This window comes from Kluyvera fluvialis, from assembly GCF_059725275.1.
Genome location: NZ_AP046142.1, coordinates 3,612,967 through 3,728,309 on the forward strand (window position 1 = coordinate 3,612,967; position 115,343 = coordinate 3,728,309).

Below are 115,343 nucleotides of genomic sequence, written 5' to 3' on the forward strand. Positions count from 1 at the left end.
GAATCAACGACGCGCGAATACTTTCACGAATCAACCGCGCAGAGGCCATTTTCGGCGTTGCCCCCAGGCTTAATTTCTCCTGAATCTGCTGCTGTTCGGCATTAAAACGCTGCCCAAGATTGTTGTAGCACAGCCCTACCGCCACCATCGCGTTACCGGCAATCATCCCGGAAATAGGGATAACCTGCATCGGCACAAAGGCAATCGTGCCAGAACACACCAGCACCGCCAGCGTTAGTCCCGCGCCGGTCGTGATAGCGATAAACGACGAAATAAACGCTTTATCAATATATTTGCTGCGCTTTTGCGCGTTCCACGCGGCGTTAGAGCAGATAAACAGCACCATCAGTAACGTCAGCACCGCATGGTTTACATTGAAAATATACTTCAGCACGTAGCCGACAATAACCAGCTGCACCACCGCGCGGCAGATACTCCAGATAATATCTTTTTCCAGCGCCAGTTTTTCTCGATAGCTAATGAGCACTGCAATCAGTACCAGCACCATCGACAGCGCCAGCGATTCGTTAGTGATGATATGTTCGTTATTCATGATGCGCCTCCCGCACACTTTCATGATGCGATGGCAGTGTTATCACTTCATCCGCATGGCTAATTTCATCTTTATCATGCGTTACCCACAGCACCGCAACCTGTTTATCCGCCGCATAGTGATGAATAATTTCATTCACGTTTTGTTTATTTTGCTCATCCAGCGCACTGGTTATTTCATCGAGTAATAAAACTTTCGGTAGAAATTGCAGATTACGAATTAACGATACCCGCTGTTTTTCACCGCCTGACAGCGAATTGATCGATTTCGACAAAGTTTCTTCTGGCAAACCAAACTGCGCCAACGCCGCAACAAAACGCTCCGGTTCCGGTTGCTGCTGGCGAATTTGCCAGGGAAAAATAAGATTGTCATACACCGTGTCGCCAAATAATGCCGGCGTTTGCGCGCAGTAAGAAACCTGCTGACGATAAGATTCTGGCGACAACGTATTGATATCATTGTCTTCAAAGAGAATGTTCCCACGACTCGGCGAGAGCAGTGAGGCGATAATTTTTAATAATGTGCTTTTACCGCAGCCAGACGGCCCGGTAATCAGCTTAAACTCGCCTGGAGCGACGCGCAGGTTAATATCGTCAAGAACCGTTTTCCCATCAATATCAAAGCCCACATGCTGAAGCTGTAAAATTGCCCTATTTCCCTTCATAGCCTTTTTTATGTCCTGATTCTAACTTTTGTTCCATTAGTGTAACGCCTATCGGATATACTTTAAAAAATTACGGACGGTTAGACAGGAGGTTTTATGTTGATATTTATCCCTATTCTTATTTTTGTCGCCCTGGTGATTGTTGCTGCGGGCGTCAAAATCGTCCCACAAGGTTATCAGTGGACCGTTGAGCGCTTTGGCCGTTATACCCAAACGCTGCATCCAGGCTTGAGCCTCGTCGTGCCGTTTATGGACAGAATCGGCCGCAAAATCAACATGATGGAACAAGTTCTTGATATTCCATCACAAGAAATCATCTCCAAGGATAACGCCAACGTCTCCATCGATGCCGTATGTTTTATTCAGGTGATCGACGCGACAAAAGCGGCGTATGAGGTCAGCAATCTTGAGCTGGCGATTATCAACCTGACGATGACCAACATTCGTACCGTACTCGGTTCGATGGAACTCGATGAAATGCTTTCTCAGCGCGATAACATCAACACTCGCCTGTTGCATATTGTTGACGAAGCCACCAATCCGTGGGGCATTAAAATCACCCGTATTGAGATTCGCGACGTTCGCCCACCGGCCGAACTTATCGACGCGATGAATGCGCAGATGAAGGCCGAGCGTACCAAGCGTGCTTATATTCTTGAAGCTGAAGGGATTCGCCAGGCGCAGATTGTTAAAGCGGAAGGGGAAAAGCAGTCTAAGATCCTTACCGCAGAAGGCGATCGTCAGTCCACATTCTTGCAAGCGGAAGCGCGCGAACGTTCGGCGGAAGCGGAAGCCCGCGCCACTAAAATGGTTTCGGAAGCGATTGCCGCTGGGGATATTCAGGCGGTGAACTACTTCATTGCCCAAAAATACACTGACGCGCTGCAACAAATCGGTTCTGCCAATAACAGCAAAGTGGTGATGATGCCGCTGGATGCCAGCAGCCTGATGGGTTCTATCGCCGGGATTGCCGAACTGATTAAAGACGGCGCCTCTGAACGGAGAAGATAATGGTTGAGGTTGTCTTCGCACACCCGCACATTTTCTGGCTGAGTCTTGGCGGCATTCTGTTAGCCGCTGAGATCCTCGGCGGCAATGGCTACCTGCTGTGGAGCGGCGTCGCCGGAGTGGTAACGGGCCTGTTCACCTGGCTGATACCTATCAGTTGGGAATGGCAAGGCGCGCTGTTTGCAGCACTCACACTGCTGGCAGCGTGGTTGTGGTGGCGCTGGCTGGCGCATAAAGTTAAAGAACAGCGTCCTGCAGACAGCCACCTGAACCAACGGGGGCAACAGTTGCTGGGGCAACGCTTCATGCTGGATGCAACGCTAGTTAACGGTCGCGGTCATATGCGGGTTGGCGATAGTACATGGCCAGTGCAAGCAGATAATGACCTTCCGGCGGGTAGCCACGTTGAGGTCATTGCGGTAGAAGGGATTGTCTTGCGCATCAAACTTTCCGCTTCGCATTAACCCTTAGTTTTCGGCTTTACGATGGCAGCAGCCGGACAGATTATCAATAATCGGGCAGTCGGCGCTGTCATCTCCAGGGCAAGAAGCCGCCAGTGACAGCAACTGGTCACGCATCGCTTGCAGATCGCTAATGCTACGTTCAATATCCGCAACCTTCTGTAGCGTATAGGCTTTCACATCAGCGCTATGGCGTTTTGGATTGTTAAACAGATTCACCAACTCGCCACACTCCTCCAGATTAAACCCCACCTGGCGCGCCTGGCGTAGCAACGTAAACTCATCAAGGTGCTTTTGCGTATAGCTACGGTAGCCGTTTTCACTGCGTAGCGGCGGCGTCACCAGCCCTTTCTCTTCATAAAAGCGAATGGCTTTACTGGTCAGCCCGGTTTTTTTGGCAACATCACTAATATTCATACATTCCTCCGAAAGCGGGTGATGCAGGACGGTCTATTATAACCTGGATAAATTATCGAATAGACCTTTGACGCAGAAAAACGCGCCAAAGCCAACCTTCATAACCAGAAGAGGCTCGCTGACGGAGTAGCGCTATTTCACTCCGCTCTGACGTGTCGCAAAATCGACAAAACGGAAAGTATCAGCACGTTGATGCGTTTCATGTACCTGAAAAATTTGCGCATCATCAAGGCTAATGGCGCTGCGGATCACCACCAGATGGCTATGCTGATGAAGATCGAGTCGTTTACGATCGCTCTCGCTGGCAAACTCGACGGTTATCTCTTTTGTTGCGTAGGCAATAGGCAGACAAAGATCATATTCCAGCCAGGCATACACCGACCCTTGCGCAACGCTATCAGGAATTGCCGGAACCCATTTTTGGAAGAAATAATCACGATCGTACATAACGGCTTCATTATTAATAAAACGCAGCCGCTCCAGGATAATGACCGGCTCTTTTGGCACTAAACCATAGCGTTCAGCCGCAGCGTCGGGAAGCTCGCCTGGTTGATTACTGAGAACCTGGGTATGTGTTACCAGCGCCTTATCGTGTAATAGCTCTGCAAAACTGTGCAGCCCGGAACCCGATATTTGCAGTTGATCCACGTCTAATACCACCGAACCCCGACGCTGTTTTTTATGAATGAACCCGGCATCCACGAGCATCGACTGAGCCTTCCTCACCGTCTCACGCGAAACCTGATAAGCCTGTGCCAATGCTTCTTCCGTGGGAAGCCTATCACCCGGGCGCAGTGATTTATTTAAAATAGACTGCCGGAGATCCTGATAAATAACATCGTACTTATTCATTTTGTCCCGCCCTGCAATGGTATGCTTCACGCCCTGGATAGGCTCTACCCTCCGCAATTTCTTGCAACCAGCGACTGGATCCTACGCCGGCGATAGGGCCGTCAAGCAGCGGATCATGGCTTTGCACCATCCACTCTTCAACTTTCTGGCGTAAGTCTGCGGCAATTTCGCGGTATTCAACCTCATGGATTAAATTCACGTTTTCGAGCGGATCGCGCGCCAGATCATACAGCTCTTCCGCCTCATTGGGCGTATAGAGCGCGTTCCGTACCGCCTTCCCTGAAGGGCTAAGATGCGCATCCACCGTGATATACACTTTTGGCCCATCGGCGAAATTTCTAACGTAGCTATAGCGCTCGGTACGAATGCCACGCATGGGTTGATATTTATCATGCCAGGTCAGCTCGGTGAAAAAAGAGGTTCTTCCCCCACGCTGTGCGCCGTGGAATAAAGAAGCGAAACTTTTACCATCTAACCCAGCAGGCGTTTCTGCGCCAATCAAATCGAGGATGGTGGGGAAAAGGTCGATATTACACAGCAGCGCTGGCTTGCGCGTTCCCGGAGTGGGGCTACCCGGTAACACCATAATCAGCGCGGTTTCCAGGCCTGCTTTTTTCAACGAGCCTTTAGCAAGAGGGAAAGCGACACCGTGATCGGTAGTGAAAATCACTAACGTATTACGAGAAAGTCCAGTTTCATCAAGCACCTGCATAATCTCGCCGATGGCTTTATCAAGCACTTTGAGAGAACCATTAAACAGGGCTATATCCTCGCGGATTTCGGGTAGATCGGGTAAAAAGTCGAATACCTCAACATCACTGGGATCATCCGCGCATATCTGGTATTCATCAAAATCACGATGAGTTTCGAAAAAACCAACATTGAGATAAAACGGTGTTTTATCAGACTGGTGTTGATGCAAATATTCAACAACTTTTTGCGCAACATTTCCGGCACGCTCGCCCGGCACAGCAATATAGTCGTCATATCCCAGCGCAAGCGTTGAAGAGAAAATGCGGTCTTTTATTGGCGGCGCCTGGTCGATAGTTTCATGACTCAAGCCAATCAGTGACGTAAGATAGCCGCTCTTTTGCAATTCCTTTGGCAGGGTCGTTACGCCTTTAGTGATACAAAACCCTAAATGTGCCAGCCCCATCAAACCATTATTATGCGGATACCGTCCGGTCAATATGCTGCCACGGCTGGGGCTGCACTGGGGAGCTGGGCAGTAATAATTATCAAACTGCACGCCACGCCTGGCCAACGCTGTAATATTCGGGGTAGCGACGGAATAACCATAGCTGGCAAATTTCCGCCCGCTATCATGAGAAATCATAAATAATATATTTGGCTTCATTATATTTACATCCCTGTCATGCCATTTAATTTCACATGCTAGCACTGAACTTTGATTTGTCCATACAAATCAAAAAAAGCATTCACACTAAAAATAAATAAATCATAAACATAAAAACATGATATTTGACCGTTATTAAATTCAGGCGTATCAATTCTTACTGATTTGTCCAGACAATTAAAAGGGCATTAAAATGAAGGATTCATTACACGAAAATGTAACAGACATTATCCATTTAATCGGTGGCAGAGATAACATCATTACGGCAAGCCACTGTTTAACCCGCCTGCGGCTTGGGCTTCACGATGAAAGCAAAGTCAATATTTGCCAACTGGAAAAGAATGATTTAGTGAAAGGCAGTTTTTCCGCTAACGGCCAATTCCAAATCATCATTGGCCCTGGTTTGGTCGATAAAGTTTATCAACAATTTATTCAGCAGACAGGCGGTGGAAATGTTCCGCCCCACACTCCCCCTCCCACTGTTAATAAAAAGACCAATGTTATTCAGCAAATAATAAAGAATCTGGCAGATATTTTTATTCCTGTTCTACCAGCTATTGTCGCGTCTGGTCTTTTGCTGGGGTTTAATAATCTACTAACGAATCCCGGTATTTTCTTTGATGAATCTCTGCTAGTGCATTATCCACAATGGAGCGGCGTATCAGGACTCATCAATATGATAGCCAATACATCCTTCCTGTTTCTTCCGGCGCTTATTGGTTGGTCGGCCACAAAGAAATTTGGCGGCAACCCGCTGCTCGGCATTGTGATTGGCTTAGTGCTGATTCATCCCGAGCTATTAAGCGCACAGCAATTCGCCAAAAACCCTGAGGCAGTGCAGCACTGGTCAATGCTTGGATTACAGTTGAATAAAGTGGGATATCAGGGACAAGTCATCACGGTATTACTCTCCGCCTGGCTGTTGGCGCGAACGGAAAGACTGCTAAACCGCGTGGTTCCCGATATGATTCAGGTTATCGTTGTGGCGCCCGTTACGCTGCTGGTCACCGGTTTTGCGGCATTTTTAATCATCGGCCCGGTGACGATGTGGTTAGGCAATGGCATCACCGACAGCATCCTTAAACTATTTGATATTGCGCCCGTTTTTGCCGGCGGCTTCTTCGCTTTTATCCTTTCTCCTCTGGTCATCACCGGTATGCACCACCTGTTCTTGGGGATCAACCTACAGATGATCGGCACAATGGGCTACACCACTTTATGGCCTATCCAGGTTATGGCTAGCCTCGCACAAGGCATGGGGGCATTAACAATCTTCTTTCTCACCACTGACAAGAAAATGCGCGGCGTCTCGGTGATTGCCGCCGTTTCCGCCTGGCTTGGGGTAACAGAACCGGCAATTTTCGGCGTGAATCTGCGTTATCGCTTTCCTTTTATTGCAGCAATGTTTGGCGCAGGCGTTGCCGGGAGTATTGTCTCCAGCTACCACATTAAAGCAACCTCCATCGGTATCTCCGGTCTTCCGGGTTTCCTGTCAATATTTACCGAATACTGGCAGGTCTATTTTATCGCAATGGGAACGTCCATCGCTCTGACCGCGCTCTTTACCTTTGTACTTTCACGCACAAAGTGGTTTAAGAAACAACTGACAGATAACGAATAATCAGCGTATTCGCCAGCCGTAGCCTTTATCTTTATTTTTGCCTTGACCTTACCCTTGCTGGAAGGTTTAACCTTCATAACACTCAAATGACTATGACGCCGTCCACTTCCGGGCGGCGCATGAAAAAGGAGTGTTATATGTCTCATACAATCAATCTGGCGCTTGACGGCCTGTCCTGTGGACATTGCGTTAAACGCGTTAAAGAGAGCCTGGAGCAGCGCCCTGACGTTGACCATGCAGAAGTGACCATCGAAGCCGCGCAAGTGACCGGTAGCGCCAGCGCCGAGGCGCTTATCGACACCATTAAACAAGCCGGTTACGGTGCGGAGTTAAGCCACCCAAAGGCTAAACCGCTGGCAGAGTCATCACTCCCGTCGGAAGCACTGACAGCGGCCACCCCTGAGCTTCCGGCAGCACAGGATCTGGATGACAGCCAACAACTGCTGATCAACGGTATGAGCTGCGCCAGCTGCGTTTCCCGGGTACAAAATGCGTTGCAGGCCGTACCGGGCGTCGTACAGGCACGGGTAAACCTGGCGGAGCGCACGGCTCTGGTGATGGGCAACGCCTCTGCCAGTGATTTAGTCCACGCGGTAGAGAAAGCCGGTTACGGCGCGGAAGCGATTGAGGACGACCTCAAACGCCGCGAACGCCAGCAAGAAACCGCGCTGGCAACCATGAAACGTTTTCGCTGGCAGGCGATTGTCGCCCTGCTGGTCGGTATTCCGGTGATGGTTTGGGGGATGATCGGCGACAACATGATGGTCTCCGACGATAACCGTTCCCTGTGGCTGGTTATCGGTTTTGCCACCCTCGCGGTCATGGTATTTGCCGGTGGCCACTTTTATAGCAGCGCGTGGAAAAGCCTGAAAAACCGCACCGCGACGATGGACACCCTGGTGGCCCTCGGTACAGGTGTCGCCTGGCTGTATTCGATGAGCGTCAACCTGTGGCCGCAGTGGTTCCCGATGGAAGCCCGCCACCTTTATTACGAAGCCAGCGCCATGATTATCGGCCTGATAAACCTTGGACATATGCTGGAAGCGCGCGCGCGTCAGCGCTCTTCCCGCGCGCTGGAAAAACTACTCGACTTAACGCCACCCACGGCGCGTGTCGTCACCGATGACGGTGAAAAGACCGTGCCGCTGGCGGAAGTGCAGCCCGGCATGACGCTGCGACTGGCAACCGGCGACCGCGTTCCGGTCGATGGCGAAATCACGCAAGGCGAAGCCTGGTTTGACGAAGCGATGCTAACCGGTGAGCCAATCCCGCAACAAAAAGCTGACGGCGATAGCATTCACGCCGGTACGGTTGTGCAGGATGGTTCGGTATTATTCCGCGCCAGTGCGGTCGGCAGCCATACCACGCTGTCACGCATTATTAAAATGGTGCGCCAGGCGCAAAGCAGTAAGCCAGAAATTGGTCAACTGGCAGATAAAATTTCGGCGGTATTTGTCCCCGTAGTCGTCGCTATCGCCATTTTCAGCGCCGCAATTTGGTACTTCTTCGGCCCCGCACCGCAGATTGTCTACACCCTGGTGATTGCCACCACGGTGCTGATTATCGCCTGCCCATGCGCCCTTGGCCTGGCTACACCGATGTCGATTATCTCCGGCGTGGGTCGCGCGGCAGAGTACGGCGTACTGGTGCGTGATGCCGATGCGCTCCAGCGCGCCAGTGAACTGACCACTTTAGTATTTGATAAAACCGGTACGCTGACTGAAGGCAAACCGCAGGTTGTGGCGGTGAAAACCCTGGGGTCGATTAGCGAAGCCACCGCCCTGCGTCTGGCTGCCGCCCTGGAACAAGGCTCAAATCACCCATTGGCGCGCGCTATTATCGAGAAAGCGGCGGATAACGCGCTCCCTCCGGTAACGGCGTTCCGCACCCTGCGTGGGCTGGGCGTTAGCGGGGAATACGACGGATATCGTCTGCTGCTGGGCAACCAGGCATTGCTGCACGAGCAGCAAATTGATACCCGCGCACTGGATGATGAAATGGCGCGACAGGCTGCTCAGGGCGCCACCCCAGTGCTGTTAGCCATCGACGGGCAGGCCGCCGCGTTATTCGCAATTCGTGACCCGCTGCGCAGCGATAGCGTTGCCGCGCTCCAGCGTCTGCATCGCGAAGGCTATCGTCTGGTGATGTTAACCGGCGATAACCCGGTTACCGCCAATGCGATTGCAAAAGAAGCCGGTATCGACGAAGTGATTGCCGGGGTACTGCCGGACGGCAAAGCGCAGGCGATTAAAGATTTGCAGGCACAGGGCCAGAAAGTAGCGATGGTGGGCGACGGTATCAACGATGCCCCGGCACTGGCGCAGGCTGACGTTGGTATCGCGATGGGCGGCGGCAGCGATGTGGCGATTGAAACCGCTGCGATTACGCTGATGCGCCATAGTCTGGTCGGCGTTGCCGATGCGCTGGCTATCTCGCGCGCCACGCTGCGTAATATGAAGCAGAACCTGCTGGGAGCCTTTGTTTACAACTCGTTGGGCATTCCGATTGCTGCCGGGATTCTCTGGCCGCTGACCGGTACTCTGCTGAACCCAGTCGTCGCTGGGGCAGCAATGGCGCTCTCTTCCATTACCGTTGTGAGCAACGCCAACCGGTTGTTGCGCTTTAAACCGAAACAGTAACCCCTCCGCCCCTCCCGCTTTCGGGAGGGGCGTATTTGCACCTTTCCTCCCAGCGCGCTAGCATGGACTTTTCCTTTCAGGGAGCGCGAATGAGTCTGTTAAATCAACTACAACGCCTGTGGCGTCTTCTTCGCGGCTCGCCCTACAACTGGCCAGCGCTGGATGTGTCACTGCCCGGCGGTCGTCATTTACACCTGGTCGGCAGCATTCATATGGGGACGCGCGATATGGCGCCTCTCCCCGCCCGACTGATTAAAAAGCTGCGTCAGGCCGATGCTCTGATTGTCGAAGCGGATATTTCAGGCCATGAAACTCCTTTCAGTAATCTTCCCGTTTACCCACCGTTAGCCGAACGACTCAACGCAGAACAGCTTGAAGCACTGGATAAGCGGGCCACCGAACAGGGGCTGTCACTCGCCCGTTTCGATAGCCAGCCGTTATGGCAAATTGCTATGGTGCTGCAAGCCACGCAGGCGCAAAGGCTGGGTCTGCGCCCTGATTACGGTATCGACTATCAATTATTACAAGCGGCGCACGAAACCGCGCTGCCGGTGCGTGAGCTGGAAGGGGCGGATAACCAAATCTCGCTGTTGCTTCAGTTACCCGATGGCGGCATGGCGTTGCTCGACGATACGCTAACACACTGGCATACCAACGCCCGTCTGCTTCAGGTGATGATCGGCTGGTGGCTCCAGCAGCCGCCGAGCAATGGCGCGACGTCGTTGCCAAATACGTTTAGTCAGTCTTTGTATGATGTGTTGATGGTGCAGCGTAATGAAGCCTGGCGCGATGCGCTGCTGGCGCTGCCGCCGGGGCGTTATGTGGTGGCGGTAGGGGCGCTACATCTGTACGGCGAGGGCAACCTACCGCAGATGTTAAAATAAAAAAATGGCCAATATCTCTATTGGCCCGTCAAAGAGGAATTTCATTGTTATTATTATCCCGAAGTTTTCACTCCGGATCTTCCGATTGTCGCTCAAAGTTGCTACAACTGCCAAGATCTATTGCGCAAGATTGTACTATTTTTTAGTCCGTTCTCGGGCGTATGCTTATGACATATCATGTCTGTAGTGAGAAGAAAGGTTATGACTCCCGCAGTTAAGTTACTCGAAAAGAACAAGATCCCGTTTAGCATCCACACTTACGATCACGATCCCAACGAAACTAACTTTGGTGACGAAGTGGTGCGCAAATTAGGCTTAAATGCCAGCCAGGTTTACAAAACACTGTTAGTCGCGATGAACGGCGATATGAAGCAGTTGGCGGTAGCCGTCACGCCGGTTGCCGGTCAGTTGGATTTGAAAAAAGTCGCGAAGGCATTAGGGGCCAAAAAAGTCGATATGGCCGACCCAATGGTGGCTCAGCGCGTTACCGGTTATCTGGTGGGGGGTATTAGCCCGCTGGGACAGAAGAAACGTCTGCCGACGGTGATTGATGCGCCCTCACAAGAGTTTGCAACAATCTTCGTATCCGGCGGCAAACGTGGTCTGGATATTGAACTGGCAGCGAGCGATTTAGCGAAAATCCTCGGTGCCACCTTTGCGGACATTGCCCGTAAAGAGTAAATCGCGCAGGCCGGATAACGCATTTGCTTATCCGGCCGCGCACCTTACGTTACTGCCAGCTCACTTCCCCTTTCGGTTCATAAGCCTTCACATCCAACGGTGAGTTCTGCTCGATATACTGTTTGAGCACTTCAGCATCGATAAATCCCGTGTTCACATACCCCGGTTTAGTATCAATTTTCGGATAACCATCGCCGCCGGTCGCGTTAAAGCTCAGCGTAGCCAGGCGATACTGCTTCGCCGGATCAACCGGTTGGCCTTTGATTTTCAAATCCGTCAGTTGACCGTTTTTCGCTACAAAGCTGACGTTGGCAAACTGCGGATATGCGCCGGAGTCAGGTTTCATCTGCGCAACCGCCGTCAGATATTCCACCACTTCTTTGCCGCTCATATCGGCATACACCGCCACGTTACCGAACGGCTGCACTTTCAGCACGCTCTTGTAGGTGATATTGCCTTCTTCGATGGAATCACGAATACCGCCGCCGCTCATCACGCCAAAATCCGCGCCCGTGCGTGCCATCTGCGCCGCCAGAATCAAGTGGCCCATATTCGTTTGCACAAAGCGGACTTTGCTGCGGTCGCCTTCCAGAAGACCATTAACGCTCCCCACTTTCACGTCCAACTGCGCTTTGCCTTTGCTCTGGAACGGCGTCAGCAGCGACAGCATCTGCGGGCTTTCCGGGATTTGTGGTGTGTAAAGTACGCGCTCACTTTGCCCGTTGTCGTAGGTCACTTTTTTCTTCAGGTTGACCGGTATAAGCTGATAATGCACCAGCTTCAGCTCGCCGTTGCGAAATTCAAAATCCGCGCGCCCCACGTATTTGCCCCACTCATGGGCCTGAACAATCCAAATACCGTTTTGTTTATCCGGCGCACACGGTGTGCCTGGCACATAATCGACCTGCTTTTTATTCTCAGATGCCATACACACCGGGTCTTGTGAGTGCCCACCCACAATCATCGCCAGCGACCCGGCAGGTAGACTGCGCGCCATTTCCACATCGCCCGGTGCGTTAGATCCGTGCTCGCCGTTATCGTAATGCCCCATATGGGTGGTCGCCAGAATCAAATCTGGCTTCTCTTTTTGCTGTAATTCCTGAATCACCAGCCTGGCTTCATCCGCCGGTTTACGGAATTCGATATCCGTGAAGAATTCTGGGTTACCAATTTTAGCGGTGTCGTCAGTGGTTAAGCCGATAACCGCAATTTTCAAGTCCTGGCGTTTGAAAATGGCCCACGGTTTAAACAGGCGTTCGCCGGTACTTTTTTGGTAAATGTTGGCAGAGAGGAACGGGAATTTGGCCCATTTTTCCTGCTGGCGCAGTACGCTCAGCGGGTTATCAAACTCGTGGTTGCCGACAGCCATCGCATCGTAGCCCACCAGATTCATGCCACGGAAATCTGGTTCTGCATCCTGTAAGTCAGATTCCGGCACGCCGGTATTGATGTCGCCGCCGGACAACAGCAATACACTACCGCCGTCTGCCGCGACCTCTTTGCGAATCCCATCCACCAGCGTTTTTTGCGCTGCCAGCCCGTATTCACCGTATTCGCTGCGCCAGAAGTGCCCATGATGATCGTTAGTGTGCAAGATGGTGATTTTGTAGGTCTTATCTTTCTGGTAAGCCTGTGAAGGCAAACTGACCAAAGACAGTGCAGCCAGCATCGCCAGCGCCACGCCCCGTTTGACGAATTGCATGATCCTCTCCCTGATTGAATAACAATCGCAGAAATTATAACGCTATAAAATATTAGTCTAATTTGGACTAATACTCTCTCAAGCAACTATTTGAATGTAATGATAATAGTTCACAGAATAATCATCCCAGCCCCAAAAGCGCCCCTTCAAAAAGTCCGACGTGCTGATTCTGATTTGTTACAAAGAAAAAATACAGCGTAGTGCTCAAAAACTGGATGTGCGATACATTTTTTCATATTTGAAATTTGTGGATGCTCACAATATCAAGAGAAATTCGCAAGATAGCCGCGCGGGTTAGAAGGGGATGTTAAAGGTGTATGCCCGGATTAGCGGCTGCCTGCTGGAGCGTGATGAACGGGGCATCATTTCCCGACGATGCTATCCATTTCAATTTCATCCTCGGTGGCGCTGCGTAAAAAAGCCGGTCACTTGACCGGCTTACTTTATCAAACCTTATTGTTTACATTTTAAAGGCTTGATAGCCTCAAGCTGCTGGATGCGCGAATCTACTTTCTTATACGCATCACTTTTCGCCATTCCGTTACCGATCCCAAAATCGCCCAGCACGCCAAGTAAGGTGCGGCCATCAAACTCGCCGGTTGAATCAATTTCTTTACGAACGCTCTGAGCCTTCGCCAGTTCAACTTTTACATCCCTGCACTCAAATGAATCCGCCTCAGCCACAGTCATTGCCGGAGCCTGTGGATACTGCTTTGTTGCGCACCCAGCAAGTAATAAAGCGGAAAAAACAAACGTAATTCTTTTCATCATTATAATCCCAAAGCCATAAGAAATTTCTCAACGCCAATATACAGAAGCTAATTCTAACGACACCACAACGGCATTTAATTTATCGGCCATATTTGCCTTTACTATCGTCAGAGATTCAACCGTCTAACGCCCTATTTCCCTGCATTGATTAATGAGACTCGGGATACAACGTGAACATTTCGCAGCGCCCGCCAGCGTATTGAGACTTCCTTCAAACGTCTTAGACAGGTATCTTAGTCTGATAATTATTATTAAAGCGTTTATCCTCAACATCGCTCGACAAAACATAAGTGGAATCTATGGCAATCTCTGAAACCAGCCCTACCCGGCCAGGCCCTTCTGCGTCTTCGCAACCGGGCCGTACCTCATTTGGTATCCTGGGAGCAATCAGCCTCTCCCACCTGCTCAACGACATGATTCAGTCGCTGATTCTGGCAATCTATCCGCTGTTGCAATCGGAGTTCTCACTGAGCTTCGTGCAAATCGGGATGATCACGCTCACCTTCCAGTTGACCTCATCGCTATTCCAGCCGGTAATTGGCTACATCACTGACAAGCGCTCGATGCCGTGGTCGCTGCCGGTTGGGATGTGTTTCACGCTAAGCGGGCTGGTGCTACTGGCGCTGGCAGGCAGTTTTGGCACGGTATTACTCGCCGCCGCACTGGTGGGGACGGGTTCATCGGTATTCCACCCGGAATCTTCACGCGTGGCGAGAATGGCTTCCGGTGGTCGTCACGGCCTGGCGCAGTCTATCTTCCAAGTGGGCGGTAACTTCGGTAGCTCGTTGGGGCCGTTGCTGGCAGCGGTGATTATCGCGCCGTACGGTAAAGGCAACGTCGCATGGTTTGTGCTGGCAGCGCTGCTGGCGATTATCGTACTGGCGCAGGTCAGCCGCTGGTATGCCGCACAGCACCGTTTAAACAAAGGCAAACCCAAAGCGGTAATTGTCAATCCGCTACCCAGAAATAAAGTGATTCTCGCGGTCTGCATCCTGTTAATGCTTATTTTCTCTAAATACTTCTATATGGCGAGCATTAGCAGCTACTACACCTTTTATCTGATGCAAAAATTCGGATTATCGGTACAAAACGCGCAGATTCACTTGTTTGCCTTCCTGTTCGCGGTTGCTGCCGGGACGGTAATTGGCGGGCCTGTGGGGGACAAAATTGGCCGTAAATATGTTATTTGGGGCTCTATCCTCGGTGTTGCGCCGTTTACCCTTCTTTTACCCTATGCCAGCCTGTGGTGGACGGGTATTTTAACGGTGATCATTGGATTTATCCTCGCATCAGCGTTTTCAGCCATTTTGGTGTACGCTCAAGAGCTATTACCAGGCCGTATCGGTATGGTTTCTGGGTTATTCTTCGGTTTCGCCTTCGGCATGGGTGGCCTTGGTGCTGCGGTGTTGGGGCTTGTTGCCGACCACACCAGTATCGAGTTGGTTTATAAAATATGTGCTTTCCTACCACTTATTGGGATGTTGACCATATTCCTACCTGATAACCGCCAAAAACGCTGATTTTCGGGCAGCCAAAGTCTCTTTTTGGCTGCCATCACTTCCCCGCTAGCTCACACTCTCCCTGACATTCACTATCTAATTTTCATTTTTGTGCCATTTATTCTTAAAAAATCAATTTTTCGTCTTAATCCAACAATCATTCACAAACAAAATGCTATAAATTGTCATAAACTATTACTAGGGTTTTTGGCTTACAGGCTGTTCCGGCACTCTGCGCCAAAAATAGGACCACGCATCACGACGAAAGGAGACGGAATGCATCACGCCACACCGCTTATCACCACCATTGTTGGTGGCCTTGTGCTCGCTTTTTTCCTTGGCATGATTGCCAATAAGTTAAGAATTTCTCCGCTGGTAGGTTATTTATTAGCGGGCGTGTTGGCCGGACCGTTTACTCCAGGATTTGTTGCTGATACCAAACTGGCTCCTGAACTCGCCGAACTGGGCGTGATTCTGCTGATGTTTGGCGTCGGTCTCCATTTTTCGCTTAAGGATTTGATGGCGGTAAAGTCGATAGCCATCCCCGGAGCGATTGCGCAGATAGCCGTCGCCACGCTGCTGGGGATGTTGCTCTCCACCTTCTTAGGCTGGTCAATCATGACCGGCATCGTCTTTGGTTTATGCCTTTCTACCGCCAGTACCGTAGTGCTACTGCGGGCGCTGGAAGAACGCCAGCTTATTGATAGCCAGCGCGGGCAAATCGCCATCGGCTGGCTGATAGTCGAAGATCTAGTGATGGTGCTGACGTTGGTTCTGCTGCCAGCGGTGGCGGGCATGATGGAAAAGGACGACATCGGCTTTACCTCGCTTGCCATTGATATGGCGATTACCATCGGTAAAGTGGTGGCGTTTATTGCCATCATGATGCTAGTTGGACGCCGCCTGGTACCGTGGATTCTGTCACGCAGTGCTGCAACCGGCTCACGCGAACTGTTTACGCTCTCGGTGCTGGCGCTGGCGCTGGGCATCGCTTTTGGTGCGGTAGAACTGTTTGATGTCTCGTTTGCTCTGGGAGCGTTCTTCGCAGGGATGGTGTTGAACGAATCAGAACTCAGCCACCGCGCCGCACACGATACGCTGCCGCTCCGCGATGCATTTGCGGTACTGTTCTTTGTCTCCGTCGGTATGCTGTTTGACCCTATGATTTTGATTGAGCAGCCACTGGCGGTAGTCGGTACGCTGGCAATTATTATCTTCGGTAAGTCGTTGGCGGCATTTGGCCTGGTGCGCCTGTTTGGTCACTCGCAGCGCACCGCGCTGACCATCGCTACCAGCCTTGCGCAAATCGGTGAATTTGCCTTTATTCTTGCTGGCCTGGGGATGGCGTTGGATCTGCTGCCGCAGACCGGACAAAACCTGGTGCTGGCAGGCGCGATTCTCTCCATTATGCTGAACCCCGTACTGTTCACACTGCTGGAAAAATACCTCGAGAAAACGGAAACGCTTGAGGAGCAGACGCTGGAAGAGGCTTTGGAAGACGAGAAGCAGATCCCGGTTGATATTTGTAACCATGCACTGCTGGTCGGCTATGGGCGCGTAGGCAGCCTGCTGGGCGAGAAATTAATGGCGCTGGGTATTCCGCTGGTGGTGATTGAAACTTCGCGTACTCGCGTTGATGAGCTACGTGAGCGCGGTATTCGTGCCGTGCTGGGGAACGCCGCCAATGAAGAAATCATGAATCTGGCGCATCTCGACTGCGCGCGTTGGCTGTTGCTGACGATTCCGAACGGCTATGAAGCCGGTGAAATCGTTGCTAGCGCCCGCGAGAAATGCCCACATATTGAGATTATCGCCCGCGCGCATTACGACGATGAGGTCGCTTACATCAGCGAACGTGGCGCGAATGAAGTGGTGATGGGCGAGCGTGAAATTGCCAAAACAATGCTGGGATTATTGAGCGACCCGCCGCTTAAAGAGGCCGTGAGCGTATAATTCCGTAAAGGCAAACCGGATGAGGCAAAGCCGCCATCCGGCAACATAGTGCGAACGTAGTGCGATGGGCCATCCCATGTTGGCCCATCGCGTATTAACGCTCCCAGTACGCCTCTTCGAGGCTGTCCTCTTTCTCCGGCAGACCGCGCGTCAGGCGCGGTGAATGCTGGTTCAGCACCTGATAACTCACCCGATTCGCATATTTACACACCTGCGCCAGCGAGGAGTAAGTCAGCCAATTATGCTGATGCTTGCTGGAGTTCGGCACATTCGAACGGTGGTATGCGTTGGCGGTAATGTCGTGCAGTAGTGCTGCCAGCGCGCCGTCACCTGCGCCGTTGGTGTTCATTATCTTCTCTGGCCCGCCCATAAATGGCGCGATGTGCGAGTAAATTCGCAGCGGATGCTGGCAGTCTTTATAGCGCAGCGCGCGGCTGAACTCGTACTGATTAAACTCGGCAATCGCCCCCGGCAGCAGCGGGTGCTGGGTTTTGCGCTTGGCATCTTCTTCAGTAAAGCCCGCCATATACAGGCCGGTTGGCCCGGCGGTACACAGCACCAGATCAACCCAGTCCAGCGATTTATCTGCCGCCAGCAGCGGGTCGTTGAGGCCGGTTAACGCTTCGGCTTCTTCTTCGTTCATCGCCAGAATCGACACGTGCTCTTTAATAAAGCCCTGCCACCACTGCGGGTTTTCGGCGATAACAAATTTCGTACCCAGCGTCAGTACCACCGGCACATCATACTTTTTGGCGTATTCGATAGCCTGCATGGTGGCGTCCGGCATCGGCTCGCCCGGTTTACAACGCACCAGATACGAGGTCAGCACCAGTGCCGAAGCCCCTGCAATCACCGTCTCTGGGATGCTCTCCGGGCGCAGTTTATTCATATGACCGGGGCTAATCGCAAACGTCCGCTCACCGGCATCGCCAATTAGCGTAAAGCAGCGACCAATCGGCCCATCTACGCCCTGAAGGTAGTTTAAGTCGGTACGGCTGGAGGTATTGCACAAATAGCGGTAGGCATAACCGCCAATTTCGATATTGCCGCACATCACGCCCAGCAGCACCGAGCGGTCATCCGCCAGCACCGAGTAGTTGTGCATGGTGTTGCCGATAGTGCCGCCCGCAAACTGATGAGTGATCAAGTTTTCGCGCAGCAGTTCTTGATACAGCGCCTCAGCAACATCATCTTCAATCACCAGGGAGTGCCCCGCACTCAGGCCATAGCGTTGAATAAACGCGTCATCGACCTTCGCTTCAATATCCACCAGCGTTTGATCGATACCGACCACCCAAGAGGCGCTGGTTTCATTTTCAGGTTGGATCTGTTTCAACAGCGGATCGCGAGCATCCACGGGGAAATAATGTTTAGATTTGCGTTTACCGGGAAATTTCATGGTGATTTTTGTGTGGCAGTTAACAGGCGGGGAATAGTAGCACACTCCCTCGCCTGCGCACGCACGTACAATTAGCGGTATTTTTCGATCAAATTGACCATCATCGTGATATGCGCGTCATCGTCATTCAGCGCAGGAATGTACTCATATTGCTGCCCACCGGCTTCGAGGAACACCTCACGGTTTTGCACCGCAATTTCTTCCAGCGTTTCCAGGCAATCGGCAGAGAAGCCCGGACACATCACCTGGAGATGTTTCGTCCCCTTCTCCGCCAGCATTTTCAGCGTTTCATCAGTATACGGCGTCAGCCACGGCTCGCGGCCAAAGCGTGACTGGAAGGTCATCATCACTTTGTCTGGGTCTATTTCCAGTGCGGAAACCAGCGCGCGAGTGGTATCGCGGCAGCGCTGCGGATAGTCGTCACCTTCGTTAGCATATCGCTGAGGAATACCATGATAGGACAATAGCAGCACATCTGGCTCGCCGTGGCGCTCGAATGACGCTTTGGCGCTAGCGGCAAGCGCCTGAATATAGCCAGGGTCGGTGGCGTAGTCGCGAATAAACGATACGCTCGGGATTGCGCGCTGTTTCGCCAGAATGCGCGCCAGTTCATCCCACACGGCAGCGACGGTCGAACAGGAATATTGAGGGTACAACGGCAGCACGACGATATGGTCAATATCCTGAGCCAAGAGATCATCAACGGCGCTTTGCAGCGACGGCGTGCCGTAGCTCATACCCAGCGCAACCGGGACATCCGGCATTCGAGCCGCTAATGCTCGCTGCTGGCGACGGCTGTAAACCATCAACGGCGAGCCTTCGTCCATCCAGACGGATTGATAGAGTTTGGCAACGCGAGGGGCGCGAATCGGTAAAATGACACCACGAAGCAGCGGCCACCACAGCAGACGAGGGGTATCGACCACACGTTTATCGCTGAGAAACTGGCGCAAATAACGTTTAACCGCGTCGGGCGTCGGCGCGTCGGGTGTGCCGAGATTGGCAAGAAGAATACCGGTTTTTTTAGCGTGCATTACCGCCTCTTATTTATTCAAATTATTGATAATTGTAGCGGAAAAGCGAGGAAGAAGAACTAATTGCTGTAAGAGGTAGAATGATAAATAGCGTGATGGTGCGGAACATATCAGGCCTACGAATATCACGCAGGCCTGATAACCTAAAGCATTAGCCGAGGATTTTTTCCAGCTCTGCGCGAACGGCAGCAACGGCTTGAGTACCGTCTACTTTCGCGTATTTGGTGTTACCCGCCTGCGCTTCTTTAGAGTAGTAGCCGATAAGCGGTGCTGTCATCTGATGGTATTCCACCAGACGTTTACGCACGGTTTCTTCCTGGTCGTCTTTACGGGTAGTCAGTTCTTCACCGGTCACATCATCTTTACCTTCAACCTTCGGCGGGTTGAATTTGATGTGGTAAACACGGCCAGATGCCGCGTGTACGCGACGACCCACGATACGGTCAACGATCAGTTCGTCTGGTACGTCAAATTCCAGAACGTAATCAACGTTGATGCCCGCTTCTTTCATGGCGTCTGCCTGCGGAATCGTGCGCGGGAAGCCGTCCAGCAGGAAACCATTGCGGCAATCTTCCTGGGAGATGCGTTCTTTCACCAGCGCGATAACCAGTTCGTCGGTGACCAGCTTGCCGGCGTCCATGATGTCTTTAGCTTGTTTACCCAGTTCAGAACCGGATTTCACCGCGGCACGCAGCATATCGCCGGTGGAGATTTGCGGAATACCGTACTTCTCCATGATGAACTGAGCCTGAGTTCCTTTACCCGCGCCCGGAGCGCCAAGCAGAATGATACGCATTGCGAAAATCCCCTCAAAGGTTGTCTGTTTTTTTCAAAAGCGCTAAACGATACCACCATCACGCATTTGTCTCAAGGAAGCGGGGCCGCGCTGAAACGGTTAATGGCCGGAATCATCAGAAAAGAGCCGTTTTAGGCGAAAAAAAGCCGGATAACGGAACATGTCCCTTATCCGGCTGATTTTATCTCTCTCTTACAGGAAGAGACGGAGGCTTACGACACCAGCAACTGGTTCATGCGGCGGATAAACTGGTTAGGATCTTCCAGCGTACCGCGCTCGGCGAACAGCGCCTGGTCAAGCAGCAGCTCAACCCACTCTTTAAACTGCGCGTCGTCCTGCGTATCGGCGGTGCGTTTCACCAGCGCGTGATCAGGGTTCAGTTCGAAGATGTATTTCACATCAGGAACTGCCTGGCCCGCTGCGGCAAACAGTTTCGCCATCTGCGTGCTCATTTCGTCGGCGTCGGTGGTAACAATCGCCGGGGTATCGGTCAGACGGTGAGTCAGACGCACCTCTTTCACGCGGTCGCCCAGCAGGGTTTTCACACGCTCAACGAACGGCGTCAGCGCTTTTTCTGCTTCTTTCGCGCTTTCGTCAACTTCATCTGCCAGCTTGTCGATAGACTCGTCAGCTTTAGCAACGGACTGGAACGGCTTACCGTCGAACTCCGTCAGGTAGTTCATCATCCACTCATCGATGCGGTCAGAAAGCAGCAGTACTTCGATGCCTTTCTTACGTAGCAGTTCCAGATGCGGGCTGCTCTTCGCTGCGGCATAGCTGTCAGCGGTGATGTAGTAGATTTTCTCCTGCCCTTCTTTCATGCGAGAAACGTAGTCAGCCAGCGACACGCTCTGCTCGGAAGAGTCGGTATGGGTAGACGCGAAACGCAGCAGTTTAGCAATCGCTTCCTGGTTAGCGTGGTCTTCCGCAGGGCCTTCTTTCAGCACCAGACCGAACTGTTTCCAGAAGGTCTGATATTTTTCTGCGTCGTCTTTCGCCAGTTTCTCCAGCATCTGCAGGACACGTTTGGTCAGCGCGGTGCGCAGGTTGCGCGTTACGCTGCTGTCTTGCAGGATTTCACGGGAAACGTTCAGCGGCAGATCGTTAGAATCTATCAGGCCACGCACGAAACGCAGGTAGTTCGGCATGAACTGCTCAGCGTCGTCCATAATGAACACGCGCTGCACGTACAGTTTCAGTCCGTGTTTATGGTCACGGTTCCACATATCCCACGGTGCCTGCGACGGGATGTACAGCAGGCTGGTGTACTCCTGCTTACCTTCCACACGGTTGTGGCTCCAGGTCAGCGGGTCAGTGAAGTCGTGGGCAATGTGCTTGTAGAACTCGGTGTACTCTTCGTCTTTAACTTCAGACTTGTTACGCGTCCACAGCGCCTGCGCTTTGTTGATTTTCTCCCAGGAAACCACGGTTTCACCGTCTTTCTCTTCCTGTTTTTCAATCTCAACCGGCAGCGCGATATGGTCGGAGTATTTGCCGATGACCGAACGCACGCGCCAGTCGTCGAGGAACTCATCTTCGCCTTCGCGCAGATGCAGGGTAATTTCAGTACCGCGATCGGCTTTGGTGATATCGGCAACGGTGTATTCGCCTTCGCCCGCCGATTCCCAGAACACGCCGTTTTCTGCCGCATCGCCCGCCGCACGGGTACGCACAGTCACTTTGTCAGCCACGATAAACGCCGAGTAGAAACCGACGCCGAACTGGCCAATCAGTTGGCTGTCTTTCGCCTGGTCAGACCCCATTGATTCAAGGAACGCTTTAGTCCCGGATTTGGCGATAGTCCCCAGATGGTCGATAACTTCGTCGCGATTCATCCCGATGCCGTTGTCGGCAATGGTCAACGTACGCTTATCTTTATCGAAAGAAACGCGCACACGCAGCTCACCGTCACCTTCATACAGATCAGGGTTAGACAGCGCGCGGAAACGCAGCTTGTCTGCCGCATCCGAGGCGTTAGAGATAAGCTCACGCAGGAAAATTTCTTTATTGGAATACAGAGAATGGATCATCAGGTGCAGAAGTTGTTTTACTTCAGACTGAAAACCACGTGTTTCTTGTCCTTTCATTGGAAAAATACCTCAACAATGCCATTTACAAGGTCAAAATGCGTTGAGTGAGAGATGGGGACGAGAAATGACTTTTCAAGCGGGAGAACGTGAATGTTCTCCCGTTTGATTAAAAACGAATCTTATGACGCCCGGCGAGGGAGTGCGAAAGCGTAGTGCCATCGACCATTTCCAGCTCACCGCCAACCGGTACGCCGTGAGCGATACGGCTGGCTTCAACGCCATACTGCGCGCACAGCTCGGCGATATAGTTAGCGGTCGCCTCCCCTTCCACCGTCGGGTTGGTGGCGAGGATAACCTCTTTAAGCGGCTCCGATTCCAGACGCTGCTCAAGGCGGTCAAGACCGATATCATCCGGCCCGATGCCATCAAGCGGCGACAGATGGCCCATCAGCACGAAATAGCGGCCAGAAAATTGCCCCGTCTGCTCAATGGCGTAGATGTCCGCTGGACTTTCCACCACGCAGATTTGGCCGTTTTCATGACGACGCGGATTCGAACAGATGTTGCACACCTCTTGCTCGGTGAAAGTGCGGCAATCGGCACAGTGGCCGATTTCCGACATCGCGCGAGTCAGCGATTGCGCCAGGCGCATCCCGCCGCTACGGTCACGTTGCAGCAGGGTAAACGCCATGCGCTGCGCCGACTTCGGGCCAACGCCCGGCAGACAACGCAGCGCTTCCATCAGCTGAGTTAACAGCGGGCTGGTTTGCATCAGAACGGCATCTTAAAGCCTGGCGGCAGTTGCATACCGGAGGAGACGGAAGCCATCTTCTCTTTCTGGGTTTCATCAATGCGGCGCGCCGCATCGTTGAAGGCCGCAGCGACCAGATCTTCCAGCATATCTTTGTCGTCTTCCAGCAGGCTTGGGTCAATCTCAACGCGACGGCAGTTATGCGCGCCGTTGATGGTCACTTTAACCAAACCTGCGCCAGACTCACCGGTGACTTCCAGCTGAGCGATTTCTTCCTGCATTTTCTGCATTTTGTCTTGCATCTGCTGGGCCTGTTTCATCAGGTTACCCAGACCGCCTTTACCAAACATAGGCTTCTCTCTCAATAAATCACGTTAAAGGATGACGACCATAAGCCAGGCTCACGGTCAAATGGGGCGAATACTCTCTTCATCCAGATCCGCATCGAAAAATCGACGCAGCGTCTGAATATTATTATCCGCGATAATCGACTCACGCGCTTGCGCAAGTTTCTCTTCATAGATGGCCTGTCGCCACTCCAGCGGCGTACGCACCGCCGGATTATCATCTTCCACGATGGTCAATTCAACAGGCGCACCGTATAAAGTGCTCATCGCCTCGGCGAGCTTTTGCTGTGCGCCGGGCGAATTTAAGTGCCGCTGCGTTGGGCGCAAATGCAGGCACACGGCATTACCGTTTTGCTCTTTCCACGCGTTAAGGGCCACCTGCTCGACCAGCTTCGGCAGCGCCATTTGGCTCACCTGTGCCGCCCACTCATCGCGCTCGATCGATTCCAGCGCCAGTTTTGCCGCCAGTTCTGGCGTCTTCTCATGCTCCAGCGCTTTTTTCAGCGCCTTCGGCGTGGCGACTTCCTCTTTTTTCACCTCAACGGCGGGAGTCGTCGCTTTCCAACGATAAGCCTCTTTCTTCGCCGCAGGCTTGTTCTGTACCGACGACGACGGACGCGCCTGGACGCGTTCGGAAACCGAAGCCAGTCTCTCCAGCGCAGCGTTATTCACCGGCCGCGCGCGAGTTGCGGCTGCCGGTTCACTCTTTTTTGGGGTGGTTGCTCCCTGACTACTCTGCTGCAACTGGCGCCGCGCCGCCAACACCTGATGGGTGGACTCTGGCAGCGGCGCAGCCGGTGGCATTGCGCCTTGCGCAGGCGACGGCGGCTGTTGCGTCACCGGGGCTGGCGCGGGCGCTAAGGCCTGCGGCGGCGTTTCCGGCTCGGGTAGCGGAGCATTCGGGTGGAATGCCAGCGCACGCAGCAACGTCATTTCAATGCCCATGCGCCTGTCGGGGGCATACGGTAGCTCTTTGCGCCCAATCAGCAGCGTTTGATAGTAAAGCTGAACGTCGGTTGGCGGCACGGTACGCGCCAGGTTGCGCATCCGCTGTTCAATCATCGCCATATCGCTGCCCAGCGCCGCTGGCGACAGCTGAACCATCGCAATGCGGTGCAGCAGGCTTTGCATCTCAATCAACAGCGCTTCCCAGTCAACGCCGCGCAATGCCGCATCGTTAACCAGTTCCATGACGCGTTCACCATTGGCGGCAACTAACGCTTCAATCAATGACAGCGCCTGGTCATCGTCCAATGTGCCGAGCATCTCACTGACCGAAGCGGTAGTCAGCTGCCCGTCACCGCTGGCGATGGCCTGATCGGTCAGGCTCAGCGCGTCACGCAGGCTGCCATCTGCCGCGCGAGCCAGCAGTTGCAAGGCGCGCGGTTCATGGCTGATATGCTCTTCATCCAGAATGTGCTCTAACTGATGGCGAATCTGTTCGACATCCAGCGCCTTCAGGTGGAACTGAAGACAGCGAGAAAGAATCGTCACCGGCAGCTTTTGCGGATCGGTGGTGGCAAGCAGGAATTTAACGTGCGCAGGCGGCTCTTCCAGCGTCTTCAGCAAGGCGTTAAAGCTGTGACGGGAAAGCATGTGGACTTCGTCAATCAGATACACTTTAAAGCGACCGCGCGCGGGCGCGTACTGGACGTTATCCAGCAGGTCACGGGTATCTTCGACTTTCGTACGCGAGGCGGCGTCAATCTCAATCAGATCAACAAAGCGCCCTTGTTCGATTTCCCGGCAGTTATCACACACCCCACACGGCGTGGCGGTGATGCCGGTTTCGCAGTTCAGCCCCTTCGCCAACAAACGGGCGATAGAGGTTTTCCCCACCCCACGAGTGCCGGAGAAAAGATATGCGTGATGAATGCGCCCTAACGATAAGCCGTTCGCCAGTGCAGTCAGCACATGTTCCTGGCCGACGACGTCAGCGAAGGTTTGTGGTCGCCATTTTCGGGCTAAGACCTGATAACTCATTGGCTGGCTCTGAAACGTTGGAAGGTGGATTCACGAGGGGTGTAATGCTATCACAGCCCCGCCGAGCAGGCGAGGCCATGTATCGGGAAATACTTAGTGGCCTGGGAAATTGACCAGGCTATAGCTGGTGATACCCTGTTTTTCCAGGCGCTGTTCGCCGCCCAGATCGAACAGATTAATGATGAATGCCGCATCGTGCACTTCACCACCCAGACGACGAATCAGTTTTACCGTTGCTTCGATAGTGCCGCCCGTTGCCAGCAGATCGTCAACAACCAGCACTTTATCGCCCGGTTGAATAGCATCTACGTGGATTTCCAGCTGATCGGTGCCGTACTCCAGCTCATAGCTTTCAGCAATGGTTTCGCGCGGCAGTTTACCCGGCTTACGAACCGGAACGAAACCTACGCCCATCCCCAGCGCAACCGGCGCGCCAAACAGGAAACCACGCGCTTCCGTACCCACCACTTTGGTGATACCGGCGTTTTTGTATTTCTCAACCAGCAGTTCAATGCTGAGGGCGTAGGCTTTCGGATCTTCCAGTAAACTGGTGACATCGCGGAAAAGGATGCCTGGCTTCGGATAATCCTCGATGCTTTTGATGCTGTTCTTCAGAAATTCAAGCTGCTGTGCAGTAGCGGTCATAGGTTTGTGCCTAATTGAAACAGTGTTACTCAAGGCGAGCAAAATGAATTAAAAGTTACAATTGATTAACTTTTAATCAGGCGCGCCTGTGCTCGAAAACGCCAGAATTTACTGGCTAGCTCATAGAATTGCAATACCATTAGTGCGCTTCATGACTTTTGTTGTTCTGCATCAACCACGGGAATTCGCCAGAGGAAAAACAACAATCCGCCAAGGATAGCCAGCAACAGCAGACGTACCCAAAGCATATTGACCAACCATAGTGAAATGCTAAAAGTCAGGATAATCAGCGCGATTGCGCGTGGTTTTGCCCCCGGCGGCATCGCCCGATAACGCTGCCAGTGACGCAGATAACCGCCAAACCAGGAGCGATAAAGCAGCCATTGATGGAAGCGAGGAGACGATCGCGCAAAGCACCAGGCCGCGAGCAAAATAAACGGTGTCGTCGGCAGCAACGGCAACACCACGCCGAGAGTTCCAAGGGCTACCGCCAACCAGCCTATAATGATTAGAATAGTGCGCTGCATAATGAGAACTGTTATCAAATGAACCTGCTACTGTAGCATAGCCGATGAGATTAAAATGGAGAATCGTGTGAAAACGGCATTGCTTTTACAAACGCTGGAACAACAGCTACAGCGCCTTCAGCAACGCATTGCGCCGCTTGCCGCGCACGCGACTCTGAGCGCGCGATTTGACCGTCAGCTATTCAAAACGCGCAGCACGCAAATGCAGGCTTATCTCGACGAAGCCCACGCCCATTTTGAGGAGCTAAAGCACGCTGTTGAGCAACAGCAACTGCCGCAGGTGGCCTGGCTTGCAGAACGTCTGGCAGCACAGATTGAGGCCATTAACCGCGAAAGCGAAGCCTGGTCGCTGCGCGTTTGGGACAACGCTTCGCCAGGGGTTCGCCGCTGGCAGCGTAAACGGCTGGAAACCCAGGAGTTTGAACGCCGCTTGCTGGAGATGAAACAACAGCGTCAGCAGCAGTATCAGCAGGCAACCACGCTTGACGCGCAGCAACGTTTGGCGCGCGAAATTACCGCCTTTGATGGCCGCATCACGCGCTGTCGCCAGGCATTACAGGAAATTGAACGCATACTGGCGCGCATGACGCGCTGATAAAGGAGAAGTTATGTCGCTGGAAAATGCCCCGGATGACGTCAAACTAGCGGTTGACCTCATTATGCTGCTGGAAAGCCACCAGATAGCACCAGACGTTGTGCTAAGCGCGCTGGATATCGTACGGCAAGATTATGTTAACAAGCTAAAAAACGTGGAAGACGCCTCGTAAAACGCACCATCCCCCCTGCGCATTCATTTTACGTTGTGGCAGATTGCGTCCACAACGTTAGCCGCACGGTGATGGAACATCATGAAAATCTTCTCGGCGACCCCACACGACGCCATTTTTAAACAATTTTTACGCCATAAAGCGATCGCCTGCGATTTTCTACAGGCTCATCTTCCCGCCGTGTTTTTAGCGCGCTGTCGGTTGGAAACACTCCAACTCACGTCCGGCAGTTTTATTGAGGAAAACCTCCGCGCCAGCTACTCCGACATCCTCTATTCACTGCAAACCCGTGCCGGGCCTGGCTATATTTACGTGCTCATTGAACACCAAAGTACGCCGGATAAGTTAATGGCGTTTCGCCTGATGCGTTACGCCATCGCCGCAATGCAACAGCATCTGGACGCCGGGCACGATGAGCTGCCGCTGGTCATTCCTCTATTGTTCTATCACGGCAGCGTAAGCCCCTGGCCTTACCGTCTGAATTGGCTGGAGCTATTCGCCGACCCGGATCTGGCAACAATGCTCTATAGCCATGATTTTCCGCTGGTTGATATTACTGTAATGCCGGATGAAGAAATCATGACGCACCAACGCATGGCGATGCTGGAACTGCTGTTTAAGCATATCCGCCAGCGCGATCTGGCATCATTGCAGGAACAGCTTGGTATTCTGCTAATGGAAAATTGGTTAACCGCGCCACAGTTAGGGGCTTTGATTACCTATATGCTGCAAGCGGGTAGTACCGCTCATCCAGAAGCATTAATCTACACGCTGGCGCAGCACACGCCACAGCATAAGGAGCAGTTGATGACTATCGCCGAATGGTTAGCTGAGAAAGGACGCAAACAAGGAATGGAACAAGGCGAAGCACAAGGGCGGCGTGAAGAGGCGCACAAAATTGCGCGCAATATGCTGACCGTTGGGCTGCCGATAGAACTGGTGATGCAGGTTACCGGTTTAACGCTTGACGATCTTAACGCCCTGCAGGATTAAAAAGGGCGGCCTCTTCGCCTAATGCTTGTCAATGATGCGCCACATTCCGTTCACCTGATATTTTGTAGAACATGAAGCCTCTGTACCTGTGAACGGGTCAAGGGGGACTGCCGAGTCCCCCTTGACAATCCCTGCGGCCCCGCAGGGAAATCGGTGCTTCGCACTGCGCTCGCCTGCGAAATCCAGCCTGCGGCACGGCGAAACTCGACATCCTGTCTCGGTTCGCCTCAGCCCGCCATCCCTGGCGGGCTGACCTTGTCTTCCTTTCTCCGGCTCGCCGATTTCCATCGGGGACTCATCGGTTTCAGCAACGCTGGTTCTGGCTGTTCATTCAAAGAGCTCAACTGGCGGCGATACTAAACCGCTGAACTGACCAGCATTAGGCCTCTTCGCCGCCCTTTCGGTTGTTAATCACCGAGGCGTTCCTGCCCGTCGTTTTTAGCATCGCGCTTCACTTCCGTAACCACATCGCCTTTTTCATTGTGCAGATGCACTTCGAGCTGGTTAAAGGCGATATCAATTCCGTTTTCCCGGCATAAGCGGTCGATAGTGCGGTTCAGCTCATCCACCGTGTAGCTACGATCGCGCAGTTCACGCACATACAAACGCAGTTCGTGATCCAGAGTGCTCGCGCCGAAGGTGGTAAAGAATACCGACGGTTCTGGGTCGTGCATGACTTTCGGATGGCTGGTCGCGGCTTTCAACAGTACCGACTTCACTTTGTCCAAATCTGAACCGTAGGCCACGCCAATGCGGATCACCACGCGAGTGATGGTATCGCTAAGCGACCAGTTGATTAGCCGTTCGGTCACAAAGGCTTTGTTCGGAATAATGACCTCTTTGCGGTCAAAATCGGTAATAGTGGTAGCACGAATACGGATTCGGCTCACCGTACCAGAGAACGAGCCAATGGTCACCGTATCGCCAATGCGCACAGGGCGCTCGAACAGAATAATCAGGCCGGAGACAAAGTTACCGAAGATTTCCTGTAAGCCAAAACCCAGACCGACCGACAGCGCGGCAGCAAGCCATTGCAGTTTGTCCCACGATACGCCAAGCGAACCAAACACCGTCATCGCCCCGACGGCAATAATGATGTAGTTAAGGATGGTGGTGATGGCGTAGGACGCCCCCTGGCGCATTTTAAGTCGCGAGAGCACCAGCACTTCCAGCAGACCCGGCAAGTTGCGGATTAACGCCCAAGCCACTACCGAGGCAATAATGGCGAACAGCAGGCTGCCAAGAGTGACGTTTTTCACCACCGCAGCCCCGGCCTCGGTGCCGTTGTAATGCCACAGCGTAATGCTATCGAGATAGGTAAAGACGGTGATTAAGTCCGACCAAATCGCCCAGAACATCACGCCAAACAGCGCCACCATCACCAACATCGTAATACGCAGCGTCTGCTGGTTAATTTGCTCCAGTGCAATGGCGGGTTCTTCCTGTGGCTCCGCGCCTTCAGCGCCCTCTTTCACCAGATTCTGGCGGCGAGTTACCGCTCGACGATAGGCAATGCGCCGCGCCGCCACGCTCAATCCACGGAGAACCGTCTGGTACAGCAGATTCCAGAAAATCACCAGATAGACGGTTTCAATCCAGCGGCCTGACAAGCGCAGCGTGGTATAGAAATAGCCGGTCGCCGTCAGCACCATCAGGCCCAGCGGCACCAGCGACAACACGGTCACCGTCACCAGGCGCAGGCTGTGCGACTCTTTATCACGCCAGCTATCGCGGCACATTGGCCACATCAGCACCGCAATCACCAGCAGGTTCAGCAGAATCACAAACTGTCCCAGCACGTCATCCATCAGGTGCAGCGGAGAAAGTTCCGACACCACAGACCAGAAGTGCAGCGGCAGCAGCGCCAGGCTGATACGCACAATTTGGCGGCGCCAGTGGCTGGTTTGCTGTTCCGGCATGTTGAAGTGGCGTACCGCGACGCCGTTTTTCTCCAGCACTTTCCAGCACAAGCCAAAGACCAGCCAGAACATCGCCAGCTTTTTACAAAATGCCCACAGCAGCACACTGATATTAAGCTGCATAGTCAGCAAAATCAGGCCGATAGCCAAAATCAGCAGCACCACAGGCAGCGCCCGAATGAGATCGATAAGGATCGCTTTCGGCGTGTGCAGCTGGCTGTCGTTACGCAAATTACCAACCTGATCGCCGAGTTTGTCCTGGTAGTTACGCAGCCACTGTAAACGCCAGCGAATCAGCCCAGCAATCAGCAGCAGCGGTAGCCCCGCCAGAAACGCGATAAACACCGCAGGCCACGCTTTTTCCCAGTTCACGGTGATTTTCATCGATTTGAACTGATCTTTCAGCGCTTCCGGGAAGGCTTTAATCCACTCCCAGTCCATCGGTCTGTTACTGTTAACCCAGAAGATTTGCTGGGTCAGAATCTCTTTCAGGCTTTTCGAGACGCTCATCAACTGCTGCTGATTAATTTGCAGGTTGATAGCCATCATCAACTGGTTGCCCAACTGCTTGTTGATTAAATCGAGCATCTCGCGGCGAGCATCGACAATTTGCAGCAGCGCATCGTGCACTTCGCTATCGACCTCACTGCTGTGCCCCTCTTCCAGTTTGGCAACAAAATCATCACTCTGGAACAGGGCGTCGCGCTGTTGGTTGATTTCGAACTGCTCCAGACGCAAGTCCGCAATGCGGTTGGTCATGTCTTGCAGTTCGTCTGCCGACGGCAGCGTTTGTTGCTGCTGATAAAGTATGCGTGACAGCAGCAGGCTGCCCTTCAGCACGGCAATTTGCTCTTTCACGTTGCGCTCAGATTGCAGCGCACGGTCAAGCCAGTTTTTGACCTTAATATTCTGCTGCACCAACTGGTTACCGCTTTCGGTTGAAGAAATTAAGCGCTGGCTCAGTTGGTGGTTGATGTCGAGTTCCTGCTTCACCAGCGGATTACCCTGAATACGCGCAGTCTCTTCAGGAGACGCCGTTTCCTGGACGGTTTTTTCCGACAGCGTCAGGCGCTTGCTGCTCACCGCTTCTTGCAGCAGTAGCAGTTGATGTTCAAGTCGGCTACTGTAGGCGGTGACATAATCACGTTGTTTTTGCAGGGTATCCTGTAGCACCGTGTTGGCCGCCAGGCTTTTACCCTGGAGTTCAATTTCAGCATCCAGTAGCGTTTTTTGCACCAACAGCATCGTTTGCTGCGTGGGTCGCAGCGCTTCGCCAACCGCAGTGCCATTCAGGCTATTGCGCACTTGCAGCAGTTGCTGCGACGCCGAGTTCATCGCGTTCTGCACGCGTTCCGGCTGGGTTTGCAGTGAAACCAACTGGCTGTTGTAGGTCGCCAGGTCGTTTTGCGAATTTTGCAGGTCATCAACCACTTGCGTCACGCGCGCTTCTAGCTGGCGCAGCGATAACGTGCTGAGCGTTTTACGCGTCTCATCATCGTTATCGGCATCGCTTAGCGCGCTGAGATTATCGGTCGCCTGGCGCAACTTCGCAGGGGCCTGGGCCACCTGTTTTTGCAGTTGCGCGCTTTCCGCTTTTACGCGGTCGAGTTTATCCAGCAGTTGCAGGGTTTCAGTCAGATCCTGCTGCACCAGTTTTTCCTGGGGCGTAAGGTCTTTCTTATTGTCGAGAGAAGTCAGCTGCTGCTGGACGTCAGCGCGGTCAGGAAGATCGTTGTTGTTCTGCGCGCGCGCTTGCACCGTGGCGATAGAAAAAAGAAAGCAAACGGCAATAATGAAAAATGCAGAGATCGTGGCCCGTAGGCGGATGTTATGCAGCATAGTCTTAACATATCGTGTGGCTAAAATCGGCGGAATGCCGGAGATAAACGCCCGCGAAGAATAGCACTTCTGTTGTCAGGCGAATAGCCGGAGAGTCAAGGATTTTTACGGGTGATATCAGGAGGGGCAAACGTCGCTTTCCCCGTGCAGCGTCGGGCAAAACTGATACATCTCGATTAAAATAGCCACGTACGCCTGCGCCTCGCCGCGCAAGTCAAATGACGCGGGAGCAAATAGCCAGTTTTCCATTAGCCCAGAAATGTAGCTACGTGTCAGAATAGCCGCCCGTCGGCTTAACAAATTCGCCGGTAGCGATTTGGCTACGATGCAATCTTTTAACACCTGTTCAATGCGGTCATAACTTTCTAAGCATAAATTACGCTGTGCCTGTTGCACTACAGCCATTTCACCGACAAACTCACATTTATGAAAAATGATTTCCATCATCAAACGGCGGCGTTCTTCAATCACCGTCGCAACCAGAATATATACTAAGATTTCCCTTAAAACTGAGAGTGGATCACCGGGGAATTTTGCCCGATACTCAATCTCAAGATCGCTAATACTGGACTCTGATAACGCCCAGATTTCGTTAAAGAGATCCGACTTATCCTTAAAATGCCAGTAGATTGCACCACGGGTTACACCGGCCGCTTTTGCAATCTCAGCCAGTGAAGTAGATGATACCCCCTGCTGTGAGAACAACCGTAGGGCAACATCCAGTATGTGTTGACGCGTAACCTGCGCCTGTTCTTTGGTTTTTCGTGCCATAGGTCGGTGAATTTGCAGAGGTTAGATTTACATACATTTATGAATGTATGTACCATAGTATGACGATAATACAAACGCAGCAATGGGTTTGTGGACGCTTGTTCCATTGATCAATTTGAAATCGGACACTCGAGGTTTACATATGAACAAAAACAGAGGGTTAACGCCTCTGGCGGTCGTTCTGATGCTCTCAGGCAGCTTAGCGCTAACAGGATGTGACGACAAACCAGCTCAGCAAGGAGCACAACACATGCCAGAAGTTGGCGTTGTGACGCTCAAATCTGAACCTCTTGTAATCACGACGGAACTGCCGGGCCGTACTAGCGCTTATCGCGTTGCGGAAGTTCGCCCACAGGTCAGCGGAATTATTCTGAAGCGTAACTTTATCGAAGGCGGCGATATTACCGCAGGTGAGTCACTCTATCAGATTGATCCCGCGACCTATCAGGCGTCCTATGAAAGCGCGAAAGGCGATTTAGCGAAAGCACAGGCCGCAGCAAAAATTGCGCAGCTCACCGTTAACCGTTATTCAAAACTTCTCGGCACGCAGTACATCAGCCGTCAGGACTACGACACCGCCTTAGCGGATGCACAGCAGGCTAACGCCGCCGTCATCGCAGCCAAAGCGGCCGTTGAGACTGCGCGTATCAACCTGGCTTACACCAAAGTGACCTCACCAATTAGCGGACGTATTGGTAAATCGTCCGTGACCGAAGGCGCGCTGGTGCAAAACGGCCAGGCTACGGCACTGGCAACCGTGCAGCAGTTAGATCCTATCTACGTTGACGTCACCCAATCCAGCAATGACTTTTTACGTCTGAAGCAGGAACTGGCAAACGGCAAACTGAAACAGGAAAACGGCAAAGCGAAAGTGGACCTGGTGACTAACGACGGGATTAAGTACCCGCAGAGCGGCACATTAGAGTTCTCTGACGTGACCGTTGATCAAACCACCGGTTCCATCACGCTGCGCGCGATTTTCCCTAACCCGGATCACACGCTGCTGCCGGGCATGTTTGTTCGTGCTCGCCTGGAAGAAGGGACTAACCCGAACGCACTGCTGGTACCACAGCAAGGGATCACTCGTACGCCGCGTGGCGATGCTAGCGCACTGGTTGTAGGTGAAGGCGATAAAGTTGAAACCCGCCAGGTTACCGCAACGCAGGCCATTGGCGACAAGTGGCTGGTGACTGAAGGTTTGAAAGACGGCGATCGCGTGATTATCAGCGGTCTGCAAAAAGTGAAACCCGGCGCCCAGGTGAAGGCCCAGGAAGTCACTTCTGACGCAAAAGAGCCCGCCGCAGAAGGCGCCGCTAAGTCAGAACAAACCAAGTCTTAACTTAAACAGGAGCCGTTAAGACATGCCTAATTTCTTTATCGATCGCCCCATATTTGCATGGGTGATCGCCATTATAATCATGCTGGCTGGGGGGCTATCGATCCTCAAGTTGCCGGTAGCGCAATATCCAACGATTGCGCCGCCTGCAATTTCGATAACAGCCATGTACCCCGGTGCTGACGCCGAAACGGTGCAGAACACAGTAACTCAGGTTATCGAACAGAATATGAACGGTATCGATCACCTGATGTACATGTCCTCCAACGGCGACTCTACCGGTACAGCAACCATTACTCTGACCTTCGAATCGGGTACTGATCCAGATATCGCTCAGGTACAGGTACAGAACAAGCTCGCCCTGGCGACGCCGCTTCTGCCGCAAGAAGTTCAGCAGCAGGGTATCAGCGTTGAGAAAGCCTCTAGCAGCTTCCTGATGGTTGTCGGTGTTATCAACACCAACGGCACCATGAACCAGGATGATATTTCTGACTACGTGGCCGCCAACATGAAGGATGCCATCAGCCGTACCAGCGGTGTGGGTGACGTGCAGCTGTTCGGTTCTCAGTACGCGATGCGTATCTGGATGGACCCGAACAAACTGAACAACTTCCAGCTGACACCGGTTGACGTAATTGCCGCGCTGAAAGCCCAGAACGCCCAGGTCGCCGCCGGTCAGTTAGGCGGTACGCCTCCGGTACCGGGCCAGCAGTTGAACGCCTCTATCGTGGCGCAAACTCGTCTAACCAACACCAAAGAGTTCGGTAACATTCTGCTGAAAGTGAACCAGGACGGTTCACAGGTTCGCCTGCGCGACGTTGCGAAGGTTGAACTGGGCGGTGAGAACTATGACGTTATTGCTAAGTTTAACGGCCAGCCGGCTTCCGGTCTGGGGATTAAACTGGCGACCGGTGCGAACGCGCTGGATACCGCTAACGCTATCCGTGCTGAACTGGCGAAAATGGAACCGTTCTTCCCGTCAGGTCTGAAAATCGTTTACCCATACGACACCACGCCATTCGTTAAAATCTCGATTCACGAAGTGGTGAAAACGCTGGTTGAAGCGATAATCCTGGTGTTCCTGGTGATGTACCTGTTCTTGCAAAACTTCCGCGCAACGTTGATCCCAACGATTGCGGTGCCGGTGGTATTGCTCGGGACATTTGCGGTACTTGCCGCATTCGGCTTCTCGATAAACACCCTAACGATGTTCGGGATGGTGCTCGCCATCGGCCTTCTGGTGGATGACGCCATCGTGGTGGTCGAGAACGTTGAGCGTGTGATGTCCGAAGAGGGGCTGCCGCCGAAAGAAGCGACGCGTAAATCCATGGGCCAGATTCAGGGCGCACTGGTCGGTATCGCGATGGTGCTATCTGCGGTATTTATCCCGATGGCCTTCTTCGGTGGTTCTACCGGGGCAATCTATCGCCAGTTCTCTATCACCATCGTTTCGGCAATGGCGCTGTCCGTTGTGGTCGCACTGATCCTGACTCCAGCACTGTGCGCCACGATGCTTAAACCTATCACCAAAGGCAGCCACGGTGCGACCACCGGGTTCTTTGGCTGGTTTAACCGCATGTTCGATAAGAGTACGCACCACTACACCGATAGCGTAGGTAACATTCTGCGCAGTACCGGTCGTTATCTGCTGCTGTATCTGATTATCGTCGTCGGCATGGCGTTCCTGTTTGTCCGTCTGCCTAGCTCGTTCCTGCCGGACGAAGACCAGGGCGTATTCCTCAGCATGGCGCAGTTGCCAGCGGGTGCGACCCAGGAACGTACGCAGAAAGTGCTGGATGAGATGACCAACTATTATCTCACCAAAGAGAAAGACAACGTTGAGTCGGTGTTCGCGGTTAACGGCTTCGGCTTCGCCGGTCGTGGTCAGAACACCGGTATCGCGTTCGTTTCTCTGAAAGACTGGAGCCAACGTCCTGGCGAAGAAAACAAAGTTGAAGCAATTACCGGTCGTGCGATGGGTTACTTCTCGCAGATTAAAGATGCGATGGTCTTCGCCTTTAACCTGCCCGCTATCGTTGAACTGGGTACTGCAACCGGCTTTGACTTCCAGCTGATTGACCAGGCGGGTCTGGGGCATGAAAAACTGACTCAGGCGCGTAACCAACTGCTGGGGATGGTTGCACAGCATCCTGACGTGCTGAGCAGCGTGCGTCCAAACGGTCTGGAAGATACGCCGCAGTTCAAAATTGATATCGACCAGGAAAAAGCACAGGCGCTGGGCGTTTCCATTAGCGACATCAACACCACGCTGGGCGCGGCCTGGGGCGGTAGCTACGTCAACGACTTCATCGACCGTGGTCGTGTGAAGAAAGTATACCTGATGTCCGAAGCGCCATACCGTATGCTGCCGGAAGATATCGGTAAGTGGTATGTTCGCGGTAGCGAAGGCCAGATGGTGCCGTTCTCGGCATTCTCTACCTCGCGCTGGGAATACGGTTCACCGCGTCTGGAGCGTTACAACGGTCTGCCATCAATGGAAATTCTGGGTCAGGCTGCACCGGGTAAAAGTACCGGTGAAGCGATGAACCTGATGGAAGAGCTGTCGGGCAAACTGCCTGCGGGTATCGGCTACGACTGGACGGGGATGTCCTACCAGGAACGTCTGTCCGGTAACCAGGCCCCTGCCCTGTACGCGATTTCACTGATTGTCGTGTTCCTGTGTCTGGCGGCGTTGTATGAAAGCTGGTCGATTCCGTTCTCGGTCATGCTGGTCGTTCCGCTGGGGGTTGTCGGCGCACTGCTGGCGGCTTCGCTGCGCGGTCTGACGAACGACGTTTACTTCCAGGTAGGTCTGCTGACCACCATCGGTCTGTCGGCGAAGAACGCAATATTGATTGTCGAATTCGCCAAAGACTTGATGGATAAAGAAGGCAAAGGCCTGATTGAAGCCACGCTCGACGCAGTTCGTATGCGTCTGCGCCCAATCCTGATGACCTCTCTGGCCTTTATCCTCGGGGTAATGCCGCTGGTTATCAGTACCGGTGCTGGCTCCGGTGCGCAGAACGCCGTTGGTACGGGTGTTATGGGCGGGATGGTGACCGCAACCGTCCTGGCTATCTTCTTCGTGCCGGTGTTCTTCGTGGTCGTGCGTCGTCGCTTCAGCCGTAAGAACGAAGACCTTGAGCACAGCCATAAGGTTGAGCATCACTAAAGTAATGCCATTTCAGGGCCGCGCAAGCGGCCCTTTTTTTTGCCTTAAATCAGCCCAATAATTACTTTTAGCCTGTTTTTTAATCAGCAATAAATGGCAGGGTATTGCTTTTGCATGTCATATTTAAAATAACAATGCTTGCCGGAAACCGAATTTGAGATTTATCTTTAATTTATTCCGAATAATCTTCTTATTTCACTTTGACTTAAGTATTTTAAGAATATTCCCATGAAAATGAGGTGCTTCATGGCCGACCTTTAGCATGTCTAAGTTAATGAGCATCACCAAAGCATAAGCTCTTCTTATGCGAAACAGTATCTTAGCTTTTAATGTTCAGACTTCTGGGTGAGGTCTTAAAAAAATTAAGCTTCTGAGATTTAATTGTAATTTTTCGTAATAGCGCGGTGAAATCTTTTCCAGAGTAGATTATAGTTATGGCAGAGCAGGAACATTGGCATGTTTCTGGTTAGCCAGTAGTACCCATCCCGCAACGGTATTTGTTACTCGATGTTTGCACTACGATCAGGGGGATGTGTTATGGACGAATACTCACCAAAAAGACATGATATCGCACAGCTTAAATTTCTCTGTGAAACCCTGTACCATGATTGTCTTGCCACGCTTGAAGAAAGTAACCATGGCTGGGTTAATGACCCAACCGCAGCAGTCAATCTACAGCTTAATGAGTTGATAGAGCATATTGCAACTTTCGCGCTTAATTATAAAATTAAGTACGACGAAGATAATAAACTGATTGCACAGATTGACGAATATCTGGATGATACTTTCATGCTGTTCAGTAACTACGGCATTAATAGCAACGACCTGCAAAAATGGCGCAAGTCAGGGAACAAACTCTTTCGCTGTTTCGTCAATGCTAGCCGCGCTAACCCTGTTAGCCTCTCTTGTTAAAAATATTACAATCAATGGGTGAATTATGTCAGATAAACCATTAACTAAAACTGATTATTTGATGCGTCTAAGACGCTGCCAGACAATTGATACACTGGAACGTGTAATTGAAAAAAATAAATATGAACTGTCTGATAATGAGCTGGCGGTATTTTACTCAGCAGCCGACCATCGTCTGGCGGAATTGACTATGAATAAATTGTACGACAAAATCCCTTCAACTGTCTGGAAGTATATCCGTTAAGTTTTATACATTTCATCCTTCAAGTTGGCTTTGCCCTTTAACTCGAACCATTAACTTGTGTAAGTTCATGGGGGGCCGCCTTGATGCAATATGAGTGATTTTGTGTATATTCTTTTATCGGCGCTCAAAAGCCCTTCGTTTGGCCTATATCTGTGATTATTATCACATCGATGATTAGGGAACGTTCCCAATACATCAATAGCCTTTTATGGTGATAGCTTCCAATACAGGGAGGCTCCCATGAGTGAAGAAAAACGCAAAATGATCGCTGGCGAATTATATCGCCCAGGCGACGATACATTAAGACAAGACCGGATACGCGCCAGGCAGCTTATCCATCGCTATAACCACTCAGCTCCGGATGATAAAGCGGAACGCAAAGCCCTGCTTCGCGAGCTATTAGGCCAGGGCGATGATGCCTATATTGAGCCGACATTTCGCTGCGACTATGGCTATAACATCCACTTGGGTACGAATTTCTACGCGAATTTTGACTGCGTGATGCTCGATGTTTGCCCGATTAATATCGGCGAAAATTGTATGCTGGCTCCCGGTGTACATATCTATACCGCCACTCATCCATTAGATCCCGAAGAACGTAATAGTGGCCTGGAATATGGTAAACCCGTCACCATTGGCAATAACGTGTGGATTGGCGGGCGAGCGATTATTAACCCAGGCGTGACGATTGGCGATAACGCGGTGATTGCTTCCGGCGCAGTGGTGGTTAAAGATGTCCCCGCCAATGCGGTTGTGGGGGGGAATCCGGCTAAAATTATCAAAATGGTGCGCTGATAACACTTGCTAACTGTTATGCTTTTTTGCAACCGATCTGTTACTTTTTGTATGGATTATCGCAACATACAATAGATCAATCCGCCTCCTGTTGCCGAGCATAAGATGTCAGAGATCCAGCGCCTACTTACGCAAACTATTGATGAATTAAACTCCACGGAAAAGCGCGACAATCGGCCGCGCTTTAGTATCAGTTTTATCCGCAACCATCCTGGCTTGTTTATCGCCATGTATCTTGCGTTCCTCGCCACTCTGGTGGTGATGATGCGCTCAGAAACATTGGCAGACTCGGTATGGCTGCTGTGGCTTCTGTTTGCGCTGTTGAACGGTTTCTTCTTCTTTGACGTCTACCCGCGCTATCGCTACGAAGATATCGATGTGCTGGATTTTCGCGTTTGCTACAACGGCGAATGGTACAACACCCGCTTTGTGCCACCGCAACTAATTGAACGGATCCTGCATTCGAATCGCGTGGATGGACAATACAAAACGCAGTTGCAAAAAATGGTCTCGACCAAAGGCGAACTGTCGTTCTACGACGTCTTTACGCTTGCCCGCGCTGAAGCGGCGCAATAAGCCGCTGTAACGTCCGTATTGCCGTCACAAACTGTGATGCGGACGTATTACCATAGCCCAATACCAGCCCCGAACACGCCTGCTGTTGATTAAGATAAAATGTGCTCAAGGCACTGGGAGCCATGTGATGCGCGCGCGCCTGGCGCACCAGCGCAACATCATCAATGCCATCAATCGACACCGTTAAATGCAAGCCCCCCTCTCCGGCCATCACATGATGCGGTACGGTAAGCTCCTGTGCCAACGCCTCATGCAGCTGCGCCTGCCGTTTACGGTACAACCGGCGCATTGCCGCCAGATGCCTGGCGTAATGACCTTCCTCTATAAACCGCGCTAACGCACGCTGTTCCCCTCGATGCCCGCCGCGTAATAATGCGCGAATCACCGGCTGCGCCGCTTCAACAAGCCTCGGCGGCAGCACCATAAAACCAATCCGCAGCGACGGAAATAGCGTCTTACTGAACGTCCCTAAATACACCACCGGCGCGTTATCCATCATGCCGCGCATCGCGGGGATAGGCTCGCCGCTGAAACGAAACTCACTGTCATAATCGTCTTCCACTATCCATGCCCCGTGCTGGCGTGCGTATTCAAGTAAGGCCAGGCGGCGTGTCGCACTCAGCACACTACCGGTAGGATACTGGTGCGATGGCGAGGTAAAAATCAGCGTCGGCGGCGGTAAATCATTGCCAATGCGCATTCCTTCCTCATCAACCGGCACGCCAACCAGCCGCAGGCCTGCGGCAAGAAACGCGCTCTTAGCGCCAAAATACCCCGGTTCTTCCACCCATGCGGTTTGCCCCGGTTCACTCAACAACTGCGTACACAGGTTGACCCCTTCCAACGCCCCTTCGGTGACGACAATTTGCCGTGCATCACAATCAATACCGCGCGACAGCGCCAGATGGCGGGCGATCGCCACACGTAGCGGCCACTCCCCCGCTGCATCGCCATAGCCCAGCAAGCTGCTACCTTCTTCACGTAGCACTCTGTCGAGCAACCGCCGCCAGAGCGGCAGTGGGAAATAGTTAATCGCGGGCGTGCCTGCGGTAAACAATAGCGGCGGGGTATCTCGCGCTAAAACCTGCGGCAATGCCTGTAAGCGCGATGGCAGCACTACGGCGGAGGTCTGCGGGCCGTCTTTACTCTCGGTTTGCGGCAATGTCGTTACCCGAGAACCACGGCGGTCGCGATGCAGATACCCTTCCATCGCCAACTGTTCCAGCGCTGCATTCACCGTATTACGCGAAATATGCAGCCGCTCGGCTATCACCCGCGAACCGGGCAGCCAGCTTTGCGCCTGTAACTGGCCGTGCATAATCGCGTCGCGCAGCGCGCCGTATAGGCTGCGTTGCAACGTTTCCGCGCCGCGCGACTGTAGCGAACGGGTAAGCATGGCAAAAAAGGGATCGTCGGGAATATTCATCATGGCTCCTCGTGGCACTATCAAAAGATAGACTGGTGGCACTTTTTATGGAACCAGTAAACACCTACGCTCAGCGTATTCACCACATCATTCACGTTGCACGAGTAAGCCCGCGCAGAAGACGCTTGAAAGATGACATGCCCGTTGTTTATTTCCCCAAGGAGAGGCCATGAGCCAACGTAATCAATTTGGTCAGTTAGTGGGCGATGCCCTGCCGGACTGGCAACCTCGCCCGCATCCAGAGCGCGTCGTGCTGCAAGGCCATTTTTGCCGTCTGGAGCCGTTAAGCACTCAACACGCCGAGGCGCTGTTCGCCGCCCACCAGCAGGCAGCAGATAGCCGCAACTGGACATGGCTACTGCGCGAGCCGGAAAAATCTGTTGCGGAGTTCCGCCAATGGGTGGCGAGCGTCGAAACGCTGCAAGACCCGATCCACTTTGCGGTCATTGACGAGCGTACACAGCAACCGGTCGGTTCTCTGGCGCTGATGCGTATCGACCCCGCAAATGGGGTGGTGGAAGTGGGTCACGTCCACTTTTCACCGCTGTTAAGCCGCACGCCAACGTCCACAGAGGCACAATGGCTACTGATGCGTTATGTGTTTGAAACGTTGGGTTATCGTCGCTACGAATGGAAATGCAACAGCTTCAACGAGCCGTCGCGTAATGCGGCACTGCGTTTAGGATTTCAGTTTGAAGGGCATTTTCGCCAGGCGCTGGTGATTAAAGGCCATAACCGCGACACCGACTGGTTTTCTATTCTTGATGGCGAGTGGCCAGCGCTCGATAAGGCGTTTCAAGCGTGGCTTGCCGCCGACAATTTTACCGCCGACGGCAAACAGCTCCAGTCCCTGGAGACACTGCGAAAGGCTCACGCTTAACGCCGTTTTTTGCGTCCCTGTACTGCTTTAAAGCGGGGGTTCGATTTGCAGATAACATACAGCCGCCCTTTGCGCTTCACGATTTGGCAATCCGGGTGGCGCTGTTTAGCACTGCGCAGTGAGTTAAGTACCTGCATCATGAACCTCTTTTTACGTTAATAAAGCGGCCAAAACGCTGGCTGAAGCGCGCTACGCTACCTTCGGTAGACGCTGTGCGCTGCTTCCCGGTGTAGTACGGATGCGATTTTGACGAAACATCAATAGTGACATACGGATATGTCACGCCTTCTAACTCAATCTCACGATCGGTACTGATAGTTGAACCGACTTTAAAGTACGCATTCACGCTCGTGTCATGAAAAACCACGGTGCGGTAATGGGGATGGATATTCGCTTTCATCTGGCCCTCAAATAATTATGTTATAACATAACAATTAAAATACGCCGTCAGAAATCACATTTCAACCCTCCATTATGTAGGGACTTACGCCCGCCTTAGCGATTTTTCGCAAAAGCTCAGACCCCCGCCTGAACATAAATTAGAAAATAACGTTATTGGTGCTGATTTTCGCCATCAGGCAGGCTGTCGTTATCAACCCGACGGAGATATCCCATGCAGCGCTGTTGTTGTCATCCCGCATTCGCACCACCGCCATTACGACGTATTCATCTGCAAAATGGAGATAAACATGAGTCTGACCACCCTGCCTATTCTCAGCCTGGCGCAATACCACCAGCCGTCTGAACGCGGCGCATTTCTGCAACAGCTTCGCCACGCCGCCCGCGACGTTGGCTTTTTTTATCTGACCGATCACGGTATTAACGAGGCGTTGCAGCAGACGTTGCAATCAGAATCCCGCCGTTTTTTCGCCCTGCCAGACACACAAAAACAGCAGGTCGCGATGATTCACTCTCCGCACTTTCGTGGCTATAACCGCAGCGCGGCGGAGCTAACGCGTGGGCAACCCGACTGGCGCGAGCAGTTTGATATCGGCGCAGAGCGTCAGGCCATTGCCCTGCAACCGCACGACCCGCGCTGGTTACAGCTACAGGGGCCAAACCTGTGGCCAGAAGCGTTACCGACGCTCAAGCCGGTCTTGCTGCAATGGCAGCGCGCCATGACCGACATGGCAATGACGCTGCTGCGCGCGTTTGCCGAAGCGCTGCAACTGCCCGCGCAGGCCTTTGACAGGCTGTACGGCGAAAAGCCCAACGAGCACATCAAACTGATTCGCTATCCAGGCCAACAAGACACGCAAAACAGCACTCAAGGCGTGGGAGCACATAAAGACTCGGGTTTCCTGAGTTTTCTGCTCCAGGACAACCAGAAAGGGTTGCAGGTTGAGGTGAGCGACGGTCAGTGGATTGATGCCGAGCCGTTGCCCGGCAGCTTTGTGGTGAATATTGGCGAGCTGCTGGAGCTTGCCACCAACGGCTATCTGCGGGCTACCGTACACCGCGTCGTTTCGCCGCCAGCCGATAAACAGCGGCTGTCGATAGCCTTCTTCCTCGGCGCGCAATTAGATGCCGTCGTGCCGGTTTACTCGCTGCCCGAAACCCTGGCGCGCGAGGCCAACGGGCCGCAAAGCGACCCACAAAACCCGCTGCTGCGGGATGTCGGATGGAACTATCTAAAAGGCCGCCTGCGCTCCCACCCGGACGTCGCAGAACGCTATTACCGCGACGTCCTGCGCGCGCGCAGCGAACAACTTATCGCCTGACTCTCATTTAAAAAGGAAATACGCCATGAAGTATGCCGCATTCAAACTGGCAGGAGTTGCACTGTCTCTTTCTCTGGCCTGGAACGCGTTTGCCGATCCGCTGCGTATCGCCGCCGATCCCGTACCACACGCCGAGATCCTCAACTTTATTAAAAAGCAGGATCCGAAACTGGATCTGAAAATTGTCGAGCTGACCAGCGGCGTCAACGCCAACGAGCTGCTGGCGAACGGCGACGTTGACGCGAACTATTTCCAGCATGTGCCCTATTTGAAAGATCAGGAAAAAGCGCTGGGGAAAACCTTTTCCGTCGCCGCCACAGTGCATATTGAACCGCTGGGCATTTACTCGCACAAACATAAAACACTGCAATCGCTGCCGGAAGGGGCGACCGTTGCCGTGCCCAATAACACCACCAACTTGAGCCGTGCGCTGTTCCTGCTGCAAAGCAAGGGGTTAATTAAACTGGCGGCAAAATTCACTGACCCGGCAACCACGCTGGCAACGCCGAAAGATATCGTCGAAAACCCGCACAAGCTAAAAATACTTGAAGTGGAGTCCCCGCAGATCCCTCGCTCGCTGGATGACGTCGATCTGGCGGTTATCAACGGTAACTACGCGCTGGAAGCGGGCCTTACGCCAGCCAAAGATTCGCTGGGGCTGGAGAGCGCCGACCATAATCCGTATGCCAATATTCTGGTGACGACTCCGCAGTTGGCGAACGACCCGCGCATCAAAGCGTTGGCGAAAGATCTAGCCTCGCCGCAGGTCGCGGAATTTATTCGCCAGCACTATAACGGCTCGGTTATTCCAGTGAGCGCGCCGCAATCATGATTGTGATTGAAGGGCTGAGCAAGCAGTATGCCGGAAGCGGCCAACCGGCACTCAACGACGTTTCGTTTAGCGTCCCGAAAGGGGCGATTTACGGCATTCTGGGGCGTAGCGGCGCAGGCAAAAGCACCCTCATTCGCTGCCTGAACTTACTGGAGCGGCCCAGCGCGGGCCGTATTCTGTTCAACGGTGCGGATATTGTGCAGTACGACAAAGCGCAACTGCGCGCGCATCGCCTGCGCACCGGCATGATTTTTCAGCACTTCAATTTACTCCACGCGCGCAACGTCGCTGATAACATCGCCGTCCCGCTGGAAATTGCCGGAGTGGCAAAACCTGCGCGTGAAAAACGCGTGGCTGAGCTGCTCGCGTTAGTTGGGCTGAGCGACAAAGCGCAAGCCTTTCCCTCTCAACTTTCCGGCGGGCAAAAGCAGCGCGTCGGCATTGCCCGCGCTCTGGCGGCAGAACCGGATGTACTGCTGTGCGATGAAGCCACCAGCGCGCTGGACGCACAAACCACCGCCAGCGTGCTGGCATTGCTGGAGACGATTAATCGCCAGTTGGGGCTGACGATTGTGCTGATCACCCATCAGCTTGAAGTGGTGAAAAACCTCTGCGACCACGCCGCGCTGCTGGAAGACGGCGAGCTACAAGAAAGCGGCAAAATCGCCGATCTGCTGGCTTCGCCGTGGTCGCGGCTACGTGAAATGTTACTCGACGACGGCGATGAAGAACGCCGCTTTTTAGCCCGCCACGGCCTCGACAGGAGACAGTTATGTATCGTCGCATGAGCTGGGAAGAATTATGGCCGCTGCTGGTCGATGGCACTCTGGATACTCTCTACATGGTCGGGCTGGCGGCGCTGTTTACCGTCTTCATCGGCCTGCCGTTGGGCGTATTGCTGTTTATCTCACGCCGCCAGGGCATTGTGCCGATGCCACGGCTCAACGCCGTGCTGGGAGCCATCATTAACACTGGCCGTTCGCTGCCGTTTATCGTGCTGCTTATCGCCCTGATCCCCTTCACCCGCCTGCTGATTGGCACCACGCTCGGCAGCACGGCGGCCATTGTGCCGATTACCATTGGCGCGTTTCCCTTCTTTGCGCGGCTAACGGAAAGCGCGCTGGATGAAGTAGACTACGGGCGTATCGAAGCGGTGCTATCGATGGGCGGCAATGTCTGGCATGTGATTAGCAAAGCCTTGCTACCCGAAGCGCTCCCCGCGCTGCTAGCGGCAACGACGCTCACTATCGTGATGCTGATTGGCTTTTCCTCAATGGCGGGGGTGATCGGCGGCGGCGGGCTGGGTGATTTGGCTATTCGTTACGGCTATCAGCGGTTTAACGATCAAATCATGGTCGGGACGGTGTTGATTCTGGTGTTAATGGTACAAGGGGTACAAATGGGCGGCGACAGATTAGTCCGCGCATTGGCGCACCGCCGCTAACGGCGGATCCTGCGAGCGGGACAAATTTCGCATTATTGGAGCATGGAATGTCGGGTATACTTAGCGCAGTGTGCCTCAGATAAGGACTGGCAGTGACTACACGACATTTAGTCGGTCTGATAACCGGCATGCTGATTATGGTGATTTTTGTCCCCATCCTCCTCAGTATCTGGCTCGCTCAACGCGAAGCGCATCGGCAGTTTATCGACGAACAAGAAACCTATGCATCCCGAGTATTAATGCGCGCCGAGCAGGTCATGGGACAGGCGAAACGGGCATTAAAACAGATGGATGATATGAAGGTGGAAGGCTGTAGCCCGGTTCATCTTCAGGAGATGCGCCGGATTTCTTTCTCCTGGCGCTACATTCAAGAAGTGCTATATCTGGATGGGCGAACTATCAAATGTTCATCACTGGAAAGCCACGGCGCCCCCATTACCTTCCCGGAACCTGACCGTATTATTAAGTCCGGTTATCGCGCGTGGTACACCGAACTCAACGATCTTGGCATGCACCGCTATATGGCGGCCTTCGCCTCCAACCACCATATGGTGGTTATCGACCCTATCTCATTTATCGATGTTATTCCGTTTACGCACGCCACCACGCAAGTGGCGCTGATAAGCACTCACAATAACCGCGTGTTCGCCAGTAGCACGCCATTTGATCAACACATCTGGCAACGTATCCGGCAAGCGCAGCTTGAAACACTGACCGACAAGAATGTGGTCTATACGGTTCGGGAATATCCCGATATGCAGGTGGCGATTATGACCTGGTCGTCAACGCTACCGCTCACGCAGCGCCTGCATCAGCAGTTGTGGATGTGGGTTCCAGCGGGGATGTTGCTCAGCCTGCTGGCCGGTTTTTTGCTTTTTCAGGTATTGCGCCGCCTTCAGTCGCCGCGCCAACGGATGCTGGATGCGCTGAATAATACCGAGATTACCGTTCACTATCAGCCAATTGTCTCGCTGGCAGACGGCAAAGTTGTCGGCTGTGAAGCGCTGGCTCGCTGGAAGCAGCCGGATGGCGGCTATTTGTCGCCGGAGATTTTCATCCCGCTGGCTGAGCAAACGGGGCTGATTACCCACCTGACGGAAAACGTGGTCAAAGCGGTCTTCCGCGACCTGGGAAAATGGCTCAGCTTGCACCCTGACCAGCACGTTTCGATTAACCTGTCAGTGGCCGATTTCCAGTCCGTTGAGCTGCAAACCTTACTGCATCAGCAGCTCAGCCAGTGGAACGTTCAGCCGCGTCAGATAGCGCTGGAACTGACCGAGCGCGGTTTTGCCGACCCGAAAACCACCCTGCCAGCGATTACCGCTTACCGTAAAGCGGGCCATGCAATTTACATTGATGATTTTGGCACCGGTTACTCAAGCCTGCGTTATTTGCAGGACTTAGAAGCCGACACCTTAAAGCTCGATAAATCGTTCGTTGATGCGCTGGAATACGCGCAGGTGACGCCGTATATCATTGAAATGGCGAAAACATTACAGCTAAACGTGGTGGCTGAAGGTATTGAAACGCCCTGCCAGGAAGCGTGGCTACGCGAGCACGGAGTGCAGTTCGGGCAAGGTTGGCTGTATAGCAAAGCCTTGCCGAAAGAGGCCTTTATTTTGTGGGCGGAAAACAACCTTCATAAGCACACGGCTTAGTACCGTGCCACATCACGATGGCAGCTCGGCTTTCAGCGGCCTGCGCTGTGCCGTGCGCGGTAGCTGGAACCACGGCAGGAAAAGCTGAATAAGCGGGCCAATCGCCAGCGCATACAATACCGTGCCAATACCAAATGTCCCGCCCAGCAGCATACCAATGCCCAACACCGACAGCTCAATGGTGGTGCGAATCCAGCGGATCGACCAACCGGTGCGGGCATGAATGCCGGTCATCAACCCATCACGCGGCCCTGCGCCAAACCCCGCACCAATGTACATCCCGGTCGCCAGCGCGTTTAATAGCACCGCCATTCCCAACAGCGCGCCACGCAGCCATAGCGACTCCAGCGGCGGCATCATCGCCAGCGTGGCATCTGCCGCCAGCCCCAGCACAATCACATTGCTGATAGTGCCAAGACCGGGGCGTTGGCGCAGCGGTATCCACAACAGCAAGACGGCCACACCGGTGAGGATCATCACTACCCCCATGTCGAGCGCGGTTAAACCGGCAACGCCAAGATGAAACACGTTCCACGGGTCAGCCCCCAGATTGGCGCGCACATACACGGCGGTCGAAACGCCATAAAGGATTAATCCAAAATAGAGCTGAATCAGTCGGCGAATCATAAAAACCTCTGTCTATCGTTTGGGCTTCCATCATCATCAAAAATGGCATTATGATTAATGACCAGTTATCAGAAAGTGGACTGCTCCCATGCGTCGTCGCTCTGCTACACCCTCTTTAGTTCGCCTGCTGGGCCACTGGCAGGAAAGTGCGTCCCCCACGCCGCTATGGCGACAATTAACCGATGCACTACGGCTATTGATTCTGGATGGCCGTTTGCCACTGGACAGCCGCCTGCCGGGAGAACGCGAGTTCGCCAGCGCGCTTGGCGTTAGCCGCACTACCGTCGCCAGTGCGCTGGCGCAGTTGCGCGAAGAAGGTTATGTGCAAAGTCGTCAGGGCAGCGGATCCACGGTGACGCTCTCCGCCGAGGGGTATCAGCGCGCACCACGAATGTCCACCACGCCAACGCTGGATTTATCCACCGACGCATTGGCTGCCGGAGCCGAGATTCACCAGGCCTATAGTCACGCGCTCGCCATGCTACCCGCTCATCTTGCTGATACGGGTTACGATCAACACGGCCTGCTGGCGCTGCGCGAGGCGATTGCCCAGCGTTACAGCGCGCGCGGGCTGCCCACCACGGCGGATGAAATTATGCTGGTCAATGGTGCCGTGAGCGGGCTGGCGCTGATCCTGCGCTATCTCACCGGGCCTGGCGATCGCGTGGTGGTTGAAACGCCAACCTATCCACTGGCTATTTCCGCCATTGAAGGGGCATCGTGCCGCCCCGTCGCCCTGCCTTTGCCAGACAGCGGCTGGGACACCGATGGGTTGGCTGCGATCATTGCGCAAACTGCGCCGCGTCTCGCGTATCTGATGCCCGATTTTCAAAACCCGACCGGGCAGTGCATGGATAGCGCAACGCGGCAGAAAGTCGCCGATATCGCAGCACGCACCTGCACGACGTTGGTCGTTGACGAAACGATGGTCGATTTATGGTACAACGCCCCACCACCGCCACCGCTGGCGGCATTTAACCGTGATGCACCGGTGATTACCGTCGGCTCAACGGGCAAAAGTTTTTGGGGCGGTTTACGTTTAGGCTGGCTTCGGGCGCCTTCACGCACGATCGCCGCGCTGATTCAAACCCGCGACACGCTGGATTTAGGCTCACCTTTGCTGGAGCAATTGGCTACCTGTTGGCTGCTGGACAATGAAAACACGCTGTTACCCGAGCGGCGGCGGCAGTTGAAAGCGCGACGTGATATGTGTGCAACACTGATGCGCGAGTTTTTCCCTCAGTGGAAGTTTCTACTGCCGGAGGGCGGGTTATCGTTCTGGGTCGAGTTGCCGGAAATGATGGCGACACGTTTTGCCGCGCGCGCCGAGGGAAGCGCCATTCATCTTGGCGTTGGTACACGTTTTAATCTTGCAGGCGGCGAGCGCAATTTGCGCATCCCCTTCACGCTGGACGACGAGACGCTGCGGCAGGCATTTTGCACATTACAGCCGTTATGGGCGGAGCTTGCAGGCCAGCATGATGTCACTAAACGACGAAAAATAATTTAATTGCAGCGGAAATGTGATTTTCCAAAAGCACCTCTAACCAGTTTTACGATATTCCTTAGTGAAATAAACTAGTGCTAAAGAGTATATACTCGTCATGCGTCAAGCTGCATATATACGGATTGTAGGCCGGATAAGCATCACGCCATCCGGCAATATCTCTGCAACGCCTTACCAGGCCTACAAAATATCATCCGTAATTTGAATTGTAAGAAGAAAATCAAATAATCTGATATATATTAATGCTGTGGCGGAATCGGGAAGCCTTTTAGGGAAATGACAAAAGATTCGCCTTCTTTTTTTATTTTCGCCCCAGTATCACACCAGTCAGAGGCGATGCGAAAGAACTCATCGCTGCCAACATTCCAGTTGAGAAGAACATGTTTTACGTAGCCCGAGCGTAACAGATCGCAGGCTTCACTGTAATTACAGGCGATTGACGGTTGCTGTTTCATTTTCTCTTCTTCAGAAGTTTGCGTAATGCTTTGATTTCTTTAGGTGTAAATGCTGAAACATCTTCTTCAGTATGCTGGCTATCGATGTCTTCCTCACCCACACCCGCCCCCTCTTCCGTCGCTAATGAGATAAGCAGCAGCTTTTCCGTTGCGGCACTTAACGTCAGACTGTTGGCTTCAGCATAATGACGAAGCCTTTCTTTTACTGTTTCATCAATTTTTACGTTGAGCACTGCGACTGTCATATTGCCCCTTCCCGTCACGACGCGTCATCCCGTACACAGATTTGTGTTAACAGAATTTATAGATGAACGCGGCCAAAAAAGTTTGATGTATTATTTCTGTAACAACTAATACATGAAACAAACCACACATTCCACAAATATATTTATACCACCGTGAGTGATATAAATACCCAATGGTAATTTAAATACGATTTATGACAGCTGCATTACAGATTGATGAATATTCGTGGAATGGATGATTTTAATAACGTCATAAACAACAGGGTTAAAGGGCTGAGCTTAAGAAGCTGATATTGCGTGCAGAGGCTTTAAGGGGAGATTTTCAGGCCCAGAATTGGGTGGGGGCCCTGCCAGCTACATCCCGGCACACGCGTCATCTGCCTTGGCTGCTTCCTTCCGGACCTGACCTGGTAAACAGAGTAGCGTTGCGGGAGAACCAACAGGGCCCCCATTGAGAGCGTTGTTACCCAACGCGCTGGCGCATTATCACTGCTGAGACAGGTAATTGCAAGCTATCCGCTTCCACCTGCTGGATTCTTGCGCAATCGCCCCTTCACAGCGGCCATCGGGCTGATTATGCTGAGGGTTCCGTTTTCAGGAACATACTATGGACGCTTTAGACTCTTTTCCCCAACGGGTGTGGCAAATCGTTGCGGCAATCCCGGAAGGTTATGTCACCACTTATGGCGATATCGCCAGGCTCGCTGGCTCTCCACGTGCGGCGCGCCAGGTGGGCGGGGTGCTAAAACGCCTGCCAGAAGGCTCAACGCTACCGTGGCATCGGGTGGTTAATCGTCACGGAATTATCTCGTTGACCGGCCCCGATCTCCAGCGTCAACGTCAGGCGCTGCTGGCTGAAGGCGTGCAGGTTTCAGGGAGTGGCAAAATTGATATGCAGAAGTATCGCTGGCGAGATTAAAATGCCCTCGCAAGGGAGGGCATTGGAAGGTTACGGAACCTGAACGGGTGCAGAGTCCTGAACCGGTACTGGCGTTTGCTGTACCGGAACCAACGTCAGGTCAGCTTTAGTGCCGCCCTGGTTTATCACTTCATGCACCGTATCGGTGATAAAGATAAGTTTGCCGTTGAGGGTAATTGCAGCGCTCAACAGAATGCGAGCCTTCGGTTGAATATCTGCCGGGTTGTACGGCAGCGCAAAGGTAAACGGCGCCTGTTTCCCTTCTGTTCGCGTTACTTTTTGCGATAACACCTTCGATGGTGCATCAGCCAGCGAGGCGTCTGACAGCGTTACCGTCAACACGGCATCAGGCGGCAGCGCGACTTTCTGACGGATCCACACATTACCGGAGACATTCGGTTGTTGAACCGCTGCGGTGGCTGCTTCTGGTGCAGGTGTCTGATTCTGACTTTGCTGGTGCGTCTGCGCACAGCCCGCCAGGGTCAGTGCAACCGCCAAACCACTTATGATCGGCACGAGTTTCATTAGCATTCTCCTTTTCGCTCACTCAAGTAAGGCCAAATTTCCCCATTGAGTGACAACGCCTTAACAAACATAACCGCTTAAGTGTGGCACAGATTTCACATATATACCTACAAAGAAGCCACTATTCAGATAATTGCACCCATCGGACCACTCGCGAAACTGCGTTATACTGGAAGGATTCACCGCCGTTGTGACCGTAAAATTATAGAGGGTACTAATGAGCCAAGCGCTATCCAATCTGCTGACGTTATTGAATCTGGAAAAAATTGAAGAGGGGCTATTTCGCGGTCAAAGCGAAGACCTCGGCCTGCGTCAGGTCTTTGGCGGTCAGGTTGTCGGCCAGGCGCTATACGCAGCAAAAGAGACGGTTCCCGCCGACCGCCTGGTCCACTCTTTTCACAGCTATTTTCTGCGCCCTGGCGACAGTCAAAAAGCGATTATCTACGACGTAGAAGTGCTGCGTGACGGCAACAGTTTTAGCGCCCGCCGTGTCGCGGCAATCCAGAATGGTAAACCTATTTTTTATATGACGGCGTCGTTCCAGGCTCCTGAGTCCGGCTACGAGCATCAGAAAACCATGCCAACCGCCCCGTCGCCGGACGGCCTGCCGTCTGAGACTGATATCGCCCGTTCGCTGGCGCATCTGCTGCCGCCACAGGTCAAAGAGAAGTTTCTCTGCGATAAGCCGCTGGAGATCCGCCCAGTGGAGTTCCACAACCCGCTGAAAGGCCACGTCGCCGAACCGCGCCGCATGGTGTGGATCCGCGCTAACGGCGCAGTGCCGGATTGCCTGCATATTCATCAATATCTGCTGGGCTACGCCTCTGATTTTAACTTCCTGCCGGTGGCGCTACAGCCGCATGGCGTCGGCTTCCTTGAACCGGGAATGCAGGTAGCAACCATCGACCACTCCATGTGGTTCCATCGCCCGTTCAACATGAATGAATGGCTGCTGTACAGCGTAGAGAGCACCTCTGCTTCTAGCGCGCGTGGTTTTGTGCGCGGTGAGTTCTACACTCAGGACGGCGTACTGGTGGCCTCGACGGTACAGGAAGGGGTGATGCGTAATCGCGGTTAAGCTCCCCTTAGAGCCTATCCCATTAGGCTATAACTCCGTAGAAATCATGCCGTTCATTTAACCGGAACGGCATGACACTTCAGTCGCTAGTGATGTTTAACCGCAGAAAGCCCTACCGATAAACCAAGTATCACCACACCAATAATGTATCCCCGTCACACTTCAAGTTACCTGGGGTTGGCAGCCTTCAAGCAACTCGAATTATTTTGAGTATATTGCCAATTAAAATTTATTACCGCCCAGGTTAAAACATGACTTTTTTATCAATTCACCACGAAATAACCGAGCAATAAAAAAGAAATAAATGAGTAATCACCATCAAACGCCCCCTCCACCCTCCTAATATTACAAGAACAACTACAACCAGCATCACAAAAAAATAAGATTAAATTAAATTAAAAGAACAACAAAAATAGACGTTCACAGGGCGCAAATCAAGTCAAACCATCTAAACAAAATCTTAAAAGTATTTTTCCACAAGAGAAATCACCTACAAAATAATAAATCAAAGGTATCCTTCAAAGCCTTCATAAAATATCACAGTAAAAATTAAGGGAATTAACATGAAACTTCGCTATTTAAGTGCAGCAGCCGTCCTGGTTGCAGGAGTCTCCATCCAGGCTCAGGCTGCTGACTCAGCAAACATTGATTTTGTGGGAAATGTCACCGACTCAACCTGCGATGTCACCATTGATGGGGGATCCGCATCCAAAGTGATTACACTCACTGATATTACTGTTCCGGCCATGAAAGCAGCCACCAGCAGCCCAGCGCAGAAAGCCAGCTTCGCGATAAGCGTCAAAAACTGCGCTGCATCAGTGGTCGCCGGTAGCAAAATAAAAGGTCAATTTTCAACGGCAGGCGGCTATAACAGCACAACTCAGGCGCTATTAAATACCGACGCATCTGGCGATAAAGATGCAGGTTTCCAGGTTGAAGATACCGCAACCAATACCATCATCGATTTTCAATCAGCAGCAGCACAATCCGAAGCGGATTACGATGATACCGATGGCGCTGTGTTTAACTACACCGTAGGTTATCTCTATTCAGGTACAGGCACACCCGCTTTAGGTTCAGTAAAAGCGAATACAACGTTTACAACAACCTACCCTTAACAGATTGCATTGATTTTAAATCACCCTATCCGTGTTCTGTAACCTCATAAAATCGAGGTTACAGAATCTTTAATAAAAAAAGCTGACAATATGTTAATAAAAAAAATTGCCAAAACAATATTATTCATAAGCTGTATTATATTTTCTTATTCATCATCAGCAAGTATTGTTATTAATGCCACCCGGATAATTTACCGTTCCGATGCTAAAGAGGCATTAATTAAGATGGTAAACCAGGGTCAACAACCATTATTAATACAATCCTGGCTAGATGACGGTCGTGAGGATGTCGATCCACAAGCATTAAATGTACCTTTTATTGCCTCCCCGCCAGTCAGCCGGGTTGATCCTAAACAAGGTCTCACCGTGCGTTTAAACTGGGATGGGCAACCCTTACCCACCGACCGTGAAAGTGTTTACTGGTTTAATGCGCTTGAGATCCCCCAAAAAAATAAAGATGCCGATAAATCAAACCAACTCCAGATAGCGCTTAAAACACGCATCAAGCTGTTTTATCGCCCGGCAGCGCTTCCAGGTTCGCCCGTTCAGGCCATTCAGCACCTGAAATGGAGCCTGAGTAATCAAAGCAAACAGGTATGGGCGACAGCGAAAAACGACTCCCCATATTTTGTCTCACTGGTGGGAGCCAGCATCACCTCTGGGGGGAAAAAATACAGCATTGAACCTGATATGGTCGCACCATTTTCCAGCGCTCGTTATGCGGTGAAATCACTGACATCAACACAGTTAGATGCCGTTTCATGGACTGCTGTTAACGACTACGGCGGTAATGTGGAAGCGACTGGAAAGTAGACATAAAGAAAACAGAAAGTAAATACAGGGATTGTATCAATGGGGATTTCAACACGTCTGATAACGGTTTCAGCCTTTATATTGGCCGCTTTTTGTCGGACAGTTTTAGCTGACGAAAGCTATGTTGAATTCAACGACGACTTTATTTTCGGTAACGCAGGTAAGAAATCGACCATCGATGTGTCTCAGTATGCGCTTGGTAACCCGGTGAAGGCGGGTATCTACACGGTTTCTGTGTGGATTAACGGTGAACAACAGCAAACCACACAAGTTCGGTTTATTGAAAATAACACGCCTAATGCTTCCCCCTGCTTAACCAGAGTCATTCTGGAAGAGGCAAATATTGATGTTTCCAGGCTACCGTCAGCAGACAAAAAAGAAGACGCACAGTGTTATTTACTGCCCGATTACTACCCCTCCTCCAGCGTCAATTACGATCCTAATTCACAGGTTTTGATGTTCACTGTCCCACAACTTTTTTTGGTCAGCCATCCAGTCGGCTATGTCAATCCTTCCCGTTGGGATTCCGGTATCCCGGCAGCGCTCTTGACCTGGAACTTTAGCGGTTATCATAGCGAAAATGAAAATGATACAACCGACTCGGGCTATCTGGGGCTAGGTTACGGCGTCAACCTGGGTGCCTGGCGTTTGCGCTCCAGCGGCGCGCTGAACTGGACAAAAGACGACAGCGCCACATGGGATAATTACGATCTGTACTTACAGCGCGACCTACCGCCCCTTCGTGCGCAAATGGAATTAGGTCAAGTCACTTCACGCAGTGAAGCGCTGGATAGCGTTGGGATAAAAGGTCTTCATCTTTATAACGATAAGCGCATGGATCCCCATGATGGTCGATATGTTCCGGTTATCAATGGCGTGGCAAACAGCAATGCCAAAGTCACGGTTCGCCAACGATCGCGCATTATTTACGAAACCACCGTTCCACCGGGCCCTTTTGCCCTTAAGGACTATTACGTTGCGATAAACGGAGCCGATCTGGATGTCACTGTCGAGGAGGCTGATGGTTCAAAGCGCATCTTTACCGTACCTTACGCCTCCGTCGCGCAACTGATGACGAAAGGTGAAGTCGACTGGGATTTTGCTGCCGGGGCATTAGATAATGACAGCAGGGATGAATCTCCATGGGTAATCACCACCAACGGCAATTATGGTCTCAGTGACCTCTTCACCCTGTATGGCGGTGTACAAGCAATGGAAAGTGATTACCAGGCAGGGATGCTGGGTCTTGCAATCAACACCCAGCTTGGCGCTATCGCATTTGACGTTATTCACTCCCGCGCCTCCATTGACGGCCCTGGTATATTGCAAGGCCAGAGTTACCGCCTGACTTACAACAATATTCTGGAAGTCACAAACACTAACTTTAGCCTCAGCGCTTATCGCTACAGCACCCAGGATTACCTCTCACTCAACGATGCAATCTCTTTACAGGATAGCATTGCGGACTACGCTGACGAGTACAACACAAGCCGTGACCATGCCTGGCAGAATGAATACCTCCACTCGAAGAATGAGTTTCAGGCAAACGTTAACCAGCCCGTTATGATCGATAACGAAGACTACGGCTCCTTCTATCTCAGCGGCACCTGGACCAGCTACTGGGGGAGTGCAAACAAAACCTCACAGTATTCCCTGGGCTACAGCAATACGTTTGGCTCTATCTCATGGAATATTTCCCTGCAACGTAGCTACAACGAGTGGGGGGATGGGGATGATAGTCTGTATATCGGATTCAATATTCCTTTTGGCAACGACAGTAAAGGTCAGCAGCCGGTCTTCTCCAATCTGAGCATTAGCGCAAACACGGATTTCTCCGGCAGCGATGGTATAACCAGCACAGCCAGCGGGAGTAGCCAGAATAACAAATGGAACTACAGCCTCAGCACGACAGGCAACCAGATCCCTGACGGGGAAGACACATATGCCGTGAGTGGTTATTCCACTTACAACGGGACTCAAGGTACGACCAGTCTCTCTGCCAGTGTCGATAAAAATCGCAATCAGCAGTATTCGCTAAACAATAACGGCGGGTTGCTGTTGCACGGCGGAGGGATGACGCTTTTACCAGGAAACATCGGTATGCAGTCCGCCATTGCGTTGGTTGAAGCGAAAGGTGCTAACGGGGCAACGATAACTAATGGCTATGGTGAAATTGATCATGCCGGATACGCCGTCGCCACCAGCCTCACGCCGTATGCAGAAAATACCGTCGGCCTCGATCTCAGCTCGGTGGAAAATGATGTTGAAGTGAAAAATACCTCAGCCTCCGTGGTTCCACGCGAAGGCGCAGTGGTGAAAGTCTCATTTGAAACCCAGACGGGACAATCCGTCTTTGTCACCTTGCGCCGTAGCGATAACAGCTTTATCCCGCTGGGGGCCTCGGTACTGAATGAGCAAGGGGAATCCGTTGGCGCCATGGGTCAGGCTGGTCGGGCATTTTTACGCGGCATTGCAGGCAGTGGACAGTTGAAAGTCGTCTGGGGCAGTGACAACCAGAGCTTCTGCGGTGTCAGCTATCAAATTCCGCAAGACCCCGTGATGATCGGGAAATCCATCCGTCTGGATACGTTAGTTTGCCAGATGCCGGATTCAAGGAGATAAGGATGCGCAACCGTATATTAGCCTTGCTATGTGTATACAGCGCAGCCGCCTCTGCGGCGGAGGTCACGGTCAATTTTAAAGCCAATCTGCTGGCAACAACCTGCGCCATCAACCTTGTTGTGGGTTCAAACCAGGCAACGAATCAGACGATCGACTTTGGCATACTGACCTGGGCTGATATAGAAGCCAGGGGAAGCAATACCCGTAAAGACTTTTCTCTGCAATATAGCGGCTGTTATATCACCCAATCAGGTAAAAAAACCACGCAAACACTGGACTGGATACAAACTAAAGTAACGGCCAGTAATACCTGGAGCGGATTTCCCACCGAAATGAAGGGCGCAAGTGATGTGGCCGTCGCAGGTATCTTATACCGCACCGCTGATTTAAATACGGCAATATCACTCAACAATAAGGTCATTATCTGGAGTAGCACAGAACGCGGTAACAGCAAACTGCCGTTATCCCTGTTATTACGACCAACATCAGCGTCATCGACACAGCATAGCGGGCTCTATAACGCAACGCTGACCTTCGTTACCACCTATCAGTAGGAGCGTTCATCATGGTGAAACCGTATTCGCTGGCTTTTTTGCTACTGATTTCCCCACCATCATGGTCGGATGTCAGCAGCAGTACCAATTCGTTAACGGTTCAAGCCGAAATTGTCACCGGGACCTGCGATATCACCGCGTCTAATGTGGATCTCGGCGATCTGAATGCCAGTGAGTTTGCCGCTGGCGGAGCATGGGCGGGGTTATCCGCGATTACGCCGGGCAATGTTGCCACACAGCCGCTGAAGGTCAGCGCCCGCTGTGATTCAGGTTCAGCCGGAAAAACATTAGTTCTTAGTTTTAAACCGCAAAAGGCCCAGCTTAGCGGCAATCAAATCTTTCCCAATGAATATATCGGCCCAACGGGCAGGGTAAAGGCAACGTCTGCGGCGGAAAATATCGGTGTGGTGGTTTTTTCCGGCAGTACCAATGTGCTGAATAAAGACAACTCCTCCGCGGTAAACGTCGCCAGTTACAAAGGGTCCGACACTACGTATACCGATTACACCTTTAAAGCCCGTTATCAACAAATTGATACCTCGAAAATCGTTATGTCTGGCGGGGTATTAAGCCAGGTACAAATCAGCGTGAGTTATAAATAATGATTAACGACACCCCAATCAATATTCGTTCAGTAATTATGCATTTATTTTTTTCCACGGGATTATGGGTATTAAGCGTTTATATCAATCAGGTCCAGGCCTATGAATGTAATTTTCAACCTGAAAATCAGGCTCAAATTCTCAGTGCCGGCACATTGACAGTGGGGAGTTTCAATCCGTCAAGTACCACTCTCACGCGGTTGGGCGAATTCCCCGCTATTGAAGTTGCTTTACTGGAGTGCGGCACCGGTGATGATGGTGCGGACTGGTACGGATGGTCGGAGGCTTCCAATTCGACAGGCGTTAAATCCGGTTATTATCAAGGAGAGGGATACTCATACAACAGGTCATTTTGGCCAACAAATATCCAGGGAATATATTATTCAGTACGCATCGCAAACGTGGAGACAGCTTATCTGCCGACTGGAACCACAGAAACTCGCATGGTCGACTATTCAGGTCACGGTAATACCGATCATCCTACCTACGCAATGATTGAAATCTGGCAATACGGTGAAGTCGTCGCCGTGGGCGATGCCCACCCTACGCAAAATGGCTTAATTGGGACATTCCGTGCTGGTTCGCTTGATGAGGGCGACAAAGAGAAGCTCAAAATTAACGTCAATAGCGCATCGTTCACCGTTAAATTCACCACCCCGACCTGTAATTTATCTGTCTCGCCGAGCACCATTGATTTCGGTGACGTTGGCAATGACAAGCCGCGCAAAACCTTTACCTTGAAAAATAGCGGCTGCGTGAATGCCTCGGGGGTAACGTTAAAGCTGACATCCACAAAAACAACTTACGACGATTCAAACGTATCCATTCTCGCCAACACCACCACCGGCTCATCTGCGGCAGGAGGACGAGGCGTTGCGGTCTCATACGAAGGTTCACCACGAAAATATCTTTCAGCTAATGATACTACCTCCATAGCAACCATCAATTTCGGCGGTATTGTTTCATCAAAAGATATTCCCATGGCCGCCCTGCTCACCTGTACGTCTGGTAACAAAAGTACCTGTGATAACTATACCCCCGGACGGTTCACGGCATCGGGCATCATTAGCGCGACATACAGGTAAGGCTAAATCCGGTAATGTCTGACTGCACATTACCGGATTAATAACCCGCCATCCGGTTATCACTTCCCCAACGAGGTGCAAATTTCGAGTTAGGGAAAGCCAGTCGATACTCCGTTATCAGGCGTTGTACGCATTTTCGCCGTGGCTGTTGACGTCCAGTCCTTCGCGTTCCTGTTCTTCCGGCACGCGCAGCCCGACGGTTAAATCTGCCACTTTATAGCCGATGAAGGCCACCACGCCCGACCAGACAAGGGTGATACCGATGCTTTCCAACTGTACCAGCACCTGGTGGCCCATGGTGACGCCTTCAGCGTAGCCCACGCCACCCAAAGAGGTTGAGGCGAAAATACCGGTCAGGATACAACCGATGATACCGCACACACCGTGGACGCCGAATACATCGCACGGGTCATCAACGCGCAGCCAGCGTTTCAGTGAGGTGACGCCCCACAGCCCCGCCAGACCAGCGATAACGCCCAGAATCAACGCCCCACCGACGCCGATAAAACCACATGCAGGGGTAATGGCAACCAGGCCCGCAATAGCACCGGAACACGCCCCAAGCAGAGACGGTTTACCGCGCAGCGCCCATTCACCAAATATCCAGCCGAGAATCGCCGCCGCCGTGGCAACCACCGTGTTAACGAATGCCAGACCGGCAATTTCATTCGCCGCACTCGCCGAACCGGCGTTGAAGCCGAACCAGCCAAAGTAGAGGATAGCTGTGCCGATAAACACCATCGGCAGGTTGTGCGGTTTGAACGCTTCTTTGCCAAAGCCCACGCGTTTACCGATCAGGTACGCGCCCACCAGCCCCGCCACTGCGGCATTAATGTGCACCACGGTTCCTCCGGCGAAATCCAGCGCCCCGTGGCTTGCCAGCAGGCCACCGCCCCACACCATGTGGGCAATCGGCACGTAGGAGAGCGTCAGCCAAATCACCACAAAAATCAGTACCGCAGAGAAACGAATGCGCTCCGCCAGCGCACCGACGATAAGCCCCACGGTGATACAGGCAAAGGAGCCCTGGAACGCCACGTGGATATACTGATAGAACGAGCCCATCAGGTCGGTGATTTTGATATTTTTCAGCATCACCCAATCCAGGCTACCGAAGAAGCTGCCGCCCGTGCCGAACGCCAGCGAGTAGCCATACACCACCCACAGCACGCAGACCAGCGCGAAAGTCACCGCCACCTGCGTCAGCATCGAGAGCACGTTTTTGCCGCGAATCAGGCCACCGTAAAACAGCGCAATCCCCGGAATGGTCATAAACAGCACCAGCGCGGTACACAGCATCATAAAGGCGTTATCCGCTTTATCAACCACCGCCGGTGCTGCCATCGCCAGCCCCGGCAACAGTGCCAGCGCCCCTAACCCCATTTTTACCGTTGTTGTTTTCATCATCTCTCGCCCTATTACTGTGCGTCGTGGGATAATTACAGCGCCGCTTCGTCGGCTTCGCCGGTACGAATGCGGATGACGCGCTGTAGTTCGGCAACAAAAATCTTACCGTCGCCAATTTTTCCGGTGTAAGCGGCTTTGCTTATCACATCGACGACTTCATCGAGCTGATCGTCGGCGATAGCCACATCAATCTTTACTTTCGGCAGGAAGTTGACGCTGTATTCCGCGCCACGATACAACTCGGCGTGGCCTTTCTGGCGACCAAAGCCTTTCACTTCTGTCACCGTTAAGCCCTGAATGCCGATAGAAGACAGCGCTTCGCGAACGTCTTCAAGTTTGAATGGTTTGATTACCACGGTAACCAGCTTCATAGATCCCCTCCAGTCAGAATTCGGTAGTGGCTGCGTACTCCAAAGAGGTAAAGCAAGGGACATGCCAGAAATGAAAATTCGAGTGCCGAGCGGCTGGAATGGGGGTTTTCGTGGCGACAATACCGCACGATAAACAAAAAACGCACCATGCAGGTGCATGATGCGTTTTGGCAAACCCATGTGTTAGAAAAATGCTTAACGCTGGTGCATCAGGCGGTCAATGCTTCGTCCTGCGCGCTGGCGGCCAGTTCTTCTCCGGCTAGCTGTAGCTGGTACATCTGCCAGTAACGCCCTTTCGCTTCAAGCAGTTGCTGATGCGTGCCCTGCTCAACGGCCTGCCCGCGATGAAGCACCATAATGGTATCAGCTTCGACAATCGTCGAAAGACGGTGCGCGATAACCACCAGCGTGGTGTGCTGGCGTACCGCTGCCAGCGCCTGCTGAATGGCCTGCTCAGTGCCAGAGTCGATATTGGCGGTGGCTTCATCAAGAATCAGCACCTGCGGTGTTTCCACCAACACCCGCGCCAGCGCCAGCAGTTGTTTCTGCCCAACCGAGAGGTTATTCCCCTGCTCGCCCAAATGGGTGTGGATACCGTCGCTCATGCCACGCGCCAGCGCTGCCAGTTGCACCGTTTCCAGCACCTGCCAAACCTGCGCTTCGCTGATCTCTCGCCCCAGCGTCACGTTGGCAAAGAACGAGTCTGCCAGCACAACCGGATCTTGTTGCACCACCGCAATACCCTGCCGCAGCACCTGATGGCTTAAGCTCGGTAACGGGCGGCCTCCGAGGCGGATCTCGCCAGAGTTTGGCGGGTAATAGCCCATTAACAGGCTGGCAAGGGTACTTTTTCCGCTACCGGTATGACCAACCAGCGCCACAAAACTGCGCGCCGGAATCGACAGCGAAATATTTTGCAGCACCAGTTTGTCATCGCGATAAGCAAACGAAACATTATCGATATCGATATTACCGCTCTCTAACGGGGCCATATCGCTACCGTATTGCTGGCGCGGCCCGTCCATCAGTTCAAAGACACGCTCCCCAGCCACCACCGCCTGTTGCAGCATCGACTGTTGGGTAGTGAGTTCGATAAGCGGTTCGTTGAGCCGCCCCAGGTAACTGATGAAAGCGTACAGCACACCCACTTCGATAGTGCCCTGTGCGCTAAAACCGAACAGCATCAGCAGGCCACACAGCACCAGCGAGGAAAACAGGCTCAGCAGCGGGCGCAGCAAGAAACCGTCCAGACGCAGCGTTTGCATACGCGCCATATAGTGCGAACGGCTAACGTCGCCAATACGCTCGCCAAAGCGCACCTGTTGGCGGAACTGCTGAATCACGCTCATGCCGTTAATGACTTCGTTAAAGTTATCGTTGATATCCGCCAGGTAGGCGCGCACGCGGCGCACAATCGGCGTGCTGTAGCGTTGATAGATAATCATCACGGTCATAACAGCCGGGAAAATCGTGATGGCCACCAGCGCCATTCGCCAGTCCAGGCTGAACATCGCCACCAGCATCGCGCCGATCAGCGCCGCACTTCTCAGTACTGTCGCGACAACCGTTACATACAGGTCACGAATCACTTCAGTGTCGTTGGTGACGCGGGAGATAAGCTGCCCGACTGGTTGCGTATCAAACTCGCTCAGCGGCTGGCGTAGCGCGGCATCCATAACGTCGCTGCGCAATTGTTGCACCACGCCGACTGCCGCCTGATTAAACAACAGCGACTGACTGTAATGCAGCCCCGCCGCCAGCAGTTGCAGGCCGATATAGGCCGCTGCCAGCCCAGCAACTTTACCAAGCGGTAAACTCTCTTTTGCCACCATATTGTCAATAAAGTAGCTTATCAGCAGCGGCCCGCTGACTTCCGCCGCCGCCGCTACCCACAGCATCACCACCGCAATAGTCAGCGGTTTACGCCACGGCGAGCCATAAGCCAGCAGGCGTTTTAAGGTTGGCCACAGTTGCCCAAAACTACGCATCGGCTCCCTCCGGTTTGTCTTCTTCCGGCACGTCATTGAGCGCAGCCTCTAACTGTTGATAACGGTACATATCGCGATACCACCCAGGCTGCGCCGCCAGTTGTTCGTGCTGCCCGCGCTGGGCAATATGCCCATGCTGCATCACAATGATTTCGCTGGCATCGAGCAGCGCCAACAAGCGATGCGCGCTGATAATCACCGTGCGCCCCTCGCCCCACTGGCGCAGGTTATGCAGAATTTGGTGCTCAGTGCGACCATCAACCGCCGACAACGCATCGTCGAGGATCAGGATTTCCGCTTCCAGCAACAGCGCTCGAGCAATCGAAATACGCTGTTTTTGACCGCCGGAAAGCATCACACCGCGCTCGCCAACCTCGGTGTCATAGCCTTGCGGCAAGCGCAGAATGTCGTCATGCACACAGGCTAAACGTGCAGCGCGCTCAATCTCCTCTTGCGTTGCGCTTGGGCAACCCAGCGCAATATTGCTGGCGACAGTGTCAGAAAAGAGAAATGGCGTTTGGCTCACCACCGCCAGGCGGCTGCGCCACGTGTCCAACTGAAGCTGGCGCAGCGGGATATCGTGGAAGCGAATGTCTCCTTCATCGATATCAAAATGGCGCTGAATCAGCGACAGGATCGTCGATTTCCCCGAGCCTGTCGGCCCGCAAATCCCCAGCATATTGCCCGGTTGCAGCGTAACGTTGACGTCGCTCAGCGTCGGTTTATCGGCTTGTGGGTAGGTAAAGCGGTGAATCGCCAGCGCCAACGAGCCACGCCCTTCAGGAGCCGGTTGGTCACCATCGTTAACCACGGGCGCTTCCGCCAGTAGCGTGCGGATACGGCTATAGGCCGCGCTGCCGCGCTCCACAATGTTGAACATCCAGGCCAGCGCCAGCATCGGCCAAATCATCAGTCCCAGATACATCATAAAGCTGGTGAGCTGTCCGAGCGTCAGCTCATCTTGCATCACCATCCAGCTTCCCCCGGCGATCGCCAGCAGGTTAGCCATACCGATGGCGATATATATCGTCGGATCGAAACGGGCGTCAATGCGCGCCACGCGCATGTTTTTTACGCCAGTATCTGCCGCATCGGCGGCAAACTGCGCCGATTGCCTATCCTCAAGGCCAAAGGCTTTGATCATCCGAATGCTGGTCAGGCTTTCCTGGGTGCGGTCATTAAGGCTGGAAAATGCCGCCTGAGCCACTTTAAAGCGTTCATGCAGCAGGTTGCCGTAGCGATGGATCACCAACGCCATAACCGGCATCGGCAGCAACGCCAGCAGCGTTAACTGCCAGCTAAGTTGTGTGGACATCACAATCAGCACCGCGCAGCCCATCACCAGTGAGTCAACCAGCGTTAACACGCCTTCCCCAGCGGCAAAAACGACGCGGTCAACGTCATTGGTGGCGCGCGCCATGAGGTCACCGGTGCGGTGGCGCAGATAAAATTCGGGATGCTGGCGGCTCAGCTGACGGTAAAAGTCTTCGCGCAGTTCAACCGCCAACTGATAGGACGCACCAAACAACAGTACGCGCCAAACGTAGCGCAGCAGATAAACCACCACGGCAATCAATACCATAGTGCCTAGCCACATCATCACCTGTCCGGTGGTGAGGCGATGTTGAGTCACGCCATCAACCACAATCCCCACCACTTTAGGCGGGATGAGTTGCAGGATGGCAATGATGATTAGCAACGAGACTGCGCCGAGATAACGACGCCATTCTCGGCGGAAGTACCAACTTAATTGAGCAAATAATCGCACGCGGTAAAATCCTGAACGTGTACACTCACCGTTTTTCAAGATGCCGAGGCATATGCCATGACACCTTGAAATTCATAGAGTTAGATCCCAGAGAAAGCGTTATTCGATGGGGAGCGCTGTGGTGTATTTAATTTGTTCCATCGCAAAGCTTGAGGTGACGTCTGACAATCCGGGGACGCGGTTCACCAGGCTTTTATAAAAATCATCGTAGCGTTTCATGTCCGCAACCTGGACGCGCATCAGGTAGTCATACTCCCCCGCCATGCGCCAGAAGCCCAACACTTCAGGCATTTGCGTCACTTCGCTCACAAAAAGGCTGTACCAGTCGCTGCTGTGATGTTGTGTTTTTATCAGCACAAAGGCCGTTAATCCTAAGCCAAGTTTTTCGGCGTCCAGCAGCGCCACGCGACCCAGCAACACACCGTCATCTTCCAGCCGTTTGAGCCGTTTCCAGCACGGTGTGGTAGTCAGATTAACGGCATCTGCCAACGCCTGCAAAGAGAGTGTGCAGTCATTCTGGAGCAAAGCCAGTAGCTTTCGGTCAATTTTATCTAACATTTCGCCCACCGAGAGAAAATATTTCTCTCTTAATTGTATTTTAAAGGTTAGATAGCAACAATTTTTTCTGCACTTTTCGCTAAGCTGGGCACAAAATGACAAACGGGAAATGATGATGAAAAGCACCTGGGTCAAAAACGCGATTAGTGAAATCAACGCCGATTACCAACGCAGCGCCGACACGCATTTGATTCGCCTGATGCTGCCCGCCTTCCCCGGTATTCAGCTCTATTTGAAAGATGAAAGCACGCACCCAACCGGTAGCCTGAAGCACCGTTTAGCACGCTCGCTGTTCCTGTACGGTTTGTGCAACGGCTGGATTCAGGAAGGCACGCAAATCATTGAGTCGTCCTCCGGTTCAACGGCGGTGTCCGAGGCCTATTTTGCGCGGCTGTTGGGGTTGCCGTTTATCGCCGTCATGCCTTCTTGTACTGCGAAACGCAAAGTGGAACAAATTGAGTTCTACGGCGGGCGCTGTCATTTCGTCAACAACGCGGCGGAAATCTACGCCGCTTCTGAAACGCTGGCGCGCGATCTGAACGGCCATTATATGGATCAGTTCACCTATGCGGAACGCGCCACCGACTGGCGCGGCAACAATAATATCGCCGACAGCATTTTCCGCCAGATGTCCCACGAGCCGCACCCGGAACCAGCCTGGATAGTGATGAGCGCTGGGACTGGCGGCACTTCCGCCACCATTGGCCGCTATATTCGCTGCCAGGGTTACGAAACGCAGTTGATGGTCGTTGATCCGCAAAACTCAGTGTTTATGGATTACTGGCACAGCCGTGACGCCAGCCTGCGCGGTTCCATCGGCAGCAAAATAGAAGGGATTGGTCGCCCACGCGTTGAGCCGTCGTTTATTCCCGATGTGGTCGATGACATGATGCGAGTGCCCGATGCCGCGAGCGTCGCCACCGCGCAGTGGCTGGAAAGTCAACTGGGACGGAAAGTCGGTGCATCAACCGGCACCAATATGTGGGGCGCCCTGCAACTGGCGGCGCAAATGCGCGCAGAGGGGAAAACAGGTTCTATCGTTACTCTGCTGTGCGATAGCGGCGAGCGTTACCTGGATACCTACTACAACCCGCAGTGGGTTTCGGAAAATATTGGCGACGTTGCACCGTGGCATAACAAAATCAACCAGTTACTCGCACAATAAAAACCCGCCTTTTAGAAGACGATGCCGTTCGATTAAGAACCGTTATCTCGTCCAGCCTGTAAAGCACCGTGCGTTCATCGTTGCGTCGGTGCTTCCTTACATGTGGGAAAAGCTACTGTTGACCCTGTGTAACCACCACCGTATTAAACCCAATAACTCCCTCTAACAATGTCTATCTCCAGCAGACCGCTAGTATTTTCAACACCTTTAAATCAGGTATAAAACCGATAGCCCCCAGACAGTCTGGATAATACCATCTCGCCAGAATTACTTATTTTTATATTTGTAATTTAACTTTAACGGCTGACATTTGAAATAACAGAACCCCACATAGATTAACTCATCAGAAGAAAGAGGGCGTTCTACTGCTATAGCGCAAAAAGATATTTAAGGGCTTTTATTTAAATAATGTCACTCCATAGCTGAATGACTCAGCGACGAAGTTGAAATTATTCCCTTCGAGAGAAAAGAACCCGCTTTATAGGGCCACGCCATTGAGAGCCTTAACCCTGCCATGAAGATATCCGCCCAACCTCTCCTGCGCCTTATAAATAAAACAGCCCACTCACAGACACAACAAATTTAACACAGGCGTCCCCCTAAAGGGGCGACTCAGTATTCTAAATGGAGCTTACAATAATGCAGAAAGATATTTTATCACCCCATTCGGCGGTAATTAAGAAGGTAATGGCATCAGCCATTCTGGCGGTCATGTTGTCAGGTTGCGCAACGCGCCCAACTGACATTGAGGCGCGTAAAGATTATTTTGCCAACCATGCTTTTAAAGCCACCAGTCAGAATGAAAGGGTTCGGTTTCTTGTTATGCACTATACCGCACTGGATGACTATCACTCACTGAAAACACTCACAAAGAACCTGGTCAGCGCCCATTACCTGGTGCCGAAAGAACCGCAATTAATACAGGATAAACCCGTCGTCTTTGAGTTAGTTGACGAAAACAAGCGGGCATGGCACGCCGGTGTCAGCAGTTGGAATGGCAGGACCAACCTCAATGATACTTCTATCGGAATAGAAATTGTCAACCCAGGATATACCGATAGTCTGTTGGGACGGCGAACCTGGTATCCTTTCAACGAAAACCAGATAGTCGCCGTGGCTGCCATCGCCAGGGATATTATTCAACGTTATCAGATTTCGCCTGATAATGTGCTCGGACACAGCGACATTGCCCCTCTTCGTAAACAAGATCCTGGAAAACTATTCCCCTGGGAGCGCCTTGCTACAATGGGGATAGGTGCCTGGCCTGATAAATCGACCGTCAGCAAATATCTTGCAGATCGTTCACCGGACTCCCCTGCTGAGGTCAACACCATTCAGTCATTGCTGAAGCAGTACGGCTATGACCAGATCCCCCAGAATGGCATTCTGGATGAAGAAACGCGGAAAACACTCAGTGCCTTTCAGATGCACTTCCGGCCAGCAGATATCAGCGGTAATGCCGATGCAGAAACCGAAGCCATTGCCCGTGCGTTGCTAGAAAAATATCGTAATACGCCTCCCCAGATACCACCGAAGGTTATCTGAAACGGGGAAGTCGAGTAGGCAATAAAAAAAGCCAGGCTGATTAAGCCTGGCTTGCTGGAAGGTCTCTCTATTCGGGGGAATAAGGAAGATTAGGTGTGTCCAGCCAATGTGTTAAATAGTGGGAAACCGCCTGAGTGTTGCAGTCTCCGATAATCGGTAAGTGAGGCAGCGCAGCTTTAAGCTGCCCCATCGCGTTGCCCATGATCACGCCACGGCCCACGCGCTCTAACATTTCGCGGTCGTTCATCGCATCGCCAAAAGCCATACATTCGCCCATCTCGACGCCAAGATGCGAACCCAATACCGCCAGCGCCGAGCCTTTATTACTGCCAAGCGGCAGCACTTCCAGGCAGTTTACCGCCGAAAAGCAGATATCAGCGCGCTCCTCTAACGCTTCCATCAGTTGAATTCGCAGATGGCAGAGAGAGTCGTGATCGCTACAGAAACAGATTTTAGTCACCTGATGCGCGGGGATCCGTCGCAAGTCGCACAACTGATAACGAAAACCGCTCAGAGAGTGCGCCTGCAACATCTGCGGGACTTCGTATCCGGTAAACCAGCCGTTATCGTTAAAGATGTGGATGCTGGCCTGAGTATCCCAATGGCTATGCAGCACCAGCTCTGCAACATCTGGGGGGAGATCGCTTTGATGTAATAGCTCACCCTGCGGTGAATGAACGCGAGTACCGTTGCTGGTAATCAAAAACGCGTTGAGCGACAGCTTTTCCACCAGCGGGCGCATCTCCAGCACGTGTCGGCCCGTGGCAAACGTCAGCGTGATATTGTGTTCGCGCAGCCGTTGTAATGCCGCCACGGTTCTGTCACCCAATCGATGATTTGGCATCAAAAGTGTGCCATCCATATCAAACGCCGCCAGTTTTGCCATTTTTTATCCCGCTCGTGATCGTGCTCTCTTGCCACTCAGTATCCGCTGGGATATACGGAAGTAATACTGAATACTTCATATTTATTGTTCCGGGTTTTTATGCGCCAGTTAAACCGTTTAAATCAATTCCAACGTCTGTGGCAACCTTCGCAGGGTGATGAGCAACAGGCCACCATCGCCGAGCTGGCGGCGCGCTGCTTTTGTAGTGAGCGGCACGTGCGCACACTGCTACGCCAGGCGCAAGAGGCGGGATGGCTGAGCTGGCAGTCGCAGTCGGGGCGCGGCAAACGCGGGCGTTTGACGTTTCATACCTCGCCGGATGCCCTGCGCAACGAGATGATGGAGATAGCGCTCAACCGTGGGCAGCAGCACAATGCGCTGGAGCTGGCGCAAATTGCGCCGGTCGAACTACGGGCGCTGCTGCACCCGTTTCTCGGCGGCCAATGGCAAAACAACACGCCCACGCTGCGTATCCCCTACTACCGACCTTTAGAACCGTTGCATCCGGGTTTTTTAGCAGGCCGTGCCGAACAACATCTGGCCGGGCAAATTTACTCTGGCCTGACCCGCTTCAACCGCGATGCCTCCCAACCGCAGGGGGATTTAGCGCATCACTGGTCGGTTTCTGCCGACGGGCTTTGCTGGCAGTTTTATATCCGCTCGACGTTGCACTGGCACAACGGCGACGCCGTAGAAACAGAGCAGTTGCGCCGCCGGTTGCTGATGTTGATGGAGTTGCCCGAGCTGGCAAAGCTGTTTTCCAGCGTCGCTACCATTGAACAAACCCACCCTCAGTGCCTGACATTTACGCTGCATCGCCCGGACTTTTGGCTACCGCACCGTCTGGCAAGTTACTGTAGCGTGCTGGCACACCCGGATATTCCCACGCAGGGCACGGGGCCGTTTATGCTGAAAATCTTTGAGCCGGAGTGGGTTCGCCTTGAGAGCCACTCTCGCTACCATTTGAGCCATCCACTGCTGCAAGCCATTGAATACTGGATAACGCCACAGCTTTTTGAGCAGGGTTTAGGTACAAGTTGTCAGCATCCGGTCCAGATAGCCATCGGTAAGCCAGAGGAGTTAGGCGATCTGCGCCTGGTGAGCCACAGTATTAGCCTCGGTTTCTGCTATTTAGCACTGCGCCAAAGCCCACGCCTCAGCATGGCGCAAGCGCAGCGGGTATTAGCCATCATTCACCGTTCCGGCCTGCTACAAAGCCTGCCATTAGGGGAAAACCTAATTACGCCCAGCGAGGAGTTGCTGCCAGGCTGGGCGATTCCGTTGCTCCATGAAGTGCCGGAGGTTCCCCTGCCAGCTAAACTCACCCTGCTTTATCATCTACCGGTTGAACTGCACACCATGGCAGAACAGCTAAAAACCGCACTGGCACAGCTTGGCTGTGAACTGACAGTGCTGTTCTACAACGCCAAAAGCTGGAACGGCTGCCCATATTTGCCGCAGGCCGACCTGTTTATGGGCGACCGCCTGATTGGCGAAATGCCGGAATACGCGCTAGAACAATGGCTGCGCTGTGACGCGCTTTGGCCCGCGTTATTGACTGACAGCCAGGCAGCGCGAGTCAACGCCGAGCTAGACGAGGCACAAGCCCTGCCCGAAGATCGGCAGCGTATTGCCGCGCTGAAACATATTTTTACCCGTCTGATGCGTGATGCGATTCTGACACCGCTATTTAATTACCAATATCAGGTGAGCGCGCCGCCGGGCGTTAACGGTATTCGCCTGAATGCCCGTGGTTGGTTTGATTTTGCCGAAGCCTGGCTGCCGCCCGTCTCCCGGTGAAGAAGCTGGTCGCCACGGCGCACAGGCGTTACCATAGCGGCTTTGAGAATCAGAGACAGGAAAAGCCATGAAACGTGCCGTTGTCGTCTTTAGCGGTGGACAAGACTCCACTACATGTCTGGTGCAGGCGTTGCATCACTATGATGAAGTTCACTGTGTCACGTTTGATTATGGTCAGCGCCATCGCGCAGAAATTGACGTTGCTCGTGAGCTGGCTCTGACCCTGGGCGCTCGCGCACATAAAGTGCTGGATGTCACCCTGCTGAATGAATTGGCGGTGAGCAGCCTGACCCGCGACAGCATCCCCGTACCGGATTACGAACCGGATGCTGACGGCATTCCCAATACTTTTGTTCCAGGGCGCAATATTCTGTTCCTGACGCTGGCGGCAATTTACGCCTATCAGGTTAAAGCGGAAGCGGTCATTACCGGCGTGTGTGAAACCGATTTTTCTGGTTACCCAGACTGCCGCGACGAGTTTGTTAAAGCGCTGAACCATGCGGTGAGCCTGGGTATGGCGAAAGATATTCGTTTTGAAACGCCGCTGATGTGGCTGGATAAAGCTGAAACATGGGCGCTCGCCGATTATTGGGGCAAGCTAGAGTTAGTGCGCAGCGAAACGCTCACTTGTTATAACGGTATCAAGGGCGATGGCTGTGGCCATTGTGCGGCCTGCAATCTGCGCGCTAACGGGTTAAATAACTATCTGGCCGATAAGCCTGCTGTGATGGCGGCAATGAAGCAAAAAACCGGTTTGAAGTAATCGTCATTGCCGGGGGCGCTGCGCTTGCCCGGCCTACACGGGTATCAGCTTTCGCGTAGGCCTGATAAGCGAAGCGCCATCAGGCATTGCGGTGCTGTTTTGCCGGATGGGGGCGATGCCTTATCCGGCCTACACCGGTATCAGCTTTCGCGTAGGCCTGATAAGCGAAGCGCCATCAGGCAGCACGGTGCTGTTTTGCCGGATGGCGGCGTTGCTTTACCCGGCCTACACCGGTATCAGCTTTCGCGTAGGCCTGATAAGCGAAGCGCCATCAGGCATTGCACGTCGTGCAACAAAAAATCTGGCGGAATTACTCCACCATCAGCTCCAGATGCTCACGCAACACACCTTCCAGCGGCAGCGCCTTTTGTGTTCTCAAATCAATACACACGAAGGTGATCTGCGCATCGGCAACCACCTGCCCTTCAGGCTCAAGCGTAACCACCTGGCTTAACACACCGCTTTTGCCATTCAGTTGCTCAACTTTGCTGGTCACCGTGAGTAAATCGCCCAGCACCGCAGGACGCCGATAATTAATGTTGATATTCACCACCACAAAGGCGATGTGGTTTGCGCTCATCCACTGGAACCCAGCGCTACTTTCCAGCCCTTCCCAGCGAGCCTCTTCAAGAAACTCCAGATAACGAGCGTTATTAACGTGTTGGTAAACGTCCAAATGATAACCGCGAACTTTTATTTGCGTCTGCATAGCGCCATAGCCTTACTATTGTTGTCATTAATAGAGTCAGAGGTCATACCACTGGTATGACCTCTTTAGTCTGGCAAATTTTCAGCCGAGTGCAAACTGACTGGACGAATTAAAGCGTGAGATGGGTAAGATTTCGCTCAACCAACGACGCCCCCATACCAGGCACTTGCTTGAGGTCATCCACTGTTTTGAAGGGGCCGTACTCTTCACGATAGCTGACAATAGCCTGCGCTTTTTTCAACCCAACACCGTTCATCACCCGCGCGAGTTCCTCCGCTGATGCGCTATTGATATTTACCCTGGTGCCTTCATCGTCAGCCGTTTTAGCGCTCACTGCGGATTTGGCGGAATCTGTCGGCGCCTCGCTGGCTTTCGTTTGAGATACCTGTGTTTTTTGCGCCGTCAGTTGCGCGGCCTGAACGCTACCCGCCATTCCTGAACACGCCAGTACGGCAGCCATCACACACATTTTGATTCCACATTTCATCTTGATTTCTCCTTGTTGGTTAATTGCGAGAGAACCATAACGGCTGTGGCGAGGCAGTACAAAAGGCAAATAATAAATGTGGAAAAGGCCGCGTAAGCGGCCTTTGAGGTGTACATCGCATTGCAAATTTATGCGAGGCTAATTCCGATTATTGCTGCTGGTCGATGATATCGCCGAGCTTAATTTTCGCGGCTTTACGCAGGTTGCTCATCAACGCTTCGAAAGCAACCTGGGCATTATTTTGGGTAATCCCCTGCACCATCGCTTTTTTCTGCGCTTCCGGCATATTCCCGGTTTTCACTTCGTCCAGCGCCAGCAGAACCACGTTGCCCTGCATATCGTTGCCGATACCGTAGCTTGGTTTGTCTTTCTGCGGCAGCGGCAGTGCGAAAGCGGCCTGGCTCAGCGGATCCTGGCCAGTACGGCTTAGCGTTTTGCTTGCGCTAAAGCTCAGACCTGCCGCTTTCATCGCTTCATCACCTTTACCGTCTTTCAGCGCCACCAGCAGCTTGTCGGCATCCAGCTTCGCCTGTTGCACGGCTTTATTGTGCTTAACGATATCGGTCACTTGCGCTTTCACCTCAGCCAGCGGCTTGACCGCTTCGGCTTTGTGCTCGCTGATACGCAGCACGAAGGCACGATCGCCATCGACGGTGATAATGTCGGAGTTGCTGCCCGGCATACCACTTTCACCGACCAGACCACCGTTGAAGATAGCGTCGGAAACCGGTTTAAAGTTCAGCTCAGCAGGCAGAGTGTTACGGTCAAACCAACCGGTTTCTACCGCTTTTACACCCGCCGCCTGCTCTGCGCCTGCCAACGAGTCGTTATCGTTGCTGGCCGCATCGCTCACTTTCTGTTGCAGTGCGTAGTAAGCGTCGAGGGATTTCTCCTGCTTCACTTTGTCGGCGATATCTTTACGCACGTCCGCCAGCGGTTTTACCTTCGCCGCTTGCACATCGTCGAGGCGCACAACCAGGAAACCTACGGAGGATTTGATAACACCAGACAACTGGCCTTTTTCTTTCAGACCGGCATTTTTCAGTTCATCAGGCGTGGTGGAATCTTCCAGCCAGCCCATGTCGCCGCCGTTACGCGCCGAGATAATGTCGGCAGATTTCTCTTTTGCCAGCGCCGCGAAGTCTGCGCCTTTGTTCAGTTCATCAAGAACCGCTTTAGCATCGGCTTCCGTTTTGGTCTGAATCACGCTGTAGCGCGTACGCTGCGGCTGAGTGAATTGATCCTGGTGCTGGTCGTAGTAAGCCTGAATGTCTTCATCAGTGACCGGCTGGCTCATAGAAGCAGCATCCAGCTTGATGTAGCTCACACGGAACTGTTCCGGTGCCACAAACTGGCCTTTGTTCTGCTCGTAGTAGCTTGCCACTTCCTGGTCACTTACTGTCTGCTTCGCCGCCAGCGCATTCACGTCAATTGTCGCTTCACGCACCAGACGCTGTTGCGATACCAGTGCCGCCAGCTCGTCAACCTCGCCAGGCAGCATGAAGTCCGTACCCGCAACAGCGTTGATAAGCTGTTGAGTGGTTAACTGATTACGCAGTGCCTGAGCGTATTGGTCAGCGCTTAAGCCCATCTGATTCACCAGCGCGTTGTAGCGGGTGTTATCAAATTTGCCTTCGCTCTGGAATGCCGGAGTGGCGAAAATCGCTTTACGCACCTGCTCGTCGCTGATGCCGAGGCCTAAGTGCTTTGCATACTGGTCAAGCAGCGCTTCGTCAATCAGACGGTTCAGCACCTGCTGACGCATAGATTTGATGTAGTTCTCGTTGGCAGCCAGTTCAGAATACTGATCACCAAGCTGCTGCTGCATACGGTTACGTTCGCTAGCAACGGCATTTTCAAACTGGGCGCGACCAATTTCCTGGTCATTAACTTTTGCGGCATAATTATTGTTACCGCCAATCAGGTAGCCACTCACGCCGGTCAAAATGAACGACACGATAATGATACCGAAAATTACTTTGAGCACGACGCTGTTGGCTGCCGTACGTAAATTGTCCATCATGGTGTAACAACACTCCGCTGTAGGTGACAAGTACCTCGTGCAGCATAGCACGTGTGGCTGCTGCGCGTGAGGGCGTATTTTGACAAGAAACCGGGGCGGTTGTCAGCTACACTCCGCATATAAACTGTTAAAAGTAGGCATTAAGGCATAAAAAAAGGCACATCAGATGATGCGCCCTTGTACTTTGCCACGTTCCCTTAATGGGAAAGCGATCAGTTAACCGCGTCTTTCAGTGCTTTACCTGCACGGAATGCCGGTACTTTAGCAGCGGCGATAGTGATCTCTTTACCGGTCTGAGGGTTACGGCCAGTACGGGCAGCACGCTCTTTAACAGCAAAGGTACCAAAACCTACCAGTGCTACATCATCCCCAGCTTGCAGAGATTCAGTAACAGAAGCAATTAAAGCATCTAACGCACGTCCAGCTGCAGCTTTGGAGATATCCGCGCCAGCAGCAATTTTGTCAATCAGTTGAGATTTGTTCACTGTTCTCTTCCTCTCTTTATTATTTATATCGCACCTGAATCCTTCAGGGTGCAATCGCGGAGCAGTTATATCAGGACTCCCATGCCCTTACAACACCCGTTGCTAACGACACACCTGCCAGCCGTCTAAATTAGCGAGACAAAAAAAGGCTGGCAAGTCAGTTTACGCTTGCCAGCCTGTTTTTTATTAGCGCTCTTTGCGCGAGGTCACTATTTTGCGCTTACAACCTGCATACCCGTAGGTTCATTTTGCAGAGCAAGAGCCAAAACTTCCTCGATTCGTTTCACCGGGTGAATATCAAGGTCGGCCAAAACGTTGTCTGGAATCTCTTCCAGATCACGTTTGTTCTCATCAGGAATCAGAACAGTCTTAATGCCGCCACGATGTGCCGCCAGCAGTTTTTCTTTCAGACCACCGATTGGCAGCACCAGGCCACGCAGGGTAATTTCCCCTGTCATTGCTACGTCTGCACGTACCGGGTTGCCGGTCAAACAAGAAACCAGCGCGGTACACATCGCGATACCGGCGCTTGGACCGTCTTTCGGTGTAGCCCCTTCCGGTACGTGAACGTGAATGTCGCGTTTTTCGTAGAAATCTGGGTTGATGCCCAGTTTTTCCGCACGCGCACGCACCACGGTCAGCGCTGCCTGAATAGACTCCTGCATCACTTCACCCAGAGAACCGGTGTAGGTCAGTTTGCCTTTACCCGGAACACAGGCGGTTTCGATGGTCAGCAGGTCGCCACCCACTTCCGTCCATGCCAGGCCGGTTACCTGGCCTACGCGGTTTTCGTCGTCAGCGCGACCGTAGTCAAAACGCTGAACGCCGAGGTAGTCGTGCAGGTTGTCACCGTTAATCTCGATATGTTTCAGCTCTTTATCCAACAGAAGCTGTTTCACTGCCTTACGGCACAGTTTCGAGATTTCACGTTCCAGGCTACGCACGCCCGCTTCACGGGTGTAGTAACGAATGATGCCAACAATGGCGCTGTCATCTACCGTCAGTTCGCCTTTTTTCAGGGCATTACGTTCAATCTGCTTCGGCAGCAGGTGACGCTTGGCAATGTTCAGCTTTTCGTCTTCGGTATAGCCAGACAGACGAATCACTTCCATACGATCCAGCAGTGGAGCCGGGATGTTCATGGAGTTAGATGTCGCGACAAACATCACGTCGCTGAGATCGTAATCCACTTCCAGGTAGTGATCGCTAAACGCCACGTTCTGTTCTGGATCAAGCACTTCCAGCAGAGCCGATGCCGGATCGCCACGCATGTCAGACGACATTTTGTCGATCTCATCCAGCAGGAACAGCGGGTTTTTAACGCCCACTTTCGCCATCTTCTGGATAAGTTTGCCCGGCATTGAGCCGATATAGGTACGGCGGTGACCACGGATTTCCGCTTCGTCACGCACGCCACCCAGCGCCATACGCACGTATTTACGTCCGGTAGCTTTGGCAATGGACTGCCCCAGAGAGGTTTTACCCACCCCAGGAGGCCCTACCAGGCACAGGATTGGCCCTTTCAGCTTGTTCACACGGCTTTGTACCGCGAGATACTCAAGAATTCGGTCTTTGACGCGCTCAAGGCCGTAATGGTCGGTATCGAGGATTTCCTGCGCCTGGCGAAGGTCTTTTTTAACCTTGCTGCGCGCATTCCACGGAACCTGCACCATCCAGTCGATATAACCGCGAACCACGGTAGCTTCTGCTGACATCGGCGACATCATTTTCAGCTTTTGCAGTTCAGCTTCGGTTTTCTCTTTTGCCTCTTTCGGCATTTTGGCCGCGTCAATTTTACGCTTCAGCGCTTCGTTTTCGTCCGGCGCGTCGTCCATCTCGCCCAGTTCTTTCTGAATGGCTTTCATTTGCTCATTCAGATAGTACTCGCGCTGAGATTTTTCCATCTGCTTTTTCACGCGGTTGCGAATACGCTTCTCAACCTGCAGCAGATCGATTTCCGACTCCATCATCGCCATCAGATATTCCAGACGTTCGTTGATGTCAGACATCTCCAGAACGGACTGTTTATCAGCCAGCTTCAGCGGCATATGCGCTGCGATGGTATCCGCCAGGCGCGCAGGGTCGTCGATACTGTTGAGCGACGTCAGCACTTCAGGTGGAATTTTCTTATTCAGCTTGATATAGCCTTCAAACTGACCTATTGCGGTACGTACCAGCACTTCCTGCTCGCGCTCTTCAATGGCTGGCGATTCAAGGTATTCTGCCTTTGCCTGGAAGTATTCGCCGTTATCAGAAAGCGTCGTGATGCGCGCGCGCTGTAAACCTTCGACCAGCACTTTGACCGTGCCGTCTGGGAGTTTCAGCATTTGTAAAATAGAGGCCACGGTCCCGACGGTGAAAAGATCGTTTACACCCGGCTCGTCCGTTGAAGCATCTTTCTGCGCGACCAGCATGATTTTTTTATCATGATCCATGGCCGCTTCGAGACAACGGATAGATTTTTCCCGCCCTACAAATAAGGGAATGACCATGTGCGGATAAACCACCACATCGCGCAACGGCAATACGGGGATTTCAATGCGTTCAGAACGCTCAGGATTCATAGAGCTCTCTCTTAAGTTTAGTGTCCGCCAGGTAACCTGGTTATGCGACGAGGTTTCGCACTACCATCAACATGTAACCAGTATATGGGGATGTATTCCACACATTCAACGCTATGAATACGGAAAAATAAAAGGGGAGATAAAATCCCCCCTTTTTGTTTAATTGATTGTATAAAATGGCTAATTATTCGCCAGATGCCTGCTGGGCTTCTGGTTTTCCGTAGATCAGCATCGGTTCGCTTTGCCCCTCAATCACCGACTCATCGATGACCACTTTTTCGACGTCTTCCATAGAAGGCAGATCGTACATGGTATCGAGCAGCGCAGCTTCAACGATCGAACGCAGACCACGAGCACCGGTTTTACGCGCCATCGCTTTCTTGGCGATAGCATCCAGCGCTTCGTCACGGAATTCCAGATCCACACCTTCAAGATTAAACAACGCCTGATACTGTTTAGTCAGGGCGTTTTTCGGCTCTTTGAGGATCTGAATCAGCGCATCTTCACTCAGTTCGTTCAGTGTCGCGACAACCGGCAGACGGCCGATGAACTCAGGGATCAGACCAAATTTGATCAAATCTTCTGGCTCCACCTGAGACAGCAGTTCGCCTTCGCTGGCTTTATCCGTTTTCGATTTAACCGTTGCGCCAAAACCGATACCTGAACCCGTTTCTACGCGGTTCGCGATCACTTTATCGAGGCCTGCAAACGCACCACCACAGATGAAGAGAATCTTCGAGGTATCAACCTGGAGGAATTCCTGCTGTGGATGTTTACGTCCACCCTGTGGCGGAACGGCAGCCACAGTACCTTCGATAAGTTTCAGCAGAGCCTGCTGTACACCTTCACCGGACACGTCACGGGTAATCGACGGGTTGTCAGACTTACGGGAAATCTTGTCGATTTCATCGATATAAACAATACCGCGCTGCGCTTTCTGTACGTCGTAATCGCACTTCTGCAACAGTTTCTGAATAATGTTTTCAACGTCTTCACCCACGTAACCTGCTTCGGTCAGCGTGGTCGCATCGGCCATGGTGAACGGAACGTCCAACAGGCGCGCCAACGTTTCAGCCAGCAGCGTTTTACCGGAACCGGTTGGGCCAATCAGCAGAATGTTGCTTTTACCCAGCTCTACGCCTTTGTTGGTGTCGCCATTACGCAGACGTTTGTAGTGGTTATAGACCGCAACGGCCAAAACCTTTTTCGCCTGTTCCTGACCAATAACGTAGTCATCAAGATGGTGGCGAATTTCATGTGGGGTCGGCAGTGCACTGCGTTCGCGATGCGGTGCGACTTCTTTAATTTCTTCGCGAATGATGTCGTTACATAAATCGACACATTCGTCGCAGATATACACGGATGGGCCGGCGATGAGCTTACGCACTTCGTGCTGGCTTTTGCCGCAAAAAGAGCAGTACAACAGTTTGCCCGAGCCATCTTTGCGTTTATCTGTCATGAGTCAAAACCTCTTTTTAAGTTCTTTGTGCCGCGTATGACGACGCAAATGCCATTCTTAAGCGCAAGCGTTGTGCCGCCTTTAAGTAGTATATACCTTGCGGCGACACGTGCCGTGATGGCATTACTTACGATGACTCAAGATAGAGTCAACTAAACCGTACTCCACCGCTTCGTCGGCAGACAAGAAACGGTCACGTTCGGTGTCACGTTCAATCTGCTCCAGAGACTGGCCAGTATGGTGCGCCATAAGCTCATTCATGCGCCCTTTCACTTTCAGGATCTCACGGGCGTGGATTTCGATATCCGTCGCCTGGCCCTGATAACCGCCCAGAGGCTGGTGAATCATCACGCGGGAGTTCGGCAAGCAGAAACGCTTACCTTTTGCGCCTGCGGTCAGCAGGAACGCGCCCATTGACGCCGCTTGCCCCATACAAATGGTGCTGACGTCTGGCTTGATAAACTGCATGGTGTCATAAATGGACATGCCAGCCGTAATCACGCCGCCAGGGGAGTTGATATACAGGTAAATGTCTTTTTCCGGGTTTTCCGCTTCCAGAAACAGCATTTGCGCCACAATCAGGTTCGCCATGTGGTCTTCCACCTGGCCGGTCAAAAAGATGACACGCTCTTTAAGCAGACGGGAGTAGATATCAAAAGAACGTTCGCCACGGGAGGTCTGTTCAATGACCATCGGCACCAGGGCCATGTGGGGTGCAAAGTTATCTCGTTCGCCACTGTATGACATTTCCGTCTCCTGGATAAAAAATAAAATAGCCACAACATTCTGATTATAGCGATGCGGCGAGTGATTCGTTTTCCCAGTAATGGGTACGATCTTACCCTATTTCAAGCATAACAATATTTTGTTGTTACGCTATACACAAAATAACCCAAGTCGCATCCCTAAACGCTCTCACAGTTAAAACAGCGCTGAGTAACGCGGCAAAATGCGGGTCAGTTAACCACAAGCCAACGCGGATTTTGCATACAGGAAGACGTATATAGCACCCAAACACCGTTTTATCACGCAAGCGTTGGCTATTACTGCAATAAAAAAACCCGTTACCAGAGGGCAACGGGTTTTTCTCTAAACCGTAAACCGGAAGCTAAATTAAGCCTGCTGGTTCATCAGTTCGTTGAAGGAAGTTGCTTTTTCAGTCACTTTCGCTTTTTCCAGAACCGCTTCAACAGCCTGTTCTTCCAGAGCGACACTGCGCATGTTTTCCATCAGCTCTTTGTTTTTGCTGTAGAATTCAATAACTTCTTTCGGATCTTCGTACGCGGAAGCCATCTCTTCGATAAGCGTAGCAACGCGTGCTTCGTCAGCTTTCAGCTCGTGGGTGCGAATCACTTCGCCCAGCAGCAGGCCAACAACAACGCGGCGTTTCGCTTGCTCTTCGAACAGTTCGCGAGGCAGTTCCATCGCTTGCTGTTGGTTGCCACCGAAGCGCTGTGCAGCCTGGCGACGCAGAACGTCGATTTCGCTGTCGATCAGTGCAGCAGGAACGTCGATTTCGTTCGCGCTTACCAGGCCTTCGATAGCCTGAGATTTAACACGGTTACGTACCGCGCCTTTCAGCTCGCGTTCCATGTTTTTACGCACTTCAGCGCGCAGACCTTCTACGGAACCATCTTCAACGCCGAAACGTTTGATGAATTCAGCAGTCAGTTCTGGCAGCTCACGTTCTTCAACTTTTTTCAGGTTGATAACGAATTTAGCCGCTTTACCTTTCAGGTTTTCAGCGTGGTATTCTTCTGGGAAGGTCACGTCGATGGTGAACTCTTCGCCCGCTTTGTGACCTTTGATACCGTCTTCAAAGCCTGGGATCATACGACCCTGGCCCATTGCCAGTACGAAATCAGTCGCTTTACCGCCTTCGAATTCTTCGCCGTCTACAGAGCCGGTGAAGTCAACGGTAACACGGTCTTCAGCGTCAACTGCGCCGTCTTTGTCTTTCCAGGTTGCCTGCTGCTTACGCAGAGTGTCCAGCATGCCGTCAACGTCAGCGTCGGTCACTTCAACAACTGGTTTTTCAACTTCGATAGCGTCCAGGCCTTTCAGCTCAACTTCTGGGTACACTTCGAATTCTACCGCGTAGGTGAAATCTTCACCCAGCTTGTATTCGCCAGGAACGTAGTTCGGTGCGCCAGCCGGATTAATTTTTTCTTTGATGATCGCGTCAACGAAGTGACGGCTCATCAGGTCACCCAGCACGTCCTGACGAACAGAAGCGCCATAACGCTGAGCAACAACATTCATTGGTACTTTGCCCTTACGGAAGCCGTCAATGCGTACTTTTTTTGCTACGTTGACCAGCTCGCTTTTTACAGCAGTTTCGATGCTGTCAGCAGGGATAGTAATCGTTACGCGGCGGCCAAGGCCCTGAGTGGTTTCAACTGAAACTTGCATCTTGTTACCTCAAAAAAATCACAGTGCTCGGTCAACTCTGAGTTTTGCCTCGCAATACCGGGATGTTCTCTTTAAATCAGATTTACATTCCGTGTCGCCAGAATCATCCCGAAGACATTCCGAAAAATAAGACGCGCATTATAGCGGCATCACTTATATGAGTCGAGAACGGTTGTTACGCCAAGCTGCGGCATTTTTCACAATTCCCGGCTAATTTTTGTCTGAACGCTGCCGATGACGCTCAAAATTCAGACAAAACAAAACGGCCCGCAGGCCGTTTTCTCATAATATGTACGCAACATACTGGAAAAGTTCCGTGTTGCAAATGCCTTTTCTACGCGATAGAGCCTGCTCCACGGCATGGTGGCGAGGCAAAAACGGTATCTTGTAAACCTTCCCACTCTTTTCGCGTGTAGGTGTGCAATGCCAGAGCATGTACGGTAGACGCAAACTCCTCTGTTAAGGTGCCATAGATCATGCGGTGGCGGTTAAGGAAACGCTCACCCGTAAACCGATCGCTCACCAGCACCACCTTAAAGTGGCTTTCCGAACCTGCCGGTACGTTGTGACGATAGCTCTCATCCGTCACTTCGAGGAACACAGGTGCAAACGCTGCCCTTAGTTTTTCTTCGATTCGTTCACGCATCATCATGATATTACCCCTCCGACAACGTTAAGATGCCGCCTATCCCTTTAAATGTTAGCCGCTTTTACTGACTCCATTACACAAAGGCAACAAAAAATTAGCGTTCGCCGGTTTTTATTCATCAAGTAGATGAAGTTAGCGCCTTTTACAATCCGCGCTTATCTGAAAACGCAGCGCTGATTTATCCTCCAGAACAGAAAAACACCAATACGATGAAATTACGTGTATTACCTGCTTCCCCTGACCGTTGGCAATGTTATGATGACGACAATTTTCAGTAAACAATGCGTTTTGAGACCCCTAACATGTTAAAAAAAGCCCTCTTCCCACTGGTAGCACTGTTTATGCTGGCTGGATGCGCAACGCCCCCAACGACGGTTGATGTATCACCTAAAATCACTCTGCCACAGCAAGATCCTAGCCTGATGGGCGTTACCGTCAGCATTACTGGCGCAGACCAGCGTCAGGATCAAGCGCTGGCAAAAGTTAACCGCAATAACCAAATTGTCACGCTGACCGCTTCCCGCGATCTGCGTTTCCTGATGCAAGAAGTGCTGGAAAAACAGATGACCGCACGCGGCTACATGATTGGCCCGAACGGAGCGGTTAACCTGCAAATTATCCTTAACCAACTGTATGCCAACGTTACCCAGGGTAACGTGCGTTACAACATCTCGACCAAAGCCGACATCGCCATCGTGGCGACCGCAGCTAACGGTAACAAGATGACCAAAAACTACCGTGCTAACTATTCTGTTGAAGGCGCATTCCAGGCCTCTAACAAGAATATCTCGGATACCGTTGATAGCGTGCTGAGCGATACCATCGCGGATATGTCTCAGGACACGTCCATTCACGACTTCATTAAACAAAACGCCCGTTAATCTCATCACAAACCCGGCTTCAGGCTGGGTTTGTGCAAAATGCCTATGTCTGCTCACTATCTGCGAATTTTTCAGCAACCGAAATCAGCCATTCTGTTGATTCTTGGTTTTGCCTCCGGCTTACCGCTTGCCCTGACATCAGGGACGCTACAGGCGTGGATGACGGTCGAAAATATCGACCTGAAAACCATCGGTTTCTTCTCATTAGTGGGCCAGGCGTACGTCTTTAAGTTTCTCTGGTCACCGGTCATGGACCGCTACACGCCGCCGTTTTTAGGTCGTCGTCGCGGTTGGCTGCTAACCACGCAATGTTTACTGCTTCTCTCTATTGCGGCGATGGGCTTTCTCGAACCGACGTCACAACTGCGTTGGATGGCAGCGCTGGCGGTGGTCATCGCCTTCTGTTCCGCCTCGCAGGATATCGTGTTCGATGCCTGGAAAACCGACGTTCTGCCCGCCGAAGAACGCGGCGCCGGTGCGGCAATCAGCGTGCTGGGTTACCGTTTGGGGATGCTGGTTTCCGGTGGTTTAGCGCTGTGGCTTGCCGACAAATGGCTTGGCTGGCAGGGCATGTATTGGCTGATGGCGGCGCTGTTAGTTCCCTGCATTATCGCGACTCTGCTCGCCCCTGAACCCAGCGACGTAATTCCCGTACCAAAGAGCCTGGAACAGGCTGTTGTCGCGCCACTGAAAGACTTCTTCAGCCGCAATAACGCATGGCTTATTCTGCTGCTGATTGTGATGTACAAGCTGGGCGATGCCTTCGCCATGAGCCTGACCACCACCTTTTTGATTCGCGGCGTGGGCTTCGATGCCGGACAAGTGGGGATGGTGAACAAAACCCTCGGCCTGTTCGCCACTATTATTGGTGCGCTGTACGGCGGTGTGCTGATGCAGCGCCTGACGCTGTTCCGCGCGCTGCTGATCTTCGGTATTTTGCAGGGCGTATCAAACGCCGGTTACTGGATTCTGTCGGTCACCGATAAGCATCTGTACTCGATGGCTACCGCAGTGTTCTTTGAAAACCTCTGCGGCGGAATGGGCACGGCGGCATTTGTTGCCCTGCTGATGGCTCTGTGTAACAAATCGTTTTCCGCGACCCAATTTGCCCTGCTCTCCGCGCTTTCTGCCGTTGGGCGCGTTTACGTTGGGCCGATTGCGGGCTGGTTTGTGGAAGCACACGGCTGGCCAACGTTCTATCTGTTCTCAGTAATAGCCTCTATTCCCGGGATTTTACTGCTGCTCGTCTGCCGCCGGACGCTGGAATACACCCAGCAAACCGGGCAATTTATGCCACGCAACACCTACAGCGGCGGTTATCGTTTCGCATTGCGCCTGTTGCTTGCGGGCGTAGCGCTGCTGGGTATCTGGCTGCTGATGTTAATGGCTGACGCGCTGGATCTCACCGCCATAACCTGGGCCAGCCAGGTGCTGGAAGCGGGTGTGATAGTTGCCTGTGCGGGAATTGTTTTCGGCTGTCTGCTGGATTATCTCGCCCTGCGAAAAACCCAGTACGAATAATTACGTCGAAAATGCGACATCTACGTTGTAATCACGACGCGTAATAATAACAAACGCGTCGTATACAGAAAAAAAATATTTGTGCTTTTGTGCGCTTTAGAATTCTGGAAATTACTGGAACGTTTAAATGCGCCTTATTTCATTAACCGATTCAGCTACTCAGTAATTAAATTTTCGTTTTTTAATTGTCTATTTTTTGATGGTTATTTGTTAATTATTTGTATGTTTTTAGCAATAGTTATACCAATTGCCATCCTAAGCCCTCTCTCGCTTCCCCTTTCGTTATAACGCCCGCCATCTGGGCTTCTGCCTGAAAAATAGACATATTCAGCAACATATGTGACAAGAGCGGCAGAACCCAGTAACACATAACTGACAGAGTCCCAATGATGTTTACAGTAATGTAACCTTCCCGTAAAATGACCCCACACTTTAAACGCCACCAAAACCCCGTGGAATTGAGGTCGTTACATGAGACTCAGGAAATACAATAAAAACTTGGGATGGTTGTCATTAATCGCCGGCACTGTATTACTCAGTGGTTGTGATTCTGCACTACTTGACCCCAAAGGACAGATTGGACTGGAACAACGCTCGCTGATACTGACGGCTTTCGGCCTGATGATGATCGTCGTGATTCCCGCCGTCTTAATGGCAGTTGGTTTCGCCTGGAAATACCGCGCGAGCAATAAAGATGCGAAGTATAGCCCGAACTGGTCACACTCCAATAAAGTGGAAGCTGTGGTCTGGACGGTCCCTATTCTGATCATCATTTTCCTCGCCGTACTGACCTGGAAAACCACCCACTCTTTAGAGCCGAGCAAACCGCTGGTTCATGATGAGAAACCCATCACTATTGAAGTGGTTTCCATGGACTGGAAATGGTTCTTCATCTATCCGGAACAGGGCATTGCTACCGTCAACGAAATCGCCTTCCCGGCGAACGTACCGGTGCAGTTCAAAGTGACCTCTAACTCCGTGATGAACTCCTTCTTTATTCCGCGTCTGGGTAGCCAGATTTACGCGATGGCGGGTATGCAAACCAACTTGCATCTTATCGCCAATGAAGCAGGAACCTATGACGGCATCTCCGCAAGCTATAGCGGCCCGGGCTTCTCTGGTATGAAATTCAAAGCCATTGCCACGCCGGACCGTGCCACCTTCGACAATTGGGTCGCTAAGGTGAAGCAATCTTCGAACACCATGGATGACATGGCTACATTCGAGAAAGTTGCTGCACCGAGCGAATACAACAAGGTGGAGTACTTCTCCAGCGTGAAACCAGATTTGTTTAAAGCAGTAACGGGCAAATTTATGGATCACGGCATGAGCATGGACATGACCCAACCGAAAGGCGAGCACGCAGCGCACGAAGGAATGGAAGGCATGGACATGAGCCACGCGGAATCCGCTCACTAAGGGGCCGAGGAAGAATACGATGTTCGGAAAACTTACACTGGATGCAGTGCCGTATCATGAACCCATTATTGTGGTTACGGTGGCTGCGATTATCGTCGGGGGGCTTGCTCTCCTGGCGGCTATCACTTACTTCGGTAAGTGGTCGTATCTATGGAATGAGTGGCTGACCTCCGTTGACCACAAAAGACTTGGCATCATGTATGTCATCGTCGCTATCGTCATGCTGCTGCGTGGCTTTGCCGATGCCGTAATGATGCGTAGCCAGCAGGTGCTGGCTTCTGCCGGGGAAGCAGGCTTCCTGCCGCCGCACCACTACGACCAGATCTTTACCGCCCACGGCGTTATCATGATCTTCTTCGTAGCGATGCCGTTCGTTATCGGTCTGATGAACCTGGTGATTCCACTACAGATTGGTGCGCGCGATGTGGCGTTCCCCTTCCTGAACAACCTGAGCTTCTGGTTCACCGTTGTAGGTGTGATTCTGGTTAACCTTTCTCTGGGCGTCGGTGAGTTCGCACAGACCGGTTGGCTGGCCTATCCGCCGCTCTCGGGAATTGAGTACAGTCCGGGCGTAGGTGTCGATTACTGGATTTGGGCGCTTCAGCTCTCCGGTATTGGTACGACCCTGACCGGTATTAACTTCTTCGTGACCATCATTAAGATGCGTGCACCTGGGATGACCATGTTCAAGATGCCAGTATTTACCTGGGCATCTCTGTGCGCCAACATCCTGATTATCGCATCGTTCCCAATTCTGACCGTTACCGTCGCGCTGCTGACCCTGGATCGCTATCTGGGTACCCATTTCTTTACCAACGATATGGGCGGCAACATGATGATGTACATCAACCTGATTTGGGCCTGGGGTCACCCAGAAGTGTACATCCTGGTACTGCCAGTATTCGGTGTGTTCTCCGAAGTTGCAGCCACCTTCTCGCGTAAACGCCTGTTTGGCTACACCTCACTGGTGTGGGCGACCGTGTGTATTACCATCCTGTCGTTCATCGTTTGGCTGCACCACTTCTTCACCATGGGTGCGGGCGCGAACGTTAACGCCTTCTTTGGTATTACCACCATGATTATCGCCATCCCGACTGGGGTGAAGATCTTCAACTGGCTGTTCACCATGTATCAGGGTCGCATCGTCTTCAACTCTGCGATGCTGTGGACTATCGGCTTTATCGTCACCTTCTCGGTCGGCGGGATGACTGGCGTACTGCTGGCCGTTCCGGGTGCGGATTTCGTTCTGCACAACAGCCTGTTCCTGATTGCGCACTTCCATAACGTCATCATCGGCGGTGTGGTATTTGGTTGCTTCGCAGGTCTGACCTACTGGTGGCCGAAAGCCTTTGGCTTCACCCTGAACGAAACCTGGGGCAAACGCGCTTTCTGGCTCTGGATAATCGGCTTCTTCGTGGCGTTTATGCCGCTGTACGTGCTGGGCTTCATGGGCATGACCCGTCGCCTCAGCCAGCAGATTGACCCACAGTTCCACCCAATGCTGGTGATTGCAGCCTGCGGTGCGGCGCTGATCGCCTGCGGTATCCTGTGCCAGCTGATTCAGTTCTACGTGTCTATTCGCGACCGCGAGCAGAACCGTGACCTGACCGGTGACCCGTGGGGCGGCCGTACGCTGGAGTGGGCAACGTCTTCCCCGCCTCCATTCTATAACTTTGCCATTGTGCCGCAGATTCATGAGCGTGACGCATTCTGGGAAATGAAAGAAAAAGGCGAAGCGTACAAACAGCCTGCGAAATATGAAGAAATTCATATGCCGAAAAACAGCGGTGCTGGCATCGTGATTGCCGCCTTCGCCACTATCTTTGGCTTCGCCATGATCTGGCATATCTGGTGGCTGGCGATTGTTGGTTTTGCTGGCATCGTCATCACCTGGATTATCAAAAGTTTTGACGAGGACGTGGATTACTACGTGCCGGTTGCAGAAGTCGAAAAACTGGAAAATCAGCATTTCGATGAGATTTCTAAGGCAGGGCTGAAAAATGGCAACTGATACTCTGGCGCATAATGCCCACGCGCACGAACACGGGCACCACGATACAGGGCCGATGAAGATCTTCGGTTTCTGGATCTACCTGATGAGCGACTGCATTATCTTCGCCAGTCTGTTCGCGACCTATGCCGTTCTGGTGAACGGCACGGCGGGCGGCCCGACCGGTAAAGATATTTTTGAACTGCCGTTCGTTCTGGTTGAAACCGCACTGCTGCTGTTCAGCTCCATCACCTACGGCATGGCGGCTATCGCCATGTACAAAAACAACAAGAGCCAGGTTGTTTCCTGGCTGGCGCTGACCTTCCTCTTCGGGGCAGGGTTCATCGCGATGGAACTGTATGAATTCCATCACCTGATTGTTGAAGGTATGGGCCCGGATCGCAGCGGCTTCCTGTCAGCGTTCTTCGCGCTGGTCGGGACTCACGGTCTGCACGTTACCTCCGGTCTTATCTGGATGGCAGTGCTGATGGTGCAGATTTCCCGTCGCGGGCTGACCAGCACTAACCGCACCCGTATCCTGTGCCTGAGCCTGTTCTGGCACTTCCTGGATGTGGTGTGGATCTGCGTGTTCTCAGTTGTTTACCTGATGGGGGCGATGTAATGAGTCATTCTACCGATCATAGCGGCGCTTCTCACGGCAGCGTGAAGAGCTACATGACAGGCTTTATCCTGTCGATCATCCTGACGGTTATCCCGTTCTGGATGGTGATGACAGGATCGGCGTCGCCAGCAGTCATTCTGGGGACCATTCTGGTGACGGCTGTAGTGCAGATCCTGGTACACCTGGTGTACTTCCTGCACATGAACAGCAAGTCTGACGAAGGCTGGAACCTGACCGCGTTTGTCTTTACCGTGATAATCATTGCCATCGTGGTGGTAGGTTCAATCTGGATTATGTGGAACCTGAACTACAACATGATGGTTCACTAAGAGCGGCGAGTATGTTTAAGCGATACCTGCAAGTAACGAAGCCTGGCATCATTTTTGGCAACCTGATCTCCGTGATCGGCGGTTTCCTGCTGGCCTCCAAAGGCCACATTGATTACCCGCTGTTCACCTGGACCTTGATCGGCGTGTCTCTGGTGGTCGCCTCGGGTTGTGTTTTCAACAACTACATCGATCGTGACATCGACCGTAAGATGGAACGGACGAAAAACCGAGTGCTGGTTAAGGGACTGATTGCACCAAAAACGTCGCTGGTCTACGCCACCTTGCTGGGTCTCGCTGGCTTCATGCTGCTGTGGTTCGGCGCGAATCCCCTCGCCTGCTGGCTGGGGGTGATGGGGTTCGTGGTTTATGTCGGCGTTTACAGCCTGTACATGAAGCGCCACTCTGTCTACGGCACGTTGATTGGCTCTCTCTCCGGCGCAGCGCCGCCGGTGATTGGCTACTGCGCGGTTACGGGCGATTTTGACAGCGGAGCATTGATTCTGCTGGCGATTTTCAGCCTGTGGCAGATGCCTCACTCCTACGCTATCGCGATTTTCCGCTTCAAGGATTATCAGGCAGCGAACATTCCGGTTCTGCCGGTAGTGAAAGGCATTTCGGTCGCCAAAAACCATATCACGCTGTACATCGTGGCCTTTGCTGTCGCCACGCTGATGCTCTCTCTGGGCGGTTACGCCGGGTATAAATACCTGGTGGTCGCGGCAGCGGTGAGCGTTTGGTGGCTCGGCATGGCGCTGCGCGGTTACAAAGTGGAAGATGATAAAGTCTGGGCGCGCAAGCTGTTCGGCTTCTCCATCATCGCCATTACCGCGCTCTCGGTGATGATGTCCGTAGACTTTATGGTTCCGAACTCACAAAGCCTGCTGACTTACGTCTGGTAAGGCTTTATCGGATATCCTAAAACCCGCTTCGGCGGGTTTTTTATTGTCTGCACGTGCATCGCGATACAACAAATCATCCTCTGGCGCATTCGGTATCAACCTAACTCACCAGCATGGCCTGTGCGCTATAGAGTAGATCCAAATGATCGCGGCACAGCACCTCTAACGACGTGCGCGACTGATGGCTGGTTAAGCTCAACGCCCCCCAATACAGCCCCTCCCTGTCGGCAAGCGGCACAGCGACCACCAGCATACCAATCTCAAACTCCTGTTCGATGGTGGCGAAACCTTGCTGGCGCACCCGCGCAATCCGCGCCATCAGCTCATTCACATCCGTCACCGTATAAGGCGTACGCTGCTCACGAGTGATACGGTGCAATACCGCTTCGCACTCGGCTTCCGGCAGCGAGGCCAGCCACAAACGCCCACCGGCAGTACAGTGCACCGGCACGCGCTCACCCAAGCGTACCGAGGTTGAGTTAAACGGCGTGTGCTTGCTACGGGCGATATATACCAGTTCGTTGTCATCAATCACCCCCACCGACGCATGTTCCTCGGTGCGGCTGGCGACGTACTCCACAATCGGCCTCACCATCCGGGGAAACTGGGCCGAGTCAACATACGCCTGCCCCAAACGCAGCGTTTTAGCCGTCAACCAATAGTGGCGGCCATCAGTCTCCAGATACCCCTCATGCACCAGCGTCAGGAAAAAACGGCGTGCGGCGCTTTGCGTTAATCCGCTCATTTTTGCCGCCTGCGGCACGGTTAATCGGGGCGTCGTCTTTGAAAAAAGCTGAATCAACGCCAACCCTTTTTGCAGCCCCACGATCAGGTCACGCTGGTGTATCTCGTTTTGCATAGTTGTTCACACTTTCGCAACATGAAGAGTCATTTACTGCGATTATCGCACTGTCGGTGCGATTAACAACCAACCCGTCCGAATTCTGCGTTGTCGCTCACCGCTTCCGCTGAAATACTCAAGCAACACTTAATTAACATTTGAGGTGAGCAATGGTCAGCGGATTTACTCAAGTCGTCGCCGTTATCGGGCATCCTATTACCCAAGTGAAATCACCGGATAATTTTAACCACTACTTTGCTGGCCACGGCATAGACACCGTGATGATCCCAGTAGATATCGCACCGCAAGCCGTCGCCGACTACCTCAACGCCCTGCGTGGCTGGCACAACATGAGCGGTATTTTGGTCACCGTACCGCATAAACAGCGCGTTGCCGGGCTGCTGGACTCGCTGACACCGCGCGCACGCCATCTCAATGCGGTGAACTGCGTGCGCAAACTGCCGGACGGGCGTTTAGAAGGCGACATGCTGGATGGCGTCGGTTTTCAACGTGCCGCAGAAAGCCACCATTTTAAGCCTGCCGGTAAACGAGCTCTGCTTTCTGGCTGCGGCGGCGTTGGCAGCGCCATCGCCTGGGGGCTGTGTGAAGCCGGTATCCATAGCCTCGCGTTGTACGATCGCGACGACGCCAGCCGCCAACGGCTGGAAAACCGCCTCGCCACCCACTTCCCGACCGTACACCTGAGCCGCCTGCCGGATTCACTGGCAGAGTTTGACCTCGTGGTTAACGGCTCTCCGGCGGGCATGGCGGGGTTTGATCCACTGCCATTAAGCCAGGAGCTGCTGGCAACGCTCAATGCCCAAACGCACGTCGCCGACGTGGTGACGGCTCCTGTCATCACGCCCCTGTTGGCATTCGCCCGCGAACGCGGATGCACTACCCAAACCGGCCCCGAAATGGCGCTGGCGCAAATGCACCTGATGGGCGAGTTCATTGGCGCAATTCCACAGCCGCAAGAGGCCAGCGCATGAAAAACTGGGATGTGATAGTCATTGGCAGCGGCGCGGCGGGTTTTGCTACCGCCGTCACCGCCTGCTGCAAAGGGTTATCGGTATTGATGCTGGAAAAAGCCCCGCACTTTGGCGGCACGTCGGCAATTTCCGGCGGCGCCGTGTGGATCAACGATACCGATCAAGCACGCCAGTTAGGCAAAAGCGGCTCCCCTGAGGCGATGAAAACCTATTTACGCACCATGATTGGTGAGACTCACTATAGAGCGGAAATGGTCGATGCCTTTGTGAACGCCGGGCGCGAAGCGCTGGCTTTTCTCGAACAACAGGGCGCGGTGAAATACAGCCTGCGCCCGCTATCGCCAGACTACTACCCGGATGAACCCGGCGCGGTTGACGTTGGTCGGGCGCTGGAAGTGGTGGAGTACGATGGTCGCGAACTGGGCGAGCACTTTCGTACGCTGCGCTCACCACCGCCTGGAATGCTGCTGTTTGGCGGCATGATGGTAAACCGCGTTGATATCCAACACTTTCTGGATATCCGCCGCTCATGGGCATCGTTTCGCCATTGTAGCAAGCTGCTTCTGCGCTATGGTCGCGACCGCTTGCGCTATCATCGCGGCACACGGCTGGCGATGGGTAACGCGCTGATCGCCCGCATGGCAACGCTGGCGCTAGGCAAAGGGCTGGAACTAGAGCTAAACGTCAGCGTAAAAGCCTTGAGCGAAGAAAATGGCCGTGTAACCGGCGTCGAGATTGAACGTGACGGCAAAACCCTGTCATTACGCGCTCGTTACGGCGTCGTGCTAGCGGCAGGTGGCTTTGCCGCCGGGCGCATTGCGCCGCAGTTCCGCCCTGCCACCCAGCAGCATTACACCATGTCCCCCGCCACCAACGATGGCGCGGCATTCCAGCTCGGGCTGAGCGTAGACGCTAAACAAGGCGCAGACCTGCCCTCTAACTTTTTCTGGGCGCCGGTTTCCGTGCTGCGCCATCCGGACGGCAGCGAAGAACGTTTCCCTCATCTGGTTACCGACCGCGCCAAACCGGGCGTTATCGCGGTGAATCAGCTCGGTGCGCGCTTCGTCAATGAGTCCAACTCTTATCACCACTTTGCCAGCGCAATGCAACAACAGGCCGAAAACGCCCCTTGCTTCTTACTTTGTGATGCCAGGGCGATGAAGCACTACGGCCTTGGGCTGGCGCGCCCCGCGCCGGTCAACAACGATGCGTTAGTTCGCGCGGGCTATTTATACAAAGCCGATAGCCTGGCGGCACTCGCGCAACAGTTGGGCATTGAACCGTCGCGCCTGGAGCAAACGGTCGCCCGCTACAACCAGGACGCGCAAAACGGCAGCGACACGGCATTTCACAAAGGTGGCAACAGCTACAACCGCGCGATGGGCGACGCCGCCCACCGTCCCAATGCCTGTAACGCGCCACTGCTGAATGCGCCGTTTTACGCCATCAAGCTGTACACCGGCGATTTAGGCTCATCACGCGGGCTGGTCACCACGGCAGATGCCCAAGTGATAAACCAACAGGGCGCGCCTATCAGCGGGCTGTACGCCGTCGGCAACGATATGGACTCACTGATGGCAGGAACCTACCCAGGTCCTGGGATCACACTCGGCCCGGCACTCACCTTCGGCTATTTAGCCGCCAGCCATATGGCTCAACAATCCACTCTCACTTCTGGAGAATCCGCATGATTTATGAAAAACGTACCTACACCATTAATCCCCTGAAAATGGCCGACTGGCTGGCACTGTACAAAAGCGACGCCTACGCGGTGCAAACCGAGCATCTTGGCAAGCTGATTGGCTTCTTCTTTACCGAAATTGGCGTGGTGAATCAGGTGGTGCATATCTGGGCGTATGAAAGTCTTGACGACCGTCTGGTGCGCCGCGCACGGATGGCACAGGACGAACGCTGGCTAACCTTCTCGCGCAAAAACCGCGAGCTGGCAGCCGTGGAACGGCTGGAGTCGGTGCTGATGCGCCCGACAGACTTCTCCCCACTGCAATAAGGAACCGCGCGATGAGCAGGCATGTTGAGGTGGATCTGCTGGTGATAGGCTCCGGCGCGGCAGGGCTGGCGACTGCCGTCAGCGCCGCGCTGCACGGGGCGCGGGTACTGGTTGCCGAGAAAGAACCGGTTATCGGCGGCACAAGCGCCTGGTCTGGCGGCTGGCTGTGGATCCCACAAAACCCGCTGGCGTGTGAGGAGGGCATTATCGAAGACGAAGCCGCCCCGCTTGCTTATCTGCAAGCGGAAATGGACGGTATTCCTGCCGACGCACGCCTGCGCACATTTTTACGCTACGGCCCGGAAATGGTGGATTTCTTTCGCCAAAACACCGCCGTCCAGTTCCTTTCCGGCAGCACCATGCCGGACTTTCATAACAGCGACGGCTTTGCGACCGGTGGCCGTTCGCTCACCGCCCAACCGTATGATGCCCGTGGTCTGGGCGACTGGCTGCACCGCCTGCGCCCACCGCTAGAAACCCTCAGTCTGGCAGGCATGGGGATCGCCGGAGGCACAGACATGGCGCACTTCTTTAACGCCACCCGCTCACCAGGATCAGCGCTGTATGCGGCACGCCGCCTGCTACGCCACGGCTGGCAACGCCTGCGCTACGGGCGAGGCCGCCATTTAGTAAACGGCAACGCCCTGATGGCTCGCCTGCTGCGCTCCGCGCTGGATGCTAACGTGCAGTTTCAGCTCAACGCGCCGGTCAGCCGTTTGCTACAGGGAGACAACGGCGTCAACGGCGCTATTCTCGCCAGCGATGACGGCGATATTCAGGTTAACGCTCGTGCGGTGGTGCTGGCCTGCGGCGGTTTCCCGCACGATAAACAGCGGCTGGCGCAAAATCTGGCGCACGCCCGTCACGGCTATGGCCATTTTTCCGCCGCGCCGCCGAGTAATCAGGGCGATGGCATTCGTTTAGGCGAAACCGTTGGCGGGCAGTTTGATCGTTCGCTGAAAAACCCGATGGCCTGGGCTCCGGTGTCCCGCGTTTCGCTGGCAAGCGGGCTTCAGCTCGCTTTTCCTCATCTGGTTGAGCGCGCCAAACCCGGTTTTATCGCCGTGCGCACCAACGGCAAACGCTTCGTCAACGAGGCCGACTCATACCACGACTTTATCGCCGGGCTGCTGAATGCCACGCCAGAAGGCAAAAAACCGCTGGCCTGGTTGATTGCCGACAGCCGCGCGCTGCATCGCTATGGGTTGGGTCACGCGCGCCCTACCCCATTTCCAGTCAACGCCTGGCTGCGCAATGGGTATCTGCAATCCGCCCGTTCACTGGCAGAACTGGCGCAAAAATGCGGTATTGACGGCGCAAATCTTTGCGCCACCGTCGCCCGCTTTAACGACTTTGCCCACCAAGGCCGTGATGACGATTTTCAGCGCGGCGCCTCTGCCTATAACTGCGCGCAAGGCGATGCGCGCCACCGGCCCAGCCCGACGCTTGGCGCGCTAGAACAAGCTCCGTTCTATGCCGTACGCATTCTGCCAGGTTCGCTCGGTTCATTCAGCGGCCTGATAACCGACGAACATGCGCGCGTACTGGACGGCGATCAACGCCCCATTTCCGGCCTGTTCGCCGTGGGTAACGATATGTCGAGCGTGATGCAGGGGTATTACCCCAGCGGCGGTATCACGCTTGGCCCTGCCATGACATTTGGCTATCTGGTAGGAAAAAACCTGTCCGCACACCTGACTCGCTAGAACATTACGCATTTAGCCAACGGAAGGCTCGACATAACAACAAACCTTACCTGCAACGACTGGAGTCTTTATGAATATGCGTTCTCTGTCCCTCGCTGCTCTGACTATGCTCGACGTTCCGCCGCCGGAACATGTGCGCATCGCTGCGCAAACGGGCTATACCCACGTGGGCCTACGCCTGCTGCCCGCCACGCCTGACGACCCCAACTACGACATGCTGGGCGATACGCCCACGGTACGCGAAACGCTCGCCGCATTGCGCGATACGGGTATTCGCGTTTCTGATGTCGAAATACTGCGCCTGACGCCGGACTTCAACCTGGCATCGCTGACGCCGTTCTTCGAAACCGCCGCGCGCCTGGAAGCCCGGCAGGTGTTGGTTGCCGGTAATGACGACAATCAACAGCGCTGTGCAGAAAACCTCGCCCAATTAGCGCAAACCGGTGCGGCCTACAGCCTGACCATGAACCTGGAACCCATGCCGTGGACGCCAATGCGCACGCTGGCCGACGCGCAGGCGCTGATCGCCGCCAGTGGGCAGCGTAACGTCGGTATTTTGGTCGATGCCATTCACTTCTGGCGCGCGGGGGAGTCACTAGAGGCATTAGCCGCGCTGCCGCCACAGTTGCTGAACTATATGCAACTGTGCGATGCCCCAGCGCTGACGCCAGGCGACAACCAGGAGCTTATTTATCAGGCGCGCTGTGCGCGTAATGTGCCGGGCGAAGGCGGGCTGGATTTACACGGCCTGATGGCGGCGCTGCCTGCCTCGCTACCGATATCACTCGAAGTCCCGCTGGCCGGCGCACAGGGCGCGCTGTCGGCACAACAACGCGCTCAGCGGCTGTTCAACGCTGCACAATCCTTCCTGTAAACAGGAGCACGCTATGTCACAGACACAACGCCTGGATGTCAGAGAATTTATTAATACTCACCCGCTCAGCCGCTACCAGAAGCTGGTGATTTTTCTTGGTTTTTGCGTCATTGCGCTGGACGGTTTCGACATTGCTATCATGGGGTTTATCGCCCCAACGCTGAAACAAGAGTGGGGCGTCAGCAACCATCAGCTGGGCTTTGTTATCAGCACCGCGCTGATTGGCCTGGCGCTGGGCGCGCTGTTTTCCGGCCCGCTTGCCGACTGGCTAGGGCGTAAAAAAATCATCATCAACAGCGTCTTTTTCTTTGGTTTCTGGACGGTCGCCACCGCCTTCTCACAAAACATTGAGCAGATGATTTTCTTCCGCTTTATGACTGGATTAGGGCTAGGCGCAGCCATGCCAAACATGAGTACGCTGGTGTCGGAGTACGCCCCGGAACGCCAGCGCTCGTTTATTATCACCGTCATTTTTTGCGGCTTTACCTTTGGCGCGGCGATCGGTGGGTTTGCCGCGTCGTGGCTGATTCCGCAGTTCGGTTGGCATTCACTGATGGAACTGGGCGGGGTGTTACCGCTGCTGTTTGTGCCGCTACTGCTGTGGAAATTGCCGGAATCGGCTCGTTTCCTGGTCATAAAACAGGCTCCAACGGCGCAAATTCACGCTATTCTCCAGCGCCTCTATCCAGGGCAGGTGAGTGACAATGTCAGCTTTATTCTGCCGCCGCAGCCGGTCAAAACCAGCGCCATGCGCATTGTGGTATCGCGCGAGTATCTGCTCGGTTCCCTGATGCTGTGGCTGGTCTATTTTATGGGGCTGTTCCTGGTCTATATCCTCGGAAGCTGGCTGCCGACGCTGGTGAAAGAGATTGGCCTGACCGTCAGCCAGGCGGCAGTGATGACCGCCATTTATCAGGCGGGCGGTACGGTAGGCTCGCTGTTTGCCGGTTGGCTGATGGACAAAATCAACCCACACCGCGCACTGGGGATCATTTACGCCGTCGGCGGCCTGTTTACCATGGCAATTGGCTACGCCGGAGTGAACTTCCCGCTGCTGTGCCTGTTGGCCCTTATCAGCGGCGCGTGCCTCAACGGCGCGAATACCGGAATGAACGCGCTTTCTGCCCGCTTTTACCCCACTCAGGCGCGCGCAACCGGCTCCAGTTGGATGCACGGCGTCGGGCGCATTGGGGCCATTCTTAGTGCATTCGCCGGTGCGGAAATGCTGGCACTGGGCTTTGATTTTAAATCCGTGTTCCTGATTCTTGGCATTCCTGCCGCGCTAACCGTCATCGCCCTTGCCATTAAAGGCTACTGGGCGGCAAGCCCTGGCGAACGCGCCATTCCCCTGCCCACCACGCTCAGGAGTCACACATGAAACGGACTCGTGTTGCCGTTATTGGCGCGGGCGACGAGTCTATTATTGACGAAACAGATATATTGCGTTCACTGGAGATGAGCGACCCCCTTCGCCAGTTTTCGCTACGCGCAGCATGACATCTCACCTACCCCGGCAGCATCGCGCTTGCCGGGGGTATCTCCAGTTGTCGCTATTGTGCACAAATGATTCAAGAATGTAATATTTGTTAATTAAGCGTCTGTTTACCCTGCCCCCTCCCCGCACTACACTACTGGCAGTATTTAGACAGAGGTGGGAATGAACGATTATAAAATGACGCCGGGTGAGTTGCGCGCCACCTGGGGTTTAGGGACTGTATTTTCTCTGCGTATGCTCGGTATGTTCATGGTCCTGCCGGTTCTGACCACATACGGCATGGCATTACAGGGCGCCAGCGAGGCATTGATTGGCCTTGCCATCGGGATTTATGGCCTGGCGCAGGCCGTCTTTCAGATTCCCTTCGGGCTGGTATCCGACCGCATTGGCCGTAAGCCGTTAATCATCGGCGGCTTAGCGATTTTTGTGTTGGGCAGCGTGATTGCCGCACTGTCGCACTCGATCTGGGGCATTATTTTGGGCCGCGCCTTACAGGGCTCTGGCGCAATTGCCGCCGCCGTGATGGCACTGCTATCTGACTTAACCCGCGAACAGAACCGCACCAAAGCGATGGCCTTTATCGGCGTCAGTTTCGGCGTCACGTTTGCCATTGCGATGGTGCTTGGCCCTATCATCACCCATAAATTAGGGCTACATGCGCTGTTCTGGATGATTGCCGGGCTAGCAACGCTTGGGATATTGCTGACTATTCTGGTCGTACCGAATAGCCATAACCACGTTCTTAACCGCGAATCCGGCATGGTAAAAGGCTGTTTCAGCAAAGTGCTGATGGAGCCACGGCTGTTAAAACTCAACTTTGGCATCATGTGCCTGCACATCTTGCTGATGTCCACGTTTGTTGCTCTGCCGAGGCAACTTGAGGCAGCGGGTTTTCCGGCAGCCGAGCACTGGAAAATTTACCTGGTGACGATGCTTGTCTCATTCGTTTCCGTCGTGCCGTTTATCATCTACGCCGAAGTAAAACGCCGCATGAAGCGGGTATTTGTGCTGTGTATCGCGCTGTTGCTGATTGCTGAAATTGTACTGTGGGGCGCGGGAAGCTATTTCTGGGAACTGGTCGCAGGGGTACAAATTTTCTTCCTCGCCTTTAATCTGATGGAGGCGTTACTGCCATCGCTTATCAGCAAAGAAGCGCCAGCGGGCTATAAGGGTACGGCGATGGGGATTTACTCCACCAGTCAGTTCCTGGGCGTGGCGATCGGCGGGGCGTTGGGCGGCTGGGTTGATGGCCGGTTTGATTCACAAACGGTCTTTTTAGCGGGGGCGCTATTGGCGACCGCCTGGCTGTTGGTCTCCATGACCATGCAGGAACCGCCGTACGTCAGCAGTCTGCGCGTGGAAATTCCGCCGGAGATCAACGCCGATGAGGCTTTACGCGAGCGTCTGTTGGCAACGGATGGCGTGAAAGAAGTGTTGGTGGTTGCAGAAGAACACTCTGCATACGTCAAAATTGACAGCAAAGTGACGAACCGCTTTGAAGTTGAACAGGCCATCAGGCTGGCCTGAGCAAACGTATTGCCGGATGGCGGCTACCGTCTTATCCGGCCTACAAATCACACAACCGCACAAAATACGTAGGCCTGATAAGCGAAGCGCCATCAGGCACGGCGACTTAATCGCGGAAATTTTTAAACTGGAACGGTTGACCAAGATCACCGCCGCGCACCAGCGCCATCGCAGCTTGCAGGTCATCACGCGCTTTACCGGTTACGCGAATTTCTTCGCCCTGAATTTGCGTCTGCACCTTCAGTTTGCTGTCTTTAATCAGCTTGACGATTTTCTTCTGCACAGCGCTTTCAATGCCTTGTTTCAGCTTAGCTTCAACAAACCAGGTTTTACCGCTGTGTACGAAGGTTTCTGGAACGTCCAGCGACGTGCCTTCAATGCCGCGTTTCAGCAGTTTGGCGCGCAGAATATCCAGCAACTGATTAACCTGGAAATCAGACTCGCTCAGCACTTTGATGGTTTTGTTGGCGTCGTTTAATTCAAATGTGGCTTCAACGCCACGGAAATCAAAGCGTGACTCGACTTCACGGCTGGCGTTATCCACCGCGTTACGCGCTTCCTGAAGGTCAACTTCAGAGACAATATCGAAAGATGGCATCTTTTCCCCTCCCTTAGTTACTTTTGCGTTGCATAATACCTGCAACGCGGCATAACTCAACTTTGTTATCCCCGGAAGCTCTATTGATAACGCTATACTCACACTTACTCGCGTCATCGTCAGCGTGAAGTATGACATACCAGTAGCCTCTGGTGTGGTAAGAAGATAGTCAGGAGGATGTGTGAAAATTACAGTGTTGGGATGTGGCGCGCTAGGTCAACTATGGATGACGGCGCTCCACACAAAAGGATTTGAAGTACAAGGATGGCTACGTGTACCTCAGCCCTACTGTAGTGTGAACCTGGTAGAGCTGGACGGCAGTGTGTTTAATCAGTCGCTAATTGCTAACGACCCTGATTTTCTGGCGCAAACTGACCTACTGCTGGTGACGCTAAAAGCCTGGCAGGTTTCTGATGCGGTCAGAAGTCTGGCGGCAACGCTTCCAGTGACGACGCCAATTCTGCTAATTCACAACGGTATGGGGACACTCGCCGAGCTGACCGATATAAAGCAGCCCATTCTGCTGGGTGCGACCACTCAGGCAGCGCGCCACGACGGTAACGTGATCGTTCATGTCGCTAACGGCACAACGCATATCGGCCCAGCCAAACGCTACGACGACGACTACAGCGCGCTCGCCGAAACGCTACAAGACGTGCTGCCGGATGTCGCCTGGCACGATAATATCCACCCGGCCATGTGGAGCAAACTGGCTGTTAACTGCGTCATCAACCCGCTCACCGCGCTAATGAACTGCCCAAATGGCGAACTACGCCACCATACAACGCAAATTGCGATGATATGTGAAGAGGTGGCTATGACCATGACGCGGGAAGGATTTCATACCTCTCCTGAAAGTCTGTTATTTTATGCCAACCAGGTGATTGAAACGACAGCGAACAATATTTCCTCGATGCTGCAAGATATCCGCGCGCAAAGGCACACCGAAATCGACTATATCACCGGTTTCTTGCTCAAGCGCGCGCGGGCGCACGGTATTCCCGTGCCAGAAAACACCCGCCTGTATGAATTAGTTAAACGTAAGGAGAGTGAATATGAGCGCGTCGGCACTGATTTGCCTCGCTCCTGGTAGTGAAGAGATGGAAACCGTCACCACTATCGATTTGTTAGTGCGTGGCGGTATCCAGGTCACTACCGCAAGCGTCGCGGGCGATGGCAACCTGGCCATTACCTGCTCGCGCGGCGTTAAGCTGCTGGCCGATGCCCCGCTGGTGGAAGTCGCTGACGGTGATTACGACATTATCATCCTGCCTGGCGGCATTAAGGGCGCGGAGTGTTTTCGCGACAGCCCGTTGCTGGTTGAAACGGTGAGACAGTTTCATCTCTCCGGGCGCATCGTCGCGGCCATTTGTGCCGCAGCCGCCACCGTACTCGTCCCGCACGAAATTTTCCCTATCGGCAATATGACCGGCTTCCCGGCGCTGAAAGATCAAATACCGGAAGGCCAATGGGTGGACAAACGCATCGTTTGGGATCCGCGCGTAAACCTGCTAACCAGCCAGGGGCCGGGCACGGCTATCGACTTTGGGCTGAAAATTATCGATCTACTGGTCGGGCGCGAGAAAGCGCACGAAATCGCATCACAGCTGGTGATGGCGGCAGGGATTTATAACTACTACGAATAAAAATAACCGGGCCGTGATTATGCAGGCCCGGTCATTTTCAGAGGATAACTTACAGGACTGAAGCCGCCATCTGATGCATATACTGCTGCATCTGCTCAGGCAGTGATTGCGTATCATCTGCCGAAGAGGCGAACCCCGCCATTGCGCTTACCATCAATTGCATCTGCTGGCGCTCAGAACCAGCACCTTCAAGCACACCTGAGTCGCCAGAAGCGGCACTCAATAAATCATCTCTTTTAAACCACAGATCGTTCGCGTCATTGGTTGCCTGAATGTTTGATGCAACCGATGCTCCTCCATCATTTGCAGATTGCAGCAATGCTCCAGAACGCAGTGCCGGATTAACATCAAAATGCCAGGTAACGGTAGCCAGGTCATCACTCGTCAGGGTTCTATCGTCAAATTCAAGTTCGATAAATCGATGCGACTGCTGAATATAGTAATTGCTAACTCGGACACTATCCTCGTTACCATAGGCGTAAATAAGCAGATCGTTATTGTCCCTTTTTGTGCGAATGTCATTTGCATCAGCACCTTTAAAGACCAACGTATCGGTGGTGCTGCCATCACTGCTGTAGTCCGACACCGTGTCCTGGCCATGCCCTTTTCTGAACTGATAGCGGTCGGTGCCATTGCTGCCATATAACCGATCATTTCCCGAGCCCCCTTCCAGCACGTCATCGCCTGCGCCGCCGTCCAGCGTGTCGTTACCCGCACCGCCTGTCTGATAGTCTGCGTACTCCCAGCCGTTCAGCGTGTTATTCCCGTCAGTGCCGGTTTCCGTCATCACCCGCTCCGTCAGGTCTGCCTGTGTCAGCGTACCGTCTTCACACACCAGGTTCAGTTTCCGGTAGCTGTCCGAGATGAAGTAATTCTCCACCGCCACGCTGTCGTCTTCACCATAAGCATAAATCACCAGGTTATTACCGCGTTTCTCCAGCCGCAGGTCTGCTGAACGTGCACCGCTGAACACCAGCTCGTTGATGTCTTTATCCGTGCTGCTGTTACTGTCGTTCAGCGTGTCCTGACCGTGTCCCCTGCTGAACAGATAACGGTCTGCACCGCTGCCGCCGTATAACCGGTCATTTCCCGTGCCCCCTCCAGCACATCATCGCCTGTGTCGCCGCTCAGCGTGTCGTTACCCGCACCGCCTGTCTGATAGTCTGCGTACTCCCAGCCGTTCAGCGTGTTATTCCCGTCAGTGCCGGTTTCCGTCATCACCCGCTCCGTCAGGTCTGCCTGTGTCAGCGTACCGTCTTCACACACCAGATTCAGTTTCCGGTAGCTGTCCGAGATGAAGTAATTCTCCACCGCCACGCTGTCGTCTTCACCATAAGCATAAATCACCAGGTTATTACCGCGTTTCTCCAGCCGCAGGTCTGCTGAACGCGCACCGCTGAACACCAGCTCGTTCAGACCTTTATCCGTGCTGCTGTTACTGTCGCTCAGCGTGTCCTGACCGTGTCCCCTGCTGAACAGATAACGGTCTGCACCGCTGCTGCCATATAACCGGTCATTTCCCGTGCCCCCTTCCAGCACGTCATCGCCTGCGCCGCCGTCCAGCGAGTCATTACCCGCACCGCCGTCCAGCACATCATCACCTGTGCCGCTGTTCAGCGTGTCATTACCCGCACCGCCTGCCTGATGGTCTGCGTACTCCCAGCCGTTCAGCGTGTTATTCCCGTCAGTGCCGGTTTCCGTCATCACCCGCTCCGTCAGGTCTGCCTGTGTCAGCGTACCGTCTTCACACACCAGATTCAGTTTCCGGTAGCTGTCCGATATGAAGTAATTCTCCACCGCCACGCTGTCGTCTTCACCGTAGGCATAAATCACCAGCGTATAACCCCGCTTTTCCAGCCGCAGGTCTGCTGAACGTGCACCGCTGAACACCAGTTCGTTGATACCTTTATCCGTACTGCTGTTACTGTCGCTCAGCGTGTCCTGACCGTGTCCCCTGCTGAACAGATAACGGTCTGCACCGCTGCTGCCATATAACCGGTCATTTCCCGTGCCCCCCTCCAGCACGTCATCGCCTGTTCCGCCGTCCAGCGAGTCATTACCCGCACCGCCGTCCAGCACATCATCACCTGTGCCGCTGTTCAGCGTGTCATTACCCGCACCGCCTGCCTGATGGTCTGCGTACTCCCAGCCCCTCTGCGTGTCATTCCCGTCAGTGCCGGTTTCTGCCATCACCCGGCCCGTGAGATCTGTCTGTGTCAGCGTACCGTCTTTGCATACCAGGTTCAGTTTCCGGTAGCTGTCCGACGTAAAATAATTTGCCACCGTCACGCTGTCGTCTTCACCGTAGGCATAAATCACCAGCGTATAACCCCGCTTTTCCAGCCGCAGATCTGCTGAACGCGCACCGCTGAACACCAGTTCGTTGATACCTTTATCCGTACTGTTGTTACTGTCACTCAGCCTGTCCTGACCGTGTCCCCTGCTGAACAGATAACGGTCTGCACCGCTGCTGCCATATAACCGGTCATTTCCCGTGCCCCCTTCCAGCACGTCATCGCCTGCGCCGCCGTCCAGCGTGTCGTTGCCCGCACCGCCGTCCAGCACATCATCACCTGTGCCGCTGTTCAGCGTGTCATTACCCGCACCGCCTGCCTGATGGTCTGCGTACTCCCAGCCCCTCTGCGTGTCATTCCCGTCAGTGCCGGTTTCCGCCATTACCCGGCCCGTGAGGTCTGCCTGTGTCAGCGTACCGTCTTCACACACCAGGTTCAGTTTCCGGTAGCTGTCCGATATGAAGTAATTCTCCACCGCCACGCTGTCGTCTTCACCATAGGCATAAATCACCAGGTTATTACCGCGTTTCTCCAGCCGCAGGTCTGCTGAACGTGCACCGCTGAACACCAGTTCGTTGATACCTTTATCCGTACTGCTGTTACTGTCGCTCAGCGTGTCCTGACCGTGTCCCCTGCTGAACAGATAACGGTCTGCACCGCTGCTGCCATATAACCGGTCATTTCCCGTGCCCCCTCCAGCACGTCATCGCCTGTTCCGCCGTCCAGCGAGTCATTACCCGCACCGCCGTCCAGCACATCATCGCCTGTGCCGCTGTTCAGCGTATCGTTACCCGCACCACCTGTCTGATGGTCTGCGTACTCCCAGCCGTTCAGCGTGTTATTCCCGTCAGTGCCGGTTTCCGCCATTACCCGCTCCGTCAGGTCTGCCTGTGTCAGCGTACCGTCTTCACACACCAGATTCAGTTTCCGGTAGCTGTCCGATATGAAGTAATTCTCCACCGCCACGCTGTCGTCTTCACCATAGGCACGAATCACCAGGTCGCTGCCCTGCTTTTCTATATTCACATCCGCTGTCTTAACATCTTGCAGGATTATCTTATTGGCTTGGCTGGTTGATGTTGCATAATCAACAACAACATCATGACCGTGATTAGCGGTAAAATAATAAGAAGAGGCTTCATTTTTATTTCCATTAAATGTTTCATTCTTATTATTTGAAAATGCTACGAAGAAATCCACCAACCCAATCCTTTCAACATCTTCAGAAAAACCAGGAAGATATGTCATGACCTTTGCAAAAAGGCCACGTAATGTCACAGACAGTTCAGAATTGACAGCATCCTGCATATCCAAAAATTTTTCAAAAGAGCTAAAGTTCAATGTGGGTTGACCTGATTCCTTATTCACATCAATACTTATTAAAGAAAAAAACTCTTCATACTTTGATTGAATTAAAATTTGTGCCCCTATATATCCTTTAAACTCTTCATACTCAGAGATGATTTCTTTCGCCGCACCGGGTAAAGGATCTACGGTTCTGTTCACTACATTAAGATAATTATCACCGGTGGCACACTCCATTACAGCCAGTATTCTGGCATCAATGTTTGAACCACGAGAAGAGGGAGCTACCTTTTCGACACCAGCCCAAGAGAAGACAATACTATCAAGTAATCCATCTTGCATTGGATTATTGATAAATTCTTTAACCTGCTCTTTTAACCCCTCATCTTTCGCCATCGCAATATGTAGAGACGGCATATTACCAAACCCTGCCACTTCAGGAAGAAACGCTATATCCAGTGAAACCTCACCGTCCCAGTTGTAACGGGTATCTTGTTTGTTATGGTCAAACCAAACATCTTCAGACACGCCTTTCGAGTTATCATCATAATAGATAACAGACGCCTGTTTATGGGCGTTACCCTGTGCATCAACAGCATTCGATGTGCTATAACGAGTATCGATAGCAACAATACCTGCATCTTGTAAACTAATTAACTCACCGTTATCGGCAATACCATTACTATTCTTATCTTGCCATAATTGCAGTGTAGCCCAGGCATTATCTTTAGAATCAATAAAATGATCTTTATTATCATCCAGTGATTTCAATGCCTCATAACCATTTGCCGCTTTACTCCCGTCGGTAAGAAGGGTGTTATCGCCAAACAACTCCTGCCCACTTTCAATCGCACCATTTTTATTTCTATCAAAAACTAATAAAGCATCATCTTTAGCAACCCAGCCGGTTTTTTCCAGATACGTGTTGGCATCATGATCAAAATACACACCTTGATTTAATGAGAGGGTTTCAACACCATCTTTATCAAGATCTATTATTATCGGTGAACTGGTTTTTTCTGCGTCCTCCATTGAAGGACCACCACCTTTTTCATTTTTCTTACGCCAGTTATCAACAACATTTAGTGGGATGATTAAACTACCATTTGGATCTATACCGGCCCATTCCAGTATACCCGCCAGTTTATCATTTAGATTTTTAGGAAATTTAAATGAGGGATCCTTGAACCCCAGCATTTCAGGAATACCATACTTATCCCAGCCTTCTGATACTACTTCTCCCGCAATCATGCCAGCAGCCATAGCAATACCTGCGGCCAGCGCTGGATTAAATCGGGATATTGCTGGAACAAACGCGCCAAGGCCAGCAAGTAGTGCCTCACCAACAGCCCAACCAACCGCACCTGATACAGCGGATTTGGTCATTTCATTAGCAGCAGACTTCCCATCTATAATAGCTTGACCAATCCCTGATACCGTAGAGTAATTATCAATAACCGATTTAATCGCATCTACATCAGCGTCGGATGTCACCTGAATTCCATCAATGATTTTACTAAGCGTATCGGCGGCATCGAGATTATTAAGCAACAAATCGTTAGATTCATTTAATTTCAAACCTTGAAATAATTCATATTCAGGATTTATAGCCCCCTGAATTTCATTATAGTTAATAGCCTGATTAATTTTCTTCTGGAATTCGTATTTAATATACAAAGCATTGAGATGACATAAATTATCTGAGACATCATAGCCAGCATTTTGATATAGTGACTTAATCTCCTGCTGTACTTGCAGCATACCTTCCTCTGAAAATACCAGCGGTACAAAACTCACCAGTTTTTCAGAAAATGAAATCATTTCAGCATCAATCGTTGAATTAACATCCGTCATATCCGTATCCCTTCATTTTTAATGATCTGATACGATTAGATGAAAAAGCGGCCACCCAGTCAAATCTCATATTTGTATACATCCGTGCATACCATTCAAAAAATAAATAACCAACACATCATAAATAAAAACATTCTGATAAGCTCAAGCTACACCAGTTATATTATTCCATTTAACGCAAATTTCAGAGATAAGAACGTAGAAATATGAACTTTTTCGAACATACAAAATAAATATAAAACACAACCTAAAATATAAGAATAAATTTCATCATTAATTATTATTGCATTACCCTGTTACTCCGATTACCTTTTAACGGTTGGTTCAATAATCAGCATCATAATTAATGATTATACATAATCTCAATTAATAAACTCACATGGATGTTTGATGAATGCCCTCCCCAAATAAAGACATTTCGGCGCTAACCATTCTGGCTCATTATCATGGTATTGCAATTAACGCAGAAGATATCAAACATCAGTTCAATCATGCTGATTCAGGTTTCGATTTAACCACTTGGTTACTGGCGGCGAAAAAAATTGGGTTAAAAGCACAGGCGGTAAAGAAAACGGCAAAAGCGCTCGTAAAAATTAGTCTGCCTGCGCTGGTATGGAGCAACACAGGCGAGCATTTCATTCTGGCTAAAATTGAAAACAATAAATATCTGATTCAGGATCTGGACTTAAAAAAGCCCGTCATTTTGGAAGAGTGCGATTTTCTGCAACGCTATACAGGCCAGGTTATCTTAATCACCTCAAGAGCGACCATACTCGGCACCCTGGCAAAGTTTGATTTCACCTGGTTTATCCCCGCCGTCATTAAATATCGCCGTATTCTGGGAGAGGTGTTGCTGGCATCGGTGGTATTACAGTTTTTTGCTCTGGTTACACCGCTCTTTTTCCAGGTGGTGATGGATAAGGTGCTGGTACACCAGGGCTTTAGTACTCTTGATGTCGTCGCTGTGGCGCTGTTTATTGTTATCCTATTTGAAGTCCTGTTGGGGGGATTGCGCACTTATATCTTCGCGCATACGACCAGCCGGATAGACGTGGAGCTGGGGGCAAGGCTGTTTCGCCATATGCTGGATCTCCCCATCGCCTGGTTTGAGCGACGCCGAGTTGGCGATACCGTGGCTCGTGTCAGAGAACTGGAGCAGATCCGCAACTTTCTCACCGGCCAGGCGCTGACATCCGTTATCGATCTCTTTTTCTCCTTCATTTTTATCGCCGTCATGTGGTACTACAGCGGCTGGCTGACTTTAGTCGTGCTGGCGTCGCTTCCCTGCTATGCCATCTGGTCAGCCACCATTAGCCCTCTGTTACGCGCCAGGCTAAATGACAAATTTGCCCGTAATGCCGATAACCAGTCTTTTCTGGTTGAGTCAGTGACAGCCATTAACACCCTAAAAGCGATGGCGGTAGAGCCGCAAATGACCCGTCACTGGGATAAACAGCTCGCTGCTTATGTCAGTTCTGGATTTAAAGTCGCCACACTTGCCACCATTGGGCAACAGGGCATTCAACTGATCCAAAAATTAGTCATGCTCGTAAATTTATGGCTTGGGGCGAGGTTGGTGATTGCCGGGGATATTACCGTTGGGCAGCTTATCGCTTTTAATATGTTGGCAGGACAGGTCGCAGCTCCGGTTATTCGCCTGGCACAGCTCTGGCAGGATTTTCAGCAGGTGGGTATCTCGGTTGCTCGTTTGGGCGATATCCTGAATACTCCGGCGGAATCACCTGCCAGCCGCCTCGCGTTACCGGAAATTATGGGAAAAATTACTTTTGAGAACGTCGTTTTCCGCTACCGCCCCGATGGGCCGGAAATAATCAAATCATTGAACCTCACCATTATGGAAGGTGAAATTGTCGGAATTGTTGGCCGTTCGGGATCAGGGAAAAGTACCTTAACGCGACTGATACAACGCCTGTACATACCGGAACGTGGCAGGGTATTAGTTGATGGCAACGATCTGTCTTTGGTCGATCCCGCCTGGTTACGCCGTCAGGTGGGCGTGGTGTTGCAGGAAAATGTATTATTCAACCGCAGTATAAGAGATAACATCGCGCTAACTGAACCGGGTATGCCGTTAGAAAAAGTGATTACAGCGGCCAAATTAGCCGGCGCTCATGATTTTATCATGGAGCTTCCTGAAGGCTATGATACTAACGCGGGCGAACAAGGTTCTCTGTTATCCGGCGGGCAACGCCAGCGTATCGCCATTGCCAGAGTATTGGTCAATAACCCACGCATCTTAATACTGGACGAAGCCACCAGCGCACTGGATTACGAATCTGAACATGCCATCATGAAAAACATGCAGCTCATTTGTCAGGGTCGTACTGTTTTTATTATTGCTCATCGCTTATCTACCGTCCGTTTTGCCGATCGCATCATCGCTATGGATAAAGGCGAGATTATTGAACAGGGCAAGCATGATGAATTAATAAAAATTCAAAACGGCTACTATCGTCACCTTTTCGAATTTCAAGCACATTAGCTTGACCGGGAAATAAGAAATGAAACTCTGGTGTAAAACAATTAAAGAGTTCTGGCTCAGATACGTAAAAATCTGGGCTGATGTGTGGCAAGTACGAGAGCAACTGGCTCCCCCAAAACGTGCGGCGGATGATTATGCTTTTTTACCCGCCCATCTGGAGCTTATCGAAAAGCCCGTTTCCGTCGCGCCTAAAATCGTGGTTCGAACCATTATGTTATTCGCAGCATTGGCAATACTATGGGCTATCATTGGCAAGGTTGATATTGTTGCCGTTTCACAGGGTAAAACCGTGCCAGGCGGTCGCAGTAAAACCATCCAGTCACTGGAAACATCGGTGGTAAAAAAGATCTACGTTAAAGATGGCGATAAAGTCACTGTGGGCCAGCTATTGGCTGAATTAAGCGGGGTTGGCTCCGATAACGATTATGTGCAGTCACAGCGAATGCTTAATGCGGCAAAACTTGCCAGACAGCGTAATACCATACTGCTCGCCGCGTTAAATGCGAAAAGTAAACCACTGATCGAACAAGCGGAGCTGTTAGCGGCAGGTATTGATAAAAAGGATATTTTGGCCAGTGAACAGCTGGCGCAAAATCAGTATCAGACATGGTACATTCAAGATCAGCAACTGAAGACGGTTCTGCAACAGCATAAAGCGGAATTACGCGCCAGCGAAGCGCAGATAGTAAAACTAAAGAATATCGGTGTAATAGAACGGCAGCGTTTAAGCGATTTTAAGAAATTACTCGATAAAAACTACCTTTCGCAGCATGAATATTATCAACAAGAAAGTGCAACCATTGAAAACAGCAACGATCTGAATACGCAAATCAGTCAGGCGGAGCAAATAAAAGAATCGATAAATCAGGCTGAGCATGAACGTAGTTTAAATAGCCAGACATTAAAGAGAGATATTCTGGACGCGCTGCGTCAAAGTAATGAAGATATTGAGCAGTTAACGGAACAAATGCTGAAAACCAGACAACGGCAAACGTTTATGACCCTTAAGTCTCCAGTTAATGGGACAATACAACAGTTAGTTGCCCATACCGTCGGCGGCGTCATCATGGAAGGCCAAACGCTGATGGTGGTTGCGCCTCAGGAAGACAAAATTGAAGTGGAAGCTCTGGTGGCCAATAAAGATATTGGTTTTGTCCGTGCCGGTCAGGAAGCGGTAATAAAAATTGAGTCGTTTCCTTATACCTGCTACGGTTATCTGACTGGGAAAGTCAAACATGTCAGCTTCGATGCCATTGAAGATGAAAAACTGGGGCTGGTGTTTTCCGCCATTATTACGTTAGATCAATCAGGCATCAATATTGAAGGCACGCGCATACCGCTGAGTGCGGGAATGAATATAACGGCTGAAATCAAGACCGGAAAAAGGCGCGTCATTGAGTATCTTTTTAGTCCACTACAAACAAAAGTGGATGAGAGTTTCAAAGAGCGTTAAACAGAGTTGCCCGGTGAACCAACGCCACCGGGCATTATGGCTTACGGGCGATACACCTTCACGTTGGCAAAGCCTTGCTCACGCAGATACAGCGCCTGCAAGCGGCTCATTACGCCACGCTCGCACCACAGCAGATAGTTTTTGCTCTGGTCGAGGTCACCAAACTGAGTGCTCAGTTTATAGAACGGCAGCGAAGCCACTTCTACGCCTTCCAGCTTCAGCGGTTTATCGTCCTGTTCGTCGATAGAGCGGATATCCAAAATCACATCGTTGTCGCCAAAACTGTCAACGGTTTCCACTTCCACCACGTCTTGCTGCGTCTGCTGGGCAATTTCGCGGATATCAACGTTATTCGCTTCAGCCACCACTTTATCGAGAATGCTGAAATCGAAATGCGCTTCTTCGGCCTCGATTTTTTCCTTAACCGCTTTGATGGTTGGGCTTTTCGAGATAACGCCACAGTATTCCGGCATGGTACGGGCAAAATCTTCCGTACCGATTTCGCGCGCCAGATTAATGATGTGCTCTTTATCGTGCGAAATCAGCGGACGCAGGATTAAGGTATCGGACACATTGTCGATAAGACGCAGGTTGGTCAGCGTCTGGCTGGACACCTGACCCAGCGCTTCACCGGTCACCAGCGCCTGCACACCATAGCGTTCAGCAACTTTCGACGCCGCGCGCACCATCATGCGTTTAAGTACCACGCCCATCTGGCCATCGTCGACTTTCTCCAGGATTTCACCAACCACTGGTTCGAAGTTGATCGCCACGAAACGTACACGGTGCGAACTACCGAAGCGGTTCCACAGATAGTGAGCAACCTGACGAACGCCAATTTCATGCGCTGCGCCGCCGAGGTTAAAGAAGCAATAGTGCACACGGCAGCCACGACGCATCAGCATATAGCTGGAAACGCCGGAGTCAAAACCGCCGGAAATCAACGACAACACGTCTTCCTGAGTCCCGATTGGGAAACCGCCAATACCTTCGTAACGCCCTTTCACCAGCAGCAAACGGTCGTTTTCGATTTCGAGGTTAACGGTCACATCCGGGTTGGTCAGCTTCACACGCGCGGTTTCGATGTGCTGGTTCAAGCCACCGCCAACGTAGCGCTCAACGTCAATAGAGGTAAACTCATGTTTGCCACGGCGTTTTACGCGCACGCAGAAGGTTTTGCCTTCCAGCGTTTCACGCCACAGCGGCAGAGTCTGCTCGAAGATATCGTGCAGTGAGGTAAACGGCACATCTTCCACTTCCAGAATATGGTGAATACCCGGAATGCGCGTCAGCGCGTCGCGGATTACCAGACGCTGGTCTTCATCTTTAGCGCGAACTTCGATGTTATCCCAGTGACGAACGACAGCGAGCGATTCATCATACTGTTTAAGAACGTTACGAATGTTCCCGGTTAAAATTTTAATAAAGCGCAAACGCACAGATTGGCTTTTGATGGTGATTTCCGGGAACAATTTAATGATAAACTTCATGGCGGCAATGGTTCGTTGGCAAGCCCGGCGGGCTTTGAGGAAAAAAGTGTATCGCAGAGTACCGTTCATACTGAAGGCATCTGCGGCCAGGACGCGGAGTATACATCATCCCGCTTACCATTGCGTGTTATTTGCTTCACACCAAGACTCCGTTACCATAGACGCAGTCGCGACATCACAAGAGCCAAACATTCACTATGCCAAAGAAAAACGAAGCCCCAGCCAGTTTTGAAACCGCGTTAACCGAGCTGGAACAGATAGTTAACCGTCTGGAAAGCGGTGCTCTGCCACTGGAAGAGGCATTGAGCGAATTTGAGCGTGGCGTGCAGCTAGCGCGTCAGGGGCAGGCAAAACTGCAACAAGCTGAACAGCGCGTGCAGATTCTGTTGGCCGATAACGAAGATTCTCCTTTAACTCCTTTCACGCCGGACGCCGATTAAATGGATTTTTCGCAACAGTTGAATGCCTGTGTTGAACAGGCAAATGACGCGCTGCGCCGTTTTATCGCTCCGCTGCCGTTTCAGAACACTCCTCTGGTTGACGCCATGCAGTATGGCGCATTATTAGGAGGTAAACGCCTGCGCCCGTTCCTGGTGTATGCCACAGGCCAGATGTTTGGCGTGAGCAATACCACGCTCGATGCCCCAGCCGCCGCCGTTGAGTGCATTCATGCTTATTCGCTGATGCATGACGATTTACCGGCGATGGATGATGACGATTTACGTCGCGGCCAGCCGACCTGCCATATTAAATTTGGCGAGGCGAACGCGATTCTGGCCGGTGACGCGCTACAAACGCTGGCGTTTTCTATACTCAGTGATGCACCGATGGCGGAAGTCTCTGACCGCGATCGTCTGGCGATGCTGTCCGAACTGGCGAGCGCCAGCGGTGTGGCAGGCATGTGCGGCGGTCAGGCGCTGGATCTGGAAGCCGAAGGCAAGCAGGTCAACCTGGCTATGCTTGAGCGCATTCACCGCCATAAAACTGGTGCGTTAATCCGCGCCGCCGTGCGTCTTGGGGCGCTAAGCGCCGGAGAACAAGGGCGTAACGCTCTGCCGCTGCTGGACAGCTACGCCGAAAGCATCGGTCTGGCGTTCCAGGTTCAGGATGACATTCTGGATGTGGTGGGCGATACTGCGACCCTCGGAAAGCGCCAGGGTGCCGACCAGCAACTCGGCAAGAGCACCTATCCGGCATTACTGGGCCTTGAGCAAGCCCGGAAAAAAGCCAGTGACCTCATTGCAGATGCCCGCCAGTCGTTAGCTCAACTGGCCGCACAGTCACTGGATACCACAGCACTGGAAGCGCTGGCGAACTACGTCATCCTGCGCGACAAATAAACAATAAATGAGTCTCAGATGAGTTTTGATATTGCCAAATACCCGACCCTGGCGTTGGTCGATTCCACTCAGGAATTGCGCCTGTTGCCAAAAGAGAGCCTGCCGAAGCTATGTGACGAGCTACGCCGTTACCTGCTCGACAGCGTGAGCCGTTCCAGCGGACACTTTGCCTCCGGGCTTGGCACGGTGGAGCTCACCGTGGCGCTGCACTACGTCTATAACACACCGTTCGACCAGCTTATCTGGGACGTTGGTCACCAGGCCTATCCGCATAAAATTCTGACCGGTCGTCGCGACAAAATTGGCACCATCCGTCAGAAAGGCGGGCTGCATCCGTTCCCGTGGCGCGGTGAAAGCGAATTCGACGTGCTGAGCGTCGGCCACTCGTCCACCTCGATTTCCGCCGGGATTGGTATTGCCGTTGCCGCTGAAAAAGAGAACAAACAGCGCCGTACCGTGTGCGTGATTGGCGATGGCGCGATTACCGCCGGTATGGCATTTGAAGCCATGAACCACGCCGGGGATATCAAACCCGATATGTTGGTGGTGCTGAACGACAATGAAATGTCGATTTCCGAGAACGTTGGCGCGCTGAACAATCATCTGGCGCAACTGCTTTCTGGCAAGCTGTACTCCTCGCTGCGCGAAGGCGGCAAGAAAGTGTTCTCCGGTGTTCCACCAATTAAAGAGTTGCTCAAACGCACCGAA

Annotated in this window: 103 protein-coding genes, 1 other RNA gene, 1 pseudogene and 1 other annotated feature (2 of these 106 only partly in view); of the genes and pseudogenes, 58 read left to right on the top strand and 47 right to left on the bottom strand. The window is 52.6% G+C overall.

Annotated elements, in window-relative coordinates; genetic code table 11:
• Together fetB and fetA are read right to left on the bottom strand one after the other, a co-directional pair.
• Nucleotides 1–553, bottom strand: the 5' portion of a protein-coding gene (fetB, locus tag AC6I4B_RS17195; protein WP_497766915.1) for an iron efflux ABC transporter permease subunit FetB. It extends 230 nt beyond the left edge of the window; the window shows 553 of its 783 coding nt (coding positions 1–553); its start codon is at nucleotides 551–553; its stop codon lies beyond the left edge, outside the window.
• Nucleotides 546–1,217 carry an iron efflux ABC transporter ATP-binding subunit FetA gene (gene fetA / locus AC6I4B_RS17200; RefSeq protein WP_497766917.1) on the bottom strand — a complete coding sequence of 224 codons (672 nt, stop codon included), beginning with the start codon at nucleotides 1,215–1,217 and terminating at the stop codon, nucleotides 546–548. Before fetA ends, fetB begins: the two co-directional genes overlap by 8 nt.
• 96 nt (nucleotides 1,218–1,313) lie before the next feature.
• Between fetA and AC6I4B_RS17205 the strand changes: the two genes are divergently transcribed.
• Nucleotides 1,314–2,228: an SPFH domain-containing protein gene (locus tag AC6I4B_RS17205; RefSeq protein ID WP_497766919.1), complete on the top strand. Its 915-nt coding sequence runs from the start codon at nucleotides 1,314–1,316 to the stop codon at nucleotides 2,226–2,228.
• Complete coding sequence (locus tag AC6I4B_RS17210; protein WP_497766921.1) at nucleotides 2,228–2,689, top strand: NfeD family protein; 462 nt, start codon at nucleotides 2,228–2,230, stop codon at nucleotides 2,687–2,689. Before AC6I4B_RS17205 ends, AC6I4B_RS17210 begins: the two co-directional genes overlap by 1 nt.
• Nucleotides 2,690–2,692: 3 nt before the next feature.
• On the opposite strand, the gene cueR is transcribed toward AC6I4B_RS17210, so the two are convergent.
• The 3 genes from cueR to AC6I4B_RS17225 all read right to left on the bottom strand — a co-directional run bounded on the left by cueR (nucleotide 2,693) and on the right by AC6I4B_RS17225 (nucleotide 5,312).
• Nucleotides 2,693–3,103, bottom strand: a complete 411-nt coding sequence (cueR, locus tag AC6I4B_RS17215; RefSeq protein ID WP_497766922.1) for a Cu(I)-responsive transcriptional regulator — start codon at nucleotides 3,101–3,103, stop codon at nucleotides 2,693–2,695.
• Between the two features lie 132 nt (nucleotides 3,104–3,235).
• Entirely contained in the window at nucleotides 3,236–3,955 is a 720-nt protein-coding gene (gene treR, locus AC6I4B_RS17220; protein WP_497766924.1) for a trehalose operon repressor, read from the bottom strand.
• Nucleotides 3,948–5,312 (bottom strand): sulfatase family protein, encoded by a 1,365-nt coding sequence (locus tag AC6I4B_RS17225; protein ID WP_497766926.1) that lies wholly within the window; start codon nucleotides 5,310–5,312, stop codon nucleotides 3,948–3,950. The genes treR and AC6I4B_RS17225 overlap by 8 nt, the downstream gene beginning before the upstream one ends.
• A gap of 193 nt (nucleotides 5,313–5,505) precedes the next feature.
• Between AC6I4B_RS17225 and AC6I4B_RS17230 the strand changes: the two genes are divergently transcribed.
• The 4 genes from AC6I4B_RS17230 (at nucleotide 5,506) to ybaK (ending at nucleotide 11,137) form a co-directional block, all read left to right on the top strand.
• A complete protein-coding gene (locus AC6I4B_RS17230; protein ID WP_497766928.1) occupies nucleotides 5,506–6,933 on the top strand; it encodes a PTS transporter subunit EIIC in 1,428 nt (475 codons plus the stop codon).
• Nucleotides 6,934–7,070: 137 nt separating this feature from the next.
• The gene (copA, locus tag AC6I4B_RS17235; RefSeq protein ID WP_497766930.1) at nucleotides 7,071–9,572 is read left to right on the top strand and encodes a copper-exporting P-type ATPase CopA; all 2,502 of its coding nucleotides are present in this window, start codon (nucleotides 7,071–7,073) and stop codon (nucleotides 9,570–9,572) included.
• Nucleotides 9,573–9,661: 89 nt separating this feature from the next.
• Nucleotides 9,662–10,456, top strand: coding sequence for a TraB/GumN family protein (locus tag AC6I4B_RS17240; RefSeq protein WP_497766931.1), 795 nt, complete (start codon nucleotides 9,662–9,664; stop codon nucleotides 10,454–10,456).
• Between the two features lie 201 nt (nucleotides 10,457–10,657).
• Nucleotides 10,658–11,137: a Cys-tRNA(Pro)/Cys-tRNA(Cys) deacylase YbaK gene (gene ybaK / locus AC6I4B_RS17245; RefSeq protein WP_497766933.1), complete on the top strand. Its 480-nt coding sequence runs from the start codon at nucleotides 10,658–10,660 to the stop codon at nucleotides 11,135–11,137.
• A 49-nt stretch (nucleotides 11,138–11,186) separates the two neighbouring features.
• Here the strand turns inward: ybaK and ushA are convergent, their stop codons facing one another.
• Both ushA and AC6I4B_RS17255 read right to left on the bottom strand, forming a co-directional pair.
• Nucleotides 11,187–12,839 (bottom strand): bifunctional UDP-sugar hydrolase/5'-nucleotidase UshA, encoded by a 1,653-nt coding sequence (ushA, locus tag AC6I4B_RS17250; RefSeq protein WP_497766934.1) that lies wholly within the window; start codon nucleotides 12,837–12,839, stop codon nucleotides 11,187–11,189.
• 453 nt (nucleotides 12,840–13,292) lie between these two features.
• The gene (locus AC6I4B_RS17255; RefSeq protein ID WP_497772215.1) at nucleotides 13,293–13,607 is read right to left on the bottom strand and encodes a hypothetical protein; all 315 of its coding nucleotides are present in this window, start codon (nucleotides 13,605–13,607) and stop codon (nucleotides 13,293–13,295) included.
• A 302-nt stretch (nucleotides 13,608–13,909) separates the two neighbouring features.
• Here AC6I4B_RS17255 and AC6I4B_RS17260 point away from each other — a divergent pair, with 302 nt between their 5' ends.
• Nucleotides 13,910–15,130 carry an MFS transporter gene (locus tag AC6I4B_RS17260; protein ID WP_497766936.1) on the top strand — a complete coding sequence of 407 codons (1,221 nt, stop codon included), beginning with the start codon at nucleotides 13,910–13,912 and terminating at the stop codon, nucleotides 15,128–15,130.
• A gap of 255 nt (nucleotides 15,131–15,385) precedes the next feature.
• Nucleotides 15,386–17,062 carry a YbaL family putative K(+) efflux transporter gene (gene ybaL, locus AC6I4B_RS17265; protein WP_497766937.1) on the top strand — a complete coding sequence of 559 codons (1,677 nt, stop codon included), beginning with the start codon at nucleotides 15,386–15,388 and terminating at the stop codon, nucleotides 17,060–17,062.
• 94 nt (nucleotides 17,063–17,156) lie between these two features.
• Here the strand turns inward: ybaL and AC6I4B_RS17270 are convergent, their stop codons facing one another.
• The 9 genes from AC6I4B_RS17270 to AC6I4B_RS17310 all read right to left on the bottom strand — a co-directional run bounded on the left by AC6I4B_RS17270 (nucleotide 17,157) and on the right by AC6I4B_RS17310 (nucleotide 26,574).
• Complete coding sequence (locus tag AC6I4B_RS17270) at nucleotides 17,157–18,461, bottom strand: inosine/guanosine kinase (protein ID WP_497766939.1); 1,305 nt, start codon at nucleotides 18,459–18,461, stop codon at nucleotides 17,157–17,159.
• Between the two features lie 71 nt (nucleotides 18,462–18,532).
• The gene (gene hemH / locus AC6I4B_RS17275; protein ID WP_497766940.1) at nucleotides 18,533–19,495 is read right to left on the bottom strand and encodes a ferrochelatase; all 963 of its coding nucleotides are present in this window, start codon (nucleotides 19,493–19,495) and stop codon (nucleotides 18,533–18,535) included.
• A gap of 151 nt (nucleotides 19,496–19,646) precedes the next feature.
• A complete protein-coding gene (gene adk, locus AC6I4B_RS17280) occupies nucleotides 19,647–20,291 on the bottom strand; it encodes an adenylate kinase (protein ID WP_149462095.1) in 645 nt (214 codons plus the stop codon).
• Between the two features lie 212 nt (nucleotides 20,292–20,503).
• Nucleotides 20,504–22,378, bottom strand: coding sequence for a molecular chaperone HtpG (gene htpG, locus AC6I4B_RS17285; RefSeq protein WP_497766942.1), 1,875 nt, complete (start codon nucleotides 22,376–22,378; stop codon nucleotides 20,504–20,506).
• Between the two features lie 109 nt (nucleotides 22,379–22,487).
• Nucleotides 22,488–23,093: a recombination mediator RecR gene (gene recR, locus AC6I4B_RS17290; RefSeq protein WP_497766943.1), complete on the bottom strand. Its 606-nt coding sequence runs from the start codon at nucleotides 23,091–23,093 to the stop codon at nucleotides 22,488–22,490.
• Complete coding sequence (locus tag AC6I4B_RS17295) at nucleotides 23,093–23,422, bottom strand: YbaB/EbfC family nucleoid-associated protein (RefSeq protein WP_038254386.1); 330 nt, start codon at nucleotides 23,420–23,422, stop codon at nucleotides 23,093–23,095. The genes recR and AC6I4B_RS17295 overlap by 1 nt, the downstream gene beginning before the upstream one ends.
• Nucleotides 23,423–23,479: 57 nt before the next feature.
• Nucleotides 23,480–25,402, bottom strand: a complete 1,923-nt coding sequence (dnaX, locus tag AC6I4B_RS17300; protein ID WP_497766946.1) for a DNA polymerase III subunit gamma/tau — start codon at nucleotides 25,400–25,402, stop codon at nucleotides 23,480–23,482.
• Nucleotides 24,086–24,150, bottom strand: a sequence feature (DnaX frameshifting element). Its footprint overlaps the gene before it by 65 nt.
• Nucleotides 25,403–25,495: 93 nt before the next feature.
• A complete protein-coding gene (gene apt, locus AC6I4B_RS17305; RefSeq protein ID WP_497766947.1) occupies nucleotides 25,496–26,047 on the bottom strand; it encodes an adenine phosphoribosyltransferase in 552 nt (183 codons plus the stop codon).
• Nucleotides 26,048–26,196: 149 nt separating this feature from the next.
• Entirely contained in the window at nucleotides 26,197–26,574 is a 378-nt protein-coding gene (locus AC6I4B_RS17310) for a DUF454 family protein (protein WP_497766949.1), read from the bottom strand.
• Between the two features lie 67 nt (nucleotides 26,575–26,641).
• On the opposite strand from AC6I4B_RS17310, the gene priC reads away from it, so the two are divergent.
• From priC to AC6I4B_RS17325, 3 genes are all read left to right on the top strand, one after another.
• Entirely contained in the window at nucleotides 26,642–27,169 is a 528-nt protein-coding gene (gene priC, locus AC6I4B_RS17315; RefSeq protein WP_497766951.1) for a primosomal replication protein N'', read from the top strand.
• A 13-nt stretch (nucleotides 27,170–27,182) separates the two neighbouring features.
• Complete coding sequence (gene rsmS, locus AC6I4B_RS17320) at nucleotides 27,183–27,341, top strand: pleiotropic regulatory protein RsmS (protein WP_497766952.1); 159 nt, start codon at nucleotides 27,183–27,185, stop codon at nucleotides 27,339–27,341.
• A gap of 81 nt (nucleotides 27,342–27,422) precedes the next feature.
• A complete protein-coding gene (locus AC6I4B_RS17325) occupies nucleotides 27,423–28,334 on the top strand; it encodes an Rpn family recombination-promoting nuclease/putative transposase (RefSeq protein WP_497766954.1) in 912 nt (303 codons plus the stop codon).
• A 407-nt stretch (nucleotides 28,335–28,741) separates the two neighbouring features.
• Here AC6I4B_RS17325 and mscK read toward each other — a convergent pair whose 3' ends face one another.
• Together mscK and acrR are read right to left on the bottom strand one after the other, a co-directional pair.
• On the bottom strand, nucleotides 28,742–32,092 hold the full coding sequence (mscK, locus tag AC6I4B_RS17330; protein WP_497766955.1) for a mechanosensitive channel MscK: 3,351 nt from the start codon (nucleotides 32,090–32,092) through the stop codon (nucleotides 28,742–28,744).
• A 117-nt stretch (nucleotides 32,093–32,209) separates the two neighbouring features.
• Nucleotides 32,210–32,863: a multidrug efflux transporter transcriptional repressor AcrR gene (gene acrR / locus AC6I4B_RS17335; protein ID WP_497766957.1), complete on the bottom strand. Its 654-nt coding sequence runs from the start codon at nucleotides 32,861–32,863 to the stop codon at nucleotides 32,210–32,212.
• Between the two features lie 142 nt (nucleotides 32,864–33,005).
• On the opposite strand from acrR, the gene acrA reads away from it, so the two are divergent.
• The 6 genes from acrA (at nucleotide 33,006) to AC6I4B_RS17365 (ending at nucleotide 39,898) form a co-directional block, all read left to right on the top strand.
• Complete coding sequence (gene acrA / locus AC6I4B_RS17340) at nucleotides 33,006–34,202, top strand: multidrug efflux RND transporter periplasmic adaptor subunit AcrA (protein WP_497766959.1); 1,197 nt, start codon at nucleotides 33,006–33,008, stop codon at nucleotides 34,200–34,202.
• A gap of 22 nt (nucleotides 34,203–34,224) precedes the next feature.
• Entirely contained in the window at nucleotides 34,225–37,371 is a 3,147-nt protein-coding gene (acrB, locus tag AC6I4B_RS17345; RefSeq protein WP_497766960.1) for a multidrug efflux RND transporter permease subunit AcrB, read from the top strand.
• Between the two features lie 537 nt (nucleotides 37,372–37,908).
• The gene (tomB, locus tag AC6I4B_RS17350; RefSeq protein ID WP_497766962.1) at nucleotides 37,909–38,283 is read left to right on the top strand and encodes an Hha toxicity modulator TomB; all 375 of its coding nucleotides are present in this window, start codon (nucleotides 37,909–37,911) and stop codon (nucleotides 38,281–38,283) included.
• Between the two features lie 25 nt (nucleotides 38,284–38,308).
• Nucleotides 38,309–38,527: a hemolysin expression-modulating protein Hha gene (hha, locus tag AC6I4B_RS17355; protein ID WP_497766963.1), complete on the top strand. Its 219-nt coding sequence runs from the start codon at nucleotides 38,309–38,311 to the stop codon at nucleotides 38,525–38,527.
• A 240-nt stretch (nucleotides 38,528–38,767) separates the two neighbouring features.
• Complete coding sequence (maa, locus tag AC6I4B_RS17360) at nucleotides 38,768–39,322, top strand: maltose O-acetyltransferase (protein ID WP_497766965.1); 555 nt, start codon at nucleotides 38,768–38,770, stop codon at nucleotides 39,320–39,322.
• A gap of 105 nt (nucleotides 39,323–39,427) precedes the next feature.
• Nucleotides 39,428–39,898, top strand: a complete 471-nt coding sequence (locus AC6I4B_RS17365) for a YlaC family protein (protein WP_497766966.1) — start codon at nucleotides 39,428–39,430, stop codon at nucleotides 39,896–39,898.
• Here the strand turns inward: AC6I4B_RS17365 and pdxR are convergent.
• On the bottom strand, nucleotides 39,867–41,324 hold the full coding sequence (gene pdxR / locus AC6I4B_RS17370; RefSeq protein WP_497772217.1) for a MocR-like pyridoxine biosynthesis transcription factor PdxR: 1,458 nt from the start codon (nucleotides 41,322–41,324) through the stop codon (nucleotides 39,867–39,869). The genes AC6I4B_RS17365 and pdxR overlap by 32 nt on opposite strands.
• 169 nt (nucleotides 41,325–41,493) lie before the next feature.
• Here pdxR and AC6I4B_RS17375 point away from each other — a divergent pair, with 169 nt between their 5' ends.
• Nucleotides 41,494–42,204, top strand: coding sequence for a GNAT family N-acetyltransferase (locus tag AC6I4B_RS17375; protein WP_497766968.1), 711 nt, complete (start codon nucleotides 41,494–41,496; stop codon nucleotides 42,202–42,204).
• Here AC6I4B_RS17375 and ykgO read toward each other — a convergent pair.
• Together ykgO and AC6I4B_RS17385 are read right to left on the bottom strand one after the other, a co-directional pair.
• The gene (gene ykgO, locus AC6I4B_RS17380) at nucleotides 42,201–42,341 is read right to left on the bottom strand and encodes a type B 50S ribosomal protein L36 (protein WP_003859006.1); all 141 of its coding nucleotides are present in this window, start codon (nucleotides 42,339–42,341) and stop codon (nucleotides 42,201–42,203) included. The two genes, AC6I4B_RS17375 and ykgO, sit on opposite strands and share 4 nt — an antisense overlap.
• The gene (locus AC6I4B_RS17385; protein WP_497766970.1) at nucleotides 42,341–42,604 is read right to left on the bottom strand and encodes a type B 50S ribosomal protein L31; all 264 of its coding nucleotides are present in this window, start codon (nucleotides 42,602–42,604) and stop codon (nucleotides 42,341–42,343) included. Before AC6I4B_RS17385 ends, ykgO begins: the two co-directional genes overlap by 1 nt.
• Before the next feature lie 289 nt (nucleotides 42,605–42,893).
• On the opposite strand from AC6I4B_RS17385, the gene AC6I4B_RS17390 reads away from it, so the two are divergent.
• The 5 genes from AC6I4B_RS17390 (at nucleotide 42,894) to pdeB (ending at nucleotide 47,859) form a co-directional block, all read left to right on the top strand.
• Nucleotides 42,894–43,925: an isopenicillin N synthase family dioxygenase gene (locus AC6I4B_RS17390; RefSeq protein ID WP_497766972.1), complete on the top strand. Its 1,032-nt coding sequence runs from the start codon at nucleotides 42,894–42,896 to the stop codon at nucleotides 43,923–43,925.
• 25 nt (nucleotides 43,926–43,950) lie between these two features.
• Nucleotides 43,951–44,757 (top strand): MetQ/NlpA family ABC transporter substrate-binding protein, encoded by an 807-nt coding sequence (locus tag AC6I4B_RS17395; RefSeq protein ID WP_497766973.1) that lies wholly within the window; start codon nucleotides 43,951–43,953, stop codon nucleotides 44,755–44,757.
• Nucleotides 44,754–45,545 (top strand): methionine ABC transporter ATP-binding protein, encoded by a 792-nt coding sequence (locus tag AC6I4B_RS17400; protein WP_497766975.1) that lies wholly within the window; start codon nucleotides 44,754–44,756, stop codon nucleotides 45,543–45,545. Before AC6I4B_RS17395 ends, AC6I4B_RS17400 begins: the two co-directional genes overlap by 4 nt.
• A complete protein-coding gene (locus tag AC6I4B_RS17405) occupies nucleotides 45,542–46,201 on the top strand; it encodes a methionine ABC transporter permease (RefSeq protein ID WP_497772218.1) in 660 nt (219 codons plus the stop codon). Before AC6I4B_RS17400 ends, AC6I4B_RS17405 begins: the two co-directional genes overlap by 4 nt.
• A 92-nt stretch (nucleotides 46,202–46,293) precedes the next feature.
• Nucleotides 46,294–47,859 carry a cyclic di-3',5'-guanosine monophosphate phosphodiesterase PdeB gene (gene pdeB, locus AC6I4B_RS17410; protein WP_497766976.1) on the top strand — a complete coding sequence of 522 codons (1,566 nt, stop codon included), beginning with the start codon at nucleotides 46,294–46,296 and terminating at the stop codon, nucleotides 47,857–47,859.
• 12 nt (nucleotides 47,860–47,871) lie between these two features.
• On the opposite strand, the gene yczE is transcribed toward pdeB, so the two are convergent.
• Nucleotides 47,872–48,486, bottom strand: a complete 615-nt coding sequence (gene yczE, locus AC6I4B_RS17415; protein ID WP_497766978.1) for a membrane protein YczE — start codon at nucleotides 48,484–48,486, stop codon at nucleotides 47,872–47,874.
• Nucleotides 48,487–48,574: 88 nt separating this feature from the next.
• Between yczE and yczR the strand changes: the two genes are divergently transcribed.
• Complete coding sequence (gene yczR, locus AC6I4B_RS17420; RefSeq protein ID WP_497766979.1) at nucleotides 48,575–49,996, top strand: MocR-like transcription factor YczR; 1,422 nt, start codon at nucleotides 48,575–48,577, stop codon at nucleotides 49,994–49,996.
• Between the two features lie 236 nt (nucleotides 49,997–50,232).
• Here the strand turns inward: yczR and AC6I4B_RS17425 are convergent, their stop codons facing one another.
• The 3 genes from AC6I4B_RS17425 to ffs all read right to left on the bottom strand — a co-directional run bounded on the left by AC6I4B_RS17425 (nucleotide 50,233) and on the right by ffs (nucleotide 51,135).
• Entirely contained in the window at nucleotides 50,233–50,448 is a 216-nt protein-coding gene (locus AC6I4B_RS17425) for a hypothetical protein (RefSeq protein ID WP_497766981.1), read from the bottom strand.
• Nucleotides 50,445–50,693, bottom strand: a complete 249-nt coding sequence (locus AC6I4B_RS17430; RefSeq protein WP_497766983.1) for a hypothetical protein — start codon at nucleotides 50,691–50,693, stop codon at nucleotides 50,445–50,447. The genes AC6I4B_RS17425 and AC6I4B_RS17430 overlap by 4 nt, the downstream gene beginning before the upstream one ends.
• A gap of 345 nt (nucleotides 50,694–51,038) precedes the next feature.
• Nucleotides 51,039–51,135: signal recognition particle sRNA small type (ffs, locus tag AC6I4B_RS17435), an RNA gene on the bottom strand.
• A 165-nt stretch (nucleotides 51,136–51,300) separates the two neighbouring features.
• Between ffs and AC6I4B_RS17440 the strand changes: the two genes are divergently transcribed.
• Complete coding sequence (locus tag AC6I4B_RS17440; RefSeq protein WP_497766984.1) at nucleotides 51,301–51,612, top strand: MGMT family protein; 312 nt, start codon at nucleotides 51,301–51,303, stop codon at nucleotides 51,610–51,612.
• Nucleotides 51,613–51,642: 30 nt separating this feature from the next.
• Here AC6I4B_RS17440 and AC6I4B_RS17445 read toward each other — a convergent pair whose 3' ends face one another.
• The gene (locus AC6I4B_RS17445; protein WP_497766986.1) at nucleotides 51,643–52,137 is read right to left on the bottom strand and encodes a YbaY family lipoprotein; all 495 of its coding nucleotides are present in this window, start codon (nucleotides 52,135–52,137) and stop codon (nucleotides 51,643–51,645) included.
• A gap of 217 nt (nucleotides 52,138–52,354) precedes the next feature.
• Here AC6I4B_RS17445 and tesB point away from each other — a divergent pair, with 217 nt between their 5' ends.
• The 7 genes from tesB (at nucleotide 52,355) to AC6I4B_RS17480 (ending at nucleotide 60,009) form a co-directional block, all read left to right on the top strand.
• Nucleotides 52,355–53,215 (top strand): acyl-CoA thioesterase II, encoded by an 861-nt coding sequence (tesB, locus tag AC6I4B_RS17450; RefSeq protein ID WP_497766987.1) that lies wholly within the window; start codon nucleotides 52,355–52,357, stop codon nucleotides 53,213–53,215.
• A gap of 563 nt (nucleotides 53,216–53,778) precedes the next feature.
• On the top strand, nucleotides 53,779–54,333 hold the full coding sequence (locus tag AC6I4B_RS17455) for a fimbrial protein (protein WP_497766989.1): 555 nt from the start codon (nucleotides 53,779–53,781) through the stop codon (nucleotides 54,331–54,333).
• Nucleotides 54,334–54,423: 90 nt separating this feature from the next.
• A complete protein-coding gene (locus tag AC6I4B_RS17460; RefSeq protein WP_497766990.1) occupies nucleotides 54,424–55,146 on the top strand; it encodes a fimbrial chaperone in 723 nt (240 codons plus the stop codon).
• Between the two features lie 39 nt (nucleotides 55,147–55,185).
• Nucleotides 55,186–57,768 (top strand): outer membrane usher protein, encoded by a 2,583-nt coding sequence (locus AC6I4B_RS17465; protein WP_497766992.1) that lies wholly within the window; start codon nucleotides 55,186–55,188, stop codon nucleotides 57,766–57,768.
• A gap of 2 nt (nucleotides 57,769–57,770) precedes the next feature.
• The gene (locus AC6I4B_RS17470) at nucleotides 57,771–58,322 is read left to right on the top strand and encodes a fimbrial protein (protein ID WP_497766994.1); all 552 of its coding nucleotides are present in this window, start codon (nucleotides 57,771–57,773) and stop codon (nucleotides 58,320–58,322) included.
• Nucleotides 58,323–58,333: 11 nt separating this feature from the next.
• The gene (locus AC6I4B_RS17475) at nucleotides 58,334–58,924 is read left to right on the top strand and encodes a fimbrial protein (RefSeq protein ID WP_497766995.1); all 591 of its coding nucleotides are present in this window, start codon (nucleotides 58,334–58,336) and stop codon (nucleotides 58,922–58,924) included.
• Nucleotides 58,924–60,009, top strand: coding sequence for a fimbrial protein (locus tag AC6I4B_RS17480; protein WP_497766997.1), 1,086 nt, complete (start codon nucleotides 58,924–58,926; stop codon nucleotides 60,007–60,009). Before AC6I4B_RS17475 ends, AC6I4B_RS17480 begins: the two co-directional genes overlap by 1 nt.
• 117 nt (nucleotides 60,010–60,126) lie before the next feature.
• On the opposite strand, the gene amtB is transcribed toward AC6I4B_RS17480, so the two are convergent.
• From amtB to AC6I4B_RS17505, 5 genes are all read right to left on the bottom strand, one after another.
• Nucleotides 60,127–61,413 carry an ammonium transporter AmtB gene (amtB, locus tag AC6I4B_RS17485; RefSeq protein WP_497772220.1) on the bottom strand — a complete coding sequence of 429 codons (1,287 nt, stop codon included), beginning with the start codon at nucleotides 61,411–61,413 and terminating at the stop codon, nucleotides 60,127–60,129.
• Between the two features lie 35 nt (nucleotides 61,414–61,448).
• Nucleotides 61,449–61,787: a P-II family nitrogen regulator gene (gene glnK / locus AC6I4B_RS17490; protein WP_004858743.1), complete on the bottom strand. Its 339-nt coding sequence runs from the start codon at nucleotides 61,785–61,787 to the stop codon at nucleotides 61,449–61,451.
• Nucleotides 61,788–61,996: 209 nt separating this feature from the next.
• Nucleotides 61,997–63,775, bottom strand: coding sequence for a SmdB family multidrug efflux ABC transporter permease/ATP-binding protein (locus tag AC6I4B_RS17495; RefSeq protein WP_497766998.1), 1,779 nt, complete (start codon nucleotides 63,773–63,775; stop codon nucleotides 61,997–61,999).
• Nucleotides 63,768–65,543: a SmdA family multidrug ABC transporter permease/ATP-binding protein gene (locus AC6I4B_RS17500; RefSeq protein ID WP_497766999.1), complete on the bottom strand. Its 1,776-nt coding sequence runs from the start codon at nucleotides 65,541–65,543 to the stop codon at nucleotides 63,768–63,770. The genes AC6I4B_RS17495 and AC6I4B_RS17500 overlap by 8 nt, the downstream gene beginning before the upstream one ends.
• A 99-nt stretch (nucleotides 65,544–65,642) precedes the next feature.
• Nucleotides 65,643–66,101 (bottom strand): Lrp/AsnC family transcriptional regulator, encoded by a 459-nt coding sequence (locus AC6I4B_RS17505; protein WP_035895169.1) that lies wholly within the window; start codon nucleotides 66,099–66,101, stop codon nucleotides 65,643–65,645.
• A 115-nt stretch (nucleotides 66,102–66,216) separates the two neighbouring features.
• Between AC6I4B_RS17505 and AC6I4B_RS17510 the strand changes: the two genes are divergently transcribed.
• Nucleotides 66,217–67,266 carry a PLP-dependent cysteine synthase family protein gene (locus AC6I4B_RS17510; RefSeq protein ID WP_497772221.1) on the top strand — a complete coding sequence of 350 codons (1,050 nt, stop codon included), beginning with the start codon at nucleotides 66,217–66,219 and terminating at the stop codon, nucleotides 67,264–67,266.
• Between the two features lie 675 nt (nucleotides 67,267–67,941).
• On the top strand, nucleotides 67,942–68,811 hold the full coding sequence (locus AC6I4B_RS17515) for an N-acetylmuramoyl-L-alanine amidase (protein ID WP_497772223.1): 870 nt from the start codon (nucleotides 67,942–67,944) through the stop codon (nucleotides 68,809–68,811).
• Nucleotides 68,812–68,878: 67 nt separating this feature from the next.
• Here AC6I4B_RS17515 and cof read toward each other — a convergent pair whose 3' ends face one another.
• On the bottom strand, nucleotides 68,879–69,697 hold the full coding sequence (cof, locus tag AC6I4B_RS17520; protein WP_497767001.1) for an HMP-PP phosphatase: 819 nt from the start codon (nucleotides 69,695–69,697) through the stop codon (nucleotides 68,879–68,881).
• 99 nt (nucleotides 69,698–69,796) lie between these two features.
• Here cof and AC6I4B_RS17525 point away from each other — a divergent pair, with 99 nt between their 5' ends.
• Nucleotides 69,797–71,497 (top strand): SgrR family transcriptional regulator, encoded by a 1,701-nt coding sequence (locus AC6I4B_RS17525; protein WP_497767003.1) that lies wholly within the window; start codon nucleotides 69,797–69,799, stop codon nucleotides 71,495–71,497.
• A 67-nt stretch (nucleotides 71,498–71,564) separates the two neighbouring features.
• Nucleotides 71,565–72,260, top strand: coding sequence for a 7-cyano-7-deazaguanine synthase QueC (gene queC / locus AC6I4B_RS17530; protein WP_497767004.1), 696 nt, complete (start codon nucleotides 71,565–71,567; stop codon nucleotides 72,258–72,260).
• A gap of 310 nt (nucleotides 72,261–72,570) precedes the next feature.
• Here queC and AC6I4B_RS17535 read toward each other — a convergent pair whose 3' ends face one another.
• The 9 genes from AC6I4B_RS17535 to bolA all read right to left on the bottom strand — a co-directional run bounded on the left by AC6I4B_RS17535 (nucleotide 72,571) and on the right by bolA (nucleotide 83,051).
• Nucleotides 72,571–72,969: a YbgC/FadM family acyl-CoA thioesterase gene (locus AC6I4B_RS17535; RefSeq protein ID WP_497767006.1), complete on the bottom strand. Its 399-nt coding sequence runs from the start codon at nucleotides 72,967–72,969 to the stop codon at nucleotides 72,571–72,573.
• A 109-nt stretch (nucleotides 72,970–73,078) separates the two neighbouring features.
• Nucleotides 73,079–73,456: a helix-hairpin-helix domain-containing protein gene (locus AC6I4B_RS17540; RefSeq protein WP_497767007.1), complete on the bottom strand. Its 378-nt coding sequence runs from the start codon at nucleotides 73,454–73,456 to the stop codon at nucleotides 73,079–73,081.
• A gap of 148 nt (nucleotides 73,457–73,604) precedes the next feature.
• Entirely contained in the window at nucleotides 73,605–75,479 is a 1,875-nt protein-coding gene (gene ppiD, locus AC6I4B_RS17545) for a peptidylprolyl isomerase (protein WP_497767009.1), read from the bottom strand.
• A gap of 212 nt (nucleotides 75,480–75,691) precedes the next feature.
• A complete protein-coding gene (hupB, locus tag AC6I4B_RS17550) occupies nucleotides 75,692–75,964 on the bottom strand; it encodes a nucleoid-associated protein HU-beta (RefSeq protein WP_035895161.1) in 273 nt (90 codons plus the stop codon).
• Nucleotides 75,965–76,173: 209 nt separating this feature from the next.
• Nucleotides 76,174–78,528, bottom strand: coding sequence for an endopeptidase La (lon, locus tag AC6I4B_RS17555; RefSeq protein WP_497767010.1), 2,355 nt, complete (start codon nucleotides 78,526–78,528; stop codon nucleotides 76,174–76,176).
• Between the two features lie 184 nt (nucleotides 78,529–78,712).
• Nucleotides 78,713–79,987: an ATP-dependent protease ATP-binding subunit ClpX gene (gene clpX, locus AC6I4B_RS17560; protein ID WP_497767012.1), complete on the bottom strand. Its 1,275-nt coding sequence runs from the start codon at nucleotides 79,985–79,987 to the stop codon at nucleotides 78,713–78,715.
• Between the two features lie 123 nt (nucleotides 79,988–80,110).
• A complete protein-coding gene (clpP, locus tag AC6I4B_RS17565; protein ID WP_497767014.1) occupies nucleotides 80,111–80,734 on the bottom strand; it encodes an ATP-dependent Clp endopeptidase proteolytic subunit ClpP in 624 nt (207 codons plus the stop codon).
• Between the two features lie 366 nt (nucleotides 80,735–81,100).
• Entirely contained in the window at nucleotides 81,101–82,399 is a 1,299-nt protein-coding gene (tig, locus tag AC6I4B_RS17570) for a trigger factor (RefSeq protein ID WP_497767015.1), read from the bottom strand.
• Nucleotides 82,400–82,733: 334 nt separating this feature from the next.
• The gene (bolA, locus tag AC6I4B_RS17575) at nucleotides 82,734–83,051 is read right to left on the bottom strand and encodes a transcriptional regulator BolA (RefSeq protein WP_497767017.1); all 318 of its coding nucleotides are present in this window, start codon (nucleotides 83,049–83,051) and stop codon (nucleotides 82,734–82,736) included.
• Nucleotides 83,052–83,350: 299 nt separating this feature from the next.
• On the opposite strand from bolA, the gene AC6I4B_RS17580 reads away from it, so the two are divergent.
• The 7 genes from AC6I4B_RS17580 (at nucleotide 83,351) to cyoE (ending at nucleotide 90,709) form a co-directional block, all read left to right on the top strand.
• Complete coding sequence (locus AC6I4B_RS17580; protein WP_497767019.1) at nucleotides 83,351–83,929, top strand: lipoprotein; 579 nt, start codon at nucleotides 83,351–83,353, stop codon at nucleotides 83,927–83,929.
• 45 nt (nucleotides 83,930–83,974) lie between these two features.
• Nucleotides 83,975–85,450: a muropeptide MFS transporter AmpG gene (ampG, locus tag AC6I4B_RS17585; RefSeq protein ID WP_497767020.1), complete on the top strand. Its 1,476-nt coding sequence runs from the start codon at nucleotides 83,975–83,977 to the stop codon at nucleotides 85,448–85,450.
• A gap of 471 nt (nucleotides 85,451–85,921) precedes the next feature.
• A complete protein-coding gene (gene cyoA, locus AC6I4B_RS17590) occupies nucleotides 85,922–86,869 on the top strand; it encodes a cytochrome o ubiquinol oxidase subunit II (protein WP_497767022.1) in 948 nt (315 codons plus the stop codon).
• A gap of 19 nt (nucleotides 86,870–86,888) precedes the next feature.
• On the top strand, nucleotides 86,889–88,880 hold the full coding sequence (cyoB, locus tag AC6I4B_RS17595; protein WP_497767023.1) for a cytochrome o ubiquinol oxidase subunit I: 1,992 nt from the start codon (nucleotides 86,889–86,891) through the stop codon (nucleotides 88,878–88,880).
• Entirely contained in the window at nucleotides 88,870–89,481 is a 612-nt protein-coding gene (locus AC6I4B_RS17600; protein WP_497767025.1) for a cytochrome o ubiquinol oxidase subunit III, read from the top strand. The genes cyoB and AC6I4B_RS17600 overlap by 11 nt, the downstream gene beginning before the upstream one ends.
• On the top strand, nucleotides 89,481–89,810 hold the full coding sequence (locus tag AC6I4B_RS17605; protein ID WP_497767027.1) for a cytochrome o ubiquinol oxidase subunit IV: 330 nt from the start codon (nucleotides 89,481–89,483) through the stop codon (nucleotides 89,808–89,810). The genes AC6I4B_RS17600 and AC6I4B_RS17605 overlap by 1 nt, the downstream gene beginning before the upstream one ends.
• An 11-nt stretch (nucleotides 89,811–89,821) precedes the next feature.
• Nucleotides 89,822–90,709 (top strand): heme o synthase, encoded by an 888-nt coding sequence (gene cyoE, locus AC6I4B_RS17610; RefSeq protein WP_497767028.1) that lies wholly within the window; start codon nucleotides 89,822–89,824, stop codon nucleotides 90,707–90,709.
• Nucleotides 90,710–90,809: 100 nt separating this feature from the next.
• On the opposite strand, the gene AC6I4B_RS17615 is transcribed toward cyoE, so the two are convergent.
• Complete coding sequence (locus AC6I4B_RS17615) at nucleotides 90,810–91,568, bottom strand: IclR family transcriptional regulator domain-containing protein (protein WP_497767030.1); 759 nt, start codon at nucleotides 91,566–91,568, stop codon at nucleotides 90,810–90,812.
• Nucleotides 91,569–91,720: 152 nt separating this feature from the next.
• On the opposite strand from AC6I4B_RS17615, the gene AC6I4B_RS17620 reads away from it, so the two are divergent.
• The 8 genes from AC6I4B_RS17620 (at nucleotide 91,721) to AC6I4B_RS17655 (ending at nucleotide 100,152) form a co-directional block, all read left to right on the top strand.
• Complete coding sequence (locus tag AC6I4B_RS17620) at nucleotides 91,721–92,542, top strand: shikimate dehydrogenase family protein (protein WP_497767031.1); 822 nt, start codon at nucleotides 91,721–91,723, stop codon at nucleotides 92,540–92,542.
• Nucleotides 92,539–94,233: an FAD-dependent oxidoreductase gene (locus AC6I4B_RS17625; RefSeq protein ID WP_497767033.1), complete on the top strand. Its 1,695-nt coding sequence runs from the start codon at nucleotides 92,539–92,541 to the stop codon at nucleotides 94,231–94,233. Before AC6I4B_RS17620 ends, AC6I4B_RS17625 begins: the two co-directional genes overlap by 4 nt.
• On the top strand, nucleotides 94,230–94,550 hold the full coding sequence (locus AC6I4B_RS17630) for an NIPSNAP family protein (RefSeq protein WP_064547897.1): 321 nt from the start codon (nucleotides 94,230–94,232) through the stop codon (nucleotides 94,548–94,550). Before AC6I4B_RS17625 ends, AC6I4B_RS17630 begins: the two co-directional genes overlap by 4 nt.
• 11 nt (nucleotides 94,551–94,561) lie before the next feature.
• Nucleotides 94,562–96,256 (top strand): FAD-dependent oxidoreductase, encoded by a 1,695-nt coding sequence (locus AC6I4B_RS17635; RefSeq protein WP_497767034.1) that lies wholly within the window; start codon nucleotides 94,562–94,564, stop codon nucleotides 96,254–96,256.
• Nucleotides 96,257–96,326: 70 nt separating this feature from the next.
• A complete protein-coding gene (locus tag AC6I4B_RS17640; protein WP_497767036.1) occupies nucleotides 96,327–97,130 on the top strand; it encodes a sugar phosphate isomerase/epimerase family protein in 804 nt (267 codons plus the stop codon).
• 13 nt (nucleotides 97,131–97,143) lie between these two features.
• Nucleotides 97,144–98,508 (top strand): MFS transporter, encoded by a 1,365-nt coding sequence (locus tag AC6I4B_RS17645; RefSeq protein ID WP_497767037.1) that lies wholly within the window; start codon nucleotides 97,144–97,146, stop codon nucleotides 98,506–98,508.
• Complete coding sequence (locus AC6I4B_RS17650; protein WP_497767039.1) at nucleotides 98,505–98,627, top strand: hypothetical protein; 123 nt, start codon at nucleotides 98,505–98,507, stop codon at nucleotides 98,625–98,627. Before AC6I4B_RS17645 ends, AC6I4B_RS17650 begins: the two co-directional genes overlap by 4 nt.
• A 160-nt stretch (nucleotides 98,628–98,787) precedes the next feature.
• Entirely contained in the window at nucleotides 98,788–100,152 is a 1,365-nt protein-coding gene (locus tag AC6I4B_RS17655; RefSeq protein WP_497767040.1) for an MFS transporter, read from the top strand.
• Between the two features lie 106 nt (nucleotides 100,153–100,258).
• Here AC6I4B_RS17655 and AC6I4B_RS17660 read toward each other — a convergent pair whose 3' ends face one another.
• Nucleotides 100,259–100,750 carry a YajQ family cyclic di-GMP-binding protein gene (locus AC6I4B_RS17660; protein ID WP_497767042.1) on the bottom strand — a complete coding sequence of 164 codons (492 nt, stop codon included), beginning with the start codon at nucleotides 100,748–100,750 and terminating at the stop codon, nucleotides 100,259–100,261.
• Nucleotides 100,751–100,931: 181 nt separating this feature from the next.
• On the opposite strand from AC6I4B_RS17660, the gene panE reads away from it, so the two are divergent.
• Both panE and yajL read left to right on the top strand, forming a co-directional pair.
• Nucleotides 100,932–101,843, top strand: coding sequence for a 2-dehydropantoate 2-reductase (gene panE, locus AC6I4B_RS17665; RefSeq protein ID WP_497767043.1), 912 nt, complete (start codon nucleotides 100,932–100,934; stop codon nucleotides 101,841–101,843).
• Complete coding sequence (yajL, locus tag AC6I4B_RS17670; RefSeq protein ID WP_497767045.1) at nucleotides 101,806–102,396, top strand: protein deglycase YajL; 591 nt, start codon at nucleotides 101,806–101,808, stop codon at nucleotides 102,394–102,396. Before panE ends, yajL begins: the two co-directional genes overlap by 38 nt.
• 49 nt (nucleotides 102,397–102,445) lie before the next feature.
• Here the strand turns inward: yajL and AC6I4B_RS17675 are convergent, their stop codons facing one another.
• The 3 genes and pseudogenes from AC6I4B_RS17675 to AC6I4B_RS17685 all read right to left on the bottom strand — a co-directional run bounded on the left by AC6I4B_RS17675 (nucleotide 102,446) and on the right by AC6I4B_RS17685 (nucleotide 107,849).
• The gene (locus tag AC6I4B_RS17675; protein ID WP_497767046.1) at nucleotides 102,446–103,369 is read right to left on the bottom strand and encodes a calcium-binding protein; all 924 of its coding nucleotides are present in this window, start codon (nucleotides 103,367–103,369) and stop codon (nucleotides 102,446–102,448) included.
• Between the two features lie 140 nt (nucleotides 103,370–103,509).
• A pseudogene (locus tag AC6I4B_RS17680) lies at nucleotides 103,510–105,354 on the bottom strand (calcium-binding protein); the annotation flags it as partial.
• Nucleotides 105,300–107,849, bottom strand: coding sequence for an SPM autocatalytic domain-containing protein (locus AC6I4B_RS17685; RefSeq protein WP_497767048.1), 2,550 nt, complete (start codon nucleotides 107,847–107,849; stop codon nucleotides 105,300–105,302). The pseudogene AC6I4B_RS17680 and the gene AC6I4B_RS17685, both read right to left, overlap by 55 nt.
• Nucleotides 107,850–108,243: 394 nt before the next feature.
• On the opposite strand from AC6I4B_RS17685, the gene AC6I4B_RS17690 reads away from it, so the two are divergent.
• Both AC6I4B_RS17690 and AC6I4B_RS17695 read left to right on the top strand, forming a co-directional pair.
• Nucleotides 108,244–110,352 carry a type I secretion system permease/ATPase gene (locus AC6I4B_RS17690; protein ID WP_497767049.1) on the top strand — a complete coding sequence of 703 codons (2,109 nt, stop codon included), beginning with the start codon at nucleotides 108,244–108,246 and terminating at the stop codon, nucleotides 110,350–110,352.
• 19 nt (nucleotides 110,353–110,371) lie between these two features.
• Nucleotides 110,372–111,805 (top strand): HlyD family type I secretion periplasmic adaptor subunit, encoded by a 1,434-nt coding sequence (locus AC6I4B_RS17695; protein ID WP_497767051.1) that lies wholly within the window; start codon nucleotides 110,372–110,374, stop codon nucleotides 111,803–111,805.
• Nucleotides 111,806–111,846: 41 nt separating this feature from the next.
• Here AC6I4B_RS17695 and thiI read toward each other — a convergent pair whose 3' ends face one another.
• Nucleotides 111,847–113,295, bottom strand: coding sequence for a tRNA uracil 4-sulfurtransferase ThiI (thiI, locus tag AC6I4B_RS17700; protein ID WP_497767053.1), 1,449 nt, complete (start codon nucleotides 113,293–113,295; stop codon nucleotides 111,847–111,849).
• A gap of 197 nt (nucleotides 113,296–113,492) precedes the next feature.
• On the opposite strand from thiI, the gene xseB reads away from it, so the two are divergent.
• The 3 genes in view from xseB to dxs are tightly spaced (at most 18 nt apart) and all read left to right on the top strand, a layout consistent with a single transcriptional unit that may run on beyond the window.
• Complete coding sequence (gene xseB / locus AC6I4B_RS17705) at nucleotides 113,493–113,735, top strand: exodeoxyribonuclease VII small subunit (protein ID WP_497767054.1); 243 nt, start codon at nucleotides 113,493–113,495, stop codon at nucleotides 113,733–113,735.
• Nucleotides 113,736–114,635, top strand: a complete 900-nt coding sequence (gene ispA, locus AC6I4B_RS17710; protein ID WP_497767056.1) for a (2E,6E)-farnesyl diphosphate synthase — start codon at nucleotides 113,736–113,738, stop codon at nucleotides 114,633–114,635.
• A gap of 18 nt (nucleotides 114,636–114,653) precedes the next feature.
• On the top strand, nucleotides 114,654–115,343 hold the start of the coding sequence (gene dxs / locus AC6I4B_RS17715; protein ID WP_497767057.1) for a 1-deoxy-D-xylulose-5-phosphate synthase. The gene runs 1,173 nt beyond the window's last position; the window shows 690 of its 1,863 coding nt (coding positions 1–690); the start codon lies at nucleotides 114,654–114,656; its stop codon lies off the right edge, out of view.

Coding starts and splice junctions, on each gene's coding strand:
- fetA (WP_497766917.1), bottom strand. CDS start 1,217: ATGAAGGGAAATAGGGCAATTTTACAGCTTCAGCATGTGGGCTTTGAT.
- AC6I4B_RS17205 (WP_497766919.1), top strand. CDS start 1,314: ATGTTGATATTTATCCCTATTCTTATTTTTGTCGCCCTGGTGATTGTT.
- AC6I4B_RS17210 (WP_497766921.1), top strand. CDS start 2,228: ATGGTTGAGGTTGTCTTCGCACACCCGCACATTTTCTGGCTGAGTCTT.
- cueR (WP_497766922.1), bottom strand. CDS start 3,103: ATGAATATTAGTGATGTTGCCAAAAAAACCGGGCTGACCAGTAAAGCC.
- treR (WP_497766924.1), bottom strand. CDS start 3,955: ATGAATAAGTACGATGTTATTTATCAGGATCTCCGGCAGTCTATTTTA.
- AC6I4B_RS17225 (WP_497766926.1), bottom strand. CDS start 5,312: ATGAAGCCAAATATATTATTTATGATTTCTCATGATAGCGGGCGGAAA.
- AC6I4B_RS17230 (WP_497766928.1), top strand. CDS start 5,506: ATGAAGGATTCATTACACGAAAATGTAACAGACATTATCCATTTAATC.
- copA (WP_497766930.1), top strand. CDS start 7,071: ATGTCTCATACAATCAATCTGGCGCTTGACGGCCTGTCCTGTGGACAT.
- AC6I4B_RS17240 (WP_497766931.1), top strand. CDS start 9,662: ATGAGTCTGTTAAATCAACTACAACGCCTGTGGCGTCTTCTTCGCGGC.
- ybaK (WP_497766933.1), top strand. CDS start 10,658: ATGACTCCCGCAGTTAAGTTACTCGAAAAGAACAAGATCCCGTTTAGC.
- ushA (WP_497766934.1), bottom strand. CDS start 12,839: ATGCAATTCGTCAAACGGGGCGTGGCGCTGGCGATGCTGGCTGCACTG.
- AC6I4B_RS17255 (WP_497772215.1), bottom strand. CDS start 13,607: ATGAAAAGAATTACGTTTGTTTTTTCCGCTTTATTACTTGCTGGGTGC.
- AC6I4B_RS17260 (WP_497766936.1), top strand. CDS start 13,910: ATGGCAATCTCTGAAACCAGCCCTACCCGGCCAGGCCCTTCTGCGTCT.
- ybaL (WP_497766937.1), top strand. CDS start 15,386: ATGCATCACGCCACACCGCTTATCACCACCATTGTTGGTGGCCTTGTG.
- AC6I4B_RS17270 (WP_497766939.1), bottom strand. CDS start 18,461: ATGAAATTTCCCGGTAAACGCAAATCTAAACATTATTTCCCCGTGGAT.
- hemH (WP_497766940.1), bottom strand. CDS start 19,495: ATGCACGCTAAAAAAACCGGTATTCTTCTTGCCAATCTCGGCACACCC.
- adk (WP_149462095.1), bottom strand. CDS start 20,291: ATGCGTATCATTCTGCTTGGCGCTCCGGGCGCGGGTAAAGGAACTCAG.
- htpG (WP_497766942.1), bottom strand. CDS start 22,378: ATGAAAGGACAAGAAACACGTGGTTTTCAGTCTGAAGTAAAACAACTT.
- recR (WP_497766943.1), bottom strand. CDS start 23,093: ATGCAAACCAGCCCGCTGTTAACTCAGCTGATGGAAGCGCTGCGTTGT.
- AC6I4B_RS17295 (WP_038254386.1), bottom strand. CDS start 23,422: ATGTTTGGTAAAGGCGGTCTGGGTAACCTGATGAAACAGGCCCAGCAG.
- dnaX (WP_497766946.1), bottom strand. CDS start 25,402: ATGAGTTATCAGGTCTTAGCCCGAAAATGGCGACCACAAACCTTCGCT.
- apt (WP_497766947.1), bottom strand. CDS start 26,047: ATGACCGCTACTGCACAGCAGCTTGAATTTCTGAAGAACAGCATCAAA.
- AC6I4B_RS17310 (WP_497766949.1), bottom strand. CDS start 26,574: ATGCAGCGCACTATTCTAATCATTATAGGCTGGTTGGCGGTAGCCCTT.
- rsmS (WP_497766952.1), top strand. CDS start 27,183: ATGTCGCTGGAAAATGCCCCGGATGACGTCAAACTAGCGGTTGACCTC.
- AC6I4B_RS17325 (WP_497766954.1), top strand. CDS start 27,423: ATGAAAATCTTCTCGGCGACCCCACACGACGCCATTTTTAAACAATTT.
- mscK (WP_497766955.1), bottom strand. CDS start 32,092: ATGCTGCATAACATCCGCCTACGGGCCACGATCTCTGCATTTTTCATT.
- acrR (WP_497766957.1), bottom strand. CDS start 32,863: ATGGCACGAAAAACCAAAGAACAGGCGCAGGTTACGCGTCAACACATA.
- acrA (WP_497766959.1), top strand. CDS start 33,006: ATGAACAAAAACAGAGGGTTAACGCCTCTGGCGGTCGTTCTGATGCTC.
- acrB (WP_497766960.1), top strand. CDS start 34,225: ATGCCTAATTTCTTTATCGATCGCCCCATATTTGCATGGGTGATCGCC.
- tomB (WP_497766962.1), top strand. CDS start 37,909: ATGGACGAATACTCACCAAAAAGACATGATATCGCACAGCTTAAATTT.
- hha (WP_497766963.1), top strand. CDS start 38,309: ATGTCAGATAAACCATTAACTAAAACTGATTATTTGATGCGTCTAAGA.
- maa (WP_497766965.1), top strand. CDS start 38,768: ATGAGTGAAGAAAAACGCAAAATGATCGCTGGCGAATTATATCGCCCA.
- AC6I4B_RS17365 (WP_497766966.1), top strand. CDS start 39,428: ATGTCAGAGATCCAGCGCCTACTTACGCAAACTATTGATGAATTAAAC.
- pdxR (WP_497772217.1), bottom strand. CDS start 41,324: ATGAATATTCCCGACGATCCCTTTTTTGCCATGCTTACCCGTTCGCTA.
- AC6I4B_RS17375 (WP_497766968.1), top strand. CDS start 41,494: ATGAGCCAACGTAATCAATTTGGTCAGTTAGTGGGCGATGCCCTGCCG.
- ykgO (WP_003859006.1), bottom strand. CDS start 42,341: ATGCAGGTACTTAACTCACTGCGCAGTGCTAAACAGCGCCACCCGGAT.
- AC6I4B_RS17385 (WP_497766970.1), bottom strand. CDS start 42,604: ATGAAAGCGAATATCCATCCCCATTACCGCACCGTGGTTTTTCATGAC.
- AC6I4B_RS17390 (WP_497766972.1), top strand. CDS start 42,894: ATGAGTCTGACCACCCTGCCTATTCTCAGCCTGGCGCAATACCACCAG.
- AC6I4B_RS17395 (WP_497766973.1), top strand. CDS start 43,951: ATGAAGTATGCCGCATTCAAACTGGCAGGAGTTGCACTGTCTCTTTCT.
- AC6I4B_RS17400 (WP_497766975.1), top strand. CDS start 44,754: ATGATTGTGATTGAAGGGCTGAGCAAGCAGTATGCCGGAAGCGGCCAA.
- AC6I4B_RS17405 (WP_497772218.1), top strand. CDS start 45,542: ATGAGCTGGGAAGAATTATGGCCGCTGCTGGTCGATGGCACTCTGGAT.
- yczE (WP_497766978.1), bottom strand. CDS start 48,486: ATGATTCGCCGACTGATTCAGCTCTATTTTGGATTAATCCTTTATGGC.
- yczR (WP_497766979.1), top strand. CDS start 48,575: ATGCGTCGTCGCTCTGCTACACCCTCTTTAGTTCGCCTGCTGGGCCAC.
- AC6I4B_RS17425 (WP_497766981.1), bottom strand. CDS start 50,448: ATGAAACAGCAACCGTCAATCGCCTGTAATTACAGTGAAGCCTGCGAT.
- AC6I4B_RS17430 (WP_497766983.1), bottom strand. CDS start 50,693: ATGACAGTCGCAGTGCTCAACGTAAAAATTGATGAAACAGTAAAAGAA.
- AC6I4B_RS17440 (WP_497766984.1), top strand. CDS start 51,301: ATGGACGCTTTAGACTCTTTTCCCCAACGGGTGTGGCAAATCGTTGCG.
- AC6I4B_RS17445 (WP_497766986.1), bottom strand. CDS start 52,137: ATGAAACTCGTGCCGATCATAAGTGGTTTGGCGGTTGCACTGACCCTG.
- tesB (WP_497766987.1), top strand. CDS start 52,355: ATGAGCCAAGCGCTATCCAATCTGCTGACGTTATTGAATCTGGAAAAA.
- AC6I4B_RS17455 (WP_497766989.1), top strand. CDS start 53,779: ATGAAACTTCGCTATTTAAGTGCAGCAGCCGTCCTGGTTGCAGGAGTC.
- AC6I4B_RS17460 (WP_497766990.1), top strand. CDS start 54,424: ATGTTAATAAAAAAAATTGCCAAAACAATATTATTCATAAGCTGTATT.
- AC6I4B_RS17465 (WP_497766992.1), top strand. CDS start 55,186: ATGGGGATTTCAACACGTCTGATAACGGTTTCAGCCTTTATATTGGCC.
- AC6I4B_RS17470 (WP_497766994.1), top strand. CDS start 57,771: ATGCGCAACCGTATATTAGCCTTGCTATGTGTATACAGCGCAGCCGCC.
- AC6I4B_RS17475 (WP_497766995.1), top strand. CDS start 58,334: ATGGTGAAACCGTATTCGCTGGCTTTTTTGCTACTGATTTCCCCACCA.
- AC6I4B_RS17480 (WP_497766997.1), top strand. CDS start 58,924: ATGATTAACGACACCCCAATCAATATTCGTTCAGTAATTATGCATTTA.
- amtB (WP_497772220.1), bottom strand. CDS start 61,413: ATGAAAACAACAACGGTAAAAATGGGGTTAGGGGCGCTGGCACTGTTG.
- glnK (WP_004858743.1), bottom strand. CDS start 61,787: ATGAAGCTGGTTACCGTGGTAATCAAACCATTCAAACTTGAAGACGTT.
- AC6I4B_RS17495 (WP_497766998.1), bottom strand. CDS start 63,775: ATGCGTAGTTTTGGGCAACTGTGGCCAACCTTAAAACGCCTGCTGGCT.
- AC6I4B_RS17505 (WP_035895169.1), bottom strand. CDS start 66,101: ATGTTAGATAAAATTGACCGAAAGCTACTGGCTTTGCTCCAGAATGAC.
- AC6I4B_RS17510 (WP_497772221.1), top strand. CDS start 66,217: ATGAAAAGCACCTGGGTCAAAAACGCGATTAGTGAAATCAACGCCGAT.
- cof (WP_497767001.1), bottom strand. CDS start 69,697: ATGGCAAAACTGGCGGCGTTTGATATGGATGGCACACTTTTGATGCCA.
- AC6I4B_RS17525 (WP_497767003.1), top strand. CDS start 69,797: ATGCGCCAGTTAAACCGTTTAAATCAATTCCAACGTCTGTGGCAACCT.
- queC (WP_497767004.1), top strand. CDS start 71,565: ATGAAACGTGCCGTTGTCGTCTTTAGCGGTGGACAAGACTCCACTACA.
- AC6I4B_RS17535 (WP_497767006.1), bottom strand. CDS start 72,969: ATGCAGACGCAAATAAAAGTTCGCGGTTATCATTTGGACGTTTACCAA.
- AC6I4B_RS17540 (WP_497767007.1), bottom strand. CDS start 73,456: ATGAAATGTGGAATCAAAATGTGTGTGATGGCTGCCGTACTGGCGTGT.
- ppiD (WP_497767009.1), bottom strand. CDS start 75,479: ATGATGGACAATTTACGTACGGCAGCCAACAGCGTCGTGCTCAAAGTA.
- lon (WP_497767010.1), bottom strand. CDS start 78,528: ATGAATCCTGAGCGTTCTGAACGCATTGAAATCCCCGTATTGCCGTTG.
- clpX (WP_497767012.1), bottom strand. CDS start 79,987: ATGACAGATAAACGCAAAGATGGCTCGGGCAAACTGTTGTACTGCTCT.
- clpP (WP_497767014.1), bottom strand. CDS start 80,734: ATGTCATACAGTGGCGAACGAGATAACTTTGCACCCCACATGGCCCTG.
- tig (WP_497767015.1), bottom strand. CDS start 82,399: ATGCAAGTTTCAGTTGAAACCACTCAGGGCCTTGGCCGCCGCGTAACG.
- bolA (WP_497767017.1), bottom strand. CDS start 83,051: ATGATGATGCGTGAACGAATCGAAGAAAAACTAAGGGCAGCGTTTGCA.
- AC6I4B_RS17580 (WP_497767019.1), top strand. CDS start 83,351: ATGTTAAAAAAAGCCCTCTTCCCACTGGTAGCACTGTTTATGCTGGCT.
- ampG (WP_497767020.1), top strand. CDS start 83,975: ATGTCTGCTCACTATCTGCGAATTTTTCAGCAACCGAAATCAGCCATT.
- cyoA (WP_497767022.1), top strand. CDS start 85,922: ATGAGACTCAGGAAATACAATAAAAACTTGGGATGGTTGTCATTAATC.
- cyoB (WP_497767023.1), top strand. CDS start 86,889: ATGTTCGGAAAACTTACACTGGATGCAGTGCCGTATCATGAACCCATT.
- AC6I4B_RS17600 (WP_497767025.1), top strand. CDS start 88,870: ATGGCAACTGATACTCTGGCGCATAATGCCCACGCGCACGAACACGGG.
- AC6I4B_RS17605 (WP_497767027.1), top strand. CDS start 89,481: ATGAGTCATTCTACCGATCATAGCGGCGCTTCTCACGGCAGCGTGAAG.
- cyoE (WP_497767028.1), top strand. CDS start 89,822: ATGTTTAAGCGATACCTGCAAGTAACGAAGCCTGGCATCATTTTTGGC.
- AC6I4B_RS17615 (WP_497767030.1), bottom strand. CDS start 91,568: ATGCAAAACGAGATACACCAGCGTGACCTGATCGTGGGGCTGCAAAAA.
- AC6I4B_RS17620 (WP_497767031.1), top strand. CDS start 91,721: ATGGTCAGCGGATTTACTCAAGTCGTCGCCGTTATCGGGCATCCTATT.
- AC6I4B_RS17625 (WP_497767033.1), top strand. CDS start 92,539: ATGAAAAACTGGGATGTGATAGTCATTGGCAGCGGCGCGGCGGGTTTT.
- AC6I4B_RS17630 (WP_064547897.1), top strand. CDS start 94,230: ATGATTTATGAAAAACGTACCTACACCATTAATCCCCTGAAAATGGCC.
- AC6I4B_RS17635 (WP_497767034.1), top strand. CDS start 94,562: ATGAGCAGGCATGTTGAGGTGGATCTGCTGGTGATAGGCTCCGGCGCG.
- AC6I4B_RS17640 (WP_497767036.1), top strand. CDS start 96,327: ATGAATATGCGTTCTCTGTCCCTCGCTGCTCTGACTATGCTCGACGTT.
- AC6I4B_RS17645 (WP_497767037.1), top strand. CDS start 97,144: ATGTCACAGACACAACGCCTGGATGTCAGAGAATTTATTAATACTCAC.
- AC6I4B_RS17650 (WP_497767039.1), top strand. CDS start 98,505: ATGAAACGGACTCGTGTTGCCGTTATTGGCGCGGGCGACGAGTCTATT.
- AC6I4B_RS17655 (WP_497767040.1), top strand. CDS start 98,788: ATGAACGATTATAAAATGACGCCGGGTGAGTTGCGCGCCACCTGGGGT.
- AC6I4B_RS17660 (WP_497767042.1), bottom strand. CDS start 100,750: ATGCCATCTTTCGATATTGTCTCTGAAGTTGACCTTCAGGAAGCGCGT.
- yajL (WP_497767045.1), top strand. CDS start 101,806: ATGAGCGCGTCGGCACTGATTTGCCTCGCTCCTGGTAGTGAAGAGATG.
- AC6I4B_RS17685 (WP_497767048.1), bottom strand. CDS start 107,849: ATGACGGATGTTAATTCAACGATTGATGCTGAAATGATTTCATTTTCT.
- AC6I4B_RS17690 (WP_497767049.1), top strand. CDS start 108,244: ATGCCCTCCCCAAATAAAGACATTTCGGCGCTAACCATTCTGGCTCAT.
- AC6I4B_RS17695 (WP_497767051.1), top strand. CDS start 110,372: ATGAAACTCTGGTGTAAAACAATTAAAGAGTTCTGGCTCAGATACGTA.
- thiI (WP_497767053.1), bottom strand. CDS start 113,295: ATGAAGTTTATCATTAAATTGTTCCCGGAAATCACCATCAAAAGCCAA.
- xseB (WP_497767054.1), top strand. CDS start 113,493: ATGCCAAAGAAAAACGAAGCCCCAGCCAGTTTTGAAACCGCGTTAACC.
- ispA (WP_497767056.1), top strand. CDS start 113,736: ATGGATTTTTCGCAACAGTTGAATGCCTGTGTTGAACAGGCAAATGAC.